This is a genomic window from Streptomyces sp. NPDC058650, from assembly GCF_042717315.1.
Taxonomy (GTDB): Bacteria; Actinomycetota; Actinomycetes; order Streptomycetales; family Streptomycetaceae; genus Streptomyces.
In genome coordinates this window covers 55037-167683 of the sequence record NZ_JBHXRL010000019.1, presented here as the reverse complement: position 1 = coordinate 167683, position 112647 = coordinate 55037, and the positions used below count along the sequence as shown (strand labels likewise).

Genomic DNA, 112647 nt, shown 5'->3' with positions numbered 1-112647 from the left:
GTGGGATGCTTCTTTTGTTTTAATGAGACTGTGGTGTTTGACGGCGCGTAAGAGGGGCGGGGCCGGCGCGTTCACGAGGGGCACCGAGCGGGCCGTCCGCGGGGCGCGCGGCCCGGCCAGCGGGCCGCTCGCCCGCCGGAACTCCAGGACCTGCCTCTTCGCCGTGTAGATCCGCTCCGCGGTGTTCGACGGATTGCCGCCGGTCGGCGCGAACACGTCCGCCTCCAGCTCCTCCAGGTCCACCTGGAGCTCACCCGCCACATCGAGGTAGTGGTCCACGACCGCGTCGCTGACGGCGTACAGCACCGCCGTCGGCCCGTGCCTCAGCACCGCCGGCTCCGCCTCCAGCCGCCTGCGCACCGCCGCCAGCGCCGCGCCCTCGCCGTGCCGGACGGTCACCACGAACGAGTCGCCGATGAACAGCATCACCTCGCCGGAGGAGACCCGGTCGCTCTCCTGCTCGTAGACGATCGGCTTGAGCACCACGAACAGCGAGTCGTCGTAGACCTCCAGCTTGGGCCGCTGATGGGCCTTCAAGGCGTCCTCGACGGCCAGCGGGTGCAGCGCGAACTCCGAGGCGACGTGAGCGAACTCCGTCTCCGAGGGCTCGTGCAGCCCTATCCAGAGGAAGGCGTCCCCCGACCGGCGCGCCTCGTCGAGCGCGTCGGACAGGTCGGCGGGCCCGGGAGTCCGGCGCCCGTCCCGGTAGATGGCTGAATCCACGATCACGCGCCGTATTCTCCCCCGCGGCCCTCCATCACGCACGCGCGCGCGGCGCACACCGGCGTCTCCCCGCCATCCACGCGCGCGTGGAGCACGCCGGGCCGCTCCCCGCACCATCCACGCGCGCGTGGACCTAGGCTGGCCGGCATGGCCACGTTGATCCTCGTCCGGCACGGACGCTCCACCGCCAACACCTCCGGAGTCCTCGCGGGGCGCATGCCCGGGGTCGCGCTCGACGAGCGCGGCGCGGCGCAGGCCGCCGCGCTCCCCGGGCGCCTCGCGGGCGTTCCGCTCGCCGCCGCCGTCTCCAGCCCCCTCCAGCGCTGCCGGGAGACCCTGCGGCCGCTCCTCGACGCCCGCCCGGACCTCCCGCTCCACGTCGAGGAGCGGATCAGCGAGTGCGACTACGGCGACTGGTCCGGCCGCAAGCTGGCCGAGCTGAACGACGACCCCCTCATGGAGGTCGTCCAGGCCCACGCCTCCGCGGCAGCGTTCCCCGGCGGCGAGTCCATGCGCGCCATGCAGGCCCGCGCCGTCGAGGCCGTACGGGACTGGAACGCCCGGATCGAGGCCGAGCACGGCGAGGACGCCACGTACGTCATGTGCTCCCACGGGGACATCGTCAAGTCGATCGTGGCCGACGCGCTCGGTCTCCACCTGGACCTCTTCCAGCGCATCCACGTCGACCCGTGCTCGGTCACCGTCATCCGTTACACGCGGCTGCGCCCGTTCCTCCTCCGCCTCGGCGACACCGGCGACTTCGCCGGACTCGTCCCCCGCGAGGCTCCCGACAGCAGTGGTGCGGCGGAGGTCGGGGGCGGTGCGGGCGCACCGTGATCCCTTCGCGCAGTAGGGTGGACGCGCCGTTGTCGTACGACTGTCGAGACTTTAGGGAGCCGGGAACGTGTCCCGTCAGGTGTTCCTCTACGACCCACCGGAGCGTTTCGTGGCCGGTACGGTCGGGCTGCCTGGCCGCCGTACGTTCTTCCTCCAGGCGTCGGCGAGCGGCCGGGTAACGAGCGTCGCGCTGGAGAAGGCGCAGGTCGCCGCACTCGCCGAGCGCATAGACGAGCTTCTGGACGAGGTCGTGCGCCGCACCGGCGGCAATGCCCCCGTCCCCTCGATCGCCCCCGCCGACAGCGCGGACACCGCCCCGCTCGACGCCCCCGTCGAGGAGGAGTTCCGGGTCGGCACGATGGCGCTCGCCTGGGACGGCGAGGAGCAGCGGCTGATCGTCGAGGCGCAGGCGCTCGTCGAGCTCGACGTGGAGTCCGAGGAGGACCTCGCGGAGGCCGAGGAGCGGCTGCTCCAGGACGAGGAGAACGGCCCGCCGATGCTCCGCGTCCGGCTCACCGGCGCACAGGCCCGGTCCTTCGCCAAGCGGGCCCTGGACGTCGTCAACGCCGGCCGGCCGCCGTGCCCGCTGTGCAGCCTGCCGCTCGACCCCGAGGGGCACGTCTGCCCGCGCCAGAACGGATACCGCCGCGGAGCATGAGCAGCAGCCCCGAGACCCTGCCGGCCGCGGAGCTGCTCGCCCACGGTGAGCTGACCGTGCGCGGCCGGGTCGGCGAGGCGTCCAACGCCGTGCTCTACTGCTCCGTCGCGTACGAGGGCCGCGAGGCGGCCTGTGTGTACAAGCCGGTCGCGGGGGAGCAGCCCCTGTGGGACTTCCCGGACGGCACCCTCGCGCAGCGCGAGGTCGCCGCGTACGAGATCTCCGAGGCCACCGGCTGGGGCCTGATCCCGCCGACGGTGCTCCGCGAGGGCCCGTACGGCGAGGGCATGGTCCAGCTGTGGATCGAGGCCGATCCGGAGGCGCGGCTCCTCGCCCTCACCGAGGACGAGGCGGCGGGCGATGGCTGGAAGGCCGTGGGGCCCGCTCAGATCGCCGAGGACCGCACCGCGCTCCTCGTCCACGCCGACACCCCGGAGCTGCGGCGCCTCGCCGTCCTGGACGCCGTCATCAACAACGGCGACCGCAAGGGCGGACACCTGCTGCCGGCCCCCGACGGACGCCTGTACGGCATCGACCACGGGGTCACCTTCCACGTCGACGACAAGCTGCGCACGCTCCTCTGGGGCTGGGCGGGCGAGGAGCTGCCCGCCGAGTCGGCCGCGGTCCTCGACGGCCTCGACCGGTCCCTGGCGCCCGGAGCGCCGCTCGCGACCCGTCTGGCGGAGTTGCTCACCGGGGCCGAGGTGGCGGCGGTACGCGCGCGCGTGGCCGCGCTGCGGGCGAGCGGGCGGCACCCGGAGCCCTCGGGGCTGTGGCCGGCGATCCCCTGGCCGCCGGTCTGAGACTCGGCCCAGGACGGGACCAGACCGAAAAGTTTCGGCCATCGCGGGCCGAGAGGGCCTGGACCCCTGGGGGGTATGCACGCAAGCCTCCGACCCGCAAGAGCGCCTAATCGGTCAAGATCCCGGATCCGGTTCGTATCCGGAACACCTGTCCGGTTACGCTCGGGTCATGCATGCCTGGCCCGCTTCTGAGGTCCCCGCCCTTCCCGGCAAGGGCCGCGACCTCCGGATCCACGACACCGCGACCGGCGGACGAGTCACCCTCGCCCCCGGCCCCGTCGCCCGTATCTACGTCTGCGGCATCACGCCGTACGACGCGACCCACATGGGTCACGCGGCGACCTACAACGCGTTCGACCTCGTTCAGCGCGTGTGGCTCGACACCAAGCGGCAGGTGCTGTACGTCCAGAACGTGACGGACGTGGACGACCCGCTGCTGGAACGAGCCATCCGTGACGGCATCGACTGGGTCGGCCTCGCCGAGCGCGAGACCGCCCTCTTCCGCGAGGACATGACCGCCCTGCGGATGCTGCCCCCGCAGCACTACATCGGCGCGGTCGAGGCCATACCGGGCATCGTCCCGCTCGTCGAGCGCCTCCGGGACTCCGGGGCCGCCTACGAGCTCGAAGGCGACATCTACTTCTCCGTCGACGCCGACCCGCACTTCGGCGAGGTCTCGAACTACTCCACCGAGCTCATGCGCCACCTCTCCGCCGAGCGCGGCGGAGACCCGGAGCGCCCCGGCAAGAAGAACCCGCTCGACCCGATGCTCTGGATGGCCGCCCGTGAGGGCGAGCCGAGCTGGGACGGCGCCAGCCTCGGCGCCGGGCGTCCCGGCTGGCACATCGAGTGCGTCGCCATCGCCCTGGACCACCTCGGCATGAGCTTCGACGTGCAGGGCGGCGGCTCCGACCTGATCTTCCCGCACCACGAGATGGGCGCCTCCCACGCCCAGGCCCTCACCGGCGAGTTCCCGATGGCCAAGGCGTACGTCCACGCCGGCATGGTCGGCCTGGACGGCGAGAAGATGTCCAAGTCCCGGGGCAACCTCGTCTTCGTCTCGCGGCTGCGCCGCGACGGCGTCGACCCGGCCGCCATCCGGCTCGCGCTCCTCTCCCACCACTACCGCGCCGACTGGGAGTGGACCGACCAGGTCCTCCAGGACGCCGTGGAGCGGCTCGACCGCTGGCGCGCCGCGGTCTCCCGCCCCGACGGCCCGTCCGCCGACGCGCTCGTCGAGGAGCTCCGCGAGGTCCTCTCCGACGACCTCGACGCCCCGGCCGCCCTGGCCGCGGTCGACCGCTGGGCCGCGCTCCAGAGCGCCGAGGGGGGCACCGACGAGTCCGCTCCCGGTCTCGTCTCCCGCGCCGTCGACGCGCTCCTGGGTGTCGCCCTGTAGTGAGCGGTGTGGAGCAACCCCCTTTTGTGCAACCGCCCTTGGACTTCTCGACGAAGTCCGGGGGCGGTTCCTTTTTGTCCTGTCGCGATGCTCGAATCTGCGCTAAATAGGCCTCATGCAATCATCAATGCGCATGAGAGCTGCAGTCGCCGGTGCACTGCTCGGGTTGCTCACCGCCTTCGCGGGACCCGGTGGCAGCGCCTCGGCCGAGCCGTCCGACACCACCGTCGGCGACGTCACCGGATTCGCCGCCGACGGAGCCGTCTACCGGCTGACCGCGGGACAGGCGGAGGCCCGCGTCTCCTTCGTCACCGCCGACACCTTCCGCATCGAACTCGCCCCCGACGGCAGGTTCACCGACCCCACCGGCACCGACATCGTCCTGCCCCAGGGCCCGCCCCCGGCCACCCGCTGGCGCGACCTCGGCGACCGGTACGAACTCGGCACCGCCGCGGTCACCCTGCGCGTCACCAAGTCCCCGCTGCGCTTCTCGGCCGTACGCGCCGACGGCACCCCGCTCTGGTCCGAGTCCCAGGGCCTCACCTGGAACCAGGACCGCACCACCCAGACCCTCGCCCGGGGCGCCGACGAGCAGTTCTACGGCGCCGGCATGCAGAACGGCCGCGGCAACACCACCCACCGCGACAAGACGGTCGAGGTCGGCGTCGACTACAACTGGAACGACGGCGGCCACCCCAACTCCGTCCCCTTCTACCTCTCCTCGGCCGGCTACGGCGTCTACCGCAACACCTACGCGCCCAACACCTACGCCTTCACCGAGCCCGTCACCACCACCGCGAAGGAACAGCGCTTCGACGCCTACTACTTCGCCGGCACCGGTCGCGACGCCCTCAAGGACGTCATCGGCCAGTACACCCGCCTCACCGGCAAGCCCTTCATGCCGCCCGTGTACGGACTGGAGATCGGCGACGCCGACTGCTACCTCCACAACGCCAACCGCGGCGAACGCCACACCCTCGACGCCCTGAAGGTCGCCGACGGCTACGTCGAGAACGACATGCCCAACGGCTGGATGCTCGTCAACGACGGCTACGGCTGCGGCTACGAGAACCTCGCCGAGGCCTCCACCGGCCTGGGGGAGCGGGGCATGAAGCTCGGCCTGTGGACCGAGGACGGCCTCGACAAGCTCGCCGACCAGGTCAAGGCCGGCCAGCGGGTCGCCAAGCTCGACGTCGCCTGGGTCGGCGCGGGCTACAAGTTCGCCCTCGACGGCTGCAAGGACGCCCACGCCGGCATCGAGGCCCACAGCGACGCCCGAGGCTTCACCTGGGCCCCCGAGAGCTGGTCCGGCGCCCAGCGCTGCGGAGTCCAGTGGTCCGGCGACCAGTCGGGCACCTGGGAGTACATCCGCTGGCAGATCCCCACCTACGCCGGCGCCTCCATGTCCGGCCTCGCCTACACCACCGGCGACGTCGACGGGATCTTCGGCGGCAGCGCCAAGACGTACACCCGTGACCTCCAGTGGAAGACCTTCCTGCCGGTCACGATGACGATGGACGGCTGGGCCGCCAACGACAAGCAGCCCTTCCGGTACGGCGAGCCGTACACCTCGATCAACCGCGCCTCCCTCAAGCTCCACGAGGCCCTGCTCCCGTACATCTACAGCCACGCCCACCAGGCCACGAAGACCGGCGTCGGTCTCGCCCGGCCGCTCGCCCTGGAGTACCCGGACGACCCGAAGGCCGCGAGCGACGCCGCCAAGTACGAGTTCCTCAGCGGCGAGGACTTCCTCGTCGCCCCCGTCTACCAGGACGCCGTCGAACGCGACGGCATCTACCTCCCCAAGGGCACCTGGATCGACTACTGGAGCGGGCGCACCTACGAGGGCCCCGTCACCGTCGACGACTACAGCGCCCCGCTCGACACCCTGCCCCTCTTCGTCCGGGCCGGCGCCACCGTCCCCATGTGGCCCGGTGACATCCGCTCGTACACCGACCGCGCCCCCGGCGACCCGATCGCCTGGGACGTCTACCCGAAGGGCAGTTCCTCCTTCGAGCTGTACGAGGACGACGGCGTCACCCGCGAACACCGCGGCGGCCGGTACGCCACCCAGCGCGCCGAGGTCCGCGCCCCGAACGGCGGCCCCGGCGACGTCTCCGTCCGCATCGGCGCGAGCAAGGGCACGTACACCGGGAAGCCCACCGCCCGGCCGTACGCCTTCACGGTCCACACCGGCGACGCTCCCGGAAGCGTGCAGCTCGACGGGCGCAAGCTGCCCGCCCTCACCTCCCGCGCCGCCTTCGACGCCGCCGCCCAGGGCTGGTGGTACGACCGCGACGAGCGCGGGGGAGTGATCCGGGTCAAGACCGCCGCCCTGCCCACCGACCGCGGCTTCGAGCTGCGGCTGACGGACACCAGCGCGGTCGGCGGCGCCGTACCGGGCGCGTCCGCCGTCCTCGCCGCGCCCACCGGGCAGGAGCTCGGCGCGGGCACCCCGGGCACGGTCGCCGTGGACGTCACCGCGGGCAACCGCGACGCCACCGACGTCCGCGTCACGCTCGACGCACCCGCCGGCTGGCAGGTCACCCCGGCCGCACCGATCGGCCGGATCCCGGCCGGCACCACCCGGCGCGTCGAGGTCGCCGTCACCCCGGCGGCGGACACGAAGCCGGGCGAGGCCGCCCTCACCACGAGCGCGCGCCACCGCGCCGCGGGCACCGACCGCACCGCGACACAGCGGTTCGCGGTCGGTGTGATGCCCGCGCCGCCGACGGCCGACGCCTGGGCGAGCGACCTGGTCTGGCTGCGCTCCACGAACGGCTGGGGACCGCCGGAACGCGACCGCTCCAACGGCGAGTCCGGCGCCGCCGACGGCCGGACGCTCACCCTGGCCGGGAAGGCCTACGAGAAGGGGATCGGCGGACACGCCGACTCCGACATCGAGGTCTACCTCGGCGGGCGCTGCACCGCCTTCACCGCCGACGTCGGCATCGACGACGAGATCAACGGCTACGGGGACGTGGCCTTCTCCGTCGAGGCGGACGGCAGGGTCCTGTGGACCTCGCCCCGGCTGACGGGCGCCTCCGCGACCCTGCCGGTGGACGTCGACGTGACCGGGGCCCGGCACGTCCGGCTGCGGATCACGGACACCAACGGGTCGAAGAGCGGCGACCACGGGGACTGGGCGGCGGCCCGGTTCACCTGCGCGTGACCGCGTGACCGCGTGAGGTCCTGAGGTCCTGACACGCGTACGGGAGGGGCGCCCTCGGGCACCCCTCCCGTACCGATGTCTACGACTCGGAGTCGCCGTTCCCGCTCTCGTCGGACGAGTCCTCGGCGGATCCCTCGGTCGTCCCCTCGGGACTCGGATCCGCCCCGGACTCCGGCACCGGCCCCGGCACCGACTCCGGACCCGGCCGCTCGGGCTTCGGCGGCCTCGTCCGGCCGCTCCCGGTGTCCCGCAGGAACGGCGAGTCGCCGCCCTCCGTCGCCACCCCGGGGCCGCCCCCGGGCCCGGTGCCCGGTTCGCGCCGCCGCAGGTAGCGCTCGAACTCGCGGGCGATCGCCTCGCCCGAGGCCTCCGGCAGCTCCGCCGTGTCCCGCGCCTCTTCCAGCGTCTGCACGTACTCGGCGACCTCGCTGTCCTCGGCGGCCAGCTGGTCCACGCCCAGCTGCCAAGCCCGCGCGTCCTCGGGCAGTTCGCCCAGCGGGATGCGCAGACCGATCAGGTCCTCCAGACGGTTGAGGAGCGCGAGGGTCGCCTTCGGGTTCGGCGGCTGCGACACGTAGTGCGGCACCGCCGCCCAGAGGCTCACCGCGGGCACGCCCGCGTGCGTGCACGCCTCCTGGAGGATGCCGACGATGCCCGTCGGGCCCTCGTACCGGGTCTCCTCCAGGTCCATCGTCCGCGCCAGGTCCGGATCGGACGTCACCCCGCTGACGGGGACCGGCCGGGTGTGCGGGGTGTCCCCGAGCAGCGCGCCCAGGATCACGACCATCTCCACCCCCAGCTCGTGGGCGAAGGCGAGCAGCTCGTTGCAGAAGGAGCGCCAGCGCATCGAGGGCTCGATCCCGCGCACGAGCACCAGGTCACGGGGCTTGTCGCCGCCGATCCGGACCACGGAGAGCCGCGTCGTCGGCCAGGTGATCTTCCGGACGCCGTTGTCCAGGAAGACCGTGGGCCTGTTGACCTGGAAGTCGTAGTAGTCCTCGGCGTCGAGGGCCGCGAACACCTCGCCCTTCCATTCCCGGTCCAGATGGGCGACCGCGGTGGAGGCGGCGTCGCCGGCGTCGTTCCAGCCCTCGAACGCGGCCACCATGACCGGGTCGATCAGCTCGGGTACCCCCTCGAGCTCGATCACCCAGCGCCTCCTTTTCGAAGTTCCTGTCGTACGGACCAACCTTACGGCTTTTCGGCGGCCCGTCCGCAGCCCCCGGACGTCCCCGAAAACCCGTGCGGCCTTGATCGACTACCCAGGAACTCGCCTCCGCACACGGCGGTCTCACTCCTCCCAGAGGGTGCTCGGCGCCTCCCTCCGTACCACCGGCGCGATCTCCTCGGCGAAGCGCTGGAGCGTCTCGGTCTGCTCGGCCGTGGACTGGCCGAAGGTGTCGACGGTGACGGACTGGAGGTCGTGCCCGTAGTGCTCGTGGTAGCCGAGGATCTTGTCGATGATCTGCTGCGGCGAACCGATCAGCTGGGGCCCGCCCGCGATCGCGTCCTCGATCGTGCGGAACGGGGTGTTGTAGCCGGCCTTCCCCTCCAGGTGCGGGCGGAAGCTCTGCCGCACCTTCGCCTCGTACAGGTCCCGGTAGCGGGTGACCGCCCGCTCGGCGGTGTCGGCGATGAGCAGCCCGCCCGAACCGGCCGCCACGCGCGCGTGGGCCGGGTCGTGCCCGTACTCCTCGAACTTCTCGCGGTAGTGGGCGATGAGCCGCGCGTACGCCTCCCTCGGCTGGATCGCGTTGGCGGTGAAGAGCGGATCGCCGTGCCGTGCCGCGAGCTCGGGGGAGTTGAGGCTGGTGGCCGAGCCGTGCCAGATCCGCGGCGGACCGGCGTACGGGCGCGGCACCGTGGTGACGTTCTTCAGCGGCGGCCGGAACTCGCCCTCCCAGTCGACGCCCTCCTCCGACCAGAGGCGGCGGAGCAGCTCGTACTTCTCCTTCTGGAGGTCCCACTGCCGCTCCTCGTCCAGCCCGAAGAGGTCGAAGTGACCGGCCTCCGCGCCCTTGCCGACGACGAGTTCGAGCCGGCCGTGGGAGAGCTGGTCGAGGGTGGCGTAGTCCTCGGCGACGCGGACGGGATCGAGGATCGCGACGACGGTGACGCCGGTGAGCAGCCGGATCCGGGTGGTACGCGCCGCCAGCGCGGCGAGCAGCACGGTCGGGGCCGAGGAGAGGAACGGGCCCGCGTGACGCTCGCCCACCGCGTACGCGTCGAAGCCGAGGCGTTCGGCGGTCTCGCCGAGCGTGACGACCTGCTCCAACCGGTCGGCGGCGGGGAGCAGTTCGCCGGTGAGCGGGTGCGGGGTGTGGTGGACGATCGAGAGGACCTGGAATTTCATGCGTCCACTCTGCGCGCGGAGTGTTGCGGCGGTGTGGACGGAGCGTGGCACGCGTGAGGGGCGGTCCCCGGGTCGGGAACCGCCCCTCCGTCCGCGGGAGTTACTTCCGCAGCATGGACTCGACACCGGCGCGGATCTCGTCCGTCGCCAGGCCTCGTATCGTCAGGGTCGTACGGCGGCGCAGCACGTCGTCCGCCGTCTCGGCCCACTCGTGGTCGCGGGCGTAGGCGACCTGCGCCCAGATCTCCGGGGCGTCCGGGTGGATCCGCCGGGCGAGCTCAGGGTTCTCGTTCGCCATGCGGGCGATGTCGAAGGAGAGCGAGCCGTAGTGCGTCGCCAGGTGCCTGGCGGTGTCGGCGGCCATCCGCGGGCCGGGCGCCGGACCGTCGGAGAGCAGTCGGTGCGTGACCGCGTTCGGGTTGGCGATACCGGGCAGCGGGAGCCGCTTCGGCAGCGTGGAGACCGACTCGTAGTCGTCGCCCAGCGGGTGGCCGGGGAGGGCCTCCAGCTTCTTCATCACCGTACGGCCGATGTGGCGGAAGGTCGTCCACTTGCCGCCGGCCACCGACAGCATGCCGCCGCGGCCCTCGGTGACGACCGTTTCGCGCTTGGCCTTCGAGGTGTCGCCGGGACCGCCGGGAAGAACCCGGAGGCCCGCGAAGGCGTAGGTGATCAGATCGCGGGAGAGCTGCTGGTCGCGGATGGAGAACGCGGCCTCGTCCAGGATCTGGGCGGTGTCCTTCTCGGTGACCTCGACCTGGCCGGGGTCGCCCTCGTACTCCTCGTCGGTCGTGCCGAGGAGCAGCATGTCCTCCCAGGGGAGGGCGAAGGTGATGCGGTACTTGTCGATCGGGGTCGCCAGCGCGGCCTTCCACGGCGAGGTCCGCTTGAGGACCAGGTGCGCGCCCTTGGAGAGCCGGATGGAGGGGGCCGCGTTCGGGTCCTCCATCTTGCGCAGGTGGTCGACCCACGGGCCGGTCGCGTTCAGCACCAGGCGGGCGGTGACGCCGAACTCGTCGCCGCTCGTACGGTCCTTCAGCTCGGCGCCGGTGACCCGGCCCCGGGTGAAGCGCAGGCCGGTGACCTCGGCGTGGTTGAGGACGGTGGCCCCGGCGTCGACGGCGGCGCGGACCGTCATCAGCGCCATGCGGGCGTCGTTCATCTGGTCGTCGCCGTAGACGGCCACGGCCTTCAGGTCGTCCGTCCGCAGCTCGGGCACGTCCTGCGCGGCCTTGGCGGGGGAGAGCAGGTGCCCGACACCGTCACCGAAGGCGGACAGGGCGGAATACGCGAAGACGCCGGCGCCCAGCTTGGCCGCGCCGTGCGGGCCGCCCTTGTAGACGGGCAGGTAGAAGGTGAGCGGGTTGGCGAGGTGCGGTGCCACCTGGCGCGAGACCGCACGCCGCTCGAAGTGGTTCTCCGCCACCAGCTTCACCGCGCCGGTCTGCAGGTAGCGCAGACCGCCGTGGAGCAGCTTCGAGGAGGCGGAGGAGGTGGCGCCGGCGAAGTCGCCGGCGTCCACCAGGGCCACCCGCAGACCGGACTGCGCGGCGTGCCAGGCGGTGGAGATGCCCAGGATGCCGCCGCCGATGACCAGGAGGTCGTACGTCGCCTTGGAGAGCTGCTCCCGGGTCTCGGCGCGGCTCGGGAGGGAGCCGGACGCCGGGTGCGTCCCAAGGGCAGGGACGCTCTGCAGGGTGGTCATGTGTCTTACTCCTCGGATGCGTCGTCGAACCAGCCCATGGAGCGTTCAACGGCCTTGAGCCAGCTCTTGTACTCGCTGTCACGCCTGCCGGCGTCCATGCGAGGGGTCCATTCCGCCGCGCGGCGCCAGTTGGCGCGCAGGGCGTCGGTGTCCGGCCAGAAGCCGACGGCCAGGCCGGCGGCGTAGGCGGCACCGAGGCAGGTGGTCTCGGCGACCATCGGACGCACGACGGGCGCGTCCAGGAAGTCCGAGAGGGTCTGCATCAGCAGGTTGTTGGAGGTCATGCCGCCGTCGACCTTCAGCGCGGTCAGCTCGACGCCGGAGTCCTTCGTCATGGCGTCGGTGATCTCGCGGGTCTGCCAGGCGGTGGCCTCCAGGACGGCGCGGGCGATGTGCGCCTTGGTGACGTACCGGGTGAGGCCGGCGATCACACCGCGGGCGTCGGAGCGCCAGTACGGGGCGAACAGGCCGGAGAAGGCCGGCACGAAGTAGGCGCCGCCGTTGTCCTCGACCGAGGACGCGAGGGTCTCGATCTCGGCCGCGGACTTGATCAGGCCCATCTGGTCGCGCATCCACTGCACCAGCGAACCGGTGACGGCGATCGAGCCCTCCAGGGCGTAGACCGGCTTCTGGTCGCCGATCTGGTAGCCGACCGTGGTCAGCAGGCCGCTGTAGGAGTTGATGATCTTGTCACCGGTGTTCATCAGCATGAAGGTGCCGGTGCCGTACGTGGACTTGGCCTCGCCCTCGGCGAAACAGGTCTGGCCGAACAGGGCGGCCTGCTGGTCGCCGAGCGCGGAGGCGACCGGGACGCCGGCGAGGGCGCCGTCCTTGACGTGGCCGTAGACCTCGGCGGAGGACCGGATCTCGGGGAGGACGTTGAGGGGGACCCCCATCGACTCCGCGATCTTCTCGTCCCAGGCCAGCGTGTGCAGGTTCATCAGCATGGTGCGCGAGGCGTTGGTGACGTCGGTGACGTGCACGCCGCCGTCGGCGCCGCCCGTGAGGTTCCAGATGACCCACGAGTCCATGGTGCCGAAGAGGATGTCGCCGGCCTCGGCGCGCTCACGCAGGCCCTCGACGTTGTCGAGCATCCAGCGGATCTTCGGGCCGGCGAAGTAGCTCGCCAGCGGCAGGCCGGTCTCGCGGCGGAAGCGGTCCTGGCCGACGTTGCGACCGAGCTCCTTGCAGAGGGCGTCAGTGCGGGTGTCCTGCCAGACGAGGGCGTTGTGGACGGGCTCACCGGTGTTCTTGTCCCAGAGCAGCGTGGTCTCGCGCTGGTTGGTGATGCCGATCGCCTTGACGTCGGCGGAGGTGATGTTCGCCTTGCCGAGGGCGCCGGCGACGACCTCCTGGACGTTGGTCCAGATCTCGGCGGCGTCGTGCTCGACCCAGCCCGGCTTCGGGAAGATCTGCTCGTGCTCCTTCTGGTCGACCGAGACGATCCGGCCGTCCTTGTCGAAGACGATGCAGCGCGAGGAGGTGGTGCCCTGGTCGATGGCCGCGATGAAGGGGCCGGACGTGTGTGCGTCGGTCACGGTGTGCTCCAAGGAAGGTCTGGAAGAAGGACGGCTCAGGCGAACGCGATGTTGTAGATACCCGCCGCGATGGCTCCACCGATCAGCGGACCGGCGACCGGGATCCAGGCGTAGCTCCAGTCGGAGCCGCCCTTGTTCGGCAGCGGGAGCAGCGCGTGCACGATGCGCGGGCCGAGGTCACGGGCCGGGTTGATGGCGTAGCCGGTCGGGCCGCCGAGCGAGAGGCCGATGGAGACGACGACGAAGGCGGTGATGAGCGCGCCTATGACGCCGAGGCCCTTGCCGCTGTCGTTGAGGCCCTGCGTGAGCACCGCGAGGACCAGCACGACGGTGCCGATGACCTCGGTGGCCAGGTTCTGCCAGGTGTTCCGGATCTCGGGGCCGGTGGAGAAGACGCCGAGCACCGGGCCGGGGCCCTCGATCGGCTTCTCGCCGACGGTCTCCGGGTCCCTGAGGTGGGCCTGGAACTGTCCGTAGTAGGCCACCCAGACCAGCGCCGCGCCGATCATCGCGCCGAGCATCTGACCGGCGATGTAGACGGGGACGTTGTCCCACTCCCCGTCCTTGATCGCGATTCCGACCGTGACGGCGGGGTTCAGATGGGCGCCGGAGAGGGAAGCCGTCATGTAGACGGCCGTCATGACGGCGAAGCCCCACCCGAAGGTGATCGCGAGCCAGCCCGCATTGCGGGCCTTGGAGCTCTTGAGCGTGACGGCGGCACAGACACCGCCGCCGAGCAGGATGAGTACGGCGGTACCGATGGTCTCGCCGAGGAAGATGTCGGAGCTGGACACCCGCGACTCCTTTGTCCTTCGTCCAGGGGAAGGCGAACCCCGGGTCCCACCGGTGGTCCGCGCCCTCGTGTGAGGGCGTTACCGGCCCTTGGCACTGCCACACTCTAGCGTGTATTGCCGTTAGGTGTTCGACAATGCCGACCGGTGAACGGAAGTTTTGCCCCCGGGTTAACAGCACGTCAAGGGCCCGGGATGCGAAAAACCGCCGATAACGGGATCGTTACCGACGGGTTCGTGTGTACGGGTTCGTGTGCACGGCTTCGCGCGTACGGACTCGATCGCGCGGGCGGGCGCCCGGCGCTGTCAGAAGCGGCCGGCCCCCAGGTCCCGGGAGACCGCGCGGGCGCAGTCCCGCACCGCCGCCACCAGTTCGGGGCGCAGCTCCCCGCCCGGGCGGAGCCGCTCGACCGCGCCCGTGACCGCCACCGCGCCCACCGGCATCCGCCGCCGGTCGTGGATCGGCGCCGCCACCGAGGCCACGCCCTCCCAGGTCTCCTCCACGTCCTCCGCCCAGCCCTTGGCGCGCGCCAGGTCGAGCAGCGACTCGAAGGCGCCGAGCTCGGTGGTCGTCCGGGGCGTGAACGCCTCCCGCTCGACCTCCAGCACCTCGCTGTGGGCCACCGGGTCGTAGGCCGAGAGGACCTTCCCGAGCGCGGTGGAGTGCAGCGGCTGCATGGCCCCCACCTCCAGGACCTGGCGGCTGTCGTCCGGCCGGAAGACGTGGTGCACGATCAGGACGCCGCGCTGGTGCAGCACCCCCAGGTGCACGCTCTCGCCGCTCGACCGCGCGAGGTCGTCCGTCCAGACGAGGGCGCGGGCCCGCAGCTCGTGCACGTCCAGATAGCTGTTGCCGAGCCGCAGCAGCTCCGCCCCCAGCTGGTAGCGGCCCGAGGCCGCCTCCTGCTCCACGAAGCCCTCCGCCTGGAGGGTGCGCAGGATCCCGTGCGCCGTGCCCTTCGCGAGCCCCAGGGTGGACGCGATGTCGGACAGGCCGAGCCGGCGCTCGCCGCCCGCGAGCAGTCGCAGCATCGCCGCCGCCCGTTCAAGCGACTGGATGTTCTTCGCCATCGCCCGACCCTTCTCCCTCTTACGCTGTTCGACAATGCTGAACACTATCGGTCGATGCCGACCTTGGCTCACACATGACAGTGTCCGTCAAGAACGGGCCTTACCGGGAGTCCCCGCACACAGGATGCCGTCCGCCCCGTGGGACACCATGTCCACCCCGGGCCAAGCACGGTTACGCTGACCCCGTGCACCCTCCGCCGAGAGTGCAAAGCCGACAGCCGTCGCATCCCAGGGAGCTCATCCATGGCCTCGTTGCCGACCCCTTCCGCTGACAGCCGGACCCGCGCCGCAGCCCTCCGTGAGGCACTCGCCAGCCGAGTGGTCGTCGCCGACGGTGCCATGGGCACCATGCTCCAGGCACAGGACCCCACCCTCGAGGACTTCCAGGACCTCGAAGGCTGCAACGAGATCCTGAACGTGACCCGCCCCGACATCGTCCGCTCGGTCCACGAGGCGTACTTCGAGGTCGGCGTCGACTGCGTCGAGACGAACACCTTCGGCTCCAACCACTCGGCGGCCGGCGAGTACGAGATCGCCGACCGCATCTACGAGCTCTCCGAGTCCGGCGCCCGGATCGCCCGCGAGGTCGCCGACGAGTTCGGCGCCAAGGACGGCCGCCAGCGCTGGGTGCTGGGCTCCATCGGTCCGGGCACCAAGCTCCCGTCGCTCGGTCACATCGCGTACGACGTGCTGCGCGACGGCTACCAGAAGAACGCCGAGGGCCTGCTGGCCGGCGGTGCGGACGCCCTGATCGTCGAGACGACCCAGGACCTGCTGCAGACCAAGTCGAGCCTCATCGGCGCCCGCCGCGCGATGGACGCCCTGGGCGTCGACGTGCCCCTCATCTGTTCGCTCGCCTTCGAGACCACGGGCGTCATGCTGCTGGGCTCGGAGATCGGCGCCGCGCTGACCGCCCTGGAGCCGCTCGGCATCGACATGATCGGCCTGAACTGCTCCACCGGTCCTGCCGAGATGAGCGAGCACCTCCGCTACCTCGCCCGCCACTCGCGTACGCCCCTGATGTGCATGCCGAACGCGGGCCTGCCCGTGCTCACCAAGGACGGCGCGTACTTCCCGCTGACGCCGCCGGAGATGGCCGACGCCCAGGAGAACTTCGTCCGCGACTACGGCCTGTCGCTGATCGGCGGCTGCTGCGGCTCGACGCCCGAGCACCTGCGCCACGTCGTCGAGCGGGTGCGGGGCGTCACGCCCCCCGAGCGCACGCCCCACCCCGAGCCCGGCGCCGCCTCGCTCTACCAGACGGTCCCGTTCCGCCAGGACACCGCGTACATGGCGATCGGCGAGCGGACGAACGCCAACGGCTCCAAGAAGTTCCGCGAGGCCATGCTCGAGGCCCGCTGGGACGACTGCGTCGAGATGGCCCGCGACCAGATCCGCGAGGGCGCGCACATGCTCGACCTCTGCGTGGACTACGTCGGCCGCGACGGCGTCGCCGACATGGAGGAGCTGGCCGGCCGCTTCGCCACCGCCTCCACCCTGCCGATCGTCCTCGACTCCACCGAGGTCGACGTCATCCAGGCCGGTCTCGAGAAGCTCGGCGGCCGGGCCGTCATCAACTCCGTCAACTACGAGGACGGCGACGGCCCCGAGTCCCGCTTCGCGAAGGTCACCCGGCTGGCGCAGGAGCACGGCGCGGCGCTCATCGCCCTCACCATCGACGAGGAGGGCCAGGCCCGTACCGTCGAGCACAAGGTCGCCATCGCCGAGCGGCTCATCGACGACCTCACCGGCAACTGGGGCATCCACGAGTCGGACATCCTCATCGACACCCTGACCTTCACGATCTGCACCGGTCAGGAGGAGTCGCGCAAGGACGGCATCGCCACGATCGGGGCGATCCGCGAGCTGAAGCGGCGCCACCCGGACGTCCAGACCACGCTGGGCCTGTCCAACATCTCCTTCGGCCTCAACCCGGCCGCGCGCATCCTCCTCAACTCGGTCTTCCTCGACGAGTGCGTGAAGGCCGGCCTCGACTCGGCGATCGTGCACGCCTCGAAGATCCTGCCGATCGCCCGCTTCGACGACGAGCAGGTCACGACGGCCCTCGACCTGATCTACGACCGCCGCGCCGAGGGCTACGACCCGCTGCAGAAGCTGATGGCGCTCTTCGAGGGCGTCAACACCAAGTCGATGAAGGCCGGCAAGACCGAGGAGCTCCTCGCGCTGCCGCTCGACGAGCGGCTGAAGCGCCGGATCATCGACGGCGAGAAGAACGGCCTGGAGGCGGACCTCGACGAGGCCCTCACCGAGCGCCCCGCCCTCGACATCGTCAACGAGACCCTGCTCGACGGCATGAAGACCGTCGGCGAGCTCTTCGGCTCCGGCCAGATGCAGCTGCCGTTCGTGCTCCAGTCCGCCGAGGTCATGAAGACCGCGGTCGCCCACCTCGAACCGCACATGGAGAAGTCCGACGCCGAGGGGAAGGGCACCATCGTCCTCGCGACGGTCCGCGGCGACGTCCACGACATCGGCAAGAACCTCGTCGACATCATCCTCTCCAACAACGGCTACAACGTCGTCAACATCGGCATCAAGCAGCCCGTCTCCGCGATCCTGGAAGCCGCCGAGGAGCACAAGGCCGACGTCATCGGCATGTCCGGTCTCCTCGTCAAGTCCACCGTGATCATGAAGGAGAACCTGCAGGAGCTGAACCAGCGCGAGCTGGCCGCCAAGTACCCCGTGATCCTCGGCGGCGCCGCCCTCACCCGGGCCTACGTCGAGCAGGACCTCCACGAGATCTACCAGGGCGAGGTGCGGTACGCCCGCGACGCCTTCGAGGGCCTGCGCCTCATGGACGCCCTCATCTCCGTCAAGCGCGGTGTCCCCGGAGCCGCGCTCCCCGAGCTCAAGCCGCGCCGCGTCGCCCAGCGCACGGCGACACCGGGGGGTCCGGTCCTCCAGGTGGAGGAGCCGGAGGAGCCCGGCGGCCGCTCCGACGTGGCCGTCGACAACCCCGTCCCCACCCCGCCGTTCTGGGGCACCCGCGTGATCAAGGGCATCCCGCTCAAGGACTACGCCTCCTGGCTCGACGAGGGCGCCCTCTTCAAGGGCCAGTGGGGCCTCAAGCAGGCCCGCGCGGGCGGGGCCACGTACGAGGAGCTCGTCGAGAGCGAGGGCCGGCCGCGCCTGCGGGGCCTCCTGGAGAAGCTGCACACCGAGAACCTGCTCGAAGCGGCCGTGGTCTACGGATACTTCCCGTGCGTCTCCAAGGGCGAGGACCTGATCATCCTCGACGAGGCGGGCAACGAGCGGACCCGCTTCACCTTCCCCCGCCAGCGCCGGGGCCGCCGTCTGTGCCTCGCGGACTTCTTCCGCCCGGAGGAGTCCGGCGAGACCGACGTCGTCGGCCTCCAGGTGGTCACCGTCGGGTCGAAGATCGGCGAGGCCACGGCCAAGCTCTTCGCGTCCGACTCCTACCGCGACTACCTGGAGCTGCACGGCCTGTCCGTCCAGCTCGCCGAGGCCATGGCCGAGTACTGGCACGCCCGGGTCCGCGCCGAGCTCGGATTCGGCGGCGAGGACCCGGCCAAGGTCGAGGACATGTTCGACCTCAAGTACCGGGGCGCGCGCTTCTCCCTCGGATACGGCGCCTGCCCCGACCTGGAGGACCGCGCGAAGATCGCGGACCTGCTGCGGCCGGAGCGGATCGGCGTGCACCTGTCGGAGGAGTTCCAGCTCCACCCCGAGCAGTCGACCGACGCCATCGTGATCCACCATCCCGAGGCGAAGTACTTCAACGCACGGTGACCGCCCTACGCAAATCTCGGCGTCCTGACTGATCGAGACGTAGACTTGTCGGTCCAGTGCAGGCCGGTCTTCCTCCCCGTACCGGGGAGGGGGGCCGGCCTTCTCGTCCCTCCAAGGAAGGTGTGCCGGATGACCAGTACGGTCCCCGCGTCCCTGTTCCGCACGAACGGAAGCTCCGCGCTGCAGGCAGTCTTCCTCGACATGGACGGGACCCTCGTCGACACGGAGGGGTTCTGGTGGGACGCCGAGGTCGAGGCCTTCGCCGACCTCGGGCACCGACTGGACGAGGCCTGGCGGGACATCGTCGTGGGCGGCCCGATGACCCGCAGCGCGGGCTACCTCATCGAGTCCACCGGGGCCGACATCACCCTCGAGGAGCTGACCGTCCTGCTCAACGAGAAGTTCACGCAGCGCATCGAGCGGGGCGTCCCGCTCATGCCCGGCGCCGAGCGCCTCCTCGCCGAGCTGGCCCGGCACAACATCCCCACCGCCCTGGTCTCCGCCTCGCACCGGCAGATCATCGACCGGATCCTGGTCTCGCTCGGCCGGGACCGCTTCGCGCTCACCGTCGCCGGGGACGAGGTCGTCCGTACCAAGCCGCACCCCGAGCCCTACCTGACGGCCGCGCGCGGCGTGGGCGCCGACCCGGCCCTGTGCGCCGTCATCGAGGACACGGCGACCGGTGTGGCGGCCGCGGAGGCGGCTGGCTGCCGGGTCGTCGCGGTGCCCTCCGTCGCCCCGATCGCACCCTCCCCGGGCCGGGTCGTCGTGCGTTCCCTGGAAGAAGTCGACGTGCCCTTCCTGCGCACATTGATCACCGGGATTTGAGCTTCGTCTGAGCTTTCCGGACTGAATGCGCTTTCACGCGCAGAAATCACCCAGGCCATTCACCGATAAAGCCCCCACGTGACCTTCGTCACGCAGAGTGCCCGACGGTGGGTGGCCTGAGTGCGTCCCATGCCCGGAATCTTCCGGTTTCGGTGATCCCATGTGTCCCGGTTCGGTGGCCCACGTCCGCATCGCGGCACCGCATGACTATCGAGTCTTCCGTATTCATGATCACCGTGCGATTACCCCGAGCCTGCCCGCGGTCGGGCAATAGCGGTGGCGCCCACTAATCTTTCGCGAGTACTTCGCCGCATAACCGCGTGCACCGGCGCACACCCAAGTCGCCGTGAACACAGGACCGATCGCAACACCCGGCCCGATCGCTCCCGCCCCGACCGGGCGGCCGGCGGCGGAGTGTCCACAGACCGCTGTATCCCAGTGCCGGATGAGGAGAACGTCCCTGATGAACCGCAAGACCCTGGTGCTGCCCGCCGCGGCCGTACTGCTGACCCCCCTGCTCGCCGCGTGTGGCGGAGCGGAGGACAGCAGAGCGATCGTCGTCGGCACCACGGACCAGTTCATCGCGACCGAGGACGCCCCCGCCCCCCTCGACCCGGCCTTCGCCTACGACACCGGGACCTGGAACATCCTGCGGCAGACGGTCCAGACCCTGCTGCACGTGCCTCGCGGCGGCGGTGAGCCCGTCCCCGAGGCCGCCGAGATCTGCGGCTTCTCCGACAAGGCCAGCGAGAGCTACCGCTGCAAGCTCCGCCCCGGCCTCACCTTCGCCGACGGCACGCCGGTCACCGCCGAGGACGTCAAGTACTCCATCGAGCGCGTGCTGAAGATCAAGTCGGACAACGGAACGGCCGCGCTCCTCTCCAACGTCGACACCGTCGAGACCAAGGGCGCCGCCGAGGTCGTCTTCCACCTCAAGGCCCCCGACGCCACCTTCCCGTACAAGCTCTCCACCCCGGTCGCCGGCATCCTCAGCAAGGACAAGTACGCCGCCGGGAAGCTCCGTGACGGCTTCGACGTCGACGGCTCGGGCCCGTACACCATGAAGGTCGAGCGCGAGGGCGAGAAGGCCGCCCGCTTCGTCTTCACCAGGAACCCGAAGTACAAGGGCGACATCGTCCCGCGGAACGACAAGGTCGAGCTGCGCGCGTTCGCCGACGCCGGCGCCATGGGCAAGGCCCTGGAGAGCGACGACATCGACATGATGGCCCGCTCCCTGTCGCAGAAGCAGATCAAGGACCTCACCGAGACCCCCAAGGAACGCATCCGCGTCACCGAGGTCCCCGGCCTGGAGATCCGCTACCTCGGCTTCAACACCAAGGCCCCCTCCGTCAAGGAGAAGGCGGTACGCCAGGCCATGGCCGCCGTCGTCGACCGGGGCGCCCTCGTCAACGGCGTCTACGGCCCCACCGCCGAGCCGCTGTACTCGCTGATCCCCTCCAGCATCACCGGCCACGCGACCCCCTTCTACGACACGTACGGCGACCCCGACGCCGGCCGCGCCGCCAAGATCCTCAAGGACGCCGGCGTCAAGACCCCGGTCAAGGTGACCCTGAACTACACCACCGACCACTACGGCGCCGAGACCGCCCAGGAGTTCGAGGCGCTCAAGAAGCAGCTCGTCTCCAGCGGACTCTTCGACGCCACCACCCGCGGCGCGGAGTGGTCCACCTTCCGCCCGGCCCAGAAGCGCGGCGACTACGCCGTCTACGGCCTCGGCTGGTTCCCGGACTTCCCGGACCCGGACAACTACGTCGCTCCCTTCCTCGACAGCGACAACTTCCTCAACACCCCGTACGTCAACAAGGTCGTCCGCGACCAGCTCATCCCGCGGTCGCGCCGCCAGGCCGACCGCACCGCCGCGAGCCCCGTCTACGCGCAGATCCAGAAGATCGTCGCCGAGGACGTGCCCGTCCTGCCGCTGTGGCAGGGCAAGCAGTACGTCGCCGCGCGCGACGACCTCACCGGAGTCGAGTACGCGCTCAACACCTCGTCCGACCTGCTGCTCTGGGAACTGGGCCGCGGCACCGCATAACCCCCCTCGACTGGATCGGTTACACCGGCCGCGCACCAGCGCGCGGCCGGCCTGGCAAGAGATCAAGAGGCAAGTTCTGTGAAGGCACACAACAAGTGGCTGACGGCCCCGCTCGCCGCGGGGCTGTCCGCCGCCCTCCTCAGCGGCTGCGGCACCGAGCAGGGCGGAGGCTCCGGCTCCGGCGACGGCATACGCGTCGGAATGTCCGACGAGATCCTCGCCACCGACCCGGCGGCCGGCTACGACCCCGGCTCCTGGCTGCTGTTCAACAACGTCTTCCAGTCCCTGCTGGCCTTCCCCAAGGGAGGCTCGGAGCCCGAGCCCGAGGCCGCCGACAAGTGCGGTTTCTCCGCGGGCAGCAAGGTCTACACCTGCACCCTCCGGGACGGTCTCACCTTCTCCAACGGCAACCCGCTCACCTCGAAGGACGTCAAGTTCTCCTTCGAGCGGGCCCTGGAGATCGCCGACCCGTCCGGTCCCGCGCCGCTGCTCTCCACGATCGCCTCCATCGAGACCCCCGACGAGCGGACCGTCATCTTCCGCCTCAAGGTCCCGGACGCCACCTTCCCCAGCAAGATCGCCTCCGGCGCCGGCTCCATCGTGGACCACCGCGACTACCCCGCCGACGCCCTGCGCACCGACGGCAAGGCCACCGGCTCCGGCCCCTACAAGCTGGACTCCATCAGCGAGACCGAGGCCGGCTTCTCCGCCAACTCCGGCTACAAGGGCAACGCCAAGCCCAAGAACGGCGGAGTCACCCTCAAGCTCTACGGCGGCGACCGCACGGCCCTCTCCAAGGCCCTCGCCGACGGCGAGGTCGACGTCGCCTACCGAGGCCTCTCCGCCGACGACATCGCCACCCTCGAAACCTCCGAGACCACCGACGACCGGGGCATCGAGGTCACGCAGGGCAGCAGCGCCGAGGTCCAGCACCTCGTCTTCAACGTGAAGGACCCCGTCGTCGGCAAGCTCGGTGTCCGCCGGGCCATCGCCCACCTCGTCAACCGCGAGGCCCTCGTCGAGGACGTCTACAAGTCGACGGCCACGCCGCTCTACTCGATCGTCCCGGCGGGCGTCGCCGGCCACAACACCGCCTTCTTCGACACCTACGGCAGCCCCGACAAGGCCAAGGCGAAGAAGGCCCTGCGCGACGCCGACATCACCGGCAAGGTGAAGCTCACCCTCTGGTCCACGCCCAGCCGCTACGGCCCGGCCACCGACCAGGAGTTCAAGGCCATCGCCGGCCAGCTCAACGCCAGCGGCCTCTTCGAGGCCGACGTGAAGTCCGTCGCCTTCGACCAGTACGAGAAGGACATCGCCGCCGGCAAGTACGGCGTCTACGTCAAGGGCTGGGTCCCCGACTACCCCGACGCCGACAACTTCACCGCCCCCTTCTTCGGCGAGGGCAACGTCCTCGGCAACCAGTACGGGAACGCCACCATCACCGGCGACATCCTCCCGAAGACCGCCGCCCTCGCCGACCGCTCCGCCACCGCCGACGAGTACGGCCGGCTCCAGGACATCGTCGCCGAGGAACTCCCGGTCCTCCCGCTCTGGCAGGGCAAGCAGTACGCCGTCGCCCGCGACGACGTCACCGGCCTCGAATGGACCCTCGACGCCTCCACCGTCTTCCGCTTCTGGGAGCTGAAGAAGGGCTGAGACACCCCCTCGGGAGTACGGCGGAGGGGCCCGGCGCGCGACACGCGCACCGGGCCCCTCCGCCGTACCGTCCGTCGTCGGCGCTACTGATTGCCGCCGGGCCGCACCAGACCGCTCTCGTACGCGTACACCGCGGCCTGCACCCGGTCCCGCAGTCCCAGCTTCGTCAGCACATGGCCCACGTGCGTCTTCACCGTCGTCTCGCTGACGAACAGATCCGCCGCGATCTCCGCGTTCGACAAGCCCCGCGCCACCAGCTTCAGCACCTCGACCTCACGATCGGTCAAGGTGCCCAGGGTGTCCGGCACCTGCTCCTCGCCCGTCGGCAGATGCGCCGAGTACTTGTCGAGCAGCCGACGCGTGATCGACGGCGCCAGCATCGCCTCACCGGCCGCCACCACCCGGATCGCCTGCACCAGCTCGGTCGCAGGGGCGTCCTTCAGCAGGAAGCCGCTCGCCCCCGCCCGCAGCGCCTCCACCACGTACTCGTCCAGATCGAACGTGGTCAGCACCAGCACCTTCGCCGGACCGTCCCGACCCGGACCCGTGATCTGCCGGGTCGCCTCCACGCCGTCCATCCGCGGCATGCGGATGTCCATCAGCACCACGTCCGGCTGCAGCGCGCGCACCTGGTCCTGCGCCTGGAGACCGTCACCGGCCTCGCCCACCACAGCGATGTCCTGCTCCGCCTCCAGAATCATCCGGAAGCCGGTGCGCAGCAGCGGCTGATCGTCGACCAGGAGGACGCGGATCGTCACAAGGGCTCCTTCACGGGGCGGGCTGAGCTCAGGAATGGGCTGCCGTCACGGTGCCGGCGGCGCCAGGTCCATTCTGCCCTGCCCCGATTCACCCGACTCCGGCGGGCGCGCGGAAACGATCTTCAGCGGATACACCGGGGGAGTCCCGCCGAACTCCGGACAGACCTCCTGATGGTCGCACCAGCCGCAGAGCTTCGTCGGCCGCGGCCGCCAGTCGCCCGTCTCCGTCGCCAGCCGGATCGCGTCCCACAGCGCCAGGAGCTTCCGCTCCACCCGCAACAGGTCCGCCTCCACCGGGTCGTACGTCAGCACGTCCCCACTGCCCAGGTAGACCAGCTGCAACCGCCGCGGCAGCACCCGCTTCAGCCGCCAGACCACCAGCGCGTAGAACGTCATCTGGAACAGCGCGCCCTCGCGGTACTCGGGCCGGGGCGCCTTGCCCGTCTTGTAGTCGACGATCCGCACGTCACCCGAAGGCGCCACGTCGACCCGGTCGATCACCCCGCGCAGCCGCAGCCCCGAGTCCAGCTCCGTCTCCACGAACAGCTCGCGCTCGGCCGGCTCCAGACGCGTCGGATCCTCCAGCGTGAACCACCGCTCGACCAGCCGCTCCGCCTCACCGAGCCAGCCCGCGAGCCGCTCCCCGTCCGGATCCTCCGAGAACAGCTCGCCCAGCTCCGGCTTGGACTCCAGGAGCCGCTCCCACTGCCCCGGAACCATCGCCTTCGCCCGCGGCGCCGTCCGCTCCGCCGCCGCGTCGTCGAAGAGCCGCTCGAGCACCGCGTGCACCAGCGTGCCCCGCGTCGCCGCCGCACTCGGCTTCTCCGGCAGCCGGTCGATCACCCGGAACCGGTACAGCAGCGGACACTGCATGAAATCGCTCGCCCGCGACGGCGACAACGACATGGGCGCCCGGGGCTCCGCCGGCACCTGCTCGCTCGTACTCATGACTCAGACCCTACGACCCGCGACCGACAGCGAGCGGAATACCATCGACCTGGGACCCCGTCGCACTGCATGATCGAACCGTGACGCACCGACGTGGGTCACCCGTCGCGACGAAAGGAACCCGTGAACCAGGACGAGCCCAAGCCGCAGCGGACCGAGGAGCCCGGCGGCGGGATCCTCATGGGCCGCCCCTTCGGCGTGCCCGTCTACGTCGCACCCAGCTGGTTCCTGGTCGCCGCCCTCATCACCTGGGTCTTCGGCGACCAGATCGAACGGGTCCTGCCCGAACTCGGCGCCGCCCGCTACCTCGTCTCCCTCTTCTTCGCCGTCGCCTTCTACGCCTCCGTGCTCGTCCACGAACTGGCCCACACGATCGCCGCGCTCCGGTTCAAACTGCCCGTGCGCCGCATCCAGCTCCAGTTCTTCGGCGGCGTCTCCGAGATCGAGAAGGAGACCGAGACCCCCGGCCGCGAGTTCGTCCTCGCCTTCGTCGGCCCCCTCCTCTCCCTCGTCCTCGCCGGCGTGTTCTATCTCTCCCTCTACGCCGTCGAGCCCGGCACCGTCCCCGGTGTCCTCCTCGCCGGCCTGATGATCTCCAACCTGATCGTCGCGATCTTCAACCTGCTCCCCGGCCTCCCCCTCGACGGCGGCCGCATGCTCCGCGCCGTCATCTGGAAGATCACCGGCAAGCCCATGAGCGGCACCGTCGCCGCCGCCTGGGTCGGCCGCGCCCTCGCCGTCCTCGTCCTCATCGGCCTGCCCCTGCTCACCCGCACCGGCTTCCTCGGCAACTCCACCGACGACATCAGCGGCCTCGACACCGTCACCGACGCCCTGCTCGCCGCCATCCTGGCCGCGATCATCTGGACCGGCGCCGGCAACAGCCTCCGCATGGCCCGACTGCGCGAGCACCTCCCCGAGCTCCGCGCCCGCACCCTCACCCGGCGCGCCATCCCCGTCGAACCCGTCACCCCGCTCTCCGAGGCCCTCCGCCGCGCCAACGAGGCCGGCGCCCGCGCCCTCGTCGTCGTCGACGCCGGCGGCGACCCCACCGGCATCGTTCGCGAGGCCGCCATCGCCGCCGTCCCCCAGCACCGCCGCCCCTGGGTCGCCGTCAGCGCCCTCGCCCAGGACCTCGCCGACGGCATGCGCGTCCCCGCGGAGCTCACCGGCCAGCCCCTCCTCGACCACCTCCGCGCCAGCCCGGCCACCGAGTACCTGGTCGTCGAGGAGACCGGGGAGATCTACGGCGTCCTCGCCACCACCGACGTCGAGCGCGCCTTCGTCCGGGCCATGGCGCGACCGTCTTCGTAACCCCGGTACTCTGTTCACATGTCCGAACCGACCGGTGCCGCCCGCCGACGCGGGCCCTTCAAGGTCGGGGACCAGGTTCAGCTGACCGACCCCAAGGGCCGTCACTACACGTTCACGCTCGAAGAGGGAAAGAACTTCCACACCCACAAGGGTTCTTTCCCGCACGACGAACTGATCGGCGCCCCCGAGGGCAGCGTTGTCCGCACCACCGGAAACGTCGCCTACCTCGCGTTGCGCCCCCTGCTCCCCGACTACGTCCTGTCCATGCCCCGCGGTGCCGCCGTGGTCTACCCCAAGGACGCGGGGCAGATCCTGGCCTTCGCCGACATCTTCCCCGGCGCGCGCGTCGTGGAAGCGGGAGTGGGCTCGGGCTCGCTGAGCAGCTTCCTCCTGCGCGCCATCGGAGACAGCGGCATGCTGCACTCCTACGAGCGCCGCGAGGACTTCGCCGAGATCGCGAAGGGCAACGTCGAGCGTTACTTCGGCGGCCCCCACCCGGCCTGGCAGCTGACCGTCGGCGACCTCCAGGACAACCTGTCCGACACGGACGTCGACCGCGTCATCCTGGACATGCTCGCTCCCTGGGAGTGCCTGGAGGCCGTCTCCAAGGCCCTCGTCCCCGGCGGCATCCTCTGCTGCTACGTGGCGACCACCACCCAGCTCGCGCGCACCGTGGAGTCCATCCGCGAGTTCGGCTGCTACGCCGAGCCGCAGCCCTGGGAGTCCATGATCCGTAACTGGCACGTCGAGGGTCTCGCCGTCCGGCCCGATCACCGCATGATCGGCCACACCGGCTTCCTCGTCACCGCCCGCCGCCTGGCGGACGGCGTCGAGCCCCCGATGCGCCGCCGCCGCCCCGCCAAGGGCGCGTACGGCGAGGACTACGAAGGCCCCAACAAGGGCTGAGTCCTGAAACGGGGCCCGCTCCCCGTACCGGTGCTGACGTCCGGAACCGGGGCTTGCGCCCCGTACGAGGGCTGACGTCCCGACACCCGCGCCGCGCCGCCGCCGAGTTCCCCGCCCACGCGAGGGAACTCGGCGGCGGCGTCCTCATGTTCGGGCTTCGGGGCGCGTGGCGAGCCCCGGCGCCGTGCGGCGAGCCCCCGCCTGTTCCGTCCCCCTGTGACGTGTGGCACGATGCCCGAAACCCTCCGCACAGCCCTACAGGAGACGTCTCGCGTGCAGCCCTCCGCCGCCCAGGACCCCGTGGATCTGCCGGATCTCGCGCACACCCACGCCAGGCCGGCGCACTGGCTGGCGACCGCCACCGCGACCGCCGCGGTCGTCGCCCTCGCCGGACTGCTCCAGCCCGGCCCGGCCGGAGCCACGGCGGCCCCCGCCGCCCCCCGTCCGGCGCCCGCTCCGGAGGCCGCCACGGCCGACTACCCCCTGGAGTGCGGGGGAGGCCCGCACAAGGTCGCGAAGCGCGTCTCCGGCGACCTCGACGGCGACGGGAACCCGGAGACCGTTGCGGTCGTGCACTGCGAAGCGGGCTCGGGCACGCCGCCGAGCGGCGTCTACGTCCTCACCCGCGGCAAGGGCACGGACGCCCCCGCGCGCGTGGTGGCCACGCTCGTCGCGCCGCGGCAGGGAAAGAACGTCACCGAGCTCGCCGTGCGCGGCGGAGCGGTGCACGCCACGCTGCTTGGCTACTCGTCCCCCGACGTACCCATGTGCTGCCCCGACGAGAAGGAGCAGGTCAGCTGGGCGTGGCAGGGGGGCGCCTTCGTCCGCGCCGCCCGTGCCGACGCGCGGAGCGCCTGACCCGTCACGCCGCGTCGGGGCCGTACACCTCGACCTTGTCGGCGACCCGGCGCACGTGGATGCAGTCGCCCGGGCACTCCTTCGCCGAGTCCACCACGTCCTGGAGCAGCGGCAGCGGCACCGGCGTCGTCGCCCCGCCGTCCTGGAGCAGCTCGTCGTCGGCGCTCTTCACATACGCGAGCCCGTCGATGTCCAGCTCGAAGACCTCGGGAGCGTACTGCGCGCAGATCCCGTCCCCGGTGCACAGGTCCTGGTCGATCCAGACCTCCAGCGCCTCTTCGACGCCCGTCGCCGGGGCCTCGTTCTGCACGGTCATTTCTCCTGCCGTTTCTGCTTCGCGCGGGTAAGTCGGGCCACCTCTGAAGGGTGTTGACCCATGACGACGATACAACCGCCCGCTTTCAGACGGCGAAAGGGTGGGTATTCCCCTGGCGAGAGGGGAAGCGCAAGGGTGAAGATCGGACACGGCCCGGAGTCTTTTTGATCTAGGGGTTTCAATCACCACCCACGCAGGTAGGGTCAGGAAGCGTCCAGCTCCCCTTGGAGGAGGTGAGGACCGTGGCAGCCCACGACGACGACATCAACCGCGGCATCCGGCCCGGGCGAGGGTCTGAGGACCCCGCCGGACAGGTTGCCTATCTCGAGCAGGAAATCGCCGTCCTGCGCCGCAAGCTCGCCGACTCTCCGCGACACACGAGGATTCTCGAAGAGCGGATCGTCGAGCTGCAGACGAACCTGGCCGGCGTGTCCGCGCAGAACGAGCGGCTCGCCAATACGCTCCGTGAGGCCCGCGACCAGATCGTGGCTCTCAAGGAGGAGGTCGACCGGCTCGCACAGCCGCCGGCCGGCTTCGGTGTCTTCCTGCAGGTCAACGAGGACGGCACGTGCGACATCTTCACCGGGGGCCGCAAGCTCCGGGTGAACGTGAGTCCCAGCGTCGAGCTCGAAGAGCTCCGGCGCGGCCAGGAAGTCATGCTCAACGAAGCGCTCAACGTGGTCGAGGCCATGGAGTTCGAGCGTGCCGGGGACATCGTCACCCTCAAGGAGATCCTCGAGGACGGCGAGCGCGCCCTGGTGGTCGGGCACACCGACGAGGAGCGGGTGGTGAGGCTCGCCGAGCCTCTGCTGGACGTCACCATCCGCCCCGGCGACGCCCTGCTGCTCGACGCCAGGTCGGGCTACGTCTACGAGGTCATCCCCAAGAGCGAGGTCGAAGAGCTCGTTCTGGAAGAGGTCCCGGACGTCGACTACGAGAAGATCGGCGGCCTGGGCAACCAGATCGAGCTGATCCGCGACGCGGTCGAGCTCCCGTACCTCTACCCCGACCTCTTCAAGGAGCACGAACTCCGACCGCCCAAGGGCATCCTGCTCTACGGGCCGCCGGGCTGCGGCAAGACGCTGATCGCGAAAGCCGTGGCCAACTCGCTGGCCAAGAAGGTCGCCGAGGTGACCGGCCAGCCCGCGGGGAAGTCCTACTTCCTCAACATCAAGGGACCCGAGCTCCTCAACAAGTACGTGGGCGAGACCGAGCGGCACATCCGCCTCGTCTTCCAGCGTGCGAGGGAGAAGGCGAGCGAGGGCACCCCCGTCATCGTCTTCTTCGACGAGATGGAATCCCTCTTCCGCACCCGCGGATCCGGTGTCAGCTCGGACGTGGAGAACACCATCGTCCCCCAGCTGCTCGCCGAGATCGACGGTGTGGAGGGCCTGGAGAACGTCATCGTCATCGGCGCCTCTAACCGCGAGGACATGATCGACCCCGCGATCCTGCGGCCCGGCCGGCTCGACGTCAAGATCAAGATCGAGCGTCCGGACGCGGAGGCCGCGAAGGACATCTTCGCGAAGTACCTCACGGCCACCCTGCCGCTCCACACGGACGACATCTCCGAGCACAGCGGCTCGAAGGCCGCCGCCGCCCACGGAATGATCCAGTCGGTCGTCGAGCAGATGTACGCGGAATCCGAGGAGAACCGCTTCCTCGAAGTCACGTACGCCAACGGCGACAAGGAAGTCCTCTACTTCAAGGACTTCAACTCCGGCGCGATGATCCAGAACATCGTCGACCGGGCCAAGAAGATGGCCATCAAGGCCTTCCTCGACCACAACCAGAAGGGCATCCGGGTCTCCCACCTCCTCCAGGCTTGCGTGGACGAGTTCAAGGAGAACGAGGACCTGCCCAACACCACCAACCCCGACGACTGGGCCAGGATCTCCGGAAAGAAGGGCGAGCGGATCGTCTTCATCCGCACGCTCGTCACCGGAAAGCAGGGCGCGGACACGGGACGCTCCATCGACACGGTGGCCAACACCGGTCAGTACCTGTAATACGCACACCGGCTGCGGATGTCCGGAAACCGGGCATCCGCAGCCGGTGTATTCCTTCCAGCGTTTCTCCCGGCAGCACGGGTTTCTCCCGGAAGTACGGGAAATACCGCAAGTGATCTCCCCACCAGCGCTGAGCCGCTCTAGGCTCTTCGGTAACGCCGAGTCGCGCACTGTGAGCGACGCCGGGCAAGGAGGGCCGCATGACCGTACGGCGAGTAATGGGCATCGAGACGGAGTACGGGATCTCCGTCCCGGGGCACCCGAACGCCAATGCCATGCTCACCTCGTCCCAGATCGTCAACGCCTACGCGGCGGCGATGCACCGGGCGCGCCGCGCCCGCTGGGACTTCGAGGAGGAGAATCCGCTGCGGGACGCCCGCGGCTTCGACCTCGCCCGCGAGGCCGCAGACTCCAGCCAGCTCACCGACGAGGACATCGGCCTCGCCAATGTGATCCTCACCAACGGGGCCCGGCTCTACGTGGACCACGCCCACCCCGAGTACAGCTCGCCGGAGGTCACCAACCCGCGGGACGCCGTCCTCTGGGACAAGGCCGGCGAGCGGATCATGGCGGAGGCGGCCGTCCGCGCCGCCCAGCTCCCCGGAGCCCAGCCGATCCACCTCTACAAGAACAACACCGACAACAAGGGCGCCTCCTACGGCACGCACGAGAACTACCTGATGAAGCGGGAGACCCCCTTCTCGGACATCGTGCGCCACCTGACCCCCTTCTTCGTCTCCCGCCAGGTCGTGACCGGGGCCGGCCGGGTCGGCATCGGTCAGGACGGCCGGGAGAACGGCTTCCAGATCAGTCAGCGTGCCGACTACTTCGAGGTCGAGGTGGGCCTGGAGACCACCCTCAAGCGGCCCATCATCAACACGCGCGACGAGCCGCACGCGGACGCCGAGCGGTACCGCCGCCTGCACGTGATCATCGGGGACGCGAACCTCTCGGAGATCTCGACCTACCTCAAGCTCGGCACGACCGCGCTGGTCCTGTCGATGATCGAGGACGGGTTCATCACCGTGGACCTCGCCGTCGACCAGCCGGTCAGGACGCTCCACCAGGTCTCGCACGACCCGACCCTCCAGTACCTGGTCACGCTCCGCAGCGGCCGGACGCTCACCGCGGTCCAGTTGCAGATGGAGTACTTCGAGCTGGCCAGGAAGTACGTGGAGGAGCGGTACGGCTCGGACGCGGACGAGCAGACGAAGGACGTCCTCACGCGCTGGGAGGACACCCTCAACCGGCTCGAGAACGACCCGATGAGCCTCTCGGGCGAGCTCGACTGGATCGCCAAGCGGGAGCTCATGGAGGGCTACCGGCGCCGCGACGGCCTGGACTGGGACGCGCCCCGCCTGCACCTGGTGGACCTCCAGTACGCGGACGTACGGCCCGAGAAGGGCCTGTACAACCGTCTGGCGGCCCGGGGGCGCATGAAGCGGCTCCTGGACGAGACCGAGGTGCGGCAGGCCGAGACGGCGCCTCCGGAGGACACCAGGGCCTACTTCCGGGGCCGCTGCCTGGAGCAGTACGCCGACGACGTCGCCGCGGCCTCCTGGGACTCGGTGATCTTCGACCTGCCGGGCCGGGACTCGCTCCAGCGCGTCCCGACGATGGAGCCGCTGCGCGGCACCAAAGCCCACGTCAAGGCGCTCCTGGACCGCTGCCGGACGGCGGAGGAACTCGTCCGCGTGCTTTCCGGCGGATGATCGGGGGCCCGACACGGGCCTGAAATGCGCCGGTACTGGGAATCATGGAAACAGTGCCCGGGCGATGTGGAAACTGCGGGGCCGAAGTCAGACCCGACCTATAGGGTCTGATCTTGTACGGACTCAACCGAGCGGGCCGATTTCGAGCGGGGTGAGGGATATGGCGACCAAGGACACCGGCGGCGGACAGCAGAAGGCGACGCGATCCACGGAGGAGGTCGAGGAGACCACCACGGAGGCGAGCTCCGACCTCCAGGAGCGCCAGGAGAAGCTGAGCGACGACGTGGACTCCGTGCTGGACGAGATCGACGACGTCCTCGAGTCCAACGCGGAGGAGTTCGTTCGTAGCTTCGTCCAGAAGGGCGGCGAGTAGCCGCCCTCCGCGCCTGTACTCCTCCGTCCCCGGAGCCCCGGAGAAAGCCGTGGGCCCGGGGACGGATGACAGGCGGTGGCACGGGTATGGTCCGTGCACAGCAAGCAAGATCGGCCCGTGCGTCCCACGGCGGGCCGACTCTCCCACCCGGAAGGAATCGCGTGGAAGCCAACCCTCGTAGCACCGGGCGTCTGCCGGCGGCCTTCCTGACGCCGGGATCGTCCTCGTTCCTGGACTTCCTGGCGGACCACTCGCCGGAGCTGCTGCCGAGCCGCCGGAAGCTGCCGGAGGGCGTCCTCGACGCCCCGCACGGCACGACCATCGTGGCGGTCACGTTCCCCGGCGGGGTCGTCCTCGCGGGCGACCGGCGGGCCACCATGGGCAACATGATCGCGCAGCGGGACATGGAGAAGGTCTTCCCGGCCGACGAGTACTCCGCCGTCGCCATCGCCGGCACCGCCGGTCTCGCCGTGGAGATGGTCAAGCTCTTCCAGCTGGAGCTGGAGCACTTCGAGAAGGTGGAGGGCGCCACGCTCTCCCTGGAGGGCAAGGCGAACCGCCTGTCCACCATGATCCGCGGCAACCTCGCCATGGCCATGCAGGGGCTCGCCGTCGTGCCGCTCTTCGCGGGCTGGGACGAGGGCAAGGGGAAGGGCCGGATCTTCTCCTACGACGTGACAGGCGGCCGCTCCGAGGAGCAGGGCTACGCCGCCACCGGCTCCGGCTCGATCTTCGCGCGCGGGTCGATGAAGAAGCTCTACCGCCCCGACCTCACCGAGCAGCAGGCCACGACCCTGGTCGTGCAGGCGCTGTACGACGCGGCGGACGACGACTCGGCGACCGGTGGCCCCGACATGGCCCGCCGGATCTTCCCGCTCGTCACCGTCATCACCGAGGAGGGTTTCCGCAGGCTCACCGAGGCCGAGTCCTCCGAGCTGGCCCGGTCGGTCACCGAGCGGCGTCTCGAGCAGCCCGACGGGCCGCGCGCCGCCCTGCTCTGACCACTCGTCGCCCTGTAGAAGCCCAGAAGAAAGGGACGGACCGCCGGTGTCCACTCCGTTCTACGTCTCACCCCAGCAGGCCATGGCCGACCGGGCGGAGTACGCCCGCAAGGGCATCGCCCGAGGCCGCAGCCTCGTCGTCCTCCAGTACACCGACGGCATCGTCTTCGTCGGCGAGAACCCGTCGCGCGCCCTGCACAAGTTCAGCGAGATCTACGACCGGATCGGCTTCGCCGCCGCCGGGAAGTACAACGAATACGAGAACCTCCGCATCGGCGGCGTGCGCTACGCCGACCTGCGGGGCTACACCTACGACCGGGACGACGTCACCGCGCGCGGCCTGGCCAACGTCTACGCCCAGACGCTCGGCACGATCTTCTCCAGCGCGGGGGAGAAGCCGTACGAGGTCGAGCTGGTCGTCGCCGAGGTGGGCACCGAGCCGGAAGGCGACCAGATCTACCGGCTGCCGCACGACGGCTCGATCGTGGACGAGCACGGTTCGGTCGCGGTCGGCGGCAACGCGGAGCAGATCGGCTCCTTCCTGGACCAGCGGCACCGGGACGGCATGTCCCTGGCCGAGGCCCTGAAGCTGGCCGTCCAGGCGCTCTCGCGGGACACCAACGGCAGCGAGCGGGAGATCCCCGCGGAGCGCCTCGAGGTGGCGGTCCTGGACCGTACGCGCCCGCAGCAGCGCAAGTTCAAGCGGATCGTCGGCCGGCAGCTGTCGCGCCTCCTGGAGGCGGACAACGCCGCCGCGGCGCGGACGGACGAGCCCTCCGACGAGGTTCCGGAGGAGTAGACGGGCCCGAGTCCGCACGGACTCCGCCCGAGTTCCACCCGAGGGGCCCCGGTGCGCGCGAGCGGACCGGGGCCCTCGGCGATTCCGGGGAGAGCGGCTCAGGCGGCCGGTGCGGGTCCCGAGGAGCCGCGGGGGACCAGGGTGACCGGGAGGTCGTCGGGACGCGGCGGCTCGCCCGCGAGGACGGCCAGGAGGGCCGCCATGCCCCGCTCCCCGATGCGCTCGGCGGGCAGCGAGACGGTGGTCAGCTCCGGTTCGACGGCGGTCGCGAGCGCGAGGTCGTCGAAGCCGGTGACCGAGACGTCCTCGGGGACCCGCAGCCCGAGGCGCCGAAGGGCCTTGCAGGCGCCCGCCGCGAGGATGTCGTCGTCGCACACGAGGGCGGTGGCGCGAGGGCCGGGGGCCGCGAGGGCGCGCTCGGTGGCGGCCATGGCGCCGTGCACGTCCAGGGGTGCGCGGACGGTCCGTACCGACATGCCGGCGAGGGCGTCGGCGAGCGCGGCGGCGCGGACGTCGAACGTCCAGGACGGCACGGCCGACGCGAGGTGGACGAAGTGCCGGTGGCCGAGGGCCAGCAGATGGCCCGTGACCTGGCGCATGCCGTCCGCGATGTCGAGATTGACGTGGGCGGCGGCTCCGGGGTCGGCCGGGTCGCTGTCGAGCATGACCAGCGGCAGGTCGGTGCCCCGGAAGGCCTTCAGGGCGTCCGAGGCCATCGAGGAGGCGATGATCCCGTCGAGCGCCGCGCGGGCCGAGGCGAAGGGGTCCTTGGCGGGGCCGACGCCGTCGGGGGAGGGGTACAGGACCACGCCGAAGCCGTGCCGGGCGGCGACGGTCGCCGCGCCCGTGTAGACACGGGCGAAGAACTCGTTGGTGAGCGCCGGGACGACGAGCAGGGCCGTACGGGTGTGGCCGAGGCGGAGGTTGCGGGCGGCGAGGTTGGGGCGGTAGCCGAGGCTCCGCGCCGCCTCCCGCACCGTGTCGGCGGTGCGCTCGGAGACGCGCCCGCGCCACTTGTCGCCGAGGACGAGCGAGACGGTGGCCTGCGAGACGCCCGCGACCCGGGCGACGTCCCGGCTGGTCGGGCGGGTGCCGCCGAGCGGCTCCGGGGTCTGCACACAAGCCTCCGCGTCGGACGGGTCCCGGTGCGCCCGCGGCGCCGGAGGTGTCCCGGGTGCCGCGGTACGTCGGGTGGGATCCGGACACTACCCGGTCGTTCCCAGGGCGCGGGGTGGACCCGCGCACTGCCGACATGGTACGTATGACGTGGACGTTATACGTAAAACCTCGGCGGGGTCCGAGGGAGGGGAGACGACATGGCCACCGAGGCCACGGCACACGGCGGCTATCTCGACCTACTCCGGGCACCGCACGCCGCCCGGCTGCTGGCCGGCACGCTCATCGGGCGCCTGCCCAACGGCGTCGGCCCCATCGCCCTCACCCTCTTCGTCCGCGACCAGGGCGGCAGCTACACGCTCGCGGGCGGCCTCATCGCCGCCTACGGCGTCGCCACGGCCGTCGGCCAGCCCCTCCTCGGCCGCGCCGTCGACCTCAAGGGCCAGCCGCGCGTCCAGCTGCCCGCCGCCGTCCTCTCCGCCCTCGGCATGGTCCTGCTGGCCTTCACCGGCATCGGCAACCTCGCCCTCGCCTACGCGGCCGTCGTCCTCGCCGGGCTCTTCACCCCGCCCCTGGAGGGCGGCCTTCGCGCCCTCTGGCCGAGCGTCCTCGGCCGCGAGGACCGGGTCCACCGCGCCTACGCCCTCGACGCGGTCGCCCAGGAGGTCATGTTCACCGTCGGGCCCCTCCTGCTGACCGTCCTCGTCGCCCTCTGGTCGCCCGCCGCCGCCCTCCTCGTCATCAACGTCCTCGGCGTCCTCGGCGCCCTCGCCGTGGTCCTCTCCGAGCCCTCCCGCACCTGGCGTTCCGCGCCCCGCGAGGCCCACTGGCTGGGCGCCCTGCGCTCGCCCGGGCTCCTCGCCCTCCTCGGCTCCTTCTTCTTCGTCGGCCTCGCCCTCGGCTCCATCACCGTCGCCGCCGTCTCCTACGCCGACGACCTGGGCACGCCCTCCGTCTACGGCTGGCTGATGGCCGCCCTCGGCCTCGGCGCCCTCCTCGGTGGCGTCGCCTACGGCGCCCGCTCGTGGACCGGAGCGCCCGAGAAGCGGCTACGGGTCCTCGTCCTGCTCCTCGCGCTCTGCTACCTGCCGCTCACCCTGACCCCCGGCCCGGTCGCCATGACCGGCCTCTCGGTCCTCTCGGGCGTCTTCCTCGCCCCGGTCCTCGCCTGCGCGTTCATCGTCGTCGACCGGCACGCCCCGGCCGGCACCGTCACCGAGGCCTTCTCCTGGCTCGTCACGACCTTCGGCGTCGGCTCGGCCCTCGGCTCCGCGGCTGCGGGACCCGCCGTCGAACTCGCCGGAACCGCCACCGGATTCGCCGTGGCCGGAGCGGGCGGCCTCATCGCCCTCGCCGTCCTCCTCGCCACCGGGCGCGTCCTCCACGTACCCGTGAGCCCGGCGGTGCCGGTGGCCCAGGCCGAGGCCGACGCGCGACACGCCGTCAGCGCGGGCGGCCCCACCCCCGTACACACCGAAAAGAACACGCACTGATCGGAAAATGATCGAAACGGGAACGCCCAACCCGGTTTCATCACACGCCGTCAGGCGTAATGTTCAGACATGGACCGCCGCATTTTCGGGCTGGAGAACGAGTACGGCGTCACGTGCACGTTCAGGGGACAGCGCCGACTGTCTCCTGACGAAGTGGCGCGCTACCTCTTCCGCCGTGTCGTGTCATGGGGCCGCAGCAGCAATGTCTTCCTGCGGAACGGCGCCCGCCTGTACCTGGACGTGGGTTCGCATCCGGAATACGCCACACCGGAATGTGACGACGTGACCGAACTGGTCACCCACGACAAGGCCGGCGAGCGCATTCTCGAAGGCCTGCTCGTCGACGCCGAACGCCGCCTGCACGAGGAGGGAATCGCGGGCGACGTCTATCTCTTCAAGAACAACACCGACTCCGCAGGAAACTCCTACGGTTGCCACGAGAACTATCTCGTCGCCCGCCACGGGGAGTTCTCCCGGCTCGCGGACATCCTCATTCCCTTCCTCGTCACCCGGCAGCTCATCTGCGGCGCGGGAAAGGTCCTCCAGACCCCGCGTGGCGCGGTCTTCTGCGTGTCCCAGCGTGCCGAGCACATCTGGGAGGGCGTCAGCTCCGCCACGACCCGCTCGCGGCCCATCATCAACACCAGGGACGAGCCGCACGCCGACGCCGAGCGCTACCGCCGCCTCCACGTCATCGTCGGCGACTCGAACATGTCCGAGACGACCATGCTGCTCAAGGTCGGCGCCACCGACCTGGTGCTCCGCATGATCGAGGCCGGCACCGTGATGCGCGACCTGACCCTGGAGAACCCCATCCGGGCGATCCGCGAGGTCAGCCACGACATCACGGGCCAGCGCAAGGTCCGGCTCGCCAGCGGCCGCGAGGCCTCCGCCCTGGAGGTCCAGCGCGAGTACTACGAGAAGGCCGTCGACTTCGTCGACCGGCGCGGCATCCGCACCGGCACCGTCGCGCAGGTCCTGGAGCTGTGGGGCCGTACGCTCGACGCGATCGAGAGCGAGCGGCTCGACAAGATCGAGACCGAGATCGACTGGGTCATGAAGCACCGGCTCATCGAGCGGTACCGGGCCAAGCACAACATGACCATGTCGAACCCGAGGGTCGCGCAGATAGACCTCGCCTACCACGACATCCACCGCCGTCGTGGGCTCTACTACCTGCTGCAGAAGAACGGCCAGGCGGCCCGGATCTGCAACGACATGAAGATCTTCGAGGGCAAGTCGGTGCCCCCGCAGACCACGAGGGCGCGACTCCGCGGCGACTTCATCCGCCGCGCCCAGGAGCAGCGCCGGGACTTCACCGTCGACTGGGTCCACCTCAAGCTCAACGACCAGGCGCAGCGCACCGTGTTGTGCAAGGACCCGTTCCGCTCCGTCGACGACCGGGTCGAAAAGCTGATCGCCGGAATGTAGGACCGGCGCGTACGAGCCCCCGGGGCCCCGCATGTTCGACGTGCGGGGCCCTCGACGTGACAGGAGGACCGCCTAGAGTGTCGGCACAACTACTGTGCCGTCTGAGATCTGAGGAACACGTGCGCCGACTTGCCGGCCTACTCGTCGTCCCGCTGCTGCTGCTCTCGACAGCGGCGTGCGGCAGCGACGACAAGGGCTCCGATTCCGCTTCGATGAAGAACGGGCTGCCCGCCATCACCGCGGGGGCCAAGTTCGGCGAGAAGCCGACCCTCTCCAAGGGCGAGGGTGCCCCGCCCAAGGAACTGAAGGTCAACGTCATCAGCGAGGGTGACGGCCCGGTGACGAAGAAGGGCGACGCGCTCCAGGTGAACTACCTGGGTCAGGCCTGGGACTCCACCACCCCCTTCGACAACAGCTTCGACCGCGGTCAGCCCTTCGACGTGACCCTCGGTGCCGGCGCGGTCATCAAGGGCTGGGACCAGGGTCTCGAGGGCCAGAAGGTCGGCAGTCGCATCGAGATCGGCATCCCGCCGGAGCTCGGCTACGGCGAGGCCGGCTCGCCGCCGAGCATCAAGCCGAACGCCACCCTCGTCTTCGTCGTGGACATCCTGAAGTCCGTCACGATCCCGAAGTCCGCCACCGGCACGCCGGTCGCGCAGGACAACAAGGACCTGCCGAAGGTCGGGACGAACACCGACGGCAAGGCGCCCACGCTGACGGTCCCCAAGGTCGCCGCACCGACCAAGCTCGTCTCGAACTACGTGCTCGAGTCCAAGGGCGAGGCCGTCAAGGCGACCGACACGGTCGTCGTGAACTACGTCGCCGCCCTCTGGAAGGACGGCAAGGTCTTCGACTCGACCTACACCACCGGCAAGCCCGCGAACTTCCCGCTCGCGCAGCTCACGCTGAAGGGCCTCAAGGACGGTCTCGTCGGCAAGAAGGTCGGCAGCCGCGTCCTCATCGTCGCCCCGCCGTCCGAGGCGTTCGGCGACAAGGAGCAGCAGGGCATTCCGAAGAACTCCACGCTGGTGTTCGCCGTGGACATCCTGACGAAGATGTAAGACTGTCCCGATCGCGCAGTTCATCAGTATGAGGAGCAGTTCAGTGAGCATCGAGAAGCCCGAGGTCGACTTCCCGGGCGGCGAGCCGCCGAAGGACCTGAAGATCAGGGACATCTGGGAGGGCGACGGCGCCGAGGCCAAGGCCGGCGCCAACGTCCGCGTCCACTACGTGGGCGTCGCCTTCTCCACCGGCGAGGAGTTCGACTCCTCCTGGAACCGCGGCGAGCCGCTCCAGTTCCGGCTCGGTGTCGGCCAGGTCATCTCCGGCTGGGACCAGGGCGTCCAGGGCATGAAGGTCGGCGGCCGTCGCGAGCTGATCATCCCCGCCCACCTCGCCTACGGTGACCGTGGCGCCGGCGCCAAGATCGCCCCGGGCGAGACGCTGATCTTCGTCTGCGACCTGGTCGCCGTCTGACCGGTCGTGTCCGACCGGTGACGGTCCTCCGAGGGCCCCTGCCATCCGTGGCGGGGGCCCTCGGCTTTTGTCCCGACACTCCGGGGCGGTACGGTCGGACGTCCGACAAGTGGATCCGGCAAAAGAGGTGCGGGACGTCGATGGCGATTGCCAAGTCCGAGCGGCTGATGAATCTCGCGCTGTGTCTGCTCGGGACGCGCCGCCCGCTGAGCAAGCGCGAGCTCCGCGGCTCCATCGAGGCCTACCTCGAAGCGAGCGGGGACGACGCCTTCAACCGGATGTTCGAGCGCGACAAGGACGACCTGCGCGAGCTGGGTCTCGTCATCGAGACCGTCGAGAACCTGGAGGGCGAGACCGGCTACCTCGCCCGCCGCGACTCCAACCGCCTCCCGCCCATCACCCTCGACGCCGAGGAGGCCGCCGCGCTCGGCCTCGCCGCCAGGGTCTGGCAGCAGGCCCGGCTCGCAGGAGCCGCCAGCGGCGCCCTCCAGAAGCTCCGCGCCGCCGGCATGCCCGAGGCGGAGGACTCGTACGACGTCCAGCCCAGCGCCCTCGAACCCCGCATCCCGGTCCACGAGGCCGCCTTCGAGCCCCTCATGCTGGCCTGCCGCGACCGCAGGCCCGTCGTCTTCGACTACCGCAAGGCCAACGCCGCCCGCCCCGAGACCCGCCAGGTCGAGCCCTGGACCCTCGAATGCTGGCGCGGCCACTGGTACCTCGCGGGCTGGGACCGCGACCGGGGCGCCGAGCGCGTCTTCCGCCTCTCCCGGATCACCGGCAAGGTCCGCTCCCGGGCCGGCGCCTTCACCGCGCCCGTGCCCGACGTCGTCACCGTCCGCGAGACCGTCGAGAGCTGGGCGGGGGAGACCGCCACCCGCTCCGCGCGGATCCGCCTGCGCGCCGGCTGCGGCTACCCGCTGCGCGCCCGCGCCCAGTCCGTGGAGGTGGGCGACGACGGCTGGGACGAGCTGGAGATCCCGTACGGGCACGGGCTCGACGCCTGGCTGGTCGAGTTCGGCCCGGACGTCGTCGTACGGGAACCCGCCGATCTGCGGGCGGATGTACTGGACCGGCTGCGCGCCGTGGCCAAGGGCTGAGGGGGAGACGTACCGCATGGCTGCCAACGCGATCGACCAGACGAGGCGGATGCTGTCCCTCGTCACGTATCTCCGTGAGCGCCCCGGCGCCCACGTCGCCGACGTCGCGCGCGCCTTCGGGATCACCGAGGACGAGCTGATCTCCGACCTGGACGTGCTGCCCATGTGCGGCACCAGCTTCCGCGGCGGCGATCTGCTCGACATCGACACCGACGGCGACCGGATCTGGTGGCACAACCCCGACGACGTCGCCGCGCCGCTGCGGCTCGCCGCCGACGAGGCGACCGCCCTCCTGGTCGCCGCCCGGGCCGTCGCCACCCTGCCCGGGCTCCGCGAGAGCGACCGGGACGCGCTGGTCCGCGCCACCGCCAAGCTGGAGGCGGCGGCCGGCGAGGCCGCCGGGGCCAGCTCCCGGCTCTCGGTCACCTTCGAGTCCGAGGGCGGCGTCTTCGCCGAGGTCGACCGGGCGATCTCGGAGCGCAGGCGGCTGTGGGTGCGCTACTACTCGCCCGCGCGCGACGAGCTCACCGAGCGCGAGGTCGACCCGATCCGGCTCTTCGCCGTCGGCCACACGTACATGGAGGCGTGGTGCCGGCTCTCCGAGGCGCGCCGCACCTTCCGTCTGGACCGGGTCGTCGAGATCAGGCTCCTCGACGAGCACGCCGCGCCGCCCGAGCTGGAACTGCGCGACCTCTCCGAGGGGCTGGTCCAGCCCTCCGCCGACGATCCCGAGGTCGTGGTCGAGGTGGGCCCCGGCGGCCGGTGGGTCGCCGAGTACTACCCGCACGACCGGGCCGACGAGCTGCCCGACGGCGGCCTGCGGATCACCCTGCGGACGCCGGACCCCGCCTCGCTGCGGAGGCTCGCCCTCCGGCTGGGCAGCGACGGGCGGATCGTCGCGCCGCGCGAGCTCGCCGACAGTGCCCGGGAGGCGGCGACCGCCGCACTCGCCGCGTACGAGGGCGTGTGACGTTCTCCGCTTCGAGGACGCTGTAGCTGACGTAGTTGCCGAATCGGTCGCCGCCGAACCGGTTCTCGCCGCATCCGTTATCGCCAACCCGTTGTCGCCGAACCCGTTGTCGCCGTAGGGAAACGAGGGAGATGTCCGTCATGCATGGTCTCGCCGCGACGATGGCCCCGGTCCTCTTCAAGGCCGCCTGCCCCGACTGCCGCTCCCGCTTCGAGCTCTCCGCGAGCGCCCTGCGCCTCGCCATCGGCGCCAGCCGGCGGACCACCTTCTACTCCTTCACCTGCCCCGAGTGCGGCAGCTCCGTCCGCAAGCCCGCGGGGGAACGCATCGTCGAGCTCCTCACCGGCGGCGGCGTCCGCACCCTGCGCCTCCACACCACCGTCTGAACGACCCCCACCCGCTCAAGGTCTAGGCTCTGCCCATGTTCTGGCCCATGCTCGCCATCGCCCTCGGCTTCCTCGGCACCGCCGTCCTCGGCCTCCTCGGCATCAAGGTGTTCCTGGAGGTCCAGCGCCTCGGCCGGCAAGTGGCCCGCACCACAGAACGGATCACCCAGGCCGCCGAAGAGCTCGAAACGGCCGCCGTGGGACTGGCCCGAACCGGCGAGACACTGCGCTGAGTCGGTGCCGTACGCTGCACGAAACGGCTCGTCCCGGGCTCGCGGGACGCAATCGGGAGTATGCACGGGCATTGCCTCACGTTTACTCCTGCGGGTTACGATCGCAGGCAGCGCGGTGGCCGGACGCATGTCCGACCCGCCGGGCACGCACTCCATGTCGCCTCGGTGAAGAAGGTAAAAGCTATGGGTAGGCTCGGCCCCACCGAGATCATCCTCATCCTCGTCGTCATCATTCTCCTGTTCGGCGCCAAGAAGCTTCCGGACATGGCCCGCTCGCTGGGCAAGTCGGCCCGCATCCTCAAGAGCGAGGCCAAGGCGATGAAGTCGGACGACCAGCAGAGCGCCCCCGCCCCCGCCGACCCGCCGCACGCCGGAACCGGAGCGCAGGACGCGCAGCCCGCGCCGCGTACCATCCAGGCCGCTCCCGGCGACGTGACCAGCTCGCGTCCCGTGACCGAGCCCTCGGACACGACCAAGCGCTGACCCGGTCCGCCGCGGCCGCCGCACTGTGCGGCGGCTGCCGCACGAGATGAGGACGTGGGTTGCCCAAGTCTGCCCGCAAGCAGGAGAAGGATCCCGAGGGCCGGATGCCCCTCGTGGAGCACCTGCGTGAACTCCGCAACCGTCTGGCGAAGGGTCTCCTCGCCATCACCGCGGTAACGATCGTGGCCCTCGTGTACAGCGAGGAGCTGATGCAGTTCCTGGCGGATCCGGTGCCCAAGTGCCCACCGGGTGTCACCAGTGACGGCGGCAACTGCGCGGAGGTCGTCTTCAACACGCTGATGGCCCCCTTCAGCACGACGATCCAGCTGTCGCTGACCGCCGGCCTCGTCATCGCCAGCCCCGTCTGGCTCTACCAGCTGTGGGCCTTCGTCGCGCCCGGACTGCACAAGAGCGAGAAGAAGTACACGTACGCCTTCGTCGGCGCGGCCGTGCCGCTGTTCTCCGCCGGCGCCTACCTCGCGTACCTGATCCTCCCCATCAGCGTGAAGGTGCTCATCAGCCTCACGCCCGCCGGCTCGGCGAACCTCCTCTCGCTCGGTGACGTCCTCGACTTCACCCTGCGCATGGTGCTCGTCTTCGGTCTCGCCTTCGAGCTGCCGCTCGTCCTGGTGATGCTCAACCTGACCGGTGTCCTCACCGGTCGCCGCATGGCCGGCTGGTGGCGCGGCGTGATCATGGGCGTCTTCGTCTTCGGCGCCGTCATCACCCCCACCACCGACCCGATCGGCATGATCGCCCTCGCGGGACCCATCACGATCCTGTACTTCGGGGCCGTCGGCTTCTCTCTCCTCAACGACCGGCGGCGCAAGCGCAACAACCCCGACGCCGCACTCGACGACGACGAGGCTTCCGAACTCGACCTCACCCCCGAGGCCGTCGGCGCCATCGAACCCGTCGGCGCCACGCGGGCCCTGCCCGAGCAGGCCACCGGGCCGGGCGAGACCGGGGGCTCCGTCGCGCACCGGGTCAACGGTTACGACGACATCACCTGATCTTGTGGGGATCCCCCCAGACTCCGTCCGGGGGGATCCCCACATGACCAGCGACATCACCCTCTTCGTCAACCCCACCGCCGGCCGCGGTCGCGGCGCCCACGCCGCGCAACCTGCCGCGCAGGCCCTCAGGGACGCCGGATTCTCCGTCCGCACCCTCCTCGGGCACGACGCCGACGATGCCCTGCGGCGCGCCCGCGAGGCCGTCGACGCGGGGACCGGCGCCCTCGTCGCCGTCGGCGGCGACGGCATGATCTCCCTCGCGCTCCAGGCGGTCGCGGGGACCCGGACGCCGCTCGGAGTCATCGCCGTCGGCACCGGCAACGACTTCGCCCGCACTCTCGGCCTGCCGGTCCGCGCCCCGGCCGCGGCCGCCCGCGTCACCGCCGAGCTGCTCAAGGGCGCCGGCGGCCACGCGATGGACCTCGGGCGGATCACGGGAGCCACCACCACCCGCTGGTTCGGCACCGTCCTCGCCTCCGGTTTCGACTCCCGTGTGAACGACCGCGGCAACCGCATGCGCCTCCCCGTCGGACGCTTCAAGTACGACCTCGCCATCCTCGCCGAACTCGCGGCCTTCCGGCCCTTCCCCTACCGGCTGACCCTCGACGGCGGGCGGGTCGTCGAGACCGACGCGACCCTCGTCGCCGTCGGCAACGGCACGTCCTACGGCGGCGGCATGCGCATCTGCGCCGATGCCCGTACCGACGACGGACTCCTCGACGTCACCGTCGTCGGCGACTGCTCCCGCGCCACGCTGATCAAGGTGTTCCCCCGCGTCTACCGCGGCACCCACCTCGACCACCCGAAGGTCACCACGTACCGGGTCCGCTCCCTCACGCTCGACGCACCCGGCATCACCGGCTACGCCGACGGCGAGCCCCTCGGTCCGCTGCCCCTCACGGTGGAGTGCGTCCCCGGCGCCCTGCGCGTCCTGGCGCCTCCCGTGGCCCCGGGACCATTGCCCCGATAAAGATCGCGTCACTGTCAGAGGCGGCGGGTAGGCTCGATGACAAGATGACAGAGGACCTCACACCAGCCGAAGCGTACGCAGCCGCTCTCGCCCGAAACGCCGAGCAGCGGACCGCGCTGGCCCCCTTCCGCGAGATGTACGACTTCGATCTGGACCCCTTCCAGATCGAGGCGTGCAAGGCCCTCGAGTCGGGCAAGGGCGTGCTCGTCGCCGCGCCAACGGGCTCCGGGAAGACCATCGTCGGCGAGTTCGCCGTCCATCTCGCCCTCAGCCAGGGCCGCAAGTGTTTCTACACGACGCCCATCAAGGCGCTGTCGAACCAGAAGTACGCCGACCTCGTCAAGCGGTACGGCGCGGACAAGGTCGGCCTGCTCACCGGCGACAACAGCGTCAACGGTGACGCGCCGATCGTCGTCATGACCACCGAAGTCCTCCGCAACATGCTGTACGCGGGGTCACAGGCCCTCTCCGGCCTCGGCTACGTCGTGATGGACGAGGTGCACTACCTCTCCGACCGCTTCCGCGGCGCCGTCTGGGAGGAAGTGATCATCCACCTCCCCGAGTCCGTCACCCTCGTGTCACTCTCCGCGACCGTGTCCAACGCCGAGGAGTTCGGCGACTGGCTGGACACCGTCCGCGGCGACACCGAGGTCATCGTCTCCGAGAGCCGTCCCGTACCCCTCTGGCAGCACGTCCTGGCCGGACGCCGGATGTACGACCTCTTCGAGGAGGAGACCGACCACGGCGGCCGCGGCTCCGCGCGCCGCGAGGTCAACCCCGACCTCGTCCGCCTCGCCCGCACCGAGAACTCGACGTACAACCCGCGTGACCGGCGCCGCGGCAAGATGATCCGTGAGGCCGACCGCGAGCGGGAGCGCCGCCAGCGCTCCCGCATCTGGACCCCCGGCCGCCCCGAGGTCATCGAGCGACTCGACGCCGAGGGGCTCCTGCCCGCCATCACCTTCATCTTCAGCCGCGCCGGCTGCGAGGCCGCCGTCCAGCAGTGCCTCCACGCCGGGCTCCGCCTCAACAACGAAGAGGGACGTCTGCGCGTCCGCGAGATCGTCGAGGAGCGGACCGCCTCCATCCCCACCGAGGACCTCCACGTCCTCGGCTACTACGAGTGGCTCGAAGCGCTGGAGCGGGGCATCGCCGCCCACCACGCCGGCATGCTCCCCACCTTCAAGGAGGTCGTCGAGGAGCTCTTCGTCCGCGGCCTCGTGAGGGCCGTCTTCGCCACCGAGACCCTCGCCCTCGGCATCAACATGCCCGCGCGGTCCGTCGTCCTGGAGAAGCTCGTCAAGTGGAACGGCGAGCAGCACGCCGACATCACACCCGGCGAGTACACCCAGCTCACCGGCCGCGCCGGCCGTCGTGGCATCGACGTCGAGGGCCATGCCGTGGTGCTCTGGCAGCGTGGCCTCGACCCGGGTCACCTCGCCGGGCTCGCGGGCACGCGCACGTACCCGCTGCGCTCCAGCTTCCGGCCCTCGTACAACATGGCGGTCAACCTCGTCGACCAGTTCGGCCGCCACCGCTCCCGCGAGCTCCTCGAAACCTCCTTCGCCCAGTTCCAGGCCGACCGCTCCGTCGTGGGCATCTCGCGCCAGGTCCAGAAGAACGAGGAGGGCCTGGAGGGCTACCGCGAGGGCATGACCTGCCACCTCGGAGACTTCGAGGAGTACGCGCGGCTCCGCCGCGACCTCAAGGACCGGGAGACGGAACTGGCCCGGCAGGGCGCCGCCCAGCGGCGTGCCCAGGCCGCCGGCTCGCTGGAGAAGCTCAAGCCGGGCGACATCATCCATGTCCCCACCGGCAAGTTCGCGGGACTGGCTCTCGTCCTCGACCCCGGTATCCCCGCGGGGCGGACCAACGGCCACCGGGGCTTCGAGCAGCACGACGGACCGCGTCCGCTCGTCCTCACCGCCGAGCGGCAGGTCAAGAGGCTCGCCTCCATCGACTTCCCGGTCCCCGTCGAGGCGCTCGACCGCATGAGGATCCCCAAGTCCTTTAACCCGCGCTCGCCGCAGTCCCGCAGGGATCTCGCCTCCGCGCTGCGGACCAAGGCCGGGCACGTCCATCCCGAGCGCCACCACAAGCAGCGCGCGGCCGCCGCCGACGACCGCGAGATCGCCCGGCTGCGCACCGCGCTCCGCGCCCATCCGTGCCACGGCTGCGACGAGCGCGAGGACCACGCCCGCTGGGCCGAGCGCTACCACCGCCTCCAGCGCGACACGCACCAGCTGGAGCGGCGCATCGAAGGCCGTACCAACACGATCGCCCGGACCTTCGACCGGATCGTCGCGCTCCTCACCGAGCTCGACTACCTGCGGGCCGACGAGGTCACGGACAACGGCAAGCGGCTGGCCCGGCTCTACGGCGAGCTCGACCTGCTGGCGAGCGAATGCCTCCGGGACGGTGTCTGGGAGGGGCTCACCCCGCCCGAACTCGCGGCCTGTGTCTCGGCGTTGGTGTTCGAATCGCGCCAGGCCGACGACGCCGTCGCGCCGAAGCTGCCGACGGGCAACGCCAAGGCGGCGCTCGGTGAGATGGTCCGGATCTGGGGCCGACTCGACGCCCTTGAGGAGGAGTTCAAGATCAACCAGGCGGAGGGGGTCGGCCAGCGCGAGCCGGACCTCGGCTTCGCCTGGGCCGCCTACCAGTGGGCCTCCGACAAGAGCCTCGACGAGGTGCTCCGCGAGGCGGAGATGCCCGCCGGCGACTTCGTCCGCTGGTGCAAGCAGGTCATCGACGTCCTCGGACAGATCGCCGCCGCGGCGCCCAAGGAGAACAGCACGGTCTCCAAGAACGCCCGCAAGGCCGTCGAGTCACTGCTGCGGGGTGTCGTCGCCTACAGCTCGGTGGGCTGACAGGTCCGGTTCCTTCAGGCCAGTGCCCGTGGCGATCACGCCACGGGCACTGGGCGTTCCGTCCCCTGTGCGCATGGTTGTCCACAGGGCGTTGTCCACAGGGGTGGCGCCCGGGTCGAACCTTCCGCTTGCATGGACTCGCACACGGGGAACGCCAGTTGGGGAGGGGACGCGCATGACCACGCAAGCCGGTCAGGACGCCGGGACACACGGCGACACGGCACAGCCGACACCGGACAACCACCGCCCGGCCATGGTCGAAGGCCCCCGAGGGCTGCCCCTCCTCGGGAACCTGCCCGCCTTCGGCAAGGACCCCCTCGCCTTCTTCGAACAGCTGCGGGAGCGCGGCGACTTCGTCCGCTGGCGCTTCGGCCGCGGCCCCGCCCTCTTCATCGCCCACCCCGACACCGTCGGTGAACTCCTCACCGAGGTCGAGCGCACCTTCGACCAGCCCGATCTCGGCATCGCCTTCCGCACCCTCCTCGGCAACGGGGTCGTGGTCGCCAAGGGCGCCGACTGGCGGCGCAAGCGTTCCCTCGTCCAGCCCTCCGTCCGCCCCAAGCAGGTCCGCTCCTACGCGGCGACGATGACGGAATGCGCCGTCGCGCTCGCCGACCGCTGGGCCGACGGGCAGCACATCGACATCAAGAAGGAGATGGCCGCCCTCACCCAACTCATCGCGGTCCGCACCATCTTCGGGGTCGACACGGCCGCCGACGCCGAGGCCATCGGGCGGGCCATGGACATCGCTCAGCAGGAGATCGGCGCCGAGTTCAGCGGCATCGGAGCGCTTCTGCCCGACTGGGTTCCCACGCCCGGGCGCGCCCGCATCAAGCGCGCCACCGCCGTCATCGACGCCGAGGTCTCCCGCGTCGTCTCCCGGCACCGCGACGGCGACACCGAGCGCCCGGATCTCCTCAGCCGCCTCCTCGCCGCCCGGGACGAAACCGGTGCCCGTCTCTCCGACCAGGAGATCCGGGACGAGACCGTCACCCTCTACATCGGGGGCCACGAGACGACCAGTTCGACGCTCGTCTGGGCCTGGTTCCTGCTCTCCCGCAATCCGCGCGTCCGCGACGCCCTCGCCGAGGAACTCGACCGGGTCCTCGGCGACCACGAGCCCGGCTACGACGACTACGCCTCCCTCCCGTACACCCAGGCCGTCGTGAAGGAGACGCTGCGTCTCTACCCGACGATCTGGCTCATCACCGGCATCGCCAAGGAAGGCGCCACCCTCGGCGGCAGGCCCGTCCCCGTGGGCACCCGCGTCTGGTCCAGCCAGTGGGCCACGCAGCGCGATCCCCGCTGGTACGGCGACGCCGACGCGTTCCGCCCCGAGCGGTGGCTCACCACCGAGGACGGCGAACCCGCCGAGCAGATACCCGAGTACGCCTGGTTCCCCTTCGGCGGTGGCCCCCGCGTCTGCCTCGGCACCCGCTTCGCACTCGTCGAGGCCGTCCTGGTGCTTGCGGTTCTCGCCCGCCGCTACCAGCTGGACCTCACCACCGACGACATACGCCCGGTCCCGAGCCTCACCCTCCAGCCGGACCGCGAGGTCCTCGCCACGGTCCGCGCCCGGAGCTGACGTCCCGACGGGTCCGGGGGCGCCGTTATCGTCACCGGATGCCTGAAGACTCCGCGGAGTTCGAATCAGCGATGACCACCTGGCAGGGGCGGCAGGAGGCCCCCTGGGGCCGCCTCCGCGACGCGGTCGCCGAGGCGAACCTGCTGCGGCACCTCGACGACCCCGCCGGTGGTCGGCCCCTGCGGGCGCTCGACCTCGCGGGCGGAGACGCGCTGCGCCTCGCCGCCCGCGGACACCACGTCACGGTGGTCGACTACGCACCGGCCATGCTCGCCGCCTCGGCCGAACGCGCGGCAGCGGGCGGCCTGTCGGAACGGATACCCATACCCGCACACGGCCCGCCTCTTCCAACTGACAGCCCGAAAGCGGACGGCCTGACCCGGGTCCGCTTGATCTAGTCCGCCGCCCGGGTCTTCCAGGCTCGGGCCGCCAGGAAGATCGGGAGGGCGATGGGGGAGAGGAGGATCGTCAGGAGGAGGAGAGGGGCCATCAGGTAGGGGGAGAGGGCGAGGCGGCGGGCTTCGCGGTACATCCATTGGCCGAGGAGCAGGTCCCAGGCGAGGATCTGGGCCCAAACCGCGCCGGCGCCGTTCGCGAGGGCCGTCAGTTCGCGGAAGGTGTCGATGTCGGGGCTGCTGACCGCCGTCCACAGTTCCGGGAAGACGGGGGCGGCCATGACGGCCCAGACCACGAGGAGCGGGAGGACGGTCAGCGGTGAGGCGGCGACGCGTTCGGTGACCCGCCAGCTCGGCGCGACGATCATCAGGAGCCAGACGGGCGCCGCGAGGAGGAACGTCAGCTCGAAGAGGAAGGCGGTCATGCCGGGACCTCCTCGGAGGGGGCAGGGGCAGGGGCAGGGGCCGGGGTAGGGGCGGGGGCGGGGGAGGGTGCGCGGAGGGGGAGTGCCGTGGCGGCGGCGAGCAGGGCTATCGCCCCCGCGGCGGCGAGCGTTACGGCGTCCGGTGAGAACAGGGCCTGGCCGCGCAGCGCCTGCCAGGTCAGCAGGGCGAAGGTCGCCGCGTACATTCCCGCGGCTATGAGGGTGAGCCGGAGGCGGAACCGTTCGTCGGCGAGCCGGGCGAAGCGCGGTGCGAGAGCGGTCAGGACGAGCAGGAGCAGCGGGAGCAGCTGGAGCGCGTGCATGCCGAAGAAGTGCGGCACGCGCAGGTCGCCGCCGGTGGTCGACCAGCCGGTCAGCGGCATCGAGGGGCCGCCGTCCGGGACCCCGACGCTGTGGGCGCCACTGAGCGGGGAGTCGTCGACCGCCAGCTGTTCCGGGGTCGGACCCACCATCAGGAAGCCGACGGCGGTGCCCGCGAGGGCGATGAGCGAGGAGAGGCGGACGGCCCAGGCGGTGGCGCGGTCGAGGATCCGGGCGCGCAGCAGGAGCACCGCGATGACCAGGGCGCTCAGCCACAGGACGGCGATGGTGGCTCCCATGATCTGGAGGACGGCGTTGTCGAAGGGAGTCGCCTGGTTGAAGTGGCTCTGGGTGCCGCGGACCACCTGGAGGGTGATGAGCACCATCTCGGCCAGCAAGGTGACGGCGACGACGGTTCCGGCCCACCAGCCGACGCGGTGGCCGCGGTGGGGCGGGGTGAGCAGGGAGAGCATCCAGGCGAGCGAGAGCGTGTAGGCGACCAACGAGACCGAGAACTTGAGCGGCTTGCTCCAGATCGGCACGCCGACCAGCATCCGGTCGTCGACGGCCAGGCCCACGGCGGAGACGAGCGCGAGGACGACCATCGAGCCGGCGAACCAGACCAGCGGTCGGTGCAGTCGGGCGAGTGGCGGGAGCGAGGAGGTGCTGAGCGAAGGCCTGCTGAGCGATGGCCTGCTGAGTAAGGACATACGGATCCCCCGTGGGAAGGTATAGATAGTGGCACTCGCCGCTATCTGATAGCGCCACTATCTATGATGGGGGTGTCGGTCGGCAAGGCCGTTGGAGGACCGGAAAGGTGAACACGCGGTGCGCATCGGAGAATTGAGTCGCAGGACCGGGGTGTCCGTACCGACGATCAAGTTCTACGTACGGGAGGGGCTGCTGCCGGCCGGAGAGCTGACGAGCCCGAACCAGGCGTCGTACGGGGAGACGCACGTCCGGCGCCTCCGCCTGATCCGGGCGCTCCTCGACGTGGGAGGCCTCTCGGTCGCGGGGATCCGCGACGTGATCGTGGCGGTCGACGACCCCGAGCGGCCGGTCCACAAGGTGCTGGGCGTCGCGGCGAACCGCATGGTGCCGCGCTACGACCGTGAGCCGGACGCCGGGATCGAGGAGGCGCGGAAGAAGGTCGCGGACCTGGTCGCCGCCCGCGGCTGGCACGCCTATCCGGACAACCCGGCGGCCGAGGCGCTGGCGGAGGCCCTCGTGGCGCTCGAGGACGTCGGCCACGGCGGGTTCGCCGAGGTTCTGGACGTCTACGCGGACGCGGCGGAGCAGGTCGCGCGGGCGGACCTGGAGTACGTGGCGCACCATGTGGCGCGCGAGGAGCTCGTGGAGAGCGTGGTCGTCGGCACGGTCCTCGGTGAAGCGATCTTCGCGGCGATGCGGCGGCTGGCCCACGTGGACGCCTCGAACCGCGCCTTCGGCGGCGCGACGTAACGCGGAGGGGGGTGGGGGCCTCCGCCCCCACCCCCCTCGCTCAAGCTCCGCGCCTCAGTTCTCCTGCTCGCGCTCCACCTGGTCGTTCCACTCGCGCTTGATCGCGCGCCACGCCTCGTCCGTCTTCCCCAGGCGCCAGTACCCCGAGATCGACAGCCGCTCGCGCGCCACCCCCCGCTCCATCCGGAGGTGCCGGCGGAGGTCCTTCACGAAGCCCGCCTCGCCGTGGACGAAGGCATGGACGTCGCCCGCCGGGAATTCAAGGGACCGCACGGCCTCGACGACCGCCTCGCCCGCCGGGCGGCCGCCCCGGTGCAGCCAGGTGACGTCCACCCCCGCGGCCGTCGCGAACTTCTGCTCCTCCGCCGCGTCCGAGACCTCCACGAAGGCGTGCACCCGCGCGCCCGCCGGCAGCCGCTCCAGCGCCACGGCGATCGCCGGCAGCGCGCTCTCGTCGCCCGCGAGCAGGTGCCAGTCCGCCGCCGGGTCCGGCGTGTAGCCGCCGCCCGGGCCGAGGAAGCGCACGGTCTCGCCCGCCTGGGCCCGCGCCGCCCAGGGGCCCGCGAGGCCCTCGTCGCCGTGGACCACGAAGTCGACGGTCAGCTCGCGGTGGACCGGGTCCCAGGCCCGTACCGTGTACGTCCGCGTCGTCGGCCACTGCTCCCGGGGGAACTCCTCCCGGATCCGCTCCATGTCGAACGGCTCGGGGTAGGCGACCCCCTCGGGGGCGAACAGCAGCTTCACGTAGTGGTCGGTGTACTCGCCGGCCTCGAAGGCGTCGAGACCGGGACCTCCCAGGACGACCCGCACCATGTGCGGGGTGATCCGCTCGGTGCGCACCACACGCGCTTCGGTGGCCTTCGGTGTCTTGCGGGCCGGCTGCTCTGCCACGAGGGGCTCTCCTGACTCGACGAACTTAGGTTTGCCTAAGCTAGCACCCCGGTGTGCTGTCGCCCAGGGCGGATCGAAGCGATCAGCGGGCGAGCACCGGCATCAGCGGGCGAGCACCGGCAGCAGGCGCCCCACCGCCCCGCCCAGACCCCAGCGCTTCACCAGCGCCTCCAGCGCCGCCGGGTCGCGGGGCTCCGACGGCAGGGCCGCGTCGAACTCCGGCAGCGGTACGTCCCCGGCGACCCGCACCACCGTCGGCGCCACGTCCAGGTACGCGGCCGCCTCCACGATGCCGCGCCGCTTGGCCGGCGTCAGCTTCGACGTCCGGTCCTCGGCCGCCGCCCGCACCCCGGCCAGGTCTCCGTACTCCGTGATCAGCTGCGCGGCCGTCTTCTCGCCGATGCCCTTCACCCCAGGCAACCCGTCGCTCGCGTCGCCGCGCAGCGCCGCGAAGTCCGCGTACTGGTCGGGGCGCACGCCGTACTTCGTACGGATCAGCTCGTCGTCCACCAGGTCGCAGTCGCCGACACCCTTGCGCGGGTACAGCACGCGCACCGCGCGCGCGTCGTCCACCAGCTGGAACAGGTCCCGGTCACCCGTGACGATGTCCACCGGCCCGGCGGCGCGTCCCGCCAGCGTCCCGATGACGTCGTCCGCCTCGTACCCCGCGGACCCGATACGGGCGATGCCGAGCGCCGCGAGGACGTCCTCGATCACCGGCACCTGCGGGGAGAGCGTGTCCGGGATCTCCTCCTCGTCCGGGCCGGTCTCCGTCTCGGCCGCCACCCGGTGCGCCTTGTACGAGGGGATCAGGTCCACCCGCCACTGCGGCCGCCAGTCGTCGTCCCAGCAGGCCACCAGGTCGTCGGGGCGGTGGTCCTGGACGAGCCGGGTGATGAAGTCGAGAAGGCCGCGGACGGCGTTCACGGGCGTGCCGTCGGGGGCCCGGACCGAGTCCGGCACACCGAAGTAGGCGCGGAAGTAGAGGCTTGCGGTGTCGAGGAGCATCAGGCGTCGCGTCACCTGCCTGATTTTAGGGCTCGGGCCGCCTCCGGGGTGCTTCAGTCGGGCTCACGGCCCCCACCGTGCTCGCCTGCCTGATCTTCGGCTCGGTTCGCCTCCGGGGTGCTTCAGTCGGGCTCACGGCCCCGACCGTGCTCGCCTGCCTGATCTTCGGCTCGGTTCGCCTCCGGGGCGCTTCAGCCGGGCTCACGGCCCCGACCGTGCTCGACCCCTCCTTCGTCGGGGCCTCCGCGCGCTCGGGGTCGTTCCCCCGGCCGCGCCCCTTCGGCTCACTCGCCGGTCCCGGAGGCGGACGTTCCCGAGTCTCCGCGCGAGCGCTCCCGAGCCCCTGCGCACGCGTTCCCGAGCCCCCACGCCAGTCCTCCACGTGACCCCCGTCACCTTTGCGTTTGCACCCTGTGAAGCCGGGCAGGCGCGAGCCCGGAGCGGAACCCGGTACGGGATTCAACAACGAAATCCCCGTACGCCACGGGCCCCGCGGGCAGATCCCGCCCGCTCCACGGCCCGGCCGCGCGGGGGTGGCGGGCCGTTCTCATTGCTACCCGTGAGGTGTATGTGTCCAGGCTCCAGGCCGACCACCTGTACAAGGTGTTCGGCAGACGACCCGACGAAGCCGTCCGGCGCCTCGCCGACGGCGCCGACCGCGACGAACTGCGCGCCGAAGGGACGACGGCCGCCGTCGTCGACGCCGGCTTCGTCGTCGAACCCGGTCAGATCTTCGTCGTGATGGGCCTGTCGGGCTCCGGGAAGTCCACCCTCCTCCGCATGCTCAACGGCCTGCTCGAACCCACCGCCGGCCGGGTCCTCTTCGACGGCCGCGACCTCACCGCACTCTCCCCCCGCGAGCTGCGCGCCGTCCGGGCCACCAAGATCAGCATGGTCTTCCAGCACTTCGCGCTCTTCCCGCACCGAAACGTCCTGGAGAACGCCGCCTACGGCCTGGAGGTCCAGGGCGTCCCGCGCGCCGAGCGCGAGACCCGCGCCGCCGAGGCCCTCGAACTGTGCGGGCTCGCCGGCTGGGAGAAGTCCTGGCCCGACGAGCTCTCCGGTGGCATGCAGCAGCGCGTCGGCCTCGCCCGCGCCCTCGCCACCGACGCCGACCTGCTCCTCATGGACGAGTCCTTCAGCGCGCTCGACCCGCTCATCCGCCGAGACATGCAGGACCAGCTCCTCGTGCTCCAGCAGCGGCTGAACAAGACCATCGTCTTCATCACCCACGACCTCAACGAGGCCATGCGCATCGGCGACCGGATCGCCGTCATGCGCGACGGCCGGATCGTGCAGCTCGGCACCGCGGAGGACATCCTCGTCCGCCCCGCCGACGACTACGTCGCCTCCTTCATCCAGGACGTCGACCGGTCCCGCGTGCTCACCGCCGCCGCCGTCATGGCGGAGGGCGCCGTCCCGGCCGCCTGCCCCGAGGAGTGCGCCTGCCGGGCCGTCGCACCCGACACCCTCGTCGCCGACCTGTGCGCCGTCGCCGCCCTGGCCCCGCACCCCGTGACCGTCCAGGACGCCGACGGCACCGTCCTCGGCGTCGTACCGACCGAACGTCTCCTCGGCGTCATGGGCGGCCTCGCCGCGAAGGACATCGAGGAGCAGCAGGAGGTGACCGCCCGTGCCTAGGCTCCCCCTCGGCGACTGGGTCGACAGCTCCGTCGACTGGCTCCAGACGCAGTTCTCCTGGCTCTTCGACGCCGTCAGCACCGGCGTCACCGGCCTCTACGACGGCATCGACGCCGTCCTGTCCGCACCGCAGCCGCTGCTCTTCGCCGGCATCCTCGCCGTCGTCGCCTGGTGGCTGCGCGGCCTCGCCGCCGGCGTCCTCGCCTTCGCGGGCTTCGCGCTCGTCGACTCGGTCCAGCTGTGGGACGAGGCCATGGCGACGCTCTCCCTCGTCCTCGTCGCCACCCTCGTCACCCTGGTGATCGCCGTCCCGCTCGGCATCTGGGCGGCCCGCTCCAAGACGGTCAGCGCCGTGCTGCGCCCCGTCCTCGACTTCATGCAGACCATGCCGGCGATGGTCTACCTCATCCCCGGCATCATCTTCTTCGGCGTCGGAGTCGTCCCCGGCATCATCGCCACCATCGTCTTCGCGCTGCCCCCGGGCGTCCGGATGACCGAGCTCGGCATCCGCCAGGTCGACGGCGAACTCGTCGAGGCCGCCGAGGCCTTCGGCACCACCCCGCGCGACACCCTCCTGCGCGTGCAGCTCCCGCTCGCCCTGCCGACGATCATGGCGGGCGTCAACCAGGTCATCATGCTCGGCCTGTCCATGGTCGTCATCGCCGGCATGGTCGGCGGCGGCGGCCTCGGCGGCGCGGTCTACCGCGCCATCGGCAATGTCGACATCGGCCTCGGCTTCGAGGCCGGCATCTCCATCGTCGTCCTCGCCATGTACCTGGACCGGATGACCGGCGCCCTCGGCCGCCAGGTCTCCCCGCTGGGCCGCCGCGCGGCCGCCAAGGCGCGTGCCGCGAGCGCCAAGCGCCCCGGCGCGAAGCTGTGGGCCCACCGCCCGCAGCCCGTCACCGCCCTCGTCGGCGTCGTCGTGCTCGCCCTCGTGGCCGGCGGTACGGGCTTCCTCGGACGTTCCGGCGGCGCGACCTCCACCACCGCCTCCGGCCCGAACAGCGGCCACGGCAAGAAGATCAGCATCGGCTACATCCCCTGGGACGAGGGCATCGCCTCCACGTACCTCTGGAAGGAACTCCTGGAGCGCCGCGGCTACGAGGTCGACACCAAGCAGCTGGAGGCCGGCGCCCTCTACACCGGCCTGGCCGGCGGGCAGATCGACTTCCAGACCGACGCCTGGCTCCCCGTCACCCACGCCCAGTACTGGGAGAAGTACAAGAACAAGCTGGAGGACCTCGGCTCCTGGTACGGCCCCACCTCCCTGGAGCTCGCCGTCCCCTCGTACGTGAAGGGCGTCGATTCGCTCGCCGACCTCAAGGGCAAGGCGGGACAGTTCAAGGGCCGCATCGTCGGTATCGAGCCCAGCGCCGGAATGATGGGCATCCTCAAGGACAAGGTGCTCAAGGAGTACGGCCTGGAGGGCGAGTACGAGGTCGTCGACGGCTCCACGCCCGGCATGCTGGCCGAGCTGAAGCGCGCGTACGAGCGCAAGGAGCCCGTCGTCGTCACCCTCTGGTCCCCGCACTGGGCCTACTCGGCCCACGACCTGAAGAAGCTCACCGACCCCAAGGGCACCTGGGGCAAGGGCGACGGCGTCCACACCCTCGCCCGCAAGGGCTTCGCCGCCGAGAATCCCGAGGTCGGCACCTGGCTGAAGAACTTCGAGCTCACCGAGAAGCAGCTCACGGACCTCGAAGCCGTCATCCAGGAGACGGGCAAGGGCAAGGAACAGCAGGCCGTCCGCGTCTGGCTGGACCGCAACCCCGGCCTCGCGGAGAAGCTCGCCCCGCAGTAGCCACAGCAGCGCCCGAACGACAGGGAACGGTTCCTGTCCGAAAAGGGGTGGTCGCCGAACGTGTTCGGCGACCACCCCTTTTCGTCACGACGCGAAACCCGGAGCCAAAGCTGCGTAAGGTTCAGGTAACCGACCGGTACGCGGTCTCCGAGGGGAACGCGACGCGACGAGGCACCAGGACAGAGGGAGGGAGCCGACATGGACGAGAAGGAATCACCCCGCGTGGGCGCGGCCGTCAAGAGGCGCCGCAGATCGCTCCAGCTCACCCTGGCCGTCGTCGCCTCCCGCAGCGGCCTCTCCGTCCCCTTCCTCAGCCAGGTCGAGAACGAGCGCGCCCGGCCCAGCCGCCGCTCCCTCGAACTCGTCGCCGAGGCCCTGGAGACCACCGCGGGCGAGCTCCTCGCCGTCGCCGAGGCCTCCCGCACCGTCGACGTCGTACGGGCGGACGAGCGGTCCGCGGCGCTCCCCGACGGAGTCCGCCGGCTCGTCCGGGGCCGCCACCAGCTGCACGCCCTGGAGTTCACCGGCGAGCAGGACGCGGGCCGCGAATTCCAGCACCGGAACGACGAGTTGCTGTACGTCGCCGACGGCGCCGCCGAGGTCGAGGCCGAGGGCCGTGCCCACCGCCTCGGCCGCGGCGACACGCTCTATCTCTCCGGAGGCGTACGGCACCGCTGGCGCGCCACCGAGCCCGGCACCCGCCTCCTCGTCGTCGCCGTAGCCGACCACGTCGAGGTCGAGGAGGAGTGAGGGCCGCCGGGACCGGGCCCGCCCCGCGGGTCGTCTCCCTCGTCCCCTCCCTCACGGAGGCCGTCGCCGTCTCCGCGCCCGGCGTCCTCGTCGGCGCGACGGAGTGGTGCAGCCACCCCGCCGGCCTCGACGTCGTACGGGTCGGCGGCACCAAGAACCCCGACGTCGCCGCGATCACCGCGCTCCGGCCCGACCTCGTCCTCGCCAACGAGGAGGAGAACCGCGCCCCCGACCTCGCCGCCCTGCGGGCCGCCGGGCTCGACGTCCTCGTCACCGAGATCCGCACCCTCGACCAGGGCCTGCGCGAACTGGAGCGGGTCCTCGCCGCCTGCGGCGCGCCCCGGCGACCGCGCTGGCTGGCCGAGGCCGAGGCCGCCTGGGAGTCCGTGGCACCCCTGGAGCCCGCACCGGACGGAAGGCCGCTCACCGTCGTCGTGCCGATCTGGCGCCGCCCCTGGATGGTCCTCGGCACCGACACGTTCGCCGGCGACCTGCTCGCCCACCTCGGTGTCCGGAACGCGTACGAAGGCCACCCGGAGCGCTATCCGCGCATCCCGGTCGACGAGCTCCGCGCCACCGCCCCCGACCTCGTCGTCCTGCCCGACGAGCCCTACCGCTTCACGCCGGACGACGGCCCCGAGGCCTTCCCCGGGACCCCCGCATCCCTCGTCGACGGGCGCCTGCTCACCTGGTACGGGCCGTCGCTGGCACAGGCACCGCAGGCGCTGTCCCGGGCCCTGCGAGCAGCGCGCCGCTGAGCAGCCCGCGCAGGGTGTGGAACCCGGCCACCAGCCAGGCCGCCACGAGGACCACGTACAGCGCGACGGCGAGCCACCGGAAGACGGCCAGACCGGTGTGCTGGGCGAGTCCCTCGGCGCCGGTCACGCAGGTCCCGACCGGGAAGGTGAACGCCCAGAACGTCATCGCGAAGCCCATGCCGCGCCGCCGCGCCCGCAGCACCATCGCCCCGGCGAGTGCCAGCCACAGCAGCGCGAAGCCCATCACGGGCACCCCGTAGAGGACCGCGAAGGCGGCGAAGCCGTGCGCGTACGGGGCGGGCAGCACACCCGGGGCCACGTCGGCGAACTTGTTCGCGGCGGTCGTCGACTGGCCCAGCGGGCCGAGGACGAGGAAGAGCGTGGGGGTGAGCGCGAGAGGCAGCGGGCCACCGGTCACGAGCCGGCCGAAGACCAGGGGCAGCATGACCAGGGTGGCGAGCAGGCTGAGCCCGAACATCGCGTAGCAGGCGATGAGGAGAGTCTGCTGGGCCTGTCCGGCGGGCAGGTGCGGCACGAGCAGCGGGCCGAGCGCGGCGGAGACCATGGGGGCGACGACCGGCAGCAGCCACACCGGGGACGCGCTCTCGATCCGGTGGTGCACCACCATGAGGTACGGGACGGCCACGGCCGCCACCAGACCGATCACCGTGCCCGCGGTGAACAGGACGGTGTCGAGCGCCAGGGCCGCGGGGAGCCCGATCCAGTCCTGGCCCACGATCATCGCGCCGCCGCCCACGGCGAGCAGCGCCATCGAGAGGCAGCCGTAGAACGGCGCCATCGCGGGGTCCAGGAGATGGGCCCGGGCCTGGTCACGGTGGTGGATCCAGTGCAGCGCGCGGGCGGAGACGAGGACCAGCAGCATAGCGAGCGACAACGCCCAGACCGCCGCGCAGACGGCACGGAGGCCGGGGACGTCCACCGGGAGGGCCGCGCCCGCGTTGGCGACGATGGCCGTCCCCATGACGGAGGCGTACCAGTTGGGTCCGAGGTGACGGACGGAACGGGCCGGGGAGGCACTGGTGGTCGTGGTGGTCGTGGTGGTCGTGGTGGCCGTGGTGGCGGGGTGCGCGCCGGGGGTGGTGGCGCGGGAGGCCGGACGGGAGGCCGAGCGGGGTGTTGCGAGGCTTGCCATGACCCCACCGTCGCGCCCTTTCACCGCACCCACCAGGGATCTTGTGACTATGACGTCATAAGCTGGGTTTATGAGCAGTGAGATGGCGGGGCGGCACGGAACCCAGGGCGACGAGCCGAGGCCGCACCTGTCCCACCGGGTGCCGGATCTCGGTGCGCTCGAACTGCTCATCGCCGTCGCCCGGCACGGCAGCCTCGGCGCCGCCGCCCGCGAGGTCGGGATCACCCAGCCCGCCGCGAGCAGCCGGATCCGCTCGATGGAGCGGCAGCTCGGCGTGGCCCTCGTCGACCGCTCGCCGCGCGGCTCGCGGCTCACCGACGCTGGCGCGCTCGTGACGGACTGGGCGCGGCGGATCGTCGAGGCCGCGGAGGCCTTCGACGCGGGCGCCCAGGCCCTGCGCGGGCGGCGCGACTCGCGGCTGCGGGTGGCCGCGTCCATGACCATCGCCGAGTACCTGCTGCCGGGCTGGCTGATCGCACTGCGCGCCGAGCGGCCCGACACGGCCGTGTCGCTCCAGGCCGGGAACTCCGCGGCGGTCGCGCAACGGCTCTTCGCGGGCGAGGCCGACGTCGGCTTCGTGGAGGGGCTCGCCGTGCCGGACGGCCTCGACGGGGTCGTCGTGGCGCACGACCGGCTCGCGCTGGTCGCCGCGCCGTCGCATCCCTGGGCCCGGCGCCGCGGCCCCCTGGACCCGGCGGAACTGGCCTCGACCCCGCTGATCCTGCGGGAGCGCGGCTCGGGCACCCGGCAGGTCCTGGACGCGGCGCTCGCCGGCCACGGCGGGCTCGCCGAGCCGCTCCTCGAACTCGCCTCCACGACGGCCGTGAAGGCCGCCGTCGTCAGCGGGGCGGGCCCGGCCGTCCTCAGCGAACTCGCCATCACCGAGGAGCTGGCCTCCCGCCGCCTGGTGGCCATCCCCGTCGAGGGCGTCCTGCTCCGCCGCGACCTGCGCGCGGTCTGGCCCGCCGGACACCGCCCGACGGGCCCGGCCCGCGACCTGCTCTCCCTGACCCGCGCCCGCCCGACGGGCTGAGGAGCCCCTGGGCCCTGGGTCTTGGGCCCTGGGTCCGTCAGACGCCTGCCGCACGGTGGGTGATCCGGCCGTCCAGGACCGTCAGGAGGACCGACAGGTCCGGGAGCTCGGTCGCCGCCGTGGTGACCGGGCTGTCCGCGAAGACCGTGAGGTCGGCGCGGTGGCCGAGCGCGAGCCGGCCCGCCTCGTGCTCCTCGCCCGCCGCGTACGCCGGTCCCGTCGTCATGCCCCGCAGCGCCTCCAGCGCCGTCAGCGCCTGCTCGGGCCCGTGCGGCGCCTGGCCGAGGTCGCGGCTCGGGCGACGGTGCCGGCCCCCGGCCAGCACGCCGAGCGGCGGGAACGGCGCGATGGGCCAGTCGGAGCCGAGGACGAATGCCGCCCCGGAGTCCACCAGGTCGCGGCAGCGCCAGGCGCGCGAGGCCCGCTCCTCGCCGAGGCGGCGCGACCAGTTGTCGGTGTGGTCGGCGCGGGTGAAGTCGCAGCAGTGGGTGGGCTGCATGGAGGCGACGACCCCGAGCTCGGCGAAGCGGCGCAGCGTGTCGTCCGGCACCGTCTCGATGTGCTCCACCCGGTGGCGTACCCGGACCGTGTCCGAGGCCTGGGCCTTCTCGACGGAGTCGAGGACGTGCCGTACGGCCGCGTCCCCGATCGCGTGCGTCGCGGTGGCCACGCCCGCCCGGTGCAGTTCCCCGACGATGTGCGTGTACGCGGCGGGATCCGGCCAGAACGCGGCCGTGGACTCGCCGTGGCAGTCGGGCCGCTCCAGCCACGCGGTGCCGTTGTCGATGGTCCCGTCCATGAACAGCTTCACGCCCGCGACCCGCCACAGCGCGCCGCCCCTGCCCTGCTGCTCGATCAGGGCGCGGACCCCGTCCGCGTCGGTGCCGGGCTGGCACCAGGGCGCCACGCGCAGCCGCAGCGGCAGCTCGCCGGCGGCGTCGAGCTCCCCGTACAGCGCGAGGCTCTCGCCGTTGGCGTCCATGACGTGGCCGCCGGTCAGACCGGCCGCCGCCATCGACCGCAGGGCGGCGGCGAGCCCCTCCCGGCGCTCCTCGGGTGTCGGCCGCGGGGCGACCCGCTCGACCAGCTCGCAGGCCGCGTCCTCCTGGAGCAGACCGGTCGGGCGCCCGGTCGCGTCGCAGACGACCTCGGCGGAGGCCTGCGCGAAGGTACGCGGCCCGTCGACGCCGGCGAGTTCGAGCGCCCGGCGGCTGGCCAGCGCCGAGTGGGCGTCGAAGAGCAGCAGGAAGGCGGGCACCCCGTCGAGTACGGAGTCGAAGGGGGCGATCCCGACGGGCCGGTCGCCGAAGACGTTCGGATCGAGCCCCCAGGCGAACAGCCACTCCCCGCGGGCGAGGCGGCGGACCTCCCGGGCGAGCGCCGCCCGTACGTCGTCGAGGCCGGCGCAGTGCGACAGGTCGAGGCCGCCGGTCAGTTCGGCGCCGGTGACCGGGTGGACGTGGCCGTCCACGAGACCCGGCGTGACGACGGCGCCCTTGAGGTCGACGACGGTGGTGTCGGGACCGGCGAGGGCGCGGATCTCACGGTCGTCGCCCAGGGCGGAGATCCGGCCGTCGCCGGAGACGGCGAGCGCGGTCTGCGGCAGGAACGCCCCCGTGCCGGGGTCGAGCAGTCGGGCGGAGAGCAGGACGAGTCGGGTGGTGGGCACGGGTGACTCCAGGGGAGGAGAGGGCGGTACGGGGGAGGCGGGGCACGGGGGGTGGCCGCAGGGCCGGTAAGGCCGGTGGGGCCGTGGGGCGGTGGGTCAGTGGGTCAGTGGGCAGGGGCAGCGGGCTCGGCGGGCTGAACCGGCTCATCCGGTTCGACCGGCGTGACGGGCGCGGCCGGTTCGACCGACGGCTCCGCGAGCGGCGGCACGTCGGTCAGGGCGCCGTGCGCCAGGCCGAGTTCCCGCTCCGCCGTCGTGACGGCCATCCGCGTCACGGCCTCGGGCCGGTTGCTCCGGTCGGTGTTGGCGTGGGCGCCCAGGCCGTCGAGCACCACCAGGATCTGGATGGCCGCCGTCCGCGGGTCGTCCGTACGGAACTCGCCCCGCGCGACGCCCTCGCGGATGAGCGTTTCGAGCCGGTCGTCGGAGGCGAGCTCCTGCTCGGCGACCCGGTCGCGCAGGACGGGCCGGTAGCGGCTCAGGTGGCGGGCGTTGATCCAGAGACGGCTGATGTCGTCGTACGCCTCTCCCGCCGAGAGCGCGAAGTAGCGCGCGAGGTACTGCGTGGGCGTCCCGTGCGGCCGGTCCGCGGGCAGCAGCGCGTCGAGCTCGCCGGTGGAGGCGACGCTGAAGGCCTCGCCCACCAGATCCTCCGCCGAGGGGAAGTAGTGGCTGATCAGACCGGGCCGTACGGCGAGCTCCTCGGCTATCCGCCGCAGGGTGACGCACTCCAGGCCCTCGGTCAGGGCGACCCGGGCCGCGGTCTCCACGATCTCCGCCCGCCGGGCTTCCGGGGATTTCCGAACGCGCTTGCGCTGAACGCTTGACGACATACCCGGGATGCTATTGAGTGTGCGACCAATAAGCAACCAGGGGCAACCGGGTGGACACCGAACGGTCGCCTGGTGGGCACCACCCGCACCCGGAGGGCCGCATGGCTTCCACGATCCCCGACCCGATCCCCCGCTCCCAGGGCGTCGAGGTCACTCCGTCGGCCGCCGCCGACAGACCAGGCCGCATCGAGGCCCACGGCATCGATCACATCCCCGACGGCGAGCGCCACGGACACCCCCGCGAGCTCTTCTCCGTGTGGGCCGCGGCCAACGTCAACTACCTCAGCCTCGTCATCGGCGGCGCCCTCGTCCTCATGGGCCTGACGCTCTGGCAGGCCGTCGCCGTGATCGTCGTCGGCAACCTCCTCTGGCTGCTCACCGGCCTCCTCGCCACCTCGGGACCGGCCGCCGGCGCGCCCAGCGAGGTGATCACCCGGGCCGTCTACGGCGCCCTCGGCAACCGCGTGAACAACGCGATCGGCGGCTGGCTCGTCTCCGTCTGCTACTTCGCCCTCAACCTCGCCGCCGCGGCGACCGCCGCCTTCGCGCTCGTCGAGAAGACCGGCATCACGGCGAACACCCCCGTCAAGGTGGCCGTGATCGTGGTCATCGCCGCGCTCACCCTGGCCATCAGCGTCTATGGCCACGCCCTGATCATCAAGCTGTACCTGCCGATCACCCTCGCCCTCACGGCGGGCGTCACCTCGGCGGCCCTCTGCGTCGACACCCTCTACACCGGCCCCGTCGCCGCGGCCCTCGGCGGCCTGGACCTCTCCCTCCCCGTCGGCATGACCGTCGCCGCGGGGCTCTACGCCCTCCTGATGCGGAACGACTCCACCGTGCGCGCCGCCCGGGAGCGCGCGTGAACGCCCGTACGGTCCTCCGGATCAGCGGGGACTCGCCGAGGCGCCGGGGCGAGGACCGGGGCCGACAGGCCCGCGAGGGCATCAGACGCGCGTGGCAGGTCTACGAGGAACTCTTCGCGACCGTCGCCGCGGGCGCGTCGAGCAGCGCGCGGATGCCGGACGTCGCCGCCCTCGCCCTCCGTACCGTCGACGCGACCCGGGCCTGGGCGCCCGAGCTCGTCGAGGAGATGGAGGGAGTCGCCGAGGGCGCCGGGATGCCGTTCCGGACGATCGCCGCGCTCAACGCGCGCACCGAGATCCTCGCCGAGGCCGGTGCGCCGAGGGCGGGGGAGTGCTCCACCCTCGTCCGTACCGACGGCGCCGGGACCGCCGGCGGTCAGTGCTGGGACTGGCACGAGGAGCTGGCCGACGCCTGGCACCTCCAGACCGTGACCGGCGACGTCCGCGGCTTCGCGGGGATCACCGAACACGGCATCCTCGCGAAGATCGGCGTCAACGACGCCGGCGTGGGCGTGCTCTTCAACATCCTCGGCCACGCCGACGACGCCGCCACCGGCGTCCCCGTCCACCTCGTGGCCCGTCAGGTGCTCGGCGCGGCCGGGTCGTTCGAGGAGGCGGTCGCCCTGCTCACGGCCGCCCCGGTCTCGGCCTCCACGGTCATCACCGTGGTGACGGCGGACCGCGCCGTCTCCGTCGAACTCGCCCCCGGCGGGTCGGCGGTCGTCGCCCCGGACGACCGGGGCTGGCTGGTCCGCACGAACCACTTCCTCGACCCGGCCCTCGCCGCCGGCGAACTGCGCGGGCGCCGGGAGCCGGAGACGTACGACCGCCACCGACTGCTCACCACCCGCGTCCGCGAGCACACCGGGCGGCTCGGCACCGGCCCGCTCGCCGCCCGTCCGCTCACCCCCGGCCCGCTCGGTACCGACACGCTCGTGGACCTGCTCACCGCGCACCGGGAAGACGGCGCCGAGGTCTGCTGCCACGCCCCCGCCGAGGGGACCCTCGGCGGCAGGTGGGCGACGCTGGCCACGGTCGCGGTCGACCCGGCCGAGAAGCGCCTCCTGGTGCACGACGGAGGGCCGTGCACGGCGGGCCCCGCGAGCTGGACGCCGCTCACGGCGCCCACGCGCTGAACGAGCGGCCCGGTTACCGCCGGCCCGCTCCCGCGCCCGCCGCCGCGACGAGGCCCCGCATCACGCGCAGGTCCTCGCCCATCTCCGGATGCCACTGCACGCCGAGGGCCCAGACGGGGGCGGCCAGTTCCACCGCCTCCACCGTGCCGTCCTCGGCGTGGGCCGAGACCGTGAGGCCCGCACCCAGCCGGTCCACGGCCTGGTGGTGATAGGTCGGTACCTCGGTCAGCTCGGGCACCAGAGAGGAGTATCGCGTGCCCGGCACCGGCTTGACCGCGTGCCGGCCGATCACCCCGACCGCCTCCACGTGCCCGTCCAGGTGCTGGACGAGCGTCCCGCCGAGGGCCACGTTCAGCAGCTGCATCCCACGGCAGATCCCGAGGAGCGGCGTGCCGGAGGCCAGGGCCGCGTCGATCAGGGCCAGTTCCCAGGAGTCCCGGGCGCGGGCCGGCGGGCCGGTACGGGGGTCGGGCTCGGCCCCGTACCGTACGGGCTCGACGTCCGCCCCGCCCGCGACGACCAGCCCGTCGAGCCGGGCCACGACCTGCGCCGCGACGGCCGGCTCGTCCGGCGGCAGCATCACGGTGATCCCCCCGCTCTCCCGGACGAGCCGCGGGTACGGCGCGGGGAGCAGCGCGGCCTGCATGTCCCACACCCCCCAGCGGGCCTGGTCCAGATAGGTGGTCACGCCGATGAGCGGCTTGGACACGTGCTTCCTCCAGAGCTGCCGAGTGTCGGTGAGTCAGGTGAATCAGGTGAATCAGTCGCGTGCGAGCTCGGCCTCGGCCGCGGCGAGCGCCGCGAACTCCTCCTCCGGCGCGCCGGCCACCAGATGGTGCCGACTGTAGAACGCGAAGTAGGCGAGAGCGATCACGTACACCCCGAGCGCCATGAACGCCGCCGTCCGGTCCACCAGGAAGGTCGCGACGAGCGCCGAGAGGGCCAGGACGAAGGCGATGGACGAGGTCGCGATTCCGCCGGGCGTCCGGTACGGCCGGTGGAGGCCGGGCTCGCGGCGCCGCAGCACGATGTGCGAGAGCGCCATGAGGGCGTACGAGATGGTGGCGCCGAAGACCGCGATGTTCAGCATCCGCGCCCCGTTGCCGGTGCCGGCGGCGAGGGCGAAGCCGATCGCGCCCGGGATGAGCAGCCCCAGGTACGGCGACTTGCGGCGGCTGGTGAGGGAGAGGAAGCGGGGCAGGTAGCCGGCCCGGGAGAGGGCGAACAGCTGGCGTGATCCGGCGTAGATGAGGGAGAAGAAGGAGGCGACCAGGCCCGCGAGGCCCGCGTAGTTCACGAAACGGCTGAGCGCCGTCGGCTCCCCGTCGCCCTGGAGCGCCACGACGAGCGGGTTCCCCGCCTCCTGTACGGCGGCCGAGCCGCGCGCGCCGGTGGCGGCGAGGAAGGTCATGACGGCGAGGAGCACCAGGATCCCCATCGAGATCGCGAGCGCCCTCGGCATCGACCGCACCGGGTCCTTCGCCTCCTCGGCGGCGAGCGGCACGCCCTCCACCCCGAGGAAGAACCACATGCCGAAGGGGAACGCGGCCCAGATCCCGAGCAGTCCGAAGGGCAGCCAGGAGTTCGATCCGAAGGCCTCGCCGTCGACCGGGATGTCGTTCAGGCCGTCGACGTGGAAGTCGGTGAACGCGCCGAGCGCGAAGACGACGAGCGCCGCGACCGCGATGGCCGTCACGAGCAGACTGAATCGCAGCGCCTCGCCCACGCCCCACAGGTGGATGCCGATGAAGAGGGCGAAGCAGACGAGGTAGACCGGCCAGCCGGACTCCAGGCCGAAGAGGCCGAGGGACTCGACGTAGTCGCCGATGAAGATGGAGATCGCGGCGGGCGCGAGGATGTACTCGATGAGGATCGCGGTGCCGGTGAGGAATCCGCCCCAGGTGCCGAGCGCCCGGCGGGCGAAGCCGTAGCCGCCGCCCGCCGTGGGCAGGATGGCGGAGAGCTCGGCGAGCGCGAAGACCAGACAGGCGTACATCGCGCCCATGAGGACGGTGGCGATGGCGAGTCCGCCGAAGCCGCCCTTCGACAGGCCGATGTTCCAGCCGGAGAAGTCGCCGGAGACGACGTAGGCGACGCCGAGGCCGGTGAGCAGCAGCCAGCCGGCGCTGCCGCGGCGCAGCGCGCGCCGTTCCAGGTAGTCGTCCTTCGGTGGGGTGGTGCCGCCGGAGGCGTTCCCGGTCGTTTCTTCGAGCGTCATGGCAGCGTCAGCTCCCCGCAACGGGCCCAATGGATTGGAGCCATACCTTTGCGGTGGCCGACGGGGGAGCGCAAGTCCCGTGCGTTACTTTCGGGTTACGCGTGCCCTTTCCCTACGTCAGGAAACCCCGCAGCAGCGCCGCCGTGCCCGCGCAGTGCTCGCGCATCACCTCGCGCGCCGCGTCCGCGTCCCCGTCGAGGACCGCTTCCACCAGTGCGGCGTGCTGGTGCTGGGAGTGCTCCAGATTGCGTACGAGCAGGGGGATGCAGTCAAGGAGGTCGTTCACCGTCGCCCGGACCGCGGCGTACTGGGAGGTCAGTGTCGGCGAGCCGGAGAGCTCGGCCAGCGTGAGGTGGAGCAGGGTGTCCTGGCGGCGGTATTCGGCCAAGGGGGCGTCATGGGTCGCCGCCACCGCGGCCCGCAGCCGCTCGGCACCCGTCGCGTCGAGCCCGTGGGCCGCGCAGAGCCCGGCGGCCCCCACCTCCAGGACCTCACGGAAGCGCAGGGTGTCCTCCATGTCGACCGAGGCGATCCGGCGGCGCAGCTCGTCCTCGTCGGCGGTCTGGACGCGGGGCAGCACGAACGTCCCGCCGTACCGGCCGCGCCGGCTCTCGACGAGGCCCTGCTCCTGGAGGACCTTGAGGACCTCGCGCAGGGTCACCCGGCTGATCCCCATCCGGTCGGCCAGCTCCCGCTCGGCGGGCAGCCGCTCCCCGCCCGGCACGAGACCGAGCCGTACCACCTGGAGGATCTGCTGCAGCGCCTCCTCGAAACCGTTGCCCGCCCGCACCGGCCGCAGCACGGGCGTCAGCCGGTCCGCCGATTCACTCGTACTGGCCACGTTCCTCGTTTCCCTTTCTCCAGGACTTCCCAAGCAATGGTCTTCGGCAATACCTTATGGCTCCCGGCAGGCCGAAGGAGGAGCAATCCCGTGGCAGACCGCACACCCCCGCTCACCGTCGAGGAGCTCCGCGCCCTCGTCGCGAGCGGCGAGATCGACACCGTCGTCCTGGCCTTCCCCGACATGCAGGGACGGCTCCAGGGCAAGCGGTTCGCCGCACAGTTCTTCCTGGACGACGTCCTCGGCCACGGCACCGAGGGCTGCAACTATCTTCTGGCCGTCGACACCGAGATGAACACCGTCGAGGGCTACGAGATGTCCTCCTGGGACCGCGGCTACGGCGACTTCGCGATGCACCCCGACCTCGCCACCCTCCGCCGCCTCCCCTGGAACGAGGCCACCGCCATGGTGACGGCCGACCTCGCCTGGGCCGACGGCAGCCCGGTCGTCGCGGCCCCCCGCCAGATCCTCCGCCGCCAGCTGGAGCGCCTCGCCGAGCACGGCTTCACCGCCCACGTCGGCACCGAGCTCGAGTTCATCGTCTTCAACGACAGCTACGAGCAGGCCTGGGACGCGAACTACCGCGGCCTCACCCCCGCCAACCAGTACAACATCGACTACTCCGTCCTCGGTACCGGTCGCATCGAACCCCTCCTGCGCCGCATCCGCAACGAGATGACCGCCGCCGGACTCACCGTCGAGTCCGCCAAGGGCGAGTGCAACCCCGGCCAGCACGAGATCGCCTTCAAGTACGACGAGGCCCTCGTCACCTGCGACCGGCACGCCGTCTACAAGACGGGCGCCAAGGAGATCGCCTCCCAGGAGGGCTACTCGCTCACCTTCATGGCGAAGTACAACGAGCGCGAGGGCAACTCCTGCCACATCCACCTCTCCCTCCAGGACGCCGAGGGCAAGAACGTGATGGCAGGGGACGACCAGCACGGAATGTCGCCGACGATGCGGCACTTCCTCGCCGGACAGCTCGCCGCCCTCCGCGACTTCTCCCTCCTCTACGCCCCCAACATCAACTCCTACAAGCGGTTCCAGCCCGGCTCCTTCGCCCCCACCGCCGTCGCCTGGGGCCACGACAACCGCACCTGCTCGCTCCGGGTCGTCGGCCACGGCCGCTCCACCCGCTTCGAGAACCGCCTCCCCGGCGGCGACGTCAACCCCTACCTCGCCGTCGCCGGCCTGGTCGCCGCCGGCCTGTACGGGATCGAGCAGCGGCTCGAACTCCCGGAGCCCTGCACCGGAAACGCCTACACCGGCGAGTACGCGCACGTCCCCACCACACTGCGCGAGGCCGCCGAACTCTGGGAGACCAGCGAGATCGCCAAGGCCGCCTTCGGCGCCGAGGTCGTCGCCCACTACCGCAACATGGCCCGCGTCGAACTCGACGCCTTCGACGCCGCGGTGACCGACTGGGAACTGCGCCGCTCCTTCGAACGCCTCTGATTCGCACCGCGCCCCTTCGCACCGCGCCCCTTCGATTCGCACCCCTTCGATTCGCACGCCTCCGAGAGGAACGAGTTGCTCCAGGTACTGAACCCGGCGACGGAGGAGCTGGTCGCCACCGTCCCCGCCGCCACCCCGGCCGAGGTCGACGCCGCCGTCGCACGGGCCACCGCCGCCCAGCGGGGCTGGGCCGCCGCCGCGCCGGCCGACCGCGCCCGGCTCCTCCGCCGCTTCGCGGCCGTCGTCGACGCGCACACCGAGGAACTCGCCCGCCTGGAGGTCACCGAGGCCGGCCACACCATCGGCAACGCCCGCTGGGAGGCCGGCAACGTCCGCGACCTCCTGGACTTCGCCGCCGGGGGAGTGGAGCGCCTCAACGGACGCCAGATCCCGGTGGCCGGCGGCCTCGACGTCACCCTCCTCGAACCCCTCGGCGTCGTCGGCGTCATCGCGCCGTGGAACTTCCCCATGCCGATCGCCGCCTGGGCCACCGCACCCGCCCTCGCCGCCGGCAACGCCGTCCTCCTCAAGCCCGCCGAGACCACCCCCCTCACCGCGCTCCGCCTCGCCGAACTCGCCCTGGAGGCAGGCCTGCCCGAAGGCCTCTTCCAGGTCCTCCCCGGCACTGGCCCGGTCGCGGGGAACGCCCTCGTCGAGCACCCCGGCATCGCGAAGATCGTCTTCACCGGCTCCACCAGGGTCGGAAAATCGATCATGGCCAAGTGCGCCGACCAGGTGAAGCGACTCACCCTCGAACTCGGCGGCAAGAGCCCCAACATCGTCTTCGCCGACGCGGACATCGAGGCGGCGGCCGCCGCCGCGCCGATGGCCTTCCTCGACAACAGCGGCCAGGACTGCTGCGCCCGCACCCGCATCCTCGTGCAGCGGAGCGCGTACGACCGCTTCCTGGAGCTCCTCACCCCCGCGATCGAGGAGATCGTCGTCGGCGACCCGCTCGACGAGCGCACGCAGATGGGCCCGCTCATCTCCCGCGCCCAGCTCGACCGCGTCCGCTCGTACGTCACCGAGGACCTCCAGGGGATCCGCGGCAAGGCCCCCGAAGGTCCCGGCTTCTGGTTCCCGCCGACCCTCCTCACCGGCGTACAAGAGGACGCCCCCTGCGCCGTCGAGGAGATCTTCGGCCCGGTCGCCGTCGTCCTGCCCTTCGACGACGAGGCCGACGCTATCCGGCTCGCCAACGCCACCGAGTACGGCCTCTCCGGCTCGATCTGGACCCGGGACGTCGGCCGAGCCCTGCGCGCCTCCCGAGCCGTCCGGGCCGGCAACCTCTCCGTCAACTCCCACTCCAGCGTCCGCTACTGGACCCCGTTCGGCGGCTACCGGCAGTCCGGCCTCGGCCGCGAACTGGGCCCCGACGCCCTGACCGCCTTCACCGAAACCAAGAACGTCTTCATCAGCACGGAGGCCTGAGCACCCATGACCGAAGAGATCATCTGCCGCCGCCTGGTCGGCCGTACCGCCGTCATCACCGGAGCCGGCAGCGGCATCGGACTCGCCACCGCCCGGCGGCTCGCCTCCGAGGGCGCGAACGTCGTCTGCGGCGACATCGACGAGGTGGCCGGCAAGGCCGCGGCCGAGGCCGTCGGCGGCACCTTCGTGAAGGTCGACGTCACCGACCCGGAGGAGGTCGAGGCGCTGTTCCGCACCGCCTTCGAGACCTACGGCTCCGTCGACATCGCCTTCAACAACGCCGGCATCTCGCCGCCCGACGACGACTCCATCCTGGAGACCGGCCTGGAGGCCTGGAAGCGCGTCCAGGACGTCAACCTCACCTCCGTCTTCCTGTGCTGCAAGGCCGCCCTCCCCTACATGCGCCGCCAGGGCAGGGGCTCCATCATCAACACCGCCTCCTTCGTCGCGATCATGGGCGCGGCCACCAGCCAGATCTCGTACACGGCGTCCAAGGGCGGCGTCCTCGCCATGTCCCGCGAGCTGGGCGTCCAGTTCGCCCGCGAAGGCATCCGGGTCAACGCCCTCTGCCCCGGACCGGTCAACACCCCCCTCCTCCGCGAGCTGTTCGCCAAGGACCCGGAGCGGGCCGCGCGCCGCCTCGTGCACATCCCGGTCGGGCGCTTCGCCGAGGCAGAGGAGATCGCCGCGGCCGTGGCGTTCCTCGCGAGCGACGACTCTTCCTTCGTCAACGCCAGCGACTTCCTCGTCGACGGCGGGATCTCGGGCGCGTACGTCACCCCGCTCTAGCCCCCGGCCCCCCACCTCCCCCCACCCGGCAGCCGGGCGTCGCAAGGCGCCCGGCTGTTCCGCGTCCGGAACAGTCCCGACAGGAGAGTGATCATGAACCACCGACTCCGTACGTCCGCGGCCGCAGCCGCCCTGGCCCTCGCGGCGACCGGCCTCGTCTCCGCCACCCAGGCCGAGGCGAAACCCGCCGGATGCCCGACCCTGAAGATCTCCGAGGGCTGGTACGGCGGGAACAAGGCGCGCGTCGACGCGCTGATCGCCGACCACTGCGCCGCCAGAGGAAAGAACCCCGTCGCGGTCTTCGACTGGGACAACACCGTCATCAAGAACGACGTCGGCGACGCCACCTTCTACTGGCTCGTGCGCAACGACCGCATCCGCCCGCCCCGGAACGGCGACTGGTCCACCACCAGCCGCCACCTCACCCCCGAGGCCGCCGCCGCCCTCGGCGAGGCCTGTCCCACCGGCGTACGCACCCTCCCCACGGCCACCGACACCCGCTGCGCCGACGAGCTCCTCGCCGTCTACGGCTCGGGCACCACCACCGGCGGGAAGACCGCCTTCGCGGGCCACGACCACCGCCGCATGGAACCCCAGTACGCCTGGCTGGCCCAGCTCCTGCGCGGCTGGACCACCCGCCAGGTCGAGTCCTTCGCCGCCGCGGCCCGCGCCGAGAACCTGGCCGCGCCGCAGGGCGCCACCCAGCGGGTCGGCACGGCCCAGGTCACCGGCTGGGTCCGCTACTACGAACAGCAACGCGACCTCATCCGTACGCTCCAGGCCGCGGGCTTCGACGTCTGGGTCGTCTCCGCCTCGCCCGAACCGGTCGTCGACGTCTGGGCGAAGGGCGTAGGGGTCGACCCCGCCCACACCCTCGGCATCCGCAACACCACCGAGCACGGCCGGCTCACCGCCCACCTCAAGGGCTGCGGCACCGTCCGGGACGGCGAGGACGAGATGATCACCTACATCGACGGCAAACGCTGCTGGATCAATCAGGAGATCTTCGGCGTGCGCGGCCCCGCCGCCGAGCGCGTCCAGCCGGCGTCACGGCGGCAGGTGTTCGCCGCCGGGGACTCCGACACGGACATCTCCTTCCTGCGCGACGCCACCGGCCTGCGGCTGGTCCTCAACCGCAACAAGAACGAACTCATGTGCCGGGCGTACGAGAACGGCGACGGCCGCTGGATCGTCAACCCCATGTTCATCGAGCCGAAGCGGCAGAAGGCCACCCCGTACCCCTGCGCCACGACGGGCTACACGGCGGGCGACGGCACGGCGGAACCGGTCCGCCGCCCCGACGGCACGGTGATCCCGGACCAGCGGGACACGGTCTTCTAGCGGCCCCTAGAGGAAGGTCTGCCCTTCCCCCCGGTAGGTCGGCACGGTGGCCGTGATCCGGTCGCCCTCGACCAGCTGGAGGCTCTCGAACCGCTCGCACAGCTCGCCGGCCTTCGCGTGCCGGAACCACACCTTGTCGCCGATCCGCAGGTCGTCGGCCGGCGAGCCGAGCAGCGGGGTCTGGACCTCGCCCGGACCCTCCTGAGGGTCGTACCGCAGGCCCTCCGGCAGATACGGCACGGGCAGCCGGTCGGGGCCCGCCACCCCGGACGCCGGATAGCCGCCGCCCAGCACCGTCACCACGCCCACACCGGGGCGGCGGACGACGGGCTGCGCGAACAGCGCGGCCGGACGCCCGCTGAAAGACGTGTAGTTGTCGAAGAGACGCGGCACGAAGAGCCCCGAACCGGCGGCGATCTCCGTCACCGCGTCCTCGGCGGCCGTGTGCTGCACGCTCCCGGTGCCGCCGCCGTTCACGAACTCCAGATCCGGCGCCACCGCCCGCACGGCACGGACGACGGCCGCCCGGCGCTCCGCCAGCTCCCGGCGGGCGGCGGCCTGCATCAGCCGGATCACCCGCGATCGCAGCGGCCGCCCCGCGACCGCGTCGCCGACGCCGGCGACGTGCCCCTCGTACGCCATGATCCCGACCAGCCGGAAGCCCGGGCGCCGCACCACGGAACGGGCCACCTCGGCCAGCTCGGCGGGGGTGCGCAGCGGCGAGCGCCGCGCTCCGATCCGTACCCGCCCGCCGAGGAGCTGGAGCGCCGTGTCCAGCTCCAGGCAGACCCGGACCTCCTCCGCCCCGCCCGCGCGGGACGCGTCGATCAGATCGAGCTGGGCCACGTCGTCGACCATCACCGTCACCGCGGCGGCGAGCTTCGGATCCCGCGCGAGCTCGGCGAAGCCGGCGCGGTCCGCCGACGGGTAGGCGAGCAGCACGTCGTCGAACCCGGCACGCGCCAGCCACAGCGACTCGTCGAGCGTGAACGACATGATCCCGGCGAACCCGTCCCGCGCGAGCACCCGCTCCAGGAGCGCGCGGCAGCGCACGGACTTGCTCGCGACGCGGATCGGCTTGCCGGCGGCCCGGCGGACGAGATCCGCCGCGTTGTCGTCGAAGGCCTCCAGGTCGACGAGCGCCACGGGCGCGTCGAGGTGAGCGGTGGCACGGTCGTAACGGGCCCGGTCGGCGGCGCGGGGAGTCATGGCCCGAGCTTGCCAGACAGGTATACGGGTGGGTAGCCCCCGACCCCGGTCCGCCCGGTTCCTCGGCGGCGGGGAACAGCCCGTAGAGTGACGGGCATTGTCGACACGAGCGGGGGACGGGGATGACCGCCGAACACCCACGTCCCACGTCCCGCATCACCGACGCCCTCCTCCCGACCCCACCCGCGAAGGCCCCGGAGCCCCCGGCGCGCTCCACACCGAGGCCCGCTCAGGCCCCCGCGCCCCTCGCCCCGCCGACTACCCGGCCCGCCTCCGAGCGCCCGACAGCGGCCGGCGATCCGCCGCCCCCGTCGGCCCCGCCCAGCTCGGCCGCCCCGGCGCGCTCCACGTCGAGCACTGCCCCGGCCTCCGCGCCCCTCGCGCCGCCGACCGTCCGGCCCGCCTCCGAGCGCCCGACTGTGGCCGGCGATCCGCCGCCCCCGGTGCGCTCCACGTCGAGTACTGCCCCGGCCTCCGCGCCCCTCGCGCCGCCGGCCGCCCAGGGCGGAGCCGAGCGCGCCACGGCGGCGCCGAGCACCCCACCGCCCCTGCCCCCGGTGGCGCCGCCGCGCCCCGCGTCGGCCGCGTCACCGGCTCCCGAGCCGTCCTCGGCCGCGGGTACCCCGGCGCCCGCGTACCCGTCCGCACCGCCTCACCCCGCGTCGGCCGCGGCCCCCAAGGCGCCCGCCGCCACGGGCACCCCGCCGGCGCCTCCGCAGCGTCTGGCCGCCCCCGAGGAGCCCCGATCGGCCACGGCCGGCGGAGCCCTGCGGCAGCCCCGCCAGGCGTCGTCGTCCGTGCCGGCCCGCCCCGCCTCCCGGCCCGCCGCCGACAACCCGGTGGTCCCTCCGGCCGTCCCGGCTGGCGGGCCGTCCGGCCGGACCGCGGTGCCGCACACCGTTCCGGACACCTCCGAGGCACGGCGCGGATCCGCGTCCCCGACCCCCGCCGCCGGCTCCGCGCCGCCGTCGCCCCGTCAGGCACCCGCGCCCGCCCGCGCCTGGGCGTCGCCGAACGGGGCGGGCGACCTGTCGGAGGTGGAGACCACCACCCGGCTGCGGCCGATCCGTGACACGCCGCGCACGGCTCGCCCGACGCGACCCGCGCCCGTGACCGCGTACGGATACGGGCTCGCCGGCGCCCTGCCGCCCGAGGCGCCCGTCGAGGCCACGACCCGGCTGCGCCCCGTACGCGAGCGCCGCACCGGGCGCGTGCTCGCGGTCACGGCCTGCGTCGTCCTCGGGGTCGGGCTCATCGGCGGCGCCCTCGCCGGGATATGGCTGGCCTCCGCCGACCCCGCGCGCCCCGCCGAACCCGCCGGGTACACCGAGGCGAAGGACCTCTGGCACAACGCCCCCGTGGACACCCTCTTCCCCCGCACCCTCGCGGGCCCCGGCGCGGGGCCCGGCGCCGCCGCACGCACCTGGACCCGGATCGTCGTCGCCCCGGACGCGCCCTGCTCGCCCGCCGTCCTGGCCAAGGGCCTGCTCGCCACCCTCACGCCGCTCGGCTGCGAGCGCGTCCTGCGCGCCACGTACACCGACGCCACCGCCAGCAGCGTCATCACCGTCGGCCTGGTCTTCACCCGCGCCGACGCCGGCACGCAGCGCACCCTCGGCCAGGGCGGCCTCACCGCCCGCCTCGGCGCGGACGTTCCCCCGGCCCTCTCCGGCCCCTCCACCGTCGCGGCCCGCTTCGGCGCCCGGCAGCGCGCGAGCTGGTGGCTGAGCGCCCCCGCCGACCTCCCCGTCGTCGTCACCGCCGTCTCCGGCTTCGCCGACGGCCGGGCCGTCGACCGCCCGCAGCCCGCCGACCAGGCCATGGCCCGGGGCCGGACCGACGCCACCGCCCAGTCCGGCCTCGGCCACGAGGCCAAGGGCATCACCGTCCGCTTCGAAGCGCTGCTGCGCAAGACCGTCGCCGCGACCGTCAAGGAGAAGGAGAACGCCCGGTGACCCGCCCGACCCCCGCCCGGACGACCGCCTTCACCCGGACGACTGCCTCCGCCAAGGCGACCGCCCTCACCCGGACGACCGCCTCCGCCAAGGCGACCGCCTTCACCAAGGCGACCGCCCTCACCAGGACGACCGCCTCCGCCCGGGCGGCCACCGTCGTCCTCCTCGCCGCCGCCTTCTCCGTGCTGCCCGCGACCACCGCCCCCGCCCACGCCGACACCATCCGGGCCCGCCAGTGGGGCCTGGAGGCCCTGCGCACCACCGAGGCCTGGCGCACCACCAAGGGCAAGGGCATCAAGGTCGCCGTCCTCGACACGGGCGTCGACGCAGGCCACCCGGACCTGGCCGGCTCCGTCCTCCCCGGCCGCGACCTCATCGGATTCGGCGCCTCCAAGGGCGACCGCGCCTGGGCCCGCCACGGCACCGCCATGGCCGGCATCATCGCCGGGCACGGCCACGGCCCCGGCGACGAGAGCGGGGTCCTCGGCATCGCCCCCGACGTCGAGATCCTTCCCGTCCGGGTCATCCTGGAAAGCAGCGACAAGGCCCGCGACAAGGCCCGCAAGACCCGCGGCACCGCCCTCGCCGAGGGCATCCGCTGGGCCGCCGACCACGGCGCCGACGTCATCAACCTCTCCCTCGGCGACGACTCCAAGTCCGCCCACCCCGACGCGGGCGAGGACGCCGCCGTCCAGTACGCCCTCGCCAAGGGCGTCTCCGTCGTCGCCTCCGCCGGCAACGGCGGCGAGAAGGGCGACCACATCTCGTACCCCGCCGCCTACCCCGGCGTCATCGCCGTCACCGCCGTCGACCGCTACGGCACCCACGCCTCGTTCTCCACCCGCCGCTGGTACGCCACGGTCAGCGCCCCCGGCCTCGAGATCGTCATCGCCGACCCCGACCGCCGCTACTACGAGGGCTGGGGCACCAGCGCCGCCGCCGCGTTCGTCTCCGGCGCCGTCGCCCTCGTCAGGTCCGCGCACCCCGACCTCACCCCGGCCCAGATCAAGCAGCTGCTCATCGACACCGCCCGCAACCGCCCCAAGGGCGGCCGCAGCGACGCCAAGGGGTACGGGACGGTCGACCCGGCCGCCGCCATCAAGGCCGGGGCCGCGCGCAAGGGCGGCGACCCCAAGAACGTCGCCACCGGCTACCGGGGGCAGTACTTCGGCCCCGGCCCGACCCCCGCGGTCGAGGAGAGCCGTCCCCTCGGCCTGCTGGCCCCCGCCGCCGGAGGACTCGGCGCCCTGCTGCTCCTGACCGCCGTCGTCCTCGGGCGCACGAGGCGCACCCGCTGACGAGCCGCCCCGGCCCAGCCGACGCCGTGGCGAGTGCCCTCGCCGACCACCCGGCGGACAGGACCGCGCCCGTAGCCCGTTAGGCTCGGTGCGTGGCGCTCAAGAACATTCCGGACCCCGGTTTCTCCGACGACGACGGCACCGCCGACCCGCGGCTCGCCGCGGCCCTCGCGGCCTGGGCGGAGGACGGGACCGCCCACGGCCCGGTCCTCGAAGCGCTCAAGGGCGCCCGGCTGCTCGTCCCCGTGGTCGCCCTCCTCGGCGAGGTCGAGACCGACGAGAACGGCCTGCGCCGCGAGAAGACCAGCGACATGGCGGTCCCCACCCTCACCGCGGGCGACCGCCGGGCCCTGCCCGCCTTCACCTCGATCGCCTCGCTCGCCCTGTGGGACCCGGAGGCCCGACCGGTGGCCGTACCGCTCCACCAGGCGCTCCAGGCGGCCGCGCACGAGAAGGCCGACACCGTCGTCCTGGACCTCGCGGGCCCCGTCCCGTACCAGCTGACAGGACCGGCACTGCTCGCCCTCGCCGAGGGCCGCTCCAGCGTCGACCCGCTCGACGACCCGGCCGTACGGGAGGCCGTACGGGCCGCCGTCGCCGCCGAACCCGCGGTCGTCCGCGCCCATCTGGGCCCCGGCAGCGCCGACGGCACCCTGGCCCTGGTCCTCGCCGGGGACGCCGCCCCGGCGGAGGCCGCCCAGCGCGTGGCCCGCGCCCTCGCGGCCGACGAAACACTGAGGGCCCGCCTGGTGCGGGGCCTCGACCTGGCACTGCTGCCGGCCTCGGCCACGCCTCCGGGCGAGCCCTTCTACGTCAAGCGGTAGTAACGGAGAGAAGTCCTAGCCGTACACCGGACCGGTGTACTTCTCGCCAGGACCCTGGCCCGGCTCGTCCGGGATCAGGGACGCCTCGCGGAAGGCGAGCTGAAGGGACTTCAGGCCGTCCCGCAGGGGAGCGGCGTGGAAGGAGGAGACCTCCGTCGCGCCGGCGTCCAGCAGACCCGCGAGCGCGTGCACCAGCTTGCGGGCCTCGTCGAGGTCCTTGTACTTGTCGCCCTCCTCGGTGAGCCCGAGCTTCACCGCGGCGGCGCTCATCAGGTTGACGGCGACCGTCACGATCACCTCGACGGCCGGGACCTCCGCGATGTCGCGGGTCATGGCGTCGAAGTCGGGGTTTTCAGGGGAGTCCGCGGACTCGTTCTGGGGCGTCTCGCTCATGCCTCATACGATAGGCCGCTCCTCGGTTAGCGGAGACCGCCGGGTCCTGCTAACCTTGTGTAACGACCGGCCGGACACGCGTGTGCCCGGCCCACAAGTGGAGGCTCCGTACTCCCACCTGACCACCCTCGCGGGTGGTGGGTCACCGGTCAGGTGGTCCCCATCGTTCCGTACGGACGATGGAACCGCCCGAGTTTGCGCCCCGCGGTTGATCGCGTCGGTGCTCCGGTATTTCCATGGAGCCCCGCCTGTGTCCCGTCCGGGGCGTTTTTTGCGTACCGGCTCGGTTGGTCTCAGAGAAACAGACGTTGCGCGTCCGTCCGCCAGGCGGTCGCGTGGTGCTACCTAGGAGGATCCATCAGCGCCGAGCCCCGCATCAACGACAGGATTCGCGTTCCCGAGGTGCGACTTGTCGGACCCAGCGGCGAGCAGGTCGGGATTGTTCCGCTTGCCAAGGCCCTGGAGCTCGCACAGGAGTACGACCTCGATCTGGTCGAGGTCGCGGCGACCGCCCGTCCGCCCGTGTGCAAGCTCATGGACTACGGGAAGTTCAAGTACGAGTCGGCCATGAAGGCCCGTGAGGCGCGCAAGAACCAGGCGCACACGGTCATCAAGGAGATGAAGCTCCGGCCGAAGATCGACCCGCACGACTACGACACCAAGAAGGGTCACGTCGTCCGGTTCCTCAAGCAGGGCGACAAGGTCAAGATCACGATCATGTTCCGTGGTCGTGAGCAGTCCCGCCCCGAGCTTGGTTTCCGGCTGCTTCAGCGGCTGGCGTCGGACGTCGAGGAGCTTGGCTTCATCGAGTCCAACCCGAAGCAGGACGGCCGGAACATGATCATGGTTCTCGGCCCGCACAAGAAGAAGACCGAGGCCATGGCCGAGGCGCGTGAGGCCCAGGCCGCACGCAAGGCCGAGCGCCAGGGCGTCGCCGCCGACGAGGCGTCCGACGCCGAGGTCGAGGAGGCCCAGGTCGAGCAGACCGAGGCCACCGACGCTCCGGTCGCCGAGGCCGAGGCCGAGGCCGACGCTCCGGTCGAGAACCCCGAGGCGTGACCCGACGGGCTGCCACCCAGGCAGCCCCGGGACCCGCCCGGAACCACCAAACGAAGAATGACGCTCCCGGCAGTCCGGTGTCCGCACCGGGGGAGCGCCACTGACGAGGAGATACGGCGCGATGCCGAAGAACAAGACGCACTCCGGTGCCAAGAAGCGCTTCAAGGTCACCGGCACCGGCAAGATCATGCGCGAGCGCGCCGGCAAGCGCCACCTGCTCGAGCACAAGTCGTCCAAGCTGACGCGTCGCCTCACCGGCAACGCCGAGATGGCCCCGGGTGACGCCGCCAAGATCAAGAAGATGCTGGGCATCTGATCTGATCTCCCGCCCTCGGCGACGACGGGGGCATCCGGCTGAGACCGGGATCCATTCGTTTTTCGGGTCGTGTGAGGACCACCACGACCCCGCTACAAGGAGTTAACAAGTGGCACGCGTCAAGCGGGCAGTCAACGCCCACAAGAAGCGCCGGGCAATCCTCGAGGCGGCCTCCGGCTACCGCGGTCAGCGTTCGCGCCTGTACCGCAAGGCCAAGGAGCAGGTCACCCACTCGCTGGTCTACAACTACAACGACCGCAAGAAGCGCAAGGGCGACTTCCGCCGTCTGTGGATCCAGCGCATCAACGCCGCTGCCCGTCAGAACGGCATGACGTACAACCGCCTCATCCAGGGTCTGAACGCCGCCAACATCGAGGTGGACCGCAAGATCCTCGCCGAGCTGGCCGTCAACGACATCAACGCGTTCGCCGCGCTGGTCGAGGTCGCGCAGAAGGCTCTGCCGGCCGACGTCAACGCCCCGAAGGCCGCCGCCTGATCTTCCAGGCCGCAGTACCTCTGCCCGGACCCGCAGGCGCGTGCGCCTGCGGGTCCGGGTGCGTCGGCCCCCGAAGTCGCCGTCCCCCTCGAAGAGAGAACCGCCGCACCCCATGGTCACCCCCGAGATGATCTCCCCGCGTTCCCCGCGCGTCGTCGCCGCCCGGCGGCTCGCCAAGCGCACCTTCCGGGGCAAGGACCGCCTCTTCATCGCCGAGGGCCCGCAGGCCGTCCGTGAGGCCGTCGACCACCGCGGGGCGAGCGGGGAACCCACCCTCGTCGAGCTCTTCACCACCGTCGAGGCCGCCGAGCGGTACGCCCCGATCATCGAGGCCGCGCTCGCCTCCGGAGCCCGCGTCCACCACGCCTCCGACGCCGTCCTCGCCGAGGTCTCCCAGACCGTCACCCCGCAGGGGATCGTCGGCGTCTGCCGCTTCCTGGACTCGCCCTTCGAGGAGATCGTCGCCGCCCGGCCCAAGCTGGTCGCCGTCCTCGCGCACGTCCGCGACCCCGGGAACGCCGGCACCGTACTGCGCTGCGCCGACGCCGCCGGCGCCGACGCCGTCGTCCTCACCGACGCCTCGGTCGACCTGTACAACCCCAAGTCCGTCCGCGCCTCCGTCGGCTCCCTCTTCCACCTGCCGGTCGCCGTCGGCGTCCCCGTGGAGCAGGCCGTCGCCGGGCTCAAGAGCGCCGGCGTACGGATCCTCGCCGCCGACGGAGCGGGCCAGGACGACCTCGACGACGAACTGGACGCCGGCACCATGGGCGGGCCCACCGCCTGGATCTTCGGCAACGAGGCCTGGGGCCTGCCCGAGGAGACCAGGGCCCTCGCCGACGCCGTCGTCCGCGTCCCCATCCACGGCAAGGCCGAGAGCCTCAACCTCGCCACCGCGGCCGCCGTCTGCCTGTACGCCTCCGCCCGCGCCCAGCGCCCCCGAACCTCCGCCTGAAGGGTCCATTCCGGCGTCCCCGCCCAGTAGAGTGACCGTTTCGGGGGCCCACTGCGCTACACGGAGGGGTGGGATACGGGGATGACGGTCGGCACGGACAGTCCCGCACAGGCACGGAGCGCCGCGCCGCACGCCCCGGAGGAGCCCGGAGCCGCCGGAACACCCGCGGACGACCAGGTCTCCACCGCCGACACCACCACCGCCTTCGCCGGGGTCCACCCCGACGACCTGCCCGACGGTCTCGTCATCGCCGACGAGAGCGGCCGGGTCGTCTGCTTCAACGCCGCCGCCGGCCGCATCACCGCCGTACCCGCCGACCGGGCCCTCGGCCTCCCCCTCGACCAGGCCCTCCCCCTGGAGGACCTCAAGGGGCGCCGCTGGTGGACCCTGACCGACCCGTACGGCGGACTCGCCACCCGCCGCGGCCAGCCCGAGCGTAATCTGCTGCTCCCCGGCGGCCGCGAGGTCCTCGTCTCCGCCCGGTACGTCCGCGAGCACCCCACCGGCCCCGTCCGCCGCGTCGTGGTCTCCCTGCGCGGCACCGAGGCCCGCCGCCGCACCGAGCGCAGCCACGCCGAGCTCATCGCCACCGTCGCCCACGAGCTGCGCTCCCCGCTGACCTCCGTCAAGGGGTTCACCGCGACCCTCCTCGACAAGTGGGAGCGGTTCACCGACGAGCAGAAGCGGCTGATGCTGGAGACCGTCGACGCCGACGCGGGCCGCATCAAGCGCCTCATCGCCGAGCTCCTCGACATCTCCCGGATCGACTCCGGCCGCCTTGAGGTGCGCCGCCAGCCCGTCGACCTCGCCGCCGCCATCGGCCGCCACATCCAGGTCCACACCACCGGCGGCCAGTCCCCGGACCGCTTCTTCGTACGGATCAGGCCGCAGCTGCCCGCGCTCTGGGCCGACCCCGACAAGATCGACCAGATCCTCGGCAACCTCCTGGAAAACGCGGTGCGCCACGGCGACGGAACCGTCACCATCGAGGTGGCACCCGGTACCGCGGGCGACGACGGAGAAGAGGGGACGGAGGTCACCGTGAGCGACGAGGGCCCCGGCATCCCCGAAGCGTCGATGAGCCGCGTCTTCACCCGCTTCTGGCGGGGCAGCAAACGCGGCGGCACCGGCCTCGGCCTCTACATCGTCAAGGGCATCGTCGAGGCCCACGGCGGCACCATCACCGTCGGACGGGGCCCCCGCGGCGGGGCCGAGTTCCGATTTACCCTGCCCGTCGGCACCCCGGCCCATCTCATCTGACGAGATCTGACCAGTTTCAGACAAGATCCAGACGAGATCAGAGGCCGCCCAGCCTGCCCACGGGCTCATCACCGTCCGAGCGCCCCGTTAGACTCGACCTTTGGCACGTTTGCGCCCTTGTCGTCGAGCGGGGCCGCGCCCAGCCAGCCAAACGGAAGCACGGGAAGAGATGTCGGCACCGAATAAGTCGTACGACCCGGTCGAGGTCGAGGCCTTGAAACCGGAAGAGATCGAGCGCATGCGGGACGAGGCGCTCGCCGCCTTCGCGGCCGCCGGCGACCTCGACGCGCTCGCGCACGCGAAGACCGCGCACACCGGTGGCACCTCGCCGCTGGCGCTCGCCAATCGCGAGATCGGCGCCCTGCCCCCGCAGGCCAAGGCCGCCGCAGGAAAGGTCGTGGGCCAGGCCCGCGGCGCCGTCTCCAAGGCGCTCGCAGCCCGCCAGACCGAGCTGGAGGCCGAGCGGGACGCCCGCGTCCTCGTCGAGGAGGCCGTCGACGTCACCCTGCCGTACGACCGTGTCCCGGCCGGCGCCCGGCATCCGCTGACGACGCTCATGGAGCGCGTCGCGGACGTCTTCGTCTCCATGGGGTACGAGGTCGCCGAGGGCCCCGAGGTCGAGGCGGAGTGGTTCAACTTCGACGCCCTCAACTTCGTCCCGGACCACCCGGCGCGCCAGATGCAGGACACGTTCTTCGTCCAGGGGCCGGAAGGCACCACGGGCGACGAGTCCGGCGTCGTCCTGCGCACGCACACCTCGCCGGTCCAGGCCCGCACCCTCATCGACCGGGAGCCCCCGGTCTACGTGGTGTGCCCCGGCCGCGTCTACCGCACCGACGAGCTCGACGCCACGCACACCCCGGTCTTCCACCAGATCGAGCTGCTCGCCGTCGACGAGGGCCTGACCATGGCCGACCTCAAGGGCACCCTGGACCACATGGTCCAGGCGCTCTTCGGCCCGGACATGAAGACCCGGCTCCGCCCGAACTTCTTCCCCTTCACCGAGCCGTCCGCCGAGATGGACATGCTCTGCTACGTCTGCCGCGGCGAGTCCGTCGGCAACCCGGACCGTCCCTGCCGCACCTGCGGCAGCGAGGGCTGGATCGAGCTCGGCGGCTGCGGCATGGTCAACCCGAAGGTGCTCGTCGCCTGCGGTGTGGACCCCGAGAAGTACAGCGGATTCGCCTTCGGGTTCGGCATCGAGCGGATGCTGATGTTCCGCCACAACGTCGACGACATGCGAGACATGGTCGAGGGTGACATCCGGTTCACCCGGCCGTTCGGGATGGAGATCTGATGAGGGTCCCGCTTTCTTGGCTGCGGGAGTACGTCGACCTGCCGGCGACGGAGACCGGCCGAGACGTCCAGGCCGCACTCATTTCGGCAGGCCTCGAGGTCGAGACCGTCGAGCAGCTCGGCACCGGCCTGACCGGCCCGCTGGTGGTCGGCAAGGTCCTCACCATCGAGGAACTGACGGAGTTCAAGAAGCCCATCCGCTTCTGCACCGTCGACGTCGGCCAGGCCAACGGCACCGGCGAGCCCCAGGAGATCATCTGCGGCGCCCGGAACTTCGCCGTCGGCGACAAGGTCGTCGTGGCCCTGCCCGGCGCCGTCCTCCCCGGTGACTTCCGGATCGCCGAGCGCAAGACGTACGGCCGGGTGTCCCGCGGCATGATCTGCTCCGGCGACGAGCTGGGCATGGGCGACGACGGCACGCACGGCATCATCGTGCTCCCGCCGGAGTACGAGATCGGCATCGACGCCACGGTCCTCCTGGAGCTGTACGACGAGGTCCTCGACATCGCCGTCACCCCGGACCGCGGCTACTGCCTCTCCCTGCGCGGCATCGCCCGCGAGCTCGCCATCGCGTACGGCCTGCCGCTGCGCGACCCGGCGCTCCTCGACGTGCCCGCGCCGAACGCGTACGGCTACCCGGTCCAGGTCTCCGACCCGATCGGCTGCGACCGCTTCACCGCGCGCACCGTCGTCGGCCTCGCGCCCGAGGCGCGCTCCCCGATCTGGCTGCAGCGCCGCCTGCAGAAGGCCGGCATGCGCCCGATCTCGCTGGCCGTGGACGTCACCAACTACGTGATGCTGGAACTCGGCCAGCCGCTGCACGCCTACGACCGGAGCCGTCTCGACGGCCCCATCGGGGTGCGCCGCGCCGAGGCCGGCGAGAAGATCACCACCCTTGACGGCACCGTCCGCGTCCTGGACGCGGCGGACCTGGTCATCACCGACAACCGCGGTCCGATCGGCATCGCCGGCGTCATGGGCGGCGCGAACACGGAGATCGCCGACCCGGCGACGGACCCCGAGACCGGCTTCGTCAGCGGCACCTCCGAGGTCGTCATCGAGGCCGCGCACTTCGACGCGATCTCGATCGCGCGCACCGCCCGCCGCCACAAGCTGTCCTCCGAGGCGTCCAAGCGCTTCGAGCGTGGCGTCGACCCGCAGGCCGCCGCAGCCGCCGCGCAGCGCACCGTCGACCTGCTCGTGCTGCTCGCGGGCGGTACGGCCGAGGCCGGCGTCACCGAGATCAGCGCCCCGTCCGCGCCGCGCACGATCACCATGCCGGCGAACCACCCGGACAAGGTCGCGGGAGTCGACTACGGCCGTGAGACCGTCGTCCGCCGCCTCCAGGAGGTCGGCTGCGACGTCTACGGCCAGGACGAGCTCGTCGTCACCGTGCCCTCGTGGCGCCCCGACCTCAACGAGCCGAACGACCTCGCCGAAGAGGTCATCCGTCTGGAGGGCTACGAGAACCTGCCCTCCACGCTGCCGAAGCCCCCGGCCGGCCGCGGGCTCACCGAGCGCCAGCGCACCCACCGCCGCGTGGGCCGCGCCCTGGCCGGCGCCGGCTACGTCGAGGCGCTCAGCTACCCGTTCATCGGCGAGCAGGCTCTCGACCACCTCGGTCTCGACGCGGACGACGCCCGTCGCCGGCTCGTGACCCTGGTCAACCCGCTCTCGGACGAGGAGCCCGCGCTCCGTACGACGCTGCTCCCGGGCCTGCTCGGCGCGCTCCGTCGCAACGACAGCCGGGGCAGCCACGACCTGGCGCTCTTCGAGACCGGTCTCGTCTTCCGGCCCGAGGGACAGCCCGGCGTCGCCGTCCGGCTGCCCGTCGACCGCCGTCCCACCGACGAGGACGTCGCCGTGGTCAACGCCGCGCTGCCCGCGCAGCCGCGCCGCGCCGCGGTCGTCCTCGCCGGTGCGCGCGAGCAGGCCGGCTGGTGGGGCAAGGGCCGTCCGTCCGACTGGGCGGACGCGGTCGAGGCCGGCCGGACCGTGGCCGCCGAGGCCGGGGTCGAGCTGATCATCAGCGCCGACCAGCACGCCCCGTGGCACCCGGGCCGCTGCGCCGCCTTCCACGCCGAGATCGACGGCGAGAAGGTCCTCGTCGGCCACGCCGGCGAGCTCCACCCGCGCGTCGTGAAGGCGTTCGGGCTCCCGGCCCGCAGCTGCGCGATGGAGATCGACCTGGACCTGCTGGAGAAGGCGAACGAGGGCCCGCTCAAGGCTCCCCGGATCTCCTCCTTCCCGGTCGCCACCCAGGACGTCGCCCTGGTCGTCGCCACCGAGGTCCCGGCCGCCGAGGTCGAGACCGCGCTGCGCGAGGGCGCGGGTGAGCTCCTCGAGTCCATCCGCCTGTTCGACGTCTACACCGGCGACCAGCTGGACGAGGGCACCAAGTCCCTGGCGTACGCGCTGAAGTTCCGCGCCACGGACCGCACCCTCACGGTCGACGAGGCCACCGCGGCCCGCGACGCGGCCGTCGCCCTGGCGACCGAGCGCACGGGCGCCGTCCTGCGCGGCGCCTGACCCGCACGAGCACGACACGGAGGGCCGCCCCGGGTACGTACCGGGGCGGCCCTCCGCCGTACGCTCATGGCCGGACCCTGGCTGGTGCGGCGGCACTTCCAGCTGAGGTTCGTCGGCTCTCCGCCGAAGAGCCTCGCCCAGGAGCTGCGGGACGCCCGCACCTGCGTCACCGAGCACGTCCCCGAGAGGGAACTGCTGAGGGAGCGCACGTCCTGGACCTGATCGCGCCCTCGGCGTGCGCCGTCCGACGGGATGTCCCGCACTGCTCGCCGGGATCGGTCGTCCGCTCGTGGTTCGGGCATCCGTGCGCGTGGCGGGACCCTGGCGAAAGGCGGCGCGCCGGGGGTGCTCACTCCTTCGGGTGAGATCGCCGAGGGGTGTTCCCCCGTGGCCCGTACGGTCGGCAGAATCGACGCGGCCGCAGGGGCGGACCTGTGGGCCGCAGGGCCTTCGGGCGCTGTCGGGGCTCGGGAAGGGCCGTGCATGATCCGTTCCAGGTCGTTGCTCTCCGCTGGCTCCCGGCTCCGCCGGCTGGCCCCGCTCGCTCTTCCCACCGCCTGGGGCGCGGTGGCCGTGGTGTGGAAGTTCGGCTGTCCGCTGGCCCGGCAGCCGGGGCTGCCCATGCGGATCGCCACCAGCGTCGTCTTCCTGACGGTCGGCACCGGGCTCGTCCTCGGCGTCCGGCGGGGGCTCGCCCGCGAGTTGGCCCGGGTGCGGGCCGTCGCCGACGCCACACAGCAGGTGCTGTTGCGGCCGCCGCCCGCCCGGCTCGACGGACTGGCGCTCGCCGCAGGGCAGTTGTCGGCCTCGCCGGGTGCCTCCGTCGGCGGGGATCTGTACGAGGCGGTGGCCACCCCGTACGGCGTGCGGATCGTCGTCGGGGACGTGCGGGGGCACGGGCTCGCCGCGCTCGGTGCCGTGGTGGCCGTTCTCGGGAGCTTCCGCGAGGCCGCCCACGACGAGGCCGAACTCGGCGGGGTCCTGAGGAGGCTGGAGCGGGCCCTCGAACGGCATCTGCGGGAGCGGGCGCGCGACGAGCATCCGGCGCGCAGCGGGGTGGCGCCGGAGCATCCGGTGGCCGAGGAGTTCGTGACCCTGCTGCTCCTGGAGGTCGCGGCCGACGGGCGGCTTTCGGTGCTCAACTGCGGGCACCCCGGCCCGTACCGCATCGGGCGGCGGGTGGAGCGGCTGCCGCTCGGCGATCCGCTTCCGCCGCTCGGGGTCCTTCCGCTGCCCGCCGTGCTCGCGCCGTACGACGGCTCCCGGCTGCTTCCCGGCGAGACGCTGGTCCTGTACACCGACGGGGCGGAGGAGGCCCGTGATCACCGCGGCCGGTTCTTCGCCCTCGACGACGCCCTGGCCGGGATGGCCGGTGAGACGCCCGCGATGCTGGTCCGCCGGGTCCACGCGGCACTTCTCGACCACACGGGCGGCCGGCTCGCCGACGACATCGCACTCCTCGTCGTCCGCAACGACCGTGTCCGGGTGCCGGCGCAGCCCGCCGAACCCGGGCTGCGCCGCCCCCGGCCCGCCCCCTCCTCACACTGTTGAGCGGAGGGGCCTACGCCGGCATCGCCCGCCCCGCCACGGAGTGTCGGGCAGATCAGCGGGGCGGGCGACGCGGACCGGGCGGCCGCACTGTAAGAGGGGGGAGCCGGCGGCCCGGTCGTCGCCTTGCGGCGAGAAGCACAGTCAAGCGGTGCGGGGCCGGGCCGGGCAGAGCACGCGGACCGGAAGAACGGGTACTTCATTCACACCCCGTGCGAAATCGCCCGTCGGGATTCGGCCACGGGCCGTGTCCGACACCCCTAGGCTGAGTTCACCGAGCGACCGGAGGGGGCATGCAGCCCAACACCCTGCTCGACGCCCTGCTCGACGAAGCGGGCGTCTCCCACGCCGGGCTCGCCGCCCGCGTGAACCGGGCCGGCCGGGCCCGGGGGATCCCCCTGCGCTACGAACACACCGCCGTGGCCCGCTGGTTGAAGGGTCAGCGGCCGCGCGGCCAGGTGCCCGACCTGATCTGCGAGGTGCTCGCCGCCCGGCTGCACCGGCAGGTGACCCTGGACGACATCGGCCTCGGAGTGCCGGGCGGACCGCCGCCCGCCTTCGGGACGCCGCTCTCCGGCTTCGTCGAGCGCGCGGCGGCCCTGTGGCGGTCCGACGAGCAGCAGCGCCCGCACATAGTCGGTGCGCAGGCGGTGACGGGCACACCCGCGGTGATGCCGGTGTGGGAGTGGGAGAACCCGCCGGAGGACGTGGACGTCTCCCGCGACGGCCGGGGGACCACGGTGTCGGCCGCCGACATCGCCGTACTGAGCGCCGCCCGGTCCCACTACGAGCAGATGTACCGCAAGGCGGGGGGCATCGCGACCCGCGCCCGCATCGTCGGCTTCCTCACCACCGAGACCGCGCCGCTGCTCCGGGGCGCGTACAGCGACGCGCTCGGCCGGCGGCTGCACCGGGCCACCGGCGGCCTGGTGGCGGTGGCCGGAATCTGCGCGTACGACGCGGACGCGCACGGCCTCGCCCAGCGCTACTTCCACCAGGCGCTGCGACTCGCGAAGGCCAGCGGGGACCGGGGTCTCGGCGCGTATGTCATCGCGCTCCTGGTCAACCAGTCGCTGTTCATGGGGGAGTACCGGCAGGCGGTGGCGTTCGCGGAGGCGGCGCTGCGGGCCGCCGGGCGCCGGATCACCCCTGCGCTCGCCGCCGACCTGACGGCGATGCAGGCGAAGGCGTACGCACATCTGGGCGACGGGGCGGCCGCACTGGCCTGCATCCGGCGGGCGGAGACGGAGGCGGAGCGGATCAGCCCGGGCGCGGAACCGGCGGAGACGGGGTACGTCCAGCCGGGGTTCGTCAACGTGCAGGTGGCGGAGGCCCTGCTCAGTCTGGGGGATCTCCCGGCGGCCCATGAGCACGCCTCGGCGGCGGTCCGGACGCCCTCGCACGACCGGGGCCGGGTGCACCGGCTGGCCATGCTGTGCCAGATCGAGCTGCGGCGGGGCGAGGTCGACGGGGCGGCGCGCACGGCGGTGGAGATGACCGAGCGGGCCAGGGGGATGGAGTCGCGGCGGCTGCGGGATCGCCTGCGGCAGGTGCGGGAGCATCTCCTCGCGAGCGGCGGAGGGGATGCCCGGGAGGCGGCGGATCTCATCGACGGGGCTCTGCGCGTTCCCCTATAGGCCGTCAACTGCTGCGATATTGCCACCAAACAAGCACCGACCAGTCGGAAGGTGGCAAGAACGTGCAGTGGACGAAACTGAGCGAACGCTCTGTCTATGAGAATCGCTGGTTCCAGGTGAACCTCGCGGACGTCGAACTCCCGGACGGCCGCCACCTCGACCACTATCTGATCCGGCTCCGCCCGGTCGCCGTCGCGACCGCCGTCAACGAGGCCGACGAAGTCCTGATGCTCTGGCGCCACCGCTTCATCACCGACAGCTGGGGCTGGGAACTGGCCGCCGGTGTCGTCGAGGACGGGGAGGACGTCGAGACCGCCGCCGCGCGCGAGATGGAGGAGGAGACCGGCTGGCGGCCGGGGCCCCTGCGCCATCTCCTCACCGTCGAGCCGTCGAACGGTCTCACCGACGCCCGCCATCACCTCTACTGGGCGGAACGGGCCACGTACACCGGTCCGCCCGAGGACGCGTTCGAGTCCTCACGGCGGGCGTGGATCCCGCTCGCACAGGTCCCCGACATGATCGCCCGCGGCGAGATCCCGGCCGCCAACATGGCCGCCGGGCTGCTCATGCTCCACCACCTGCGGCTCGGCTGAGGAGCGCGGGGGCCGGGAAGCGGACACGGTGACATGCCGGACGGCCCGTACCTGTGCGTGAGTACGGGCCGTCCGGTGTCCAGGGGGTCAGGAGTACGGGTAGAAGCCCGAGCCCGTCTTCCGGCCGAGCCGGCCCGCGTCCACCATGCGCTGGAGCAGCGGGGGAGCGGCGTACAGCGGCTCCTTGAACTCGGCGTACATCGAGTCGGCGATCGAGGCGATCGTGTCCAGACCGATGAGGTCGGAGAGCTTCAGCGGGCCCATCGGGTGGGCGCAGCCGTACTCCATGCCGTTGTCGATGTCCTCGCGGCTCGCGATGCCCGACTCGAACATCCGGATCGCGGAGAGCAGGTACGGCACGAGCAGGGCGTTGACGACGAAGCCGGAGCGGTCCTGCGCGCGGATCGCGTGCTTGCCGAGCGCCTTCTCGGCGAAGGCCTGCGCACGGCTGATCGTGCCCTCGGAGGTGGTGAGGGCCGGGATCAGCTCGACGAGCTTCTGCACCGGGGCCGGGTTGAAGAAGTGGATGCCGATGACCTGGTCGGGGCGGGAGGTCGCCACGGCCAGCTTCACGAGCGGGATGGAGGAGGTGTTCGAGGCCAGGATGGCGTCGGGCCGGGTCATCACCTGGTCGAGCACCTGGAAGATCTCGGTCTTGACCTGCTCGTTCTCCACGACCGCCTCGATCACGAGGTCGCGGTCGGCGAACTCGCCCAGGTCCGTGGTGAAGCTGAGGCGAGCGAGCGTCGCGTCCCGCTCCTCCTCGCTGATCTTGCCGCGTTCGGCGGCCTTCGACAGCGAGTTGTAGAGCCGCGTACGGCCGAATTCCAGCGCCTCGCCGGTGGTCTCGGCGACCTTCACCTCAAGGCCGCTCCGGGCACACACCTCCGCGATGCCCGCGCCCATCTGGCCGCAACCCACCACTCCGACGCGCTCAATGTCGGCCATGGAGTCCGTCACCTCGTGCCTTTCGCTCTTCTCTGGCGGCGGGCCCCGTGTGATTCCGGTGCGTTCGCCTCGACCCCACGACGTTACCGCTCATTAACCGATGATCGATCGTCCGGGGCGGGCATGCTGTCCGGGTGGGTGTGACGTATCCGACAGAAGAGGGGTACAAGTGCGGCCTATCGGCAGAAGAGGGTTCGTGGCCGGCGCCACCGGAGCGGCGCTCATGGTGACGGGAGCGACAACGGGAGCGGCAGAGGTGACGACGGCCGCCGCCCCCGCGTCCCCGGACCGGGGGAACGGGCCGCACCGAAAGCGCGAGTTCCGGGGCGTGTGGGTGGCCACGGTCGCCAACCGCGACTGGCCCTCCCGGCCCGGCCTGACCGCCGAGGAGCAGCGCGCCGAACTCCTCGCCCATCTCGACAGGGCCGTCGAGCGCCACCTCAACGCGGTGGTCCTCCAGGTCCGGCCGACCGCCGACGCCCTGTGGCCCTCGCCGTACGAGCCGTGGGCCCAGTGCCTGACCGGTACGCAGGGCCGCGACCCGGGCTGGGACCCGCTGGGCACGGCCGTCGAGGAGGCCCACGCGCGCGGGCTCGAACTGCACGCCTGGTTCAACCCGTACCGAGTGGCGAATCACACGGATCCGACCCGGCTCGTCGCCGACCACCCGGCCCGGCTCCATCCGGAATGGGTACTGCCCTACGGCGGAAAGCTGTACTACAACCCGGGCCTGCCCGAGGTCCGCCGCTTCGTCCAGGACGCGATGCTGGACGCGCTGCGCCGCTACGACATCGACGCCGTGCACTGGGACGACTACTTCTATCCGTACCCGGTGGCCGGGCAGGTCTTCGCCGACGACGAGGCGTACGCGCGGTACGGGGCGGACTTCCCCGACAAGGCGTCCTGGCGGCGGAACAACACGGATCTGCTGGTCTCCGAGATGGCCGCCCGGATCAAGGACACCAGGAAGCACGTGGCCTTCGGCGTAAGCCCCTTCGGCGTGTGGCGGAACATCGCCACCGACCCCGAGGGCTCGGACACCTGCGCAGGAGTGCAGACCTACGACGACCTGTACGCCGACACGCGCAAGTGGATCCGCGAGGGCTGGATCGACCACGTCGTCCCGCAGCTGTACTGGAACATCGGCCTGCCCGCCGCCGACTACGCGAAGCTGCTGCCCTGGTGGGACGCGGTCGTCCGCGGGACCGGCGTCGGCCTGTACATCGGCGAGGCGCTCTACAAGGCGGGCGATCCCGCCCAGCCGGCGGCCTGGCAGGACCCGAAGGAGCTGTCACGCCATCTGGAGGTCGCCGCCGCCTACCGGTCGGTCGGCGGGCACTGCTTCTTCGCGGCGAAGGAAGTCGCCGAGGACCGGACCGGGGCGATGGCCACCGTGGTGGCCGATCACTACCCGACCAGAATCCGTCCGCCGAAGGAGAGTGCTCAGAAGGCCTCCGCCTCCGGGTGATGACGTACGACGGTGTCGGGGCCCGGCGACATCAGGGCCTCGTGACCGTCGTCGTCGAATTTCACGCGGTACGGGGGTGTGCCGTTCTCCCCCAGTACCTGCAGAACCTCGGCCGTACGGTCGTGGTGACCGACGGTGCGGCCGTGCACCAGCAGCTTGTCGCCCACGCTCGCCTGCATCAGGGTGACCTCCTCGTGAACGCGCCAGTCCTACTCGGAGTCTCTGTCTGCCATTGTGACCCGCGCCACCCCCATTCGTCGCGTCAGCTCTTCGCCCGCTGGGTGACCGCGATGCAGACGAGGACGCCCACGGCGGCGATCGGGGCGGCGAGAGGCAGCGACTCGCCGAGCAGGAACACCGACCAGAACAGGGTGAGGAGCGGCTGCGACAGCTGGAGCTGGCTGGCCTTGGGGATCCCGATCTCGGCCATGCCCCGGTACCAGACGTACAGGCCGAAGAAGGTGGAACCGGCGGCCACCCACACCAGGCCGATGACGCCGTGGGCGGTGAGGTGGACCGGCTCGATCGACAGCGTCACCGCCGAGGCGACCGCCATCAGCGGCAGGCAGAAGACCAGGGCCCAGCCGATGACCTGCCAGCCCGGCATGAGCGACGCGAGCCGGCCGCCCTCCGTGTAGCCGGCGGCGCACACGAGCAGTGCCCCGAAGAGGTACAGGTCGCCCGTGGACACCGCGCCGCCGCTCTGCTGGAGCGTGAAGCCGAGCACGACGACGGCTCCGGAGACGGCCGCGAACCAGAAGGTACGGGACGGGCGCCGGCCGGTCCGGATCGCGGCGAGCGTCGCCGTGGTGAGCGGCAGCAGGCCCACGACGACGGCGGCGTGCGAGGTGGTGGAGGTCTGCAGCGCCAGCGTCGTCAGGAGCGGGAAGCCGATGACGACACCGCCGGCGACGACGGCGAGGCCGGCCCAGTGACGGCGCTCCGGCAGCGGCACCCGCCCGACGAGGAGGAAGGCGCCCGCGATCAGCGCGGCGAGCGTGGAGCGGACGGCCACCAGGGACCAGGGTCCGAAACTCTCCAGACCCCACACGGTCGACGGGAAGGTCAGCGAGAAGGAGACCACGCCGAGGAGGGCGAGCAGGGTGCCGCGCGTCCCGGGGGCGGACGGGGGCTCCGATCCGGAGGTCGTCCGTCCATCGGTCGGCCGCGTGGCGGCGATCGCGTCCGTGACGTCGGCGGTCCCGGCCGGAGTGCTTCCCTCCGTGGCGGTGACCGCTATCGTCGTGGTGGCAGTAGCGCTATCCTGTGGTCTCATGCATGAGCGTAGCAGTGTCGCGGAACTGGCGGAATCCTTGAGGGCGGAGCTCAACCGCTACTCACCCGGTGGAAAGCTGCCGTCGAGTCGTGCACTCGTCGAGCGCTACCGCGTCTCCCCGGTCACCGTGACCCGGGCCCTCGCCCAGCTCGCCGCCGAAGGCCTCGTCGTCACCCGTCCCGGCGCCGGCGTCTTCCGGGCCGAGCCGCGCGCCACCCCCGTCGCCGGGGACACCTCCTGGCAGGAACTCGCGCTCAGCGCGGACACCGCCACCGAGCTCGTCCCCCGGGCCGTCGACGCCTCCGGAGTCCTCGTCACCCTCTCCGTGCCCCCGCCGGGAGTGATCGAGTTCAACGGCGGCTACCTCCACCACTCCCTCCAGCCCGAGCGGGCCCTCGCCGCCGCCCTCGCCCGCGCCGGACGCCGCCCCGGAGCATGGGGGCGACCGCCCACGGACGGTCTGCCCGAACTGCGCGAGTGGTTCGCCCGCGAGATCGGCGGCAGCGTCACCGCCGCCGAGGTGCTGATCACCGCGGGCGGCCAGTCCGCCATCACCACCGCCCTGCGCGCCCTCGCCCCGCCCGGCACCCCCGTGCTCGTCGAGTCGCCCACCTACCCGGGCATGCTCGCCGTCGCCCGCGCGGCCGGACTCCGGCCCGTCCCCGTACCGGGCGACGCCGACGGGGTCCGCCCCGAACTCCTCGAAGCCGCCTTCCGGGCCACCGGAGCCAGGGTCTTCGTCTGCCAGCCGCTCTTCCAGAACCCGACGGGCACCGCGCTCACCCCGGAACGGCGCCGGGAGGTCGTCCGCATCGCCCGCGCCGCCGGTGCCTTCGTCGTCGAGGACGACTTCGCCCGCCGTCTCGTCCACGAGGACGCGGGGCCGCTCCCCGCGACGCTCGCCGCCGAGGACCCCGACGGCGTCGTCGTCCACGTCTGCTCGCTCACCAAGCCCACCTCGCCCAGCCTCCGCGTCGGCGCGCTCGCCGCCCGCGGCCCCGTCCTGGAACGCCTGCGCGCCATCCAGGTCGTCGACAGCTTCTTCGTTCCCCGGCCCCTCCAGGAGGCCGCCCTCGAACTCGTCGGCTCCCCGGCCTGGCACCGACACCTCCGGGCCGTCTCCCAGGAGCTCAGGAGCCGCCGGGAGGCCATGACCGCGGCCGTCGCCCTCCACCTCCCGGAGTTCGCCCTGCCGCGCGTCCCCTCCGGCGGTTACCACCTCTGGCTCCGCCTCCCCGACACGCTGCCCGAGGCCTCGCTCCTCCCCACGGCCCTGCGCACCGGCGTCGCCGCCGCTCCGGGCCGCCCCTACTTCTGCGCCGAACCCCCCGCCGGGCACATCCGGCTGAGTTTCGCGGGTGTGGCGGGCCCCGCCGAGATCGCGGAAGGGGTGCGCCGCCTGCGGACGGCGGTCGACGAACTCACCGCCTGAGGGGCGGTCCGGTCCGGGCGAGGGCCCGGACCGGACCGCCCGGCGACTTCCGGCAGCGGCAAATTCACCTGACAAGAGCCCGCGCCCCTGGAACCCTGCGGCCATGAACTCCAGCACCACCCCCGCCCCCACCGGCACCACCGTCATGCACGGGGCGTACGAGATCTCAGCCGATCCCGCGCGGATCGACGCGGCCCGCGTCCACCACTGGCTCTCCTCGGACGCCTACTGGGCCCTCGGCCGACCTCGGGAGAAGCAGGACGCGGCCATCGCGGGATCGCTCAACTTCGGCGCCTACCACGGTGAGACCGGCGAGATGGCCGCGTACGCGCGCATCGTCACCGACTACGCCACCTTCGCCTGGCTCTGTGACGTCTACGTCGACCCGGGGGCCCGTGGCACCGGCCTCGGCACCGCGCTCGTCGCCGCCGTCCGCGACCACCTCGCGCCGCACGGCCTGCGCCGCATCCTGCTCGCCACCGCCGACGCGCACGGCGTGTACGAGAAGGTCGGTTTCACGCCACTGCAGAATCCGGACAACTGGATGGCTCTCGGGCAGCAGTGACCCGGCGGCCCTCCGGTCCCGGGAAATGACCCCTTGACCTGGGCGGCCGCCGGCCTCACCATCGCGGCCATGAGTCTTCGGGTGACGCTCGTCGCGGCGGCACGCAGCTCCTCCCTGCTCGCCGAACGTTTCGACGACGACCGGCCGCTCGACGAGGCCGGCTGGTACGAGGTGCAGGTCGCCGCGCCCGCACTCATCCCGCTCGGCGCGGCCGAGCTGCGCTACTGCTCCCCGACCCCGCGCAGCCGTGCCACCGGCACCGCCCTCGGCTACGCGCCCCTCGCCCAGCCCGCGCTGCGCGAGTGCGACATGGGCCGCTGGCGCGGCCTCACCCTCGCCGAGGTCGCCGCCCTCGAACCGGCCGCCGTAGACGCCTGGCTCACCGACGCCCGCACCGCCCCGCACGGCGGGGAACCGCTCCTCGCCTTCATCACCCGGATAGGGAACTGGCTCGACACCCGCCCCGCCGAGGACTGCTCCATCGTCGCCGTCGCCGAACCCTCCGTCGTCCGGGCCGCCCTCGTGTACGCCCTGAGGGCGCCGCCCTCCACGTACTGGAACGTCGACGTCCGCCCGCTCTCCACCGTCACGCTCACCGGCCGCCCCGGCCTCTGGCACCTCCATCTCGACGCCGCCCTGCGCTGAACGACGGGTCGTCTCCCCTCGCAGCGCGGGGGTACGGACACGCCGACGGTACGGAGCCCGGTCGAGCCGCGGCCAGGAGGCGGCCGGCCCCGCCACCGGCGCCGCCACCAGCCCCGCCTTTCCCGGGGCCCCGGACGCCCGGAGCCTCTTCGCCGCGCCCTGGGAGGGTCTCCCGTCGCCGCCGGCGAGCACGCGGAGGGAGAGCGGGACGCCGCGACCGGCTAGCCTGAGAGCACGATGAACCGTTTGACCACGTCATGGGGCGCCTTCACGCTGACCCGCCATCCCGAGGACCCGCGCGATCCGCTGCGGGCCTGGGACGCGTCCGACGAGTACCTCCTGGCCCACCTGGCCGAGAGCGGTACCGACCTGTCCGGCGCCGTCGCCGTCCTCGGCGACCGCTGGGGAGCGCTCGTCACCGCACTCCAGGCCGCCGGCCCCGGCGAGCTCGTCCAGATCTCCGACTCCTACCTCGGCCGGCAGGCCACGCGTGCCAACCTCGCGCGCGCCGGGGCCGCTCCGGACGCCGTCCGGCTGCTGACCACGCAGGACCCGCCGCCCGAGCGGATCGACGTCCTCCTCGTCCGCGTCCCCAAGAGCCTCGCGCTCCTGGAGGACCAGCTGCACCGGCTGGCACCCGCCGTGCACGAGGGCACCGTGATCGTCGGCGCCGGCATGGTCAAGGACATCCACACCTCCACGCTCCGCCTCTTCGAGCGGATCCTGGGGACCACCCGCACCTCGCTCGCGGTGAAGAAGGCCCGGCTGATCCACACCACGCCCGAGCCCGGCATCGCCCCGCGCCCGAACCCCTGGCCGCACCGGTACGCCCTCCCGGCGGACACCCCCGCGCCCGGCCTCCCCGGCCTGACCGTCACCAACCACGCCGGGGTCTTCTGCGCCGACCGCCTCGACATCGGCACCCGCTTCCTGCTCGCGAACCTGCCCGGTGACCTCGGCCGGGCCCGGGTCGCCGACCTCGGCTGCGGCAACGGCGTGGTGGGCCTCGCCATCGCCCTCCACGAGCCCGACGCGGAGCTGGTCTTCACCGACGAGTCGTACCAGGCGGTCGCCTCCGCCGAGGAGAACTTCCGCACCCACGTGGGCGAAGGGCGCAAGGCCGAGTTCATCGTCGGCGACGGGCTCTCGGACCTGCCCGCCGGCTCGGTCGACCTCGTCCTCAACAACCCGCCGTTCCACAGTCACCAGGCCACCACCGACCGCACGGCCCGCCGCATGTTCACGGAAGCGCGGCGCGCGCTGCGGCCGGGCGGCGAACTGTGGGTCATCGGCAACCGCCACCTCGGCTACCACGTGACCCTCCGCCGCATCTTCGGGAACAGCGAACTCGTCGCGAGCGACCCGAAGTTCGTGGTCATCCGGGCCGTCCGTCAGCCAGACCGGGACGACACCGCCTGAGGCATCAGCCCCAGGTACGGGAGCACAGGACGAGCTGGTAGCCGTCGGGGTCGGCGACGGTGACGCCGTACTCGTCCCAGTACGGGTTGTGCGCGGGTACCCGCGTACCGCCCGCCGCGAGCAGCCGCTCGACCTGCTCCTCCTCGACGGGCGCGCCGAGGTAGACGACGAACAGGTCCTCGACGGTGGGGGTGGGCTCCACCGGGTGCTCGGGGTCGCGGGTCAGCTCGAAGTGCCAGCCTCCGCCGGCCGGGCCGACCATGAGGAGGTCGTGCTCGCCGGGCTCCCGCACGGTGGTCCGCCACTGCACGGCGAGGCCGAGCCCGTCGACGTAGAACCGCTCGGCGGCGGCGAGATCCCGCGAGGGGCGGGCGACCCGTACATGGGTCCGCGCTTGGATGATCATGCCCTCCAGGTTAGGCGGGCACGGGTCGCCGGCCCTCGGGGCTCTCCCCCTCCTTCCCCGGAACCGACCCTGACGCGAGGGTCAGGGTTCCCGGTCCCGGCGACCCGGTCACCCCTCCCTCCGCAGCGCCCCACGGCCACGCACCGCCGTCCCCGCCCCCGCCGTCACGCCAGGGTGACGAGCTCCCGGTACTCCTCGCTCCACAGGTCCTCGTCCGCGTCCGGGAGCAGCAGGACCCGCTCCGGGCGCAGCGCGTCGATGGCGCCCTCGTCGTGCGTGACCATCACGATCGCGCCCGGGTAGGTGCCCACGGCTGCCAGGACCTCGTCGCGGGAGGCGGGGTCCAGATTGTTCGTGGGCTCGTCGAGGAGCAGCACGTTGGCGCCGGAGTGGACGAGCGCGGCCAGCGCCAGCCGGGTCTTCTCGCCGCCGGAGAGCACCCCGGCCGGCTTGTCGGCGTCGTCGCCCCGGAACAGGAAGGCGCCCAGCACCGCCCGTACTTCTCCGTCCGTCAGGTGCGGTGCGGCCCCCGCGAGGTTCTCCCGGACCGTACGGTCCCGGTCCAGCGTGTCGTGTTCCTGGGCGAAGTACCCGAGGCGCAGGCCGTGCCCGCGCACGACCCGTCCCGCGTCGGGCGTCTCCGCCCCGGCGAGGAGCCGCAGCAGCGTCGTCTTCCCGGCTCCGTTGAGCCCGAGGACGACCAGCCGGCTGCCCCGGTCCACCGCCAGGTCCACCCCGCCGAGGACGGGGCGTTCCCCGTACGCCTTGGTGAGCGAGACCGCACCCAGCGGCGTACGACCGCAGGGCGCGGGCTCGGGCAGCCGGATGCGCGCGACCCGCTCGGCCGTGCGTGCGGGGTCGAGCCCGGCGAGCATCCGGTCGGCCCTGCGCGCCATGCTGCGGGCCGTCGTCGCCGTCGCCACCCGGGACTTCATGCGGTCCGCCTGCGCGTGCAGCGCGGCCGCCTTCCGCTCGGCGTTGGCGCGCTCGCGCACCCGGCGCCGCTCGTCGGCGTCCCGCTGCGCGAGGTAGACCTGCCAACCGGTGTTGTGGACGTCGAGCGCGGCGCGCCGCGGATCGAGGTGGAAGACCCGGTTGACCGTGTCGGTGAGGAGCCGCACGTCGTGGCTGATCAGCACCAGGCCACCCCGGTGGGCGGTCAGGAAGCCGCGCAGCCAGCCGATCGAGTCGGCGTCCAGGTGGTTGGTCGGCTCGTCGAGGAGCAGGGTGTCCTCCGGGCCGTGACCGGCGAAGAGGATCCGGGCCAGCTCGACCCGGCGCTTCTGTCCGCCGGACAGCCGGCCGACGGGCCGGTCCATCACCTCGGCGGGCAGGCCGAGCCCGGCGGCGACCCGGGCCGCCTCCGCCTCGGCCGCGTACCCGCCGCCCGCCTCGAACGCGGCCTCCGCCCGGTCGTACGCGGCGAGGGCCCGCGCGTCGGGCGCCTCGCCGAGCCGGCGGGCCGCCTCCGCGAGCCGCCGGACGGCCAGGTCGAGACCGCGCGCGGAGAGGATCCGGTCAGTGACGGACACAGTCGGGTCGGCGGCCCGCGAGTCCTGCGCGAGATGGCCGACGGAGCCGGTACGGGTGACGGTGCCGGCGGCCGGGGCGCGCAGCCCGGCCAGGGTGTCGAGCAGGGTGGTCTTGCCGGCGCCGTTGCGGCCGACGAGGCCGATCCGGTCGCCGGGGGCGATGTGGAAGGAGACGCCGGACAGCAGGAGCCGGGCGCCGACGCGCACGTCGGCACCACGAACGGTGATCATGGGATAACGCTCCGAAACAGCAAAGGGACACACGGGTGGCGTGAGAGTGGGTCCGCAGCTAGGAGATTCGGGGCGTAGGCATACGTCGAGGCTAACGGAGCGGGCACCCCGACGCCCCTGAATTTCACCCCGCCCGGGCCCGCCTCCTTCCCGCCCCGTCCGCTCACCCGTCGGGAAAGGCCAGGTCCAGGGCGCGTACCCGGTCCGCCCCTGTCACGATGTCGAGGGCGACGATCCGGTCGTGCCGGAGCGCGAACGCCACCGCGGAGACCGGGGTGCCGGCCGTGAAGGCGACGAGCCCGACGGACCCGTCGACCAGCGCGGGCCTCGCCACGTCGGCGAGGCGGGCGAACGCGGCGGCCGCCTCCGCGACGGCCGGGGCGCCGTGGACCGGACCGCGCGCGGAGTACGCCACGACGTCCGGGGCGAGGACGGCGGCCAGCGCGCGGGCGTCACGCGCGCGTGCGGCCGCGAGGAACCGCTCCACCACGGCGCGCTGCCGTCCCGGCACACCGTCGGTCCGCGCGGTTCCGCCGCCCCGCAGCCGCTCCCGGACGCGCCGGGCGAGCCGCACCACGTCCACGGGGGAGCCGCCGGTGACCCGAGCGGTCTCGTCCGGCGGCAGCCCGAACAGGTCGTGCAGGACGTACGCGAGCCGCTCCTCGGCCCCGAGGGCCTCCAGGGTCACGAGCAGCGCGAGCCACACGGAGTCCCCTCCGGCCCGGGCTCCTCCGTCCCCAGGACCGGGCCGTCCCGCGGCCGCCCGTTCCTGGAGTCCGCGTACGCACGCCTGCCCCACGTGGGCCGCCAGCCAGGCCCGTACGGCGGCCGTGCCGTCCCGCCCGAGCTCCGCCCGAGCCGCCGCGAGCACGTCCTCGGCCTCGGCCCGCGACCCCATCATGCGCAGGGCCACGCCCCGCAGCTGCTCCTGATCGGCGTCGAAGTGCCTGGTCAGAGCGGTGAGCAATGTGTCGTCGTGCATGGGGCCTCACTCCTCGTCGGTTCCGTCACCGCCTTGACGCGAGGGCACCCCCCGATGTGACACGCGGCGGCCCCTGTGACTTAGTGCTTCAGTTGGCCCCTTCGGCCAAGTAGCTGCTCAGCTGACGGCGCCGGGCCGGAGAGCTTGGTCATCCGCGTGTTAACTGCCGTTGAGGCCCCATGCATCGAGTCCGCCGTAGATATGGGCCCTCAGGCAGTGGGGGGCGTCAAAGCCTGAGGCTTCGCCGCGGTAGACGGCGATCAGCGAATCCTTGCCCCGCCACCAGGTGTCAGCGAGGCCCTGGACTTCAGGTACCGGCTCGAATCCGTCAAGGTCCAGCTCATCGACGGCACTGCCCTTGATCTTCGTGATGGTCTTGGCCCAGTAGCTCGCGTGGTCGGCCAGCGCCAGGGCTTCCACCCATCCCTCTGCGCTGGCGTGCAGCGGTGTCCAGCGGTCAGCGTCGATCCCGAACTCTCCTCCCGGCCCGATCATGAACCCGTGAGCCATGGAGACGCGACAGCCGCCGGCCGGGAACCGCCATCCGTCCGCGGCCGAGCCTTCGGGAACATCGGCTTCCAGAACGCGCGGGCCACCCTCGTATGCGGGGGCCGGGGGCAGAGCGATGCCGCCCCAGCGCTCTTGGAAGGCCACGGCCCGGTCGATCTCGGCAGCCGGTATCCCCCGTTTGAGCCATACCTCCCGACAGAGCGTGAGGTCGCGGCGGGGAACCCGCAGCCCGTGCCCCTCGACGAAGTATCGGGCTCGGCAGCTCAGGCCTTCTGGCGCCCGAGGGGTCAGCGGCACTCGTGCGTCCCCCGTCACTGCTGCCTCCTGCCGCGGGAGGGGTGCAGCACTGCCGCGGCGATCTCCCGTACGCGGTCCTGGGTGATCCCCGTGCGCTGTTCAACGGCGAGAGGGTGGTCGGTAGGTTCGAGCTCGATGAAGGGGCGCTGGCCGATCGGGCGGGTGTGGACGTTGGTCTTGAGGTTGAGGGTCGTGGGCGAGTAGACCGGCAGGTCGGTTGTGAGCCAGCCGAAGTACGGCTTCTCGGACTCCCGGCCTGGCGTGTCCCACACGTCCGCCGCGCGGGAGAAGTTCTCGCGACTGAGAGACACCCAGGCACCCCAGGAGAACACCTCGTCGCTACCGATCACCGGTATCTCGATCAGGCCTTTGACGAAGTAGTGCTGCGCCTGGATCACGCACTGGTCTGACGAGAGCAGGCAGTCGTCGGCGTCAGCGAAGGTCGGATCCCAGACAGCTGGGGCCTCGGCCGTGTAGTTCATGGGCAGCTCAGGGTGGTGCGCGCCGCAGCACGAGCAGGCGAATCCGAGATCACTGGTCATGACGGGAGCCTAGTGATCGGCTTCGGTGCAACCGGTCGGCACCCACCTGCTGGCCCGCCTTGCTGCGCAGAGCCTAGAGCTCAGGCGGGCCAGCTCGTGATGGCCTCGCGCGCTGGTGCCCAGACGCGTTCGAACTCGGCCGACGTAATCTCGGCTGCGGAGTCGGTCTCCTGCCAGCCGTCCAGGCTGCCCTCGGCGAGGATGCCGTACTTGTTTTGGTAGACGGCCATTGCGGTTCGGTCGCCGCGGTCGCGGATGTCGAGGACCTCGCTCAAAGCCGCTGCGGTCACCGGCTTCAGAGTGGGGCCCTGGAGATCGACATGGCGGAGTGCCCAGCCCTCGGCGTCGAGCTCGAAGTAGGACCAGGTGTCGAGATCGTCGTAGTAGGAGCGTATCCATCGCGTGCCGCTGATTTCCGGGGCCCTCGTCTGTCGCGGTGGAGGGTCAGGGGAAGGTTGTCGAGGGAGCCAAAGCCGCTCTTGTGCGCGGGGAATCGGCGCACCCGCGTCGATCTGCCGAGCCAGCGAGTTTGCGTGTTCGACGAGAAGCTCTCGCAGCTCAGCGTAATGGGGCAGGGCATCGGGCCGGGTCAGCTGAAACCAGGTGGTGTGACGCCGATTCGCCCAGGCGCGTTGAACGTGCTCCGTCTTCCCGGCCTCGATGGGACGGGGAGCGAAGAGATGTTCGCCTCGAGTGACGCAGCTCCAGATGAAGATGGAGGCGTCCTGCCGTTTGCGGTCATCGAGCACCGGCTGCGTGGACCCTGCGGTGGGCGGCAAGCGGTTGATCAGCGCTTGCCATTCACCGCGGCTGAGGTTCCAGTCCTCAAGGACCGAGCGGCGGTATTGATAGTCGACGGGGTCGGTCTCGGCGGCCAGCTGGTCGGCGAGGTCATGCAGTGCCTTCTCGAAGGCTGCCGGGCCTTGTAGGGCGCGTGACCAGCGGTGCGCGTCGTTGGCCGGGGTGAACTGCATCCGTCCGGGCGAGATCCCGAGGAACTCGGCTGCTTCGTTCATGGAGCCTCCGGAGACCCAGTGAACGAGGCGGACGGCAGCAGTCCGCCGCAGGATCTTGGGGGTGATGCCTTCCAGGTGACTGAAGTGCTCCTCGAACCAGCGGGGCTCGAGAAAGGCCGGGATGTGTTCGGGCCCGTAGTCGCTGCGGAACATGCCAGTCAGTCCGTGGGAGCCACTCGCGCGCCGGAACGTGCGCGTCAGCGGTTCTGCCCCCGCGTGGCGCACCCGTGCCGAGCAGGAACTTTCCATGCGGTTGAACAGACGCCCCCAGGCGTCTCTGGGCATGCGGTTCCTGCGGGAGGACTCGACGAGCAATTCTGCCAGCGTGTTCCGCAGGTCTTGCGCCTTCAGGAGCGTGTGGGACGCGCTGAGGAGTGCTGCGCAGAGGGCGGCGTCACGTGGCGGCGTGTGGAGCACACGCTTGCGCTCGCCAGCGGTGTTCCCCACGACCTGGGCGTCCTGGACGTACGTATTCATCAGCGCAACGACGTCTTCGTCGACAAGTGACCGGGTTTGTGGCCACGAAGAGGTCACCAGTGCGGCGATGAGTCGCAGATCGGTGAAGTACTGCGAGGCATCCTCGGGGGGACGATCTGAGGTGAGCAGACCGAGGATGTGTGCTTGAAGACTGAGGAGCCGTCCCGTGGGTTGGAGCGCTGCCCTGCTGGGCGTCCTGTCCAGCCTGGTGCCACATGCCGGCGTTTTGCGTTTGGCGGGAGATGGCTGGGCGGGTTGTCGGCGGCACTGGGCCGGATGCAGGGCGAGGTCGTTCGCTCGGTGAATCAGGGCGTCGGTTCCGCTTTCGGCGCCGCCGCATCGTCGGCAGTGGTGCTCGAGATAGCGCTTGTGATCCAGGCAGGCGAAGACGACCGGGAGATGCCATGCCTTTTGCCACGCACCTCCGAGTTGCTTCTGGATGGGCGAGGCGTCCCCGGCCAGGCACTTCGGGCAGTGTCGAGGGCTGATGAAAAGCCACGGATCCCGCCCGGCCCGGGTGGATGGTCCGCCGGAGACGCCGACCGGCGGGTAGCGCTCCTTCCAGCCGGCCAAGGTGAGTTCCATGACCTCGGCCAGGCTGAGCCTTGTCGCGCGGGCGAAGGCGACGGCGTCGCTGGGATCGAGTTCCAGTAGAAGTCTGTGGCGGATGTGGCCGCCAGCGGGCTCGGAACGGCCGTCTGCCATGCGAGCAATATGCAGTGGGGGAACGCTGAGCCGGTGTGAGAGACGCAGGATGAACCCCGGAAGCGACTCGCCGGTGAGCGGAACCAGGCTTCGAGGAAGCGGATGCACGGCTCGTCTCCCTTCACGTGCCCGTTGTCGCGGCAGGGCCGCGGTCGTCGAACACCGTGTTCCTGGGGCGCTTGCGCTTGCTGGTGCCGGACGACCTCCTGCCGCTACTGCCTGGGACGTTGGGGATCTCGCCTGCACTGGGGTCACGGCCCGGTGCATCGTCGACCGTGATGTCGATGCCGTCCAGCAGAGCTTCTGTGAGGCATTCCGCGCCCGAGTCGATGGCTTCTTGGCAGCCGTCCTCGGCCAGTCGCTCCAGCAGGCCGACCACTCCGTTTGTGCGCTCGAGGAGGTACTCGGGCATGTGGCCGTCCGTGAGCATTCCAGAGGGCGCATTTAGCAGTCTCAACTGGGCTTCGACGCCGGTCAGATGGCTGATCCAAGCCGTCATCTGAGCCGGAGTGTCGTAGCGGAATCGGTCCAGTTCGACCAGATCGAAGCGTCGTTCCGTCTGGGTCGACTCCAGACCGTGGGCTCTGGCATGTCGTGACGCAGGGAAGATCACCTGCCGGGAGCGGGCATCGTGGCGCCCCTCTCTCAGCAGGCCCGAGCCGGGAATATCGACACCCACCAGGACGAGGGTGACGTGCATGCTCATGAAGGCCCGGATCAAATCGAGGGTGTCCTGATCATCGGCCCTGTGCAGGCGAAGCCTCGTAATATCGTCCAGAATCAAGGCTTTTGTGCCGTGATCGTGCAGAGAGTTGGCGACCTGGCGAATGAGGTCGGGTAGATCCATCCGCGGGTTGAGCGGCGCGCCGTAGAAGTTCAGGATGGCCTTGCAGGTGCTTTTCGGCTTCGCGGTCACTGGCGTCTGGACGTATGCGACAGGGATGTGCAGATCGCGGGCCCCGGCAACCGCCTCGGGATTGAGGTGTCGGTGCAGCTCAAGCCACGAGTCCTCGAACGTCGCAGCGATCTCGCAAATCGTCTCCGTCTTGCCCTGGTAGCCGCCACCGGTCACCATCACGCCGGCCCTCGTACTGGGTTTCCGCTTGAGCGCGTTGGTCATGATGCGTCCGTGCAGCAGCTTGGTGACGGCCTTGGTCATCGGAGTCTGCAGCAGCGGGAGGGTGGCGTGAGTGGCCGCGCGGTGCAGATCATGCAGAGACCTTCTCCGTGCGCTCAAGCGCCGCCACTCGGCAAGGCTCAGCCGGGGCGCGGGCACGAAGCTGTTGCGGGTCGTTCGCCAGTGCTCCCATCCACTCACGGTGTCCCGCATAGGCGGAGAGCCGGGCAAGAGGAATGGGACCGGCCCGCCGTCTCCCGGGGCGCTCATGCGGGCTCCGGACTCAGCTCGGGGGCCTGGCCATCGTCCTCATCCTCGTCGGGCAGCAGGAACAGATTTCGGGCCCGCAGCGAGTCCCCCAGCAGCGGCGGAGGCGCCGGTGGCCGGGAGACAGCGGCTTCGCGGCGACGCTGGCGATCCTCCGTGACGGCCCGGCGGGTTCGCTGAGTGAGCTCAGCGAGCCGGTCGGGTGGAGGAAGCGTATTCAGCGGAGTGGACGGCCGGTCGGCGGCGGCAGCATGTGCCCGCTCCATCTCCCGGGCCCGCTCGGTCTTCTGCTGGGCTGTCATCTGGGTCGGCCAGTCCGCAACCGGTGTCCGTGCAGCCAGCAGCTTGAGCAGGACCGGCAGTAGTTCCCTGTCATCCTGCGGCTTGAGTCCAGCGCGGGCCGCCTCGCGGAGGAGTTCGCGTACGCGTGTGTCAGCGAAGGCCGTGACGTCGTCCCCGGGCGGCAGTCCGTTCCAATCCAGAGCGTGCCAGCACCCGGACCGTTCGGGATCTTCGAAGTAGACCCGTCGGCAGTCCCGTGGATCGCGATTGACCGCCCACTTGCCTGCGTGACGTCCGCCGCGGCCGGAGCGTCGGCCGCGGAAGGCGTCCAGCACGGGGTCGGTGCCGCCGTACCAAAGTCCGCCGATCTTCACCCCGCGCCGTCGGTCGATCTTCACGAAGTGGGCGGGCAGCAACTCGTAGTACAGATCCGGCTCGGGAATCTCCAGGCTGATCCCGTCGCGGGCTGCCGCGGCGGCGAACAGCGTGTTCGGGCTGTGCCGCCCGCCGGGGTCCCAGGCCGGCGCGTACTGGTCCAGCCTGCGGTTTTGCCAGACCGCGACGATCCAGGTCGCCAGTAGATGCTCCATCTCCGCGAGCGTCCAGACCGCGTCGCCTTCCGGGTCGGCGCCGCGGTCGGCGACATCGACGCCCCGGTAGCCGAGCAACATCTCCAGCAGCAGTGACTGGATTCCTGCAAATGCGCGTTCGCAGGCAGCCTTGTCGGTCGGCCGCATGGCACGGGCCGGCAGCAGATCGATTCCCAATCGGCGGGCGACGGAGACGATGTGATGGTTCTTGTAGACGCTGCCGTGGTCACTGTTCACCGTCTCCGGGGCGAAGAACGGCAGCCCGGCCACCTCGAGCCCGGCGAACTGGGCGACCAGCGCGGCCGGGACGCCAGGGTATGGCCACTCCATCTCCTGGCCCCAGTCGGGGCGCATTGGTAGCGGCCGCAGAACATCCCGGAGCAGCATCGCCACCTCCACCGACGACTCCGACACCGGCGTGAGGCGGAAAGCGACCAGGGAATGCGAGTAGGCGTCGAGCGCGAGGGTGAGGTGGGCGGTGATTGGGATGCCGAAGATGTCGGCGAGGACCTTCACCGGCAGCGGCGTGGTGTCCAGCGCGACCACCTGGCCTGGTCGGGTGACCACGACCTTCGCCTTCCCCGTCTCCACCGCGGCAGCGGAGCGGACATAGCGCTGACGGGTGCCGCCGCTCCCGAACCACTCCTTCCACACGTTCGCCAGCGTCGTGTAGTGCGGGACGTGCACCTCGGCGTCGAACTTCTCGGCCACGTACTGGTGGATCATCCGTTCTTTGGTCCTCATGCTCACCTTTGAGCGGTGCAGGCACTCAGCGTGAACGGCCCGGATTGCCTCGGCGACCTCCTCGGTGACCGCCCGCCGCCCTCGCAGGGGCGGCGTCCACCGCCCGTCCGCCAGTCCCATCAGCCCGTGCTCGGCGTACTGGGCGGCCATCCGCTTCAGTGTGCGTTCACTGAACCATTCCAGCCCCAGGTGCTTGGCCTCCTGGCGGTCCAGTTGCTTCAGCTCGGCCGCCTTGGCCTGGCGTCGCTCGGTCAGCGTGGTGTGCGCCGGGTCGTACTCGGGTCTGGGCTCTCCCGGCTGTGCCCAATGCCGACTGCCGCTGCGGTAGCCGGTCTGGACCTCCAACAGATGCGCCATCCTGATCCGTGCCCTGGTCAGATCGTGTTCCTGGAGATCTTCGGCCCCCGACCGCTGGCGCCCCTCAAGCATCACGGCCTCCCCGCCGGGTAGATCCACGCAGCGTCACCCAACGGCTGGGCGAGATCCACCGCGAGGCGCCGGTGCCATAGGAGATGGACGGCATGCGCGCGAGCGACCGCAGGCAGCGACGTGGCGTCCGTCAGCTCTCCCAACTGCCGTGGACGTTCGGAGGCCAACTCCAGCAGTTCACCGTGCAGCCCGAGGCGGTCGGCCATCGGCCGACGCCGGGCAGACAGCGCGTCCAGTCCAGTGGCCACGTGGCGGCGCCAGCCGGTCACCACCAGGTAGCGCCATCCGGCCGCGGCTGCCGCCCGCTCGGCCGCGGCGAACTTCACCAGGTCCTTGTCCTTGATCAGATGGCCGGGCCGGACGTCGATCAGCATCGCAGTCCCGGGCAGCAGCACCAGGAAATCCGGGGTGTGGTCCTCGGTGCCGTCGGCGGTGGTGAACCGCAACCTGAACGGCTGGGCCAGCACCTCCTCGACGCCACCCACGAAGTCCAACGCCAGCAGCAGACGGCGCTCTGCCAGGCTCTCGAAGCCATGCATCCGGCCCGTGGCCAGCATGTACTGCAATCCGGGACGGTGCCGCTGTCCCGCCTGCCAGGTGAAGGCGCGTACTGGGGCCGACACGAACGCCGGAAAGCCGGCCAGGTCCCGGACGGGGCAGATGACCTCAGCCCGAGCCGCCTTCCACCCGGTGATCCACCGACGCGTCCACCCCGGCCCCGTCTCCAGCCCTGCGGCTGCGGCCGGGTCGACGGCGTACGGAACGACGAGGCCATCGAGGGTGCAGTTGTGTGACCACACGGGTCCCGGCTCAAGAGCCGGTGTACGGGCCGATACCTCCATGCCACCAGGACAGCCCGCCCGAGAGGCCGCCCATACCACTTCCCGTGAAAACCCCGCAGGTGAGAGCGGCGACCGCTACCCTGCGGGCCACCCCAGACGCTCACGGGCCAACTCGACCGCTCATGGGCCAACTGAACGACTCAGTCACACCACCCCCGGTCTCCACGCGAGCGATCGTTGCATAAAACTGCGGACGCACGTATAGTCATGCCATCTATGAGGAGGGTTTCGATGAAGGTACGAGCAGCGGTCGCGGGCGCGAGCGGATATGCGGGTGGAGAACTCCTGCGCCTCCTTCTCGCCCACCCCCACGTCGAGATCGGCACCCTGACGGGCCACTCCAACGCGGGCCAGAAGCTCGGCGCCCTCCAGCCCCACCTGCTCCCGCTCGCCGACCGCGTCCTCGCGCCGACCGCGCCCGAGGAGCTCGCCGGGCACGATGTCGTCTTCCTGGCGCTGCCGCACGGACAGTCGGCCGCCGTCGCCGAGCAGCTCGGCCCCGACGTCCTCGTCGTCGACATGGGCGCCGACTTTCGGCTGGAGAACCCCGCCGACTGGGAGACGTACTACGGCTCCCCGCACGCCGGGACCTGGCCCTACGGCCTCCCCGAACTGCCCGGTGCCCGCGCCGCCCTCGACGGGGCCAAGCGCATCGCGGTGCCCGGCTGCTACCCCACCGCCGTCTCCCTCGCGCTCTTCCCGGCGTACGCGAACGGGCTCGCCGAGCCCGAAGCCGTGATCGTCGCCGCCTCCGGGACCTCCGGCGCGGGCAAGGCCGCCAAGCCCCACCTCCTCGGCAGCGAGGTCATGGGCAGCATGTCGCCGTACGGCGTCGGCGGCGGCCACCGCCACACCCCCGAGATGATCCAGAACCTCAGCGGACCGGCGGGGGAGCGGGTCACCGTCTCCTTCACGCCCACCCTGGCCCCGATGCCCCGCGGCATCCTCGCCACCTGCACGGCCACCGCGAAGCCGGGCGTCACCGCCGGATCCGTACGGGACGCGTACGAGAAGGCCTTCGCCGACGAGCCCTTCGTCCACCTCCTCCCCGAGGGGCAGTGGCCGGCGACGGCGTCCGTCTACGGTTCCAACGCCGTTCAGGTACAGGTCACGTACGACGCGGCCGCGAACCGGATCATCGCCATCAGCGCCATCGACAACCTCACCAAGGGCACCGCCGGCGGTGCGGTGCAGAGCATGAACATCGCCCTGGGCCTCCCCGAGGACACCGGACTTTCCACGATTGGAGTTGCGCCGTGAGCGTGACCGCAGCGAAGGGATTCACGGCAGCGGGCATCGCCGCCGGAATCAAGCAGAACGGCAACCCGGACGTGGCCCTCGTGGTCAACACCGGGCCCCGCCGCGCCGCCGCGGGAGTCTTCACCTCCAACCGCGTCAAGGCCGCGCCGGTCCTCTGGTCCCAGCAGGTCCTCGCCGACGGCGAACTGACCGCCGTCGTCCTCAACTCAGGCGGCGCCAACGCCTGCACCGGCCCCCAGGGCTTCCAGGACACCCACGCCACCGCGGAGAAGGTCGCCGAGGTCCTGAGCGCCAAGGGCCCGGAAGTCGGCGCCGGCGACGTCGCCGTCGCCTCCACCGGCCTCATCGGCCTCCTGCTCCCCATGGACAAGCTCCTTCCCGGCGTCGAGAAGGCCGCGGACGAACTCTCCGAGCACGGTGGCGAGAAGGCCGCCATCGCCATCAAGACCACCGACACCGTCCACAAGACCTCCGTGGTGACGAGGGCAGGCTGGACGGTCGGCGGCATGGCGAAGGGCGCCGGCATGCTCGCCCCCGGCCTCGCCACCATGCTCGTCGTCCTCACCACCGACGCCGACGTCGACGCCAAGGGCCTGGACAGCGCCCTCCGGGGCGCCACCCGCGTCACCTTCGACCGGGTCGACTCCGACGGCTGCATGTCCACCAACGACACCGTGCTCCTCCTCGCCTCCGGCGCCTCCGGCGTCACCCCCGCGCAGGACGAGTTCACGGAGGCCGTACGGGCCGTCTGCGACGACCTCGCCCGCCAGCTCATCGGCGACGCCGAGGGCGCCAGCAAGGACATCCGCATCGAGGTGATCAACGCCGCGACCGAGGACGACGCCGTCGAGGTGGGCCGGTCCATCGCCCGGAACAACCTCCTCAAGTGCGCCATCCACGGCGAGGACCCCAACTGGGGCCGGGTGCTCTCCGCCATCGGCACCACGCGGGCCGCCTTCGACCCGGACCGGCTCAACGTCGCCATCAACGGCGTGTGGGTCTGCAAGAACGGCTCCGTCGGCGAGGACCGCGAGCTCGTCGACATGCGCTACCGGGAGGTCACCATCACCGCCGACCTGGCCGCCGGCTCCGAGTCCGCCGTCATCTGGGCGAACGACCTCACCGCCGACTACGTCCACGAGAACAGCGCGTACTCGTCGTGAACAAGCCCGACAACCCCAACGCCCCCGCGCGGAAGCACACCGCCCTCCCGAAGGCCCAGATCCTCATCGAGGCCCTGCCCTGGCTCACCCGCCACCACGGCAAGACCGTCGTCATCAAGTTCGGCGGAAACGCCATGATCGACGAGGACCTGAAGGCCGCCTTCGCCCAGGACGTCGTCTTCCTGCGCCACGCCGGCCTCAAGCCGGTCGTGGTGCACGGCGGCGGCCCCCAGATCAGCGCCGCGCTCGACAGGCACGGCATCGTCAGCGAGTTCAAGGCCGGCCTGCGCGTCACCACCGAGGACGCCATGGACGTCGTACGGATGGTCCTCGCCGGGCAGGTCCAGCGCGAGCTCGTCGGGCTGCTCAACCAGCACGGCCCGTTCGCCATCGGCATGACGGGCGAGGACGCGCACACCATCACGGCCACCAAGCACCAG

The 112647-nt window shown here is 71.7% G+C and carries 99 protein-coding genes and 1 pseudogene (1 of these 100 running past the window's edge); 65 read left to right on the top strand and 35 right to left on the bottom strand.

Going from position 1 to position 112647, the window contains the following annotated elements; translation table 11 throughout:
* The coding region (locus ACFWWU_RS28705) for a CorA family divalent cation transporter (protein WP_384149235.1) at nt 1–738 on the bottom strand (738 nt) is incomplete at its 3' end.
* A 132-nt stretch (nt 739–870) separates the two neighbouring features.
* Between ACFWWU_RS28705 and ACFWWU_RS28700 the strand changes: the two genes are divergently transcribed.
* From ACFWWU_RS28700 to ACFWWU_RS28680, 5 genes are all read left to right on the top strand, one after another.
* Nucleotides 871–1560 carry a histidine phosphatase family protein gene (locus ACFWWU_RS28700; RefSeq protein ID WP_384149210.1) on the top strand — a complete coding sequence of 230 codons (690 nt, stop codon included), beginning with the start codon at nt 871–873 and terminating at the stop codon, nt 1558–1560.
* Between the two features lie 67 nt (nt 1561–1627).
* Nucleotides 1628–2218, top strand: a complete 591-nt coding sequence (locus ACFWWU_RS28695; protein WP_384149208.1) for a DUF3090 domain-containing protein — start codon at nt 1628–1630, stop codon at nt 2216–2218.
* Entirely contained in the window at nt 2182–3021 is an 840-nt protein-coding gene (locus tag ACFWWU_RS28690) for an SCO1664 family protein (RefSeq protein WP_384149234.1), read from the top strand. Before ACFWWU_RS28695 ends, ACFWWU_RS28690 begins: the two co-directional genes overlap by 37 nt.
* A 169-nt stretch (nt 3022–3190) precedes the next feature.
* Nucleotides 3191–4420, top strand: a complete 1230-nt coding sequence (mshC, locus tag ACFWWU_RS28685) for a cysteine--1-D-myo-inosityl 2-amino-2-deoxy-alpha-D-glucopyranoside ligase (protein ID WP_384149206.1) — start codon at nt 3191–3193, stop codon at nt 4418–4420.
* 115 nt (nt 4421–4535) lie between these two features.
* A complete protein-coding gene (locus tag ACFWWU_RS28680; protein WP_384149204.1) occupies nt 4536–7592 on the top strand; it encodes an NPCBM/NEW2 domain-containing protein in 3057 nt (1018 codons plus the stop codon).
* A gap of 79 nt (nt 7593–7671) precedes the next feature.
* On the opposite strand, the gene ACFWWU_RS28675 is transcribed toward ACFWWU_RS28680, so the two are convergent.
* From ACFWWU_RS28675 to ACFWWU_RS28650, 6 genes are all read right to left on the bottom strand, one after another.
* Nucleotides 7672–8742, bottom strand: coding sequence for a PAC2 family protein (locus ACFWWU_RS28675; RefSeq protein ID WP_384149202.1), 1071 nt, complete (start codon nt 8740–8742; stop codon nt 7672–7674).
* 141 nt (nt 8743–8883) lie between these two features.
* Nucleotides 8884–9945 (bottom strand): LLM class flavin-dependent oxidoreductase, encoded by a 1062-nt coding sequence (locus ACFWWU_RS28670; RefSeq protein WP_384149200.1) that lies wholly within the window; start codon nt 9943–9945, stop codon nt 8884–8886.
* Between the two features lie 100 nt (nt 9946–10045).
* A complete protein-coding gene (locus ACFWWU_RS28665) occupies nt 10046–11650 on the bottom strand; it encodes an FAD-dependent oxidoreductase (protein ID WP_384149198.1) in 1605 nt (534 codons plus the stop codon).
* 5 nt (nt 11651–11655) lie between these two features.
* Nucleotides 11656–13188, bottom strand: coding sequence for a glycerol kinase GlpK (gene glpK, locus ACFWWU_RS28660; protein WP_384149196.1), 1533 nt, complete (start codon nt 13186–13188; stop codon nt 11656–11658).
* 35 nt (nt 13189–13223) lie between these two features.
* Nucleotides 13224–13982, bottom strand: a complete 759-nt coding sequence (locus ACFWWU_RS28655) for an MIP/aquaporin family protein (RefSeq protein WP_384149194.1) — start codon at nt 13980–13982, stop codon at nt 13224–13226.
* Nucleotides 13983–14285: 303 nt separating this feature from the next.
* Nucleotides 14286–15050, bottom strand: coding sequence for an IclR family transcriptional regulator (locus ACFWWU_RS28650; RefSeq protein WP_384149192.1), 765 nt, complete (start codon nt 15048–15050; stop codon nt 14286–14288).
* 243 nt (nt 15051–15293) lie between these two features.
* Here ACFWWU_RS28650 and metH point away from each other — a divergent pair, with 243 nt between their 5' ends.
* The 4 genes from metH (at nt 15294) to ACFWWU_RS28630 (ending at nt 23358) form a co-directional block, all read left to right on the top strand.
* Nucleotides 15294–18818 carry a methionine synthase gene (gene metH / locus ACFWWU_RS28645; protein ID WP_384149190.1) on the top strand — a complete coding sequence of 1175 codons (3525 nt, stop codon included), beginning with the start codon at nt 15294–15296 and terminating at the stop codon, nt 18816–18818.
* Nucleotides 18819–18947: 129 nt separating this feature from the next.
* Nucleotides 18948–19646: an HAD family hydrolase gene (locus tag ACFWWU_RS28640; RefSeq protein ID WP_384149188.1), complete on the top strand. Its 699-nt coding sequence runs from the start codon at nt 18948–18950 to the stop codon at nt 19644–19646.
* Between the two features lie 463 nt (nt 19647–20109).
* Entirely contained in the window at nt 20110–21699 is a 1590-nt protein-coding gene (locus ACFWWU_RS28635; RefSeq protein ID WP_384149186.1) for an ABC transporter substrate-binding protein, read from the top strand.
* 78 nt (nt 21700–21777) lie between these two features.
* Nucleotides 21778–23358 (top strand): ABC transporter substrate-binding protein, encoded by a 1581-nt coding sequence (locus tag ACFWWU_RS28630; RefSeq protein ID WP_384149184.1) that lies wholly within the window; start codon nt 21778–21780, stop codon nt 23356–23358.
* Between the two features lie 83 nt (nt 23359–23441).
* Here ACFWWU_RS28630 and ACFWWU_RS28625 read toward each other — a convergent pair whose 3' ends face one another.
* A complete protein-coding gene (locus tag ACFWWU_RS28625; protein WP_384149182.1) occupies nt 23442–24116 on the bottom strand; it encodes a response regulator in 675 nt (224 codons plus the stop codon).
* Between the two features lie 45 nt (nt 24117–24161).
* Entirely contained in the window at nt 24162–25064 is a 903-nt protein-coding gene (locus tag ACFWWU_RS28620) for a RecB family exonuclease (protein WP_384149180.1), read from the bottom strand.
* Nucleotides 25065–25244: 180 nt separating this feature from the next.
* On the opposite strand from ACFWWU_RS28620, the gene ACFWWU_RS28615 reads away from it, so the two are divergent.
* The 3 genes from ACFWWU_RS28615 (at nt 25245) to ACFWWU_RS28605 (ending at nt 28142) form a co-directional block, all read left to right on the top strand.
* Nucleotides 25245–26378 (top strand): site-2 protease family protein, encoded by a 1134-nt coding sequence (locus ACFWWU_RS28615; protein ID WP_384149232.1) that lies wholly within the window; start codon nt 25245–25247, stop codon nt 26376–26378.
* Between the two features lie 18 nt (nt 26379–26396).
* Entirely contained in the window at nt 26397–27284 is an 888-nt protein-coding gene (locus ACFWWU_RS28610) for a tRNA (adenine-N1)-methyltransferase (RefSeq protein WP_015032448.1), read from the top strand.
* A 231-nt stretch (nt 27285–27515) separates the two neighbouring features.
* Nucleotides 27516–28142 carry a hypothetical protein gene (locus ACFWWU_RS28605; protein WP_384149177.1) on the top strand — a complete coding sequence of 209 codons (627 nt, stop codon included), beginning with the start codon at nt 27516–27518 and terminating at the stop codon, nt 28140–28142.
* Nucleotides 28143–28146: 4 nt separating this feature from the next.
* Here ACFWWU_RS28605 and ACFWWU_RS28600 read toward each other — a convergent pair whose 3' ends face one another.
* Nucleotides 28147–28458, bottom strand: a complete 312-nt coding sequence (locus ACFWWU_RS28600) for a ferredoxin (protein WP_384149175.1) — start codon at nt 28456–28458, stop codon at nt 28147–28149.
* A gap of 242 nt (nt 28459–28700) precedes the next feature.
* Between ACFWWU_RS28600 and arc the strand changes: the two genes are divergently transcribed.
* The 5 genes from arc to prcA all read left to right on the top strand — a co-directional run bounded on the left by arc (nt 28701) and on the right by prcA (nt 34352).
* Nucleotides 28701–30467, top strand: a complete 1767-nt coding sequence (arc, locus tag ACFWWU_RS28595; RefSeq protein ID WP_384149173.1) for a proteasome ATPase — start codon at nt 28701–28703, stop codon at nt 30465–30467.
* 200 nt (nt 30468–30667) lie between these two features.
* Nucleotides 30668–32179 (top strand): depupylase/deamidase Dop, encoded by a 1512-nt coding sequence (gene dop, locus ACFWWU_RS28590; protein ID WP_384149171.1) that lies wholly within the window; start codon nt 30668–30670, stop codon nt 32177–32179.
* Nucleotides 32180–32339: 160 nt separating this feature from the next.
* The gene (locus ACFWWU_RS28585; protein WP_055644448.1) at nt 32340–32552 is read left to right on the top strand and encodes a ubiquitin-like protein Pup; all 213 of its coding nucleotides are present in this window, start codon (nt 32340–32342) and stop codon (nt 32550–32552) included.
* A 161-nt stretch (nt 32553–32713) separates the two neighbouring features.
* The gene (gene prcB, locus ACFWWU_RS28580) at nt 32714–33553 is read left to right on the top strand and encodes a proteasome subunit beta (RefSeq protein ID WP_384149169.1); all 840 of its coding nucleotides are present in this window, start codon (nt 32714–32716) and stop codon (nt 33551–33553) included.
* A 46-nt stretch (nt 33554–33599) separates the two neighbouring features.
* Nucleotides 33600–34352 (top strand): proteasome subunit alpha, encoded by a 753-nt coding sequence (gene prcA, locus ACFWWU_RS28575; RefSeq protein WP_317593894.1) that lies wholly within the window; start codon nt 33600–33602, stop codon nt 34350–34352.
* Nucleotides 34353–34450: 98 nt separating this feature from the next.
* Here prcA and ACFWWU_RS28570 read toward each other — a convergent pair whose 3' ends face one another.
* Entirely contained in the window at nt 34451–35470 is a 1020-nt protein-coding gene (locus tag ACFWWU_RS28570) for a LacI family DNA-binding transcriptional regulator (protein WP_384149167.1), read from the bottom strand.
* 198 nt (nt 35471–35668) lie between these two features.
* On the opposite strand from ACFWWU_RS28570, the gene ACFWWU_RS28565 reads away from it, so the two are divergent.
* The 14 genes from ACFWWU_RS28565 to ACFWWU_RS28500 all read left to right on the top strand — a co-directional run bounded on the left by ACFWWU_RS28565 (nt 35669) and on the right by ACFWWU_RS28500 (nt 49876).
* The gene (locus ACFWWU_RS28565) at nt 35669–36961 is read left to right on the top strand and encodes an MFS transporter (protein ID WP_384149165.1); all 1293 of its coding nucleotides are present in this window, start codon (nt 35669–35671) and stop codon (nt 36959–36961) included.
* 69 nt (nt 36962–37030) lie between these two features.
* Complete coding sequence (gene pafA, locus ACFWWU_RS28560; RefSeq protein WP_384149163.1) at nt 37031–38392, top strand: Pup--protein ligase; 1362 nt, start codon at nt 37031–37033, stop codon at nt 38390–38392.
* 119 nt (nt 38393–38511) lie between these two features.
* Nucleotides 38512–39453: an FKBP-type peptidyl-prolyl cis-trans isomerase gene (locus ACFWWU_RS28555; RefSeq protein WP_384149161.1), complete on the top strand. Its 942-nt coding sequence runs from the start codon at nt 38512–38514 to the stop codon at nt 39451–39453.
* 43 nt (nt 39454–39496) lie between these two features.
* Nucleotides 39497–39868 carry an FKBP-type peptidyl-prolyl cis-trans isomerase gene (locus ACFWWU_RS28550; protein ID WP_317593890.1) on the top strand — a complete coding sequence of 124 codons (372 nt, stop codon included), beginning with the start codon at nt 39497–39499 and terminating at the stop codon, nt 39866–39868.
* A 140-nt stretch (nt 39869–40008) separates the two neighbouring features.
* On the top strand, nt 40009–40965 hold the full coding sequence (locus ACFWWU_RS28545) for a WYL domain-containing protein (protein WP_329624407.1): 957 nt from the start codon (nt 40009–40011) through the stop codon (nt 40963–40965).
* Nucleotides 40966–40981: 16 nt separating this feature from the next.
* The gene (locus ACFWWU_RS28540; protein ID WP_141298678.1) at nt 40982–41935 is read left to right on the top strand and encodes a YafY family protein; all 954 of its coding nucleotides are present in this window, start codon (nt 40982–40984) and stop codon (nt 41933–41935) included.
* Nucleotides 41936–42075: 140 nt separating this feature from the next.
* Nucleotides 42076–42321 carry a hypothetical protein gene (locus tag ACFWWU_RS28535; RefSeq protein ID WP_384149230.1) on the top strand — a complete coding sequence of 82 codons (246 nt, stop codon included), beginning with the start codon at nt 42076–42078 and terminating at the stop codon, nt 42319–42321.
* 35 nt (nt 42322–42356) lie between these two features.
* Nucleotides 42357–42554 carry a hypothetical protein gene (locus tag ACFWWU_RS28530; protein WP_384149158.1) on the top strand — a complete coding sequence of 66 codons (198 nt, stop codon included), beginning with the start codon at nt 42357–42359 and terminating at the stop codon, nt 42552–42554.
* Nucleotides 42555–42737: 183 nt separating this feature from the next.
* A complete protein-coding gene (gene tatA, locus ACFWWU_RS28525) occupies nt 42738–43037 on the top strand; it encodes a Sec-independent protein translocase subunit TatA (RefSeq protein ID WP_384149156.1) in 300 nt (99 codons plus the stop codon).
* A 104-nt stretch (nt 43038–43141) separates the two neighbouring features.
* Nucleotides 43142–44050, top strand: coding sequence for a twin-arginine translocase subunit TatC (gene tatC / locus ACFWWU_RS28520; protein ID WP_384149228.1), 909 nt, complete (start codon nt 43142–43144; stop codon nt 44048–44050).
* Nucleotides 44051–44093: 43 nt separating this feature from the next.
* Nucleotides 44094–45023, top strand: a complete 930-nt coding sequence (locus ACFWWU_RS28515; protein ID WP_384149154.1) for a diacylglycerol kinase — start codon at nt 44094–44096, stop codon at nt 45021–45023.
* Between the two features lie 44 nt (nt 45024–45067).
* Nucleotides 45068–47893, top strand: coding sequence for a DEAD/DEAH box helicase (locus tag ACFWWU_RS28510; RefSeq protein WP_384149152.1), 2826 nt, complete (start codon nt 45068–45070; stop codon nt 47891–47893).
* A 175-nt stretch (nt 47894–48068) separates the two neighbouring features.
* Nucleotides 48069–49478, top strand: coding sequence for a cytochrome P450 (locus ACFWWU_RS28505; protein ID WP_384149150.1), 1410 nt, complete (start codon nt 48069–48071; stop codon nt 49476–49478).
* Nucleotides 49479–49516: 38 nt separating this feature from the next.
* Nucleotides 49517–49876: a hypothetical protein gene (locus ACFWWU_RS28500; RefSeq protein WP_384149148.1), complete on the top strand. Its 360-nt coding sequence runs from the start codon at nt 49517–49519 to the stop codon at nt 49874–49876.
* Here the strand turns inward: ACFWWU_RS28500 and ACFWWU_RS28495 are convergent.
* Nucleotides 49873–50298 carry an ABA4-like family protein gene (locus tag ACFWWU_RS28495; RefSeq protein ID WP_384149146.1) on the bottom strand — a complete coding sequence of 142 codons (426 nt, stop codon included), beginning with the start codon at nt 50296–50298 and terminating at the stop codon, nt 49873–49875. The genes ACFWWU_RS28500 and ACFWWU_RS28495 overlap by 4 nt on opposite strands.
* Nucleotides 50295–51224: a hypothetical protein gene (locus ACFWWU_RS28490; protein WP_384149226.1), complete on the bottom strand. Its 930-nt coding sequence runs from the start codon at nt 51222–51224 to the stop codon at nt 50295–50297. Before ACFWWU_RS28490 ends, ACFWWU_RS28495 begins: the two co-directional genes overlap by 4 nt.
* Before the next feature lie 223 nt (nt 51225–51447).
* Here ACFWWU_RS28490 and ACFWWU_RS28485 point away from each other — a divergent pair, with 223 nt between their 5' ends.
* Nucleotides 51448–52080, top strand: a complete 633-nt coding sequence (locus ACFWWU_RS28485; protein WP_384149144.1) for a MerR family transcriptional regulator — start codon at nt 51448–51450, stop codon at nt 52078–52080.
* A 54-nt stretch (nt 52081–52134) separates the two neighbouring features.
* Here ACFWWU_RS28485 and ACFWWU_RS28480 read toward each other — a convergent pair whose 3' ends face one another.
* Together ACFWWU_RS28480 and ACFWWU_RS28475 are read right to left on the bottom strand one after the other, a co-directional pair.
* Nucleotides 52135–52971, bottom strand: a complete 837-nt coding sequence (locus ACFWWU_RS28480) for a siderophore-interacting protein (protein WP_384149142.1) — start codon at nt 52969–52971, stop codon at nt 52135–52137.
* 102 nt (nt 52972–53073) lie between these two features.
* Nucleotides 53074–53979 (bottom strand): 5'-3' exonuclease H3TH domain-containing protein, encoded by a 906-nt coding sequence (locus tag ACFWWU_RS28475; protein WP_384149224.1) that lies wholly within the window; start codon nt 53977–53979, stop codon nt 53074–53076.
* Between the two features lie 570 nt (nt 53980–54549).
* On the opposite strand from ACFWWU_RS28475, the gene ACFWWU_RS28470 reads away from it, so the two are divergent.
* The 4 genes from ACFWWU_RS28470 (at nt 54550) to ACFWWU_RS28455 (ending at nt 58932) form a co-directional block, all read left to right on the top strand.
* The gene (locus ACFWWU_RS28470) at nt 54550–55620 is read left to right on the top strand and encodes a glycine betaine/L-proline ABC transporter ATP-binding protein (protein WP_384149140.1); all 1071 of its coding nucleotides are present in this window, start codon (nt 54550–54552) and stop codon (nt 55618–55620) included.
* The gene (locus ACFWWU_RS28465; RefSeq protein WP_384149138.1) at nt 55613–57424 is read left to right on the top strand and encodes an ABC transporter permease/substrate binding protein; all 1812 of its coding nucleotides are present in this window, start codon (nt 55613–55615) and stop codon (nt 57422–57424) included. Before ACFWWU_RS28470 ends, ACFWWU_RS28465 begins: the two co-directional genes overlap by 8 nt.
* Before the next feature lie 198 nt (nt 57425–57622).
* Nucleotides 57623–58174 carry a helix-turn-helix domain-containing protein gene (locus tag ACFWWU_RS28460; RefSeq protein ID WP_384149136.1) on the top strand — a complete coding sequence of 184 codons (552 nt, stop codon included), beginning with the start codon at nt 57623–57625 and terminating at the stop codon, nt 58172–58174.
* Nucleotides 58171–58932, top strand: a complete 762-nt coding sequence (locus tag ACFWWU_RS28455) for a helical backbone metal receptor (RefSeq protein WP_384149134.1) — start codon at nt 58171–58173, stop codon at nt 58930–58932. The genes ACFWWU_RS28460 and ACFWWU_RS28455 overlap by 4 nt, the downstream gene beginning before the upstream one ends.
* On the opposite strand, the gene ACFWWU_RS28450 is transcribed toward ACFWWU_RS28455, so the two are convergent.
* Nucleotides 58859–60085: a TDT family transporter gene (locus ACFWWU_RS28450; RefSeq protein ID WP_384149132.1), complete on the bottom strand. Its 1227-nt coding sequence runs from the start codon at nt 60083–60085 to the stop codon at nt 58859–58861. The two genes, ACFWWU_RS28455 and ACFWWU_RS28450, sit on opposite strands and share 74 nt — an antisense overlap.
* Nucleotides 60086–60155: 70 nt before the next feature.
* On the opposite strand from ACFWWU_RS28450, the gene ACFWWU_RS28445 reads away from it, so the two are divergent.
* On the top strand, nt 60156–61118 hold the full coding sequence (locus ACFWWU_RS28445; RefSeq protein WP_384149130.1) for a LysR family transcriptional regulator: 963 nt from the start codon (nt 60156–60158) through the stop codon (nt 61116–61118).
* A 37-nt stretch (nt 61119–61155) separates the two neighbouring features.
* Here the strand turns inward: ACFWWU_RS28445 and ACFWWU_RS28440 are convergent, their stop codons facing one another.
* Complete coding sequence (locus ACFWWU_RS28440; protein ID WP_384149128.1) at nt 61156–62787, bottom strand: amidohydrolase; 1632 nt, start codon at nt 62785–62787, stop codon at nt 61156–61158.
* A 104-nt stretch (nt 62788–62891) separates the two neighbouring features.
* Nucleotides 62892–63620 (bottom strand): TetR/AcrR family transcriptional regulator, encoded by a 729-nt coding sequence (locus ACFWWU_RS28435; protein ID WP_384149126.1) that lies wholly within the window; start codon nt 63618–63620, stop codon nt 62892–62894.
* 101 nt (nt 63621–63721) lie between these two features.
* Between ACFWWU_RS28435 and ACFWWU_RS28430 the strand changes: the two are divergent.
* Nucleotides 63722–64342 (top strand): annotated as a pseudogene (locus ACFWWU_RS28430) (cytosine permease); the annotation flags it as partial.
* 140 nt (nt 64343–64482) lie between these two features.
* Complete coding sequence (locus ACFWWU_RS28425; protein WP_384149124.1) at nt 64483–65622, top strand: C45 family autoproteolytic acyltransferase/hydolase; 1140 nt, start codon at nt 64483–64485, stop codon at nt 65620–65622.
* A 13-nt stretch (nt 65623–65635) separates the two neighbouring features.
* Here ACFWWU_RS28425 and ACFWWU_RS28420 read toward each other — a convergent pair whose 3' ends face one another.
* From ACFWWU_RS28420 to ACFWWU_RS28410, 3 genes are all read right to left on the bottom strand, one after another.
* On the bottom strand, nt 65636–66331 hold the full coding sequence (locus ACFWWU_RS28420; protein WP_384149122.1) for a gamma-glutamyl-gamma-aminobutyrate hydrolase family protein: 696 nt from the start codon (nt 66329–66331) through the stop codon (nt 65636–65638).
* 51 nt (nt 66332–66382) lie between these two features.
* Nucleotides 66383–67840, bottom strand: coding sequence for an ethanolamine permease (gene eat / locus ACFWWU_RS28415; RefSeq protein ID WP_384149120.1), 1458 nt, complete (start codon nt 67838–67840; stop codon nt 66383–66385).
* 112 nt (nt 67841–67952) lie between these two features.
* Nucleotides 67953–68681: a FadR/GntR family transcriptional regulator gene (locus ACFWWU_RS28410; RefSeq protein WP_384149118.1), complete on the bottom strand. Its 729-nt coding sequence runs from the start codon at nt 68679–68681 to the stop codon at nt 67953–67955.
* Nucleotides 68682–68771: 90 nt separating this feature from the next.
* Here ACFWWU_RS28410 and ACFWWU_RS28405 point away from each other — a divergent pair, with 90 nt between their 5' ends.
* The 4 genes from ACFWWU_RS28405 to ACFWWU_RS28390 all read left to right on the top strand — a co-directional run bounded on the left by ACFWWU_RS28405 (nt 68772) and on the right by ACFWWU_RS28390 (nt 73697).
* Nucleotides 68772–70136, top strand: coding sequence for a glutamine synthetase family protein (locus tag ACFWWU_RS28405; RefSeq protein WP_384149116.1), 1365 nt, complete (start codon nt 68772–68774; stop codon nt 70134–70136).
* 75 nt (nt 70137–70211) lie between these two features.
* Entirely contained in the window at nt 70212–71567 is a 1356-nt protein-coding gene (locus ACFWWU_RS28400; RefSeq protein WP_384149114.1) for an aldehyde dehydrogenase family protein, read from the top strand.
* A 6-nt stretch (nt 71568–71573) separates the two neighbouring features.
* On the top strand, nt 71574–72356 hold the full coding sequence (locus tag ACFWWU_RS28395) for a 3-oxoacyl-ACP reductase (protein ID WP_384149112.1): 783 nt from the start codon (nt 71574–71576) through the stop codon (nt 72354–72356).
* 93 nt (nt 72357–72449) lie between these two features.
* Nucleotides 72450–73697 carry a haloacid dehalogenase-like hydrolase gene (locus ACFWWU_RS28390; protein WP_384149110.1) on the top strand — a complete coding sequence of 416 codons (1248 nt, stop codon included), beginning with the start codon at nt 72450–72452 and terminating at the stop codon, nt 73695–73697.
* 6 nt (nt 73698–73703) lie between these two features.
* Here the strand turns inward: ACFWWU_RS28390 and ACFWWU_RS28385 are convergent, their stop codons facing one another.
* Nucleotides 73704–74906 (bottom strand): amino acid deaminase/aldolase, encoded by a 1203-nt coding sequence (locus ACFWWU_RS28385; protein WP_384149108.1) that lies wholly within the window; start codon nt 74904–74906, stop codon nt 73704–73706.
* A 122-nt stretch (nt 74907–75028) separates the two neighbouring features.
* Here ACFWWU_RS28385 and ACFWWU_RS28380 point away from each other — a divergent pair, with 122 nt between their 5' ends.
* From ACFWWU_RS28380 to ACFWWU_RS28370, 3 genes are all read left to right on the top strand, one after another.
* Nucleotides 75029–76861 carry a hypothetical protein gene (locus ACFWWU_RS28380; RefSeq protein WP_384149106.1) on the top strand — a complete coding sequence of 611 codons (1833 nt, stop codon included), beginning with the start codon at nt 75029–75031 and terminating at the stop codon, nt 76859–76861.
* 182 nt (nt 76862–77043) lie between these two features.
* On the top strand, nt 77044–78159 hold the full coding sequence (gene mycP / locus ACFWWU_RS28375; RefSeq protein WP_384149222.1) for a type VII secretion-associated serine protease mycosin: 1116 nt from the start codon (nt 77044–77046) through the stop codon (nt 78157–78159).
* A gap of 92 nt (nt 78160–78251) precedes the next feature.
* Nucleotides 78252–78983 carry an SseB family protein gene (locus ACFWWU_RS28370; RefSeq protein WP_384149104.1) on the top strand — a complete coding sequence of 244 codons (732 nt, stop codon included), beginning with the start codon at nt 78252–78254 and terminating at the stop codon, nt 78981–78983.
* Nucleotides 78984–78998: 15 nt separating this feature from the next.
* Here ACFWWU_RS28370 and ACFWWU_RS28365 read toward each other — a convergent pair whose 3' ends face one another.
* Complete coding sequence (locus tag ACFWWU_RS28365) at nt 78999–79376, bottom strand: DUF1844 domain-containing protein (protein WP_055644482.1); 378 nt, start codon at nt 79374–79376, stop codon at nt 78999–79001.
* 357 nt (nt 79377–79733) lie between these two features.
* Here ACFWWU_RS28365 and infC point away from each other — a divergent pair, with 357 nt between their 5' ends.
* From infC to ACFWWU_RS28310, 11 genes are all read left to right on the top strand, one after another.
* Nucleotides 79734–80435, top strand: coding sequence for a translation initiation factor IF-3 (gene infC / locus ACFWWU_RS28360; RefSeq protein ID WP_384149220.1), 702 nt, complete (start codon nt 79734–79736; stop codon nt 80433–80435).
* Between the two features lie 121 nt (nt 80436–80556).
* Entirely contained in the window at nt 80557–80751 is a 195-nt protein-coding gene (gene rpmI / locus ACFWWU_RS28355) for a 50S ribosomal protein L35 (protein ID WP_024760685.1), read from the top strand.
* A gap of 109 nt (nt 80752–80860) precedes the next feature.
* Entirely contained in the window at nt 80861–81247 is a 387-nt protein-coding gene (gene rplT, locus ACFWWU_RS28350; RefSeq protein WP_024760684.1) for a 50S ribosomal protein L20, read from the top strand.
* A 112-nt stretch (nt 81248–81359) separates the two neighbouring features.
* Entirely contained in the window at nt 81360–82199 is an 840-nt protein-coding gene (locus ACFWWU_RS28345; RefSeq protein WP_384149101.1) for a TrmH family RNA methyltransferase, read from the top strand.
* An 81-nt stretch (nt 82200–82280) separates the two neighbouring features.
* The gene (locus ACFWWU_RS28340; RefSeq protein ID WP_384149099.1) at nt 82281–83459 is read left to right on the top strand and encodes an ATP-binding protein; all 1179 of its coding nucleotides are present in this window, start codon (nt 82281–82283) and stop codon (nt 83457–83459) included.
* A gap of 169 nt (nt 83460–83628) precedes the next feature.
* Complete coding sequence (pheS, locus tag ACFWWU_RS28335) at nt 83629–84756, top strand: phenylalanine--tRNA ligase subunit alpha (RefSeq protein WP_384149097.1); 1128 nt, start codon at nt 83629–83631, stop codon at nt 84754–84756.
* Nucleotides 84756–87284, top strand: a complete 2529-nt coding sequence (gene pheT, locus ACFWWU_RS28330) for a phenylalanine--tRNA ligase subunit beta (protein WP_384149095.1) — start codon at nt 84756–84758, stop codon at nt 87282–87284. The genes pheS and pheT overlap by 1 nt, the downstream gene beginning before the upstream one ends.
* A 66-nt stretch (nt 87285–87350) precedes the next feature.
* Nucleotides 87351–87506 (top strand): hypothetical protein, encoded by a 156-nt coding sequence (locus tag ACFWWU_RS28325; RefSeq protein ID WP_384149093.1) that lies wholly within the window; start codon nt 87351–87353, stop codon nt 87504–87506.
* Between the two features lie 261 nt (nt 87507–87767).
* A complete protein-coding gene (locus ACFWWU_RS28320; protein WP_384149091.1) occupies nt 87768–88835 on the top strand; it encodes a PP2C family protein-serine/threonine phosphatase in 1068 nt (355 codons plus the stop codon).
* Between the two features lie 290 nt (nt 88836–89125).
* Complete coding sequence (locus tag ACFWWU_RS28315) at nt 89126–90469, top strand: transcriptional regulator (RefSeq protein ID WP_384149089.1); 1344 nt, start codon at nt 89126–89128, stop codon at nt 90467–90469.
* A 62-nt stretch (nt 90470–90531) separates the two neighbouring features.
* Nucleotides 90532–91062, top strand: a complete 531-nt coding sequence (locus tag ACFWWU_RS28310; protein WP_384149087.1) for an NUDIX hydrolase — start codon at nt 90532–90534, stop codon at nt 91060–91062.
* Between the two features lie 87 nt (nt 91063–91149).
* On the opposite strand, the gene ACFWWU_RS28305 is transcribed toward ACFWWU_RS28310, so the two are convergent.
* The gene (locus tag ACFWWU_RS28305; protein ID WP_384149086.1) at nt 91150–92010 is read right to left on the bottom strand and encodes a 3-hydroxybutyryl-CoA dehydrogenase; all 861 of its coding nucleotides are present in this window, start codon (nt 92008–92010) and stop codon (nt 91150–91152) included.
* 196 nt (nt 92011–92206) lie between these two features.
* Here ACFWWU_RS28305 and ACFWWU_RS28300 point away from each other — a divergent pair, with 196 nt between their 5' ends.
* A complete protein-coding gene (locus ACFWWU_RS28300) occupies nt 92207–93478 on the top strand; it encodes a glycoside hydrolase family 10 protein (RefSeq protein WP_384149084.1) in 1272 nt (423 codons plus the stop codon).
* Here the strand turns inward: ACFWWU_RS28300 and ACFWWU_RS28295 are convergent.
* Complete coding sequence (locus tag ACFWWU_RS28295; RefSeq protein ID WP_384149082.1) at nt 93454–93657, bottom strand: DUF1918 domain-containing protein; 204 nt, start codon at nt 93655–93657, stop codon at nt 93454–93456. The two genes, ACFWWU_RS28300 and ACFWWU_RS28295, sit on opposite strands and share 25 nt — an antisense overlap.
* Before the next feature lie 83 nt (nt 93658–93740).
* Complete coding sequence (locus ACFWWU_RS28290; protein ID WP_384149080.1) at nt 93741–94754, bottom strand: DMT family transporter; 1014 nt, start codon at nt 94752–94754, stop codon at nt 93741–93743.
* Here ACFWWU_RS28290 and ACFWWU_RS28285 point away from each other — a divergent pair.
* From ACFWWU_RS28285 to ACFWWU_RS28270, 4 genes are all read left to right on the top strand, one after another.
* Complete coding sequence (locus ACFWWU_RS28285; protein WP_384149078.1) at nt 94753–96186, top strand: PLP-dependent aminotransferase family protein; 1434 nt, start codon at nt 94753–94755, stop codon at nt 96184–96186. The two genes, ACFWWU_RS28290 and ACFWWU_RS28285, sit on opposite strands and share 2 nt — an antisense overlap.
* Nucleotides 96187–96289: 103 nt before the next feature.
* The gene (locus tag ACFWWU_RS28280) at nt 96290–96751 is read left to right on the top strand and encodes a GNAT family N-acetyltransferase (protein WP_384149076.1); all 462 of its coding nucleotides are present in this window, start codon (nt 96290–96292) and stop codon (nt 96749–96751) included.
* Between the two features lie 69 nt (nt 96752–96820).
* On the top strand, nt 96821–97396 hold the full coding sequence (locus ACFWWU_RS28275; protein ID WP_384149074.1) for a histidine phosphatase family protein: 576 nt from the start codon (nt 96821–96823) through the stop codon (nt 97394–97396).
* 237 nt (nt 97397–97633) lie between these two features.
* Complete coding sequence (locus tag ACFWWU_RS28270) at nt 97634–98815, top strand: methyltransferase (RefSeq protein ID WP_384149072.1); 1182 nt, start codon at nt 97634–97636, stop codon at nt 98813–98815.
* A 4-nt stretch (nt 98816–98819) separates the two neighbouring features.
* Here the strand turns inward: ACFWWU_RS28270 and ACFWWU_RS28265 are convergent, their stop codons facing one another.
* The 9 genes from ACFWWU_RS28265 to ACFWWU_RS28225 form a co-directional block, all read right to left on the bottom strand.
* Nucleotides 98820–99221 (bottom strand): VOC family protein, encoded by a 402-nt coding sequence (locus ACFWWU_RS28265; protein ID WP_384149070.1) that lies wholly within the window; start codon nt 99219–99221, stop codon nt 98820–98822.
* 164 nt (nt 99222–99385) lie between these two features.
* On the bottom strand, nt 99386–100984 hold the full coding sequence (locus tag ACFWWU_RS28260) for an ABC-F family ATP-binding cassette domain-containing protein (RefSeq protein WP_384149068.1): 1599 nt from the start codon (nt 100982–100984) through the stop codon (nt 99386–99388).
* Between the two features lie 163 nt (nt 100985–101147).
* Nucleotides 101148–101966: a DUF4440 domain-containing protein gene (locus ACFWWU_RS28255; RefSeq protein ID WP_384149066.1), complete on the bottom strand. Its 819-nt coding sequence runs from the start codon at nt 101964–101966 to the stop codon at nt 101148–101150.
* Between the two features lie 159 nt (nt 101967–102125).
* Complete coding sequence (locus ACFWWU_RS28250) at nt 102126–102773, bottom strand: hypothetical protein (RefSeq protein ID WP_384149218.1); 648 nt, start codon at nt 102771–102773, stop codon at nt 102126–102128.
* A gap of 14 nt (nt 102774–102787) precedes the next feature.
* The gene (locus ACFWWU_RS28245) at nt 102788–103255 is read right to left on the bottom strand and encodes a DUF2199 domain-containing protein (RefSeq protein ID WP_384149216.1); all 468 of its coding nucleotides are present in this window, start codon (nt 103253–103255) and stop codon (nt 102788–102790) included.
* A 140-nt stretch (nt 103256–103395) separates the two neighbouring features.
* On the bottom strand, nt 103396–105621 hold the full coding sequence (locus tag ACFWWU_RS28240) for a TniQ family protein (protein WP_384149064.1): 2226 nt from the start codon (nt 105619–105621) through the stop codon (nt 103396–103398).
* A 13-nt stretch (nt 105622–105634) separates the two neighbouring features.
* Nucleotides 105635–106831, bottom strand: a complete 1197-nt coding sequence (locus ACFWWU_RS28235) for a TniB family NTP-binding protein (protein ID WP_384149062.1) — start codon at nt 106829–106831, stop codon at nt 105635–105637.
* A gap of 65 nt (nt 106832–106896) precedes the next feature.
* Entirely contained in the window at nt 106897–108942 is a 2046-nt protein-coding gene (locus ACFWWU_RS28230) for a transposase (protein ID WP_384149060.1), read from the bottom strand.
* The gene (locus ACFWWU_RS28225) at nt 108942–109784 is read right to left on the bottom strand and encodes a TnsA-like heteromeric transposase endonuclease subunit (RefSeq protein ID WP_384149058.1); all 843 of its coding nucleotides are present in this window, start codon (nt 109782–109784) and stop codon (nt 108942–108944) included. The genes ACFWWU_RS28230 and ACFWWU_RS28225 overlap by 1 nt, the downstream gene beginning before the upstream one ends.
* 231 nt (nt 109785–110015) lie before the next feature.
* Between ACFWWU_RS28225 and argC the strand changes: the two genes are divergently transcribed.
* The 3 genes in view from argC to argB are tightly spaced (each overlapping or abutting the next) and all read left to right on the top strand, a layout consistent with a single transcriptional unit that may run on beyond the window.
* Entirely contained in the window at nt 110016–111044 is a 1029-nt protein-coding gene (argC, locus tag ACFWWU_RS28220) for an N-acetyl-gamma-glutamyl-phosphate reductase (RefSeq protein WP_384149056.1), read from the top strand.
* Complete coding sequence (gene argJ, locus ACFWWU_RS28215) at nt 111041–112207, top strand: bifunctional glutamate N-acetyltransferase/amino-acid acetyltransferase ArgJ (protein WP_384149054.1); 1167 nt, start codon at nt 111041–111043, stop codon at nt 112205–112207. Before argC ends, argJ begins: the two co-directional genes overlap by 4 nt.
* On the top strand, nt 112204–112647 hold the beginning of the coding sequence (gene argB / locus ACFWWU_RS28210; protein WP_384149052.1) for an acetylglutamate kinase. It continues 480 nt past the right edge of the window; only the first 444 of its 924 coding nucleotides appear in the window; the start codon lies at nt 112204–112206; its stop codon lies off the right edge, out of view. The genes argJ and argB overlap by 4 nt, the downstream gene beginning before the upstream one ends.

Excerpts from the sequence above, each read along its gene's own strand:
- ACFWWU_RS28635 (WP_384149186.1), top strand. The coding sequence starts at position 20,110 with ATGAACCGCAAGACCCTGGTGCTGCCCGCCGCGGCCGTACTGCTGACC.
- ACFWWU_RS28275 (WP_384149074.1), top strand. The coding sequence starts at position 96,821 with ATGAGTCTTCGGGTGACGCTCGTCGCGGCGGCACGCAGCTCCTCCCTG.
- ACFWWU_RS28395 (WP_384149112.1), top strand. The coding sequence starts at position 71,574 with ATGACCGAAGAGATCATCTGCCGCCGCCTGGTCGGCCGTACCGCCGTC.
- ACFWWU_RS28380 (WP_384149106.1), top strand. The coding sequence starts at position 75,029 with ATGACCGCCGAACACCCACGTCCCACGTCCCGCATCACCGACGCCCTC.
- ACFWWU_RS28270 (WP_384149072.1), top strand. The coding sequence starts at position 97,634 with ATGAACCGTTTGACCACGTCATGGGGCGCCTTCACGCTGACCCGCCAT.
- ACFWWU_RS28610 (WP_015032448.1), top strand. The coding sequence starts at position 26,397 with ATGTCCGAACCGACCGGTGCCGCCCGCCGACGCGGGCCCTTCAAGGTC.
- ACFWWU_RS28445 (WP_384149130.1), top strand. The coding sequence starts at position 60,156 with ATGAGCAGTGAGATGGCGGGGCGGCACGGAACCCAGGGCGACGAGCCG.
- ACFWWU_RS28290 (WP_384149080.1), bottom strand. The coding sequence starts at position 94,754 with ATGAGACCACAGGATAGCGCTACTGCCACCACGACGATAGCGGTCACC.
- tatC (WP_384149228.1), top strand. The coding sequence starts at position 43,142 with ATGCCCCTCGTGGAGCACCTGCGTGAACTCCGCAACCGTCTGGCGAAG.
- ACFWWU_RS28265 (WP_384149070.1), bottom strand. The coding sequence starts at position 99,221 with ATGATCATCCAAGCGCGGACCCATGTACGGGTCGCCCGCCCCTCGCGG.
- ACFWWU_RS28305 (WP_384149086.1), bottom strand. The coding sequence starts at position 92,010 with ATGGCCGACATTGAGCGCGTCGGAGTGGTGGGTTGCGGCCAGATGGGC.
- ACFWWU_RS28565 (WP_384149165.1), top strand. The coding sequence starts at position 35,669 with ATGGCCACCGAGGCCACGGCACACGGCGGCTATCTCGACCTACTCCGG.
- ACFWWU_RS28640 (WP_384149188.1), top strand. The coding sequence starts at position 18,948 with ATGACCAGTACGGTCCCCGCGTCCCTGTTCCGCACGAACGGAAGCTCC.
- pheT (WP_384149095.1), top strand. The coding sequence starts at position 84,756 with ATGAGGGTCCCGCTTTCTTGGCTGCGGGAGTACGTCGACCTGCCGGCG.
- ACFWWU_RS28325 (WP_384149093.1), top strand. The coding sequence starts at position 87,351 with ATGGCCGGACCCTGGCTGGTGCGGCGGCACTTCCAGCTGAGGTTCGTC.
- ACFWWU_RS28390 (WP_384149110.1), top strand. The coding sequence starts at position 72,450 with ATGAACCACCGACTCCGTACGTCCGCGGCCGCAGCCGCCCTGGCCCTC.
- tatA (WP_384149156.1), top strand. The coding sequence starts at position 42,738 with ATGGGTAGGCTCGGCCCCACCGAGATCATCCTCATCCTCGTCGTCATC.
- argC (WP_384149056.1), top strand. The coding sequence starts at position 110,016 with ATGAAGGTACGAGCAGCGGTCGCGGGCGCGAGCGGATATGCGGGTGGA.
- ACFWWU_RS28540 (WP_141298678.1), top strand. The coding sequence starts at position 40,982 with ATGGCTGCCAACGCGATCGACCAGACGAGGCGGATGCTGTCCCTCGTC.
- pafA (WP_384149163.1), top strand. The coding sequence starts at position 37,031 with ATGGACCGCCGCATTTTCGGGCTGGAGAACGAGTACGGCGTCACGTGC.
- ACFWWU_RS28460 (WP_384149136.1), top strand. The coding sequence starts at position 57,623 with ATGGACGAGAAGGAATCACCCCGCGTGGGCGCGGCCGTCAAGAGGCGC.
- rpmI (WP_024760685.1), top strand. The coding sequence starts at position 80,557 with ATGCCGAAGAACAAGACGCACTCCGGTGCCAAGAAGCGCTTCAAGGTC.
- ACFWWU_RS28650 (WP_384149192.1), bottom strand. The coding sequence starts at position 15,050 with ATGGCGAAGAACATCCAGTCGCTTGAACGGGCGGCGGCGATGCTGCGA.
- ACFWWU_RS28665 (WP_384149198.1), bottom strand. The coding sequence starts at position 11,650 with ATGACCACCCTGCAGAGCGTCCCTGCCCTTGGGACGCACCCGGCGTCC.
- pheS (WP_384149097.1), top strand. The coding sequence starts at position 83,629 with ATGTCGGCACCGAATAAGTCGTACGACCCGGTCGAGGTCGAGGCCTTG.
- ACFWWU_RS28255 (WP_384149066.1), bottom strand. The coding sequence starts at position 101,966 with ATGCACGACGACACATTGCTCACCGCTCTGACCAGGCACTTCGACGCC.
- ACFWWU_RS28315 (WP_384149089.1), top strand. The coding sequence starts at position 89,126 with ATGCAGCCCAACACCCTGCTCGACGCCCTGCTCGACGAAGCGGGCGTC.
- ACFWWU_RS28295 (WP_384149082.1), bottom strand. The coding sequence starts at position 93,657 with ATGCAGGCGAGCGTGGGCGACAAGCTGCTGGTGCACGGCCGCACCGTC.
- ACFWWU_RS28490 (WP_384149226.1), bottom strand. The coding sequence starts at position 51,224 with ATGGTCGTCCTCGCGCTCGTCTCCGCCGTGGGCCTGGCCGTCGACGAC.
- ACFWWU_RS28545 (WP_329624407.1), top strand. The coding sequence starts at position 40,009 with ATGGCGATTGCCAAGTCCGAGCGGCTGATGAATCTCGCGCTGTGTCTG.
- ACFWWU_RS28585 (WP_055644448.1), top strand. The coding sequence starts at position 32,340 with ATGGCGACCAAGGACACCGGCGGCGGACAGCAGAAGGCGACGCGATCC.
- ACFWWU_RS28620 (WP_384149180.1), bottom strand. The coding sequence starts at position 25,064 with ATGAGTACGAGCGAGCAGGTGCCGGCGGAGCCCCGGGCGCCCATGTCG.
- ACFWWU_RS28515 (WP_384149154.1), top strand. The coding sequence starts at position 44,094 with ATGACCAGCGACATCACCCTCTTCGTCAACCCCACCGCCGGCCGCGGT.
- ACFWWU_RS28680 (WP_384149204.1), top strand. The coding sequence starts at position 4,536 with ATGCAATCATCAATGCGCATGAGAGCTGCAGTCGCCGGTGCACTGCTC.
- ACFWWU_RS28605 (WP_384149177.1), top strand. The coding sequence starts at position 27,516 with ATGCCCGAAACCCTCCGCACAGCCCTACAGGAGACGTCTCGCGTGCAG.
- ACFWWU_RS28600 (WP_384149175.1), bottom strand. The coding sequence starts at position 28,458 with ATGACCGTGCAGAACGAGGCCCCGGCGACGGGCGTCGAAGAGGCGCTG.
- ACFWWU_RS28385 (WP_384149108.1), bottom strand. The coding sequence starts at position 74,906 with ATGACTCCCCGCGCCGCCGACCGGGCCCGTTACGACCGTGCCACCGCT.
- ACFWWU_RS28670 (WP_384149200.1), bottom strand. The coding sequence starts at position 9,945 with ATGAAATTCCAGGTCCTCTCGATCGTCCACCACACCCCGCACCCGCTC.
- ACFWWU_RS28495 (WP_384149146.1), bottom strand. The coding sequence starts at position 50,298 with ATGACCGCCTTCCTCTTCGAGCTGACGTTCCTCCTCGCGGCGCCCGTC.
- ACFWWU_RS28535 (WP_384149230.1), top strand. The coding sequence starts at position 42,076 with ATGCATGGTCTCGCCGCGACGATGGCCCCGGTCCTCTTCAAGGCCGCC.
- ACFWWU_RS28450 (WP_384149132.1), bottom strand. The coding sequence starts at position 60,085 with ATGGCAAGCCTCGCAACACCCCGCTCGGCCTCCCGTCCGGCCTCCCGC.
- ACFWWU_RS28700 (WP_384149210.1), top strand. The coding sequence starts at position 871 with ATGGCCACGTTGATCCTCGTCCGGCACGGACGCTCCACCGCCAACACC.
- ACFWWU_RS28245 (WP_384149216.1), bottom strand. The coding sequence starts at position 103,255 with ATGAACTACACGGCCGAGGCCCCAGCTGTCTGGGATCCGACCTTCGCT.
- ACFWWU_RS28510 (WP_384149152.1), top strand. The coding sequence starts at position 45,068 with ATGACAGAGGACCTCACACCAGCCGAAGCGTACGCAGCCGCTCTCGCC.
- ACFWWU_RS28500 (WP_384149148.1), top strand. The coding sequence starts at position 49,517 with ATGCCTGAAGACTCCGCGGAGTTCGAATCAGCGATGACCACCTGGCAG.
- ACFWWU_RS28285 (WP_384149078.1), top strand. The coding sequence starts at position 94,753 with ATGCATGAGCGTAGCAGTGTCGCGGAACTGGCGGAATCCTTGAGGGCG.
- ACFWWU_RS28280 (WP_384149076.1), top strand. The coding sequence starts at position 96,290 with ATGAACTCCAGCACCACCCCCGCCCCCACCGGCACCACCGTCATGCAC.
- metH (WP_384149190.1), top strand. The coding sequence starts at position 15,294 with ATGGCCTCGTTGCCGACCCCTTCCGCTGACAGCCGGACCCGCGCCGCA.
- ACFWWU_RS28225 (WP_384149058.1), bottom strand. The coding sequence starts at position 109,784 with ATGGAGGTATCGGCCCGTACACCGGCTCTTGAGCCGGGACCCGTGTGG.
- mshC (WP_384149206.1), top strand. The coding sequence starts at position 3,191 with ATGCATGCCTGGCCCGCTTCTGAGGTCCCCGCCCTTCCCGGCAAGGGC.
- dop (WP_384149171.1), top strand. The coding sequence starts at position 30,668 with ATGACCGTACGGCGAGTAATGGGCATCGAGACGGAGTACGGGATCTCC.
- ACFWWU_RS28365 (WP_055644482.1), bottom strand. The coding sequence starts at position 79,376 with ATGAGCGAGACGCCCCAGAACGAGTCCGCGGACTCCCCTGAAAACCCC.
- eat (WP_384149120.1), bottom strand. The coding sequence starts at position 67,840 with ATGACGCTCGAAGAAACGACCGGGAACGCCTCCGGCGGCACCACCCCA.
- ACFWWU_RS28345 (WP_384149101.1), top strand. The coding sequence starts at position 81,360 with ATGGTCACCCCCGAGATGATCTCCCCGCGTTCCCCGCGCGTCGTCGCC.
- ACFWWU_RS28340 (WP_384149099.1), top strand. The coding sequence starts at position 82,281 with ATGACGGTCGGCACGGACAGTCCCGCACAGGCACGGAGCGCCGCGCCG.
- ACFWWU_RS28435 (WP_384149126.1), bottom strand. The coding sequence starts at position 63,620 with ATGTCGTCAAGCGTTCAGCGCAAGCGCGTTCGGAAATCCCCGGAAGCC.
- ACFWWU_RS28260 (WP_384149068.1), bottom strand. The coding sequence starts at position 100,984 with ATGATCACCGTTCGTGGTGCCGACGTGCGCGTCGGCGCCCGGCTCCTG.
- ACFWWU_RS28505 (WP_384149150.1), top strand. The coding sequence starts at position 48,069 with ATGACCACGCAAGCCGGTCAGGACGCCGGGACACACGGCGACACGGCA.
- ACFWWU_RS28615 (WP_384149232.1), top strand. The coding sequence starts at position 25,245 with ATGGGCCGCCCCTTCGGCGTGCCCGTCTACGTCGCACCCAGCTGGTTC.
- ACFWWU_RS28475 (WP_384149224.1), bottom strand. The coding sequence starts at position 53,979 with ATGCTCCTCGACACCGCAAGCCTCTACTTCCGCGCCTACTTCGGTGTG.
- ACFWWU_RS28320 (WP_384149091.1), top strand. The coding sequence starts at position 87,768 with ATGATCCGTTCCAGGTCGTTGCTCTCCGCTGGCTCCCGGCTCCGCCGG.
- ACFWWU_RS28530 (WP_384149158.1), top strand. The coding sequence starts at position 42,357 with ATGTTCTGGCCCATGCTCGCCATCGCCCTCGGCTTCCTCGGCACCGCC.
- ACFWWU_RS28230 (WP_384149060.1), bottom strand. The coding sequence starts at position 108,942 with ATGCTTGAGGGGCGCCAGCGGTCGGGGGCCGAAGATCTCCAGGAACAC.